Raw genomic sequence first — 115,343 nt, forward strand, 5'->3', positions numbered from 1 at the left:
ATGAAAGCAAATAGTAATATAAAAATTAGAACCCAAGAACTTCGGCAACAAATTGAAAACCTATTAAATGACAAAATGGTTTACAACAATTTTTTTCAAACAATATTTGTGGTAAACGAGACAGAAACCGAAATTATCGTTGATTTTACAGATCAAATTGCCAAACAAGAAGTTATTTCTCGATGAATTGACACTGTAGAAAAAGCGATTTCTAACCTTGAAATTTCTAAGGTTTTAACTTTTAATAATGAAAGCAATTATATAGCAAATCCTAAACAAGTGCATGATTTTACTATAAAAAACAAGTATTGCAGCTTTAAAATAAACAACTTTTTGAATAAATTTACCTTTAAAAACTTTATAAGGTCTAATTATAATTTTCAGATTTTTAGCATTTACGATTCGATTATAAGTGATTCAAAGCTTAATTTTTCGCCGATTTTTATTTCAGGACCCTCAGGAATAGGGAAAACTCATTTTATTAATGCCATCGGAAACTTGTTGGCTGAAAAAGGTAAAAAAGTTTTCTACATTAACGATTATAAGTTTATAAGTTGCATAACCGGTTGGATGCAAAACGGTGAAAGCGATAAAATAAGTGATTTTTTAGAGTGACTGACTCAAGTTGACGTTTTTTTATTTGATGACATTCAAGGTTTAGGACACAAACACCAAACTTCAATAGTTGCTCTTGAAATTTTGAACAAATTTATTGAAAATGATAAAACTGTAATTATAACATCGGATAAATCGCCTTCTTTATTAGGCGGTTTTGAAGAAAGATTTATTACAAGGTTTGGTTCGGGTTTGCATATAAAGTTAAATAAGCCAAAAAAAGAGGACTTTTTGCGGATTTTTACACATAAATTGCGCGAGCAAAATTTGGACAAACACATTTGAACAACTGAAGCGCTCGAATTTCTTTCAAAACACTTCCGAAACTCAATCAGAGAACTTGAGGGCGCTTTAAAGTCAATTGTTTTCTACATTCAGACAAATAGAATTAAATTTCAGAGCGAAATTTATTTTGACAAGCAAAAAATGCTCGAAATTTTTGTAGAAAAACATGAAACTGAACAAATAATTACGCCTGATTTAATAATCCAGAGTGTTTCTAAATATTACGGAGTTGCTGTTAGCGATATAAAAAGTGAAAAAAGAGATAAAAATATAGTTCATGCTCGTGATATTGCTATTTGATTAATTAAGAATATTCTCGACTTAACTCACAATGAGGTCGGGTCATTTTTTAACAACAGAAAACACTCGACAATAATTTTTACACTTAGAAAAATTGATAATTTAAAACAAAGCAATAATAACGAATTAGAGTTAGCCTTAAACCAAATATATAAACATTTAAATTGAAGTTTTAAACATAGAAAATAATAAAAATTAACACTGTTTTTTGGCAAAAAAACGCCATAAATTAAAGATTTTTAGTTTTTTTAGACTTTTAAACAAACTTATTATAATTATTATTAAACCAAACTTAACAAAACTAAACATAACTTAATGTAATTATTTATTTTATAAGGGAGTAAAAATGAAATTTAGAATTAAAAAGAACATAATTGAAAAACAAATCGAAAGAATGCATGTAGCAATTCTTAGTCATAATAATTCTCCACTGAGCTCTTTTTTTATGAAATTAACAAGAGGAGGTTTGTTTATAATATCGACAAATAGCGAACTTTCTTATAAAGTTTTTATTGAGAAAGAAAATTTAATTGAAATAATTGATGTCGGTTTTTGTTTAATTGATGGATTTTTTTTACGTGATGTTATAAAAAAATGTGATTCAGAAATTAATTTTGAATTAAAAGGTAACGAATTAATTGTTTCCTGAGAAGAAGCTTCATTTACAAAAAGTCTTATTAATGCTAGTTTTTTCCCAGAAATTGACTTTGACCAAAAAGGGATAAAATTAATTGTAAATGCAAAAAATTTCAAAAAAGCCGTAAAAAATACAGCTTTTGCAACGACAAACAACCCTTCGCAGCCAGTTTTATCGGCGATAAATCTTAGTTCTGATTCGGGTTATTTATTTTTTTCAGCTACAGACACAACTAGATTTGCCTCTGAAAAAATTGAAATTTTTAACCAAAGTAGAATAAATATTTCTGTTAATGCCAAAAACTTAAAAGATTTTATACCTCCAGAACTTGATTCAGATATTGAATTAAATATTGAACCGACAAAAATTAGCTACATTTACGATAATTTAACTATTCAATCGAGAATTTTGACAATTGACTACAAAGATATTTCAAATATTTTGCCAAAAAAAGACGAAATTTTATATTTCTTTTCTATAAAAAAGCGCGAAATTATCGATCTAATTGATAAAACTACGATAATTTCGCCCGGAAAAGATAATGTAATTAATCTTACAATGTCAAAAACCGAATTAAAAGGTTTTATTTCACGACAAGATTCAGGGCAATCTAATGTTTCTACAAAAAATGTTATTGACTTTAAAATGAATCCAAATTTTGCTAATTCTACCGAGTATGATCCCGAATTTGTCGAAATAAATGTCAATTATCGTTATCTAAAAGACGCAATTTCTGTTTTTGACAACATCATTGAAATTTATATAAATGAAAAAAAGACAAAAATGCTCATAAAATCACCTGAGCGCCCAGAAACTAGCCAACTTATTGGTCTAATTCTTGTATAAATGGCGATTTTCTATTTTAAAAAATCAATAAGAACAGCTAAAATATAGTATAATTTTTTAATTAATTGAATTTAGAAAGTCTAAAATGTCAAAAGAAAAAAATAAAAGTGGTTCAGAGTTTGATGCAATTGTAGTTGGTGGTGGCCACGCCGGAATTGAGTCAGTTTATGCGCTTTTAAAAAAAGGTTTTAAAGTAGCGCTCATAACAATTGATAAAAAAAAATTAGCATCAATGCCGTGTAATCCAGCAATCGGCGGACCCGCTAAAGGAATAATAACTCGAGAAATTGACGCTCTTGGTGGTGTGCAGGCTAAATTTTCTGATGCTGCTATGATTCAAATTAAATATTTAAATGAGTCAAAAGGTCCTGCTGTTTTAGCTATGCGGGCGCAAATTGACAAAGAAAAATATTCTAAAATTATCCTAAAAGATCTAAAACAACAGGATAATTTGACTATTTTTGAAGATTTAGTAACCGAACTTTTGGTTGAAAAAAACCGTATTTTTGGACTAAAAACAAAAAAACGGGCTGTTTTTTTTGCAAAAAGTGTAATTATAACCACCGGAACCTACATGGATTCAAAAGTTCTTCGCGGTTCTTCGTCTATCTCAAGTGGTCCTGATGGTCAAGAAACTTCAAATTTGCTCTCAAATAACTTAAAAAAACTCGGTTTTGAATTACAACGACTTAAAACAGGAACTCCTCCAAGAATCCTTACTTCCACCATTGATTTTTCCAAAGTTGAACGTGAAGTTTTACCGCTTTATAATATAAATTTTTCATTTCAGTCAAAACACAGACTAAAAAAGCAAATTTCCTGTTATTTGACTTACACTAACTCAAAAACACACCAAATAATAAATGAAAATTTAGACAAATCCTCAATGTATTCAGGCTTAATTTCGGGAGTTGGGCCTCGTTATTGCCCTTCGATTGAAGATAAAATTGTCCGTTTTTCAGACAAACCTAGACACCAAATATTTTTTGAACCTGAAACAAAAAAACAAGACATAATGTACATAAATGGCCTTTCAACCTCAATGCCCGAAGAAGTCCAAGACCAAATAATTAAAACAATCCCTGGTCTAGAAAATGCAAAAATCGCAAAATATGGTTATGCAATTGAATATGATGCAATTAATCCGCTTGAATTGAAGAAAAGTTTAGAAACTAAAAAAATAAAAGGGCTTTTTATGGCTGGTCAAATTAACGGGACTAGCGGATATGAAGAGGCTGCAGCCCAAGGTTTGGTTGCTGGAATTAATGCTGGACAATTTATTTTAAAGAAAAAACCAATTGAAATTTTGCGAAATGACGGATATATTGGCGTTTTAATTGATGATTTAGTAACAAAAGGGACAAAAGAACCCTATCGAATGCTAACCTCTAGAGCAGAATATAGACTTATTCTTCGAAATGATAATGCTGATATCAGAATGCTAAAATATGCTTTTGTTTCTGGTATGATTTCAAAAGACTATTACCTAAAAGTTAAAGAAAAATACAAAAAAATTGATAAAAAAATCGAAAAACTTTCGAAAGATTTTTTGTCGCCAAAAGATCCTTTGGCAAAAAAATACGGTATAAAAACTGGAATTTCAAAGTTAAAACTGATTTCTCGACCTGATGTTGATTTTAAAGATATTTTGCCCGATTTTGAATACGGTTATGAATTAATGGTCATTTCTCGTTTAAAAGGTTACATTCAAAAGCAAAATTCTGAGGCCGAAAAAATGATTAGACTTGAAAATTTACTCATTCCGACAGATATAAATTATCAAAAAGTCGCTAATTTATCAACTGAAGCGCTCGATAAATTTTCAAAAGTTAGACCAAAAACTATTGGCCAAGCAAGTAGAATTAGCGGCGTAAATCCGGCGGACATTCAAATGCTTTTATTTCATCTTAATCTTTTAAAAATGCAAAAAGAAGCAAAAACATAATGAGAATTTTAATAATTGCCTTTGGAAGTAATTCTAGAGATTTTTCAGTTTTATATCAAAAAGAAATCAATAAAATTAAGGAATTTAAATACCAAGTTGATTTAATTAACCTTAGTGAAAGTCAAAATGAAAACATAAGTTTAAAAAAAACCATTGAAACAAAGCTAATTTTAGAAAAAATACCTAAAAATTACAGTTGTTTTCTTTTTACAGAGCGTGGTCAAACCATTTCTAGCCCAGAATTTTCACAATTATTAAACTCAGCAAATATTTGCCTCATAATCGGCGGTTCAAGGGGTGTTGATGAGCAGTTGATTCTTGAAAAAGTGCCAAATATTAGATTTTTATCATTTGGTAAAATAACTTTTCCCCATAAAATTTTCAAGCTTGTACTTCTAGAACAAATTTATCGCGGACTTTCTATAAAATATAATCGAAAGTACCACCACGATGATTAAAAAAAGGAAAAAATGAACTCAAAACCATACTTAGAAATCATAAAAAACATCGAAAAACACGACAATATTTTTGTTTTTCACCACATTAGACCTGATGGAGACTGTCTTGGAGCCCAACAAGGTTTTGCAAAAGCAATTAAAAAAAATTTTCCCCAAAAAAATGTTTTTTTAATTGGAAATAATAACAAAGAATTTGATTTTTTAACTTTTCACTTTGATAATATGGATTCAATTGCAAGTGAATTTTTTCAAAATTCACTTGCAATTACAGTCGATACTGCCGATATTAATAGAATTCAAGAATTAGACTTTTTTTTGAATTCTAAATTCAAAACAAGAGTTAAAATTGATCACCACCCTGAAAAAGAGGAAGAAATTTACGATCAAACTTGAATTGACCCAACTTTTTGTGCCGCTTCTGAAATGATTGGTTTTATTTTAAAAGAAGAAAAATGACAAATTGACGAGGAAATTGCCCTTTTTGTTTATTTAGGAATTTTAACAGATTCAGGCCGTTTCGCTTTTCCTTCAACAACAGCAAGAACCTTTGAAATTGTAGCTTTCTTAATGAAAACCAATTTTAATTTCAGCGAATTAAATCGCCTTTTGTCTCAGAGAACTGAAAATGAAGTCGCTTTTCAAGCACATGTTTTAGGAAATTACAACAAAAAAGGCAAAGTTTTATGACATTATGTCTCAAAAACCGAACAGGAAAAATTTAACTTGTCCTCAAGTCAAGTTTCGGCAGTTAATCTTTTATCAAATATAGGTGATGCTTTGATTTGACTGTTTTTGATTGAATATGAAAACCAAATCAGAGTTAGAATTCGTTCAAATGGCCCAGTTATTAATAAAATAGCGGTCGAATATGGCGGGGGCGGTCACCCTTTTGCTGCTGGAATTAATTTAGATAATAACGATAAAATTAATCAAAATATTAGTGAAATACTAGAAAAACTAGAAAAATTAGCCGAAAGTTTTACACGTAATGGATAAAAAAATAGCAACAGAAATTAAAAATCTCATTGAAAATCACGACTCAATCGTCATTTTTCACCACATTAGACCTGACGGAGACTGTCTTGGTGCTCAAAACGGTTTGAAATCACTTATTTTAGAAAATTTTCCAGACAAGCAAGTTTTTGCTATTGGAGATTTTAAGAAATCATTCTCATTTTTAGATTTAAAAGAAGATTTAGTGCCGGAAAAAGAAATTTTGGAAAAATCTTTAGCCATAATTGTTGATGCAAACTTTAAAAATCGAATCGAATTTGCTTATTTGTTTGAGCAAATTCGATTCAAATCAATTTTGAGAATTGATCATCACCCAAATGACGATGATTTGGGCGAAAGTTATCGCTGAGTTGATCCAACTTACATTGCCGCTTGTGAACAAATTGCAGATTTAGCGCATGAATTAAACTGAAAAATATCAAAAAGATCAGCTGAACTCATTTATCTTGGAATTTACACGGATTCAGGGCGCTTTTTATATAAAAATACATCAGCACGAACTCACTTTTTAACAGGGGTTTTATTTGAAACTGGATTTAATTTTTCAAAAATTCATGAAAAATTAAATACCAAAAGATTATCTGACCTTGAATTTGATAGTTACATTTTTGCTAATAAAAAAACTTACAAAAATGTAATTTATTACACTTTATCCATTGAAGAACAGCAAAAACTAGAAAAAAATTCACAAAATTCAGTTAGACCAAATTTATTAGCTAACATCGACGATTACAAAATTTGACTCTGTTTAGTTCAAGAAACTCAAAATTCATGGCGCGTTGAATTTCGATCAGCAGGCCCAAATGTTCAAAAAATCGCCCTAAACTGAGGCGGGGGCGGTCACCTTAATGCGTCAGGAACCATTCTTGAAAACCTTGAAAAATTAGATTTATTAGTTCACGATTGTCAAGCAGAATATGAAGAATGAAAAGCTAATTCTTTGAGTTAAAAAGGAAAAACTAGCACCAAAATACTAAATTTTTCCATTTTTTGGCTAAAAATCATAAAAAAATTAATATTCACAAACACACCACGGAGGTTGTTATGAATGGGATTGATATTAAAAAATTTTTAAATTATCTATTTGCGCTTTATCACGTCGACACCGGAGAAACCGAGCTTTATCGAACTTGAGTTCAAAAAATACTATGATTTACGCATTGAAAATTTTACAGACTTTATAATGAACCGTTTTTTTGCGAAGATTTTGAGTCATACAAATATGGCCCTGTTTCATGAACAGTTTTAAAAACTCAGTTTTTTAGCCTTCAGACACCTAAAAATACCTCTTACAATCTCGAGGATATTTTAGATTATCACAGAAATGATATAGTTGACGAATTCAAGGGCATATTAAAAAACGATTTTTTGGTAGACTTTGGTCATGATTATGGCGAAACTTTCACTGAACAACAAAAAATAGAGGCTCAAGAAAAACGGTGAGATTGTTTTGTCTTTGTTTTTGAGCGGTTGAAAAAAATGCGTCCAAACGAATTAATGAATTTGTCATACAAACAAAAATCATACAAAACCGCTTTGTCAAATCCAACAAGCAAAATTATTCTTAACGAAACAATACTTGAAGACACTGAAATAGATGTATTAAAAAATGATTTTTAATTTTTTTACCTTTTAATAAAAAATTAAAAACCCTTATAATTTATAATATATTTATTAAAAATTATAGGAACCACAAAATGTCTTTTTTTAAAAAAATCAAAGAAAAAATTTTTGGTTCAAAAGAAAAAAAAACCGCTAATTTAGATAAATACGTGGCTGGTTTGTCTAAATCTAGACTTTCTTTTTTGAATCAAATTGTTCAGCTTCAAAAAAAACACATCAAGATTGATGATGATTTTTTTGATGAACTTGAAGAAATACTAATAATGTCAGATATTTCTCCAAATTTTGTAAATACAATAATAAATGCGCTAAAAGATGAAGTTCGTTTTCACAACATTGACAATCCTGAATTAATTACCGAAATTATTATGGATAAAATGTACACAATTTATTCAAACCGGTCAATTGTTAACATAAATTTGAATGTAAAAACCGATAGAATTAATGTTTTTTTAATTTCTGGCGTTAATGGTTCTGGAAAAACAACTTCAATTTCTAAAATAGCCCGTAAATATGTGCTTGAAGGTAAAAAAGTTTTAATTATTGCAGCAGATACTTTCCGTGCGGCCGCTGTCGAGCAACTTGAAATATGAGCTAAAAGAGTCGGCGCGTCAATTGTAAAACCGGCAACTAACGAAAAAGATCCAGGCTCTGTAGTTTTTCGCGGTCTGGATTTTGCAATAAAAGAAAAAATGGATTTGGTCTTGATTGATACGGCTGGAAGATTGCAAAATAACGTCAATTTAATGCAAGAATTAGCAAAAATTAACAAAATAATTTCTCAAAAAGTACCCGGCGGACCACATGAATCACTTTTGGTAATCGATGCAACAACTGGTCAAAACGGGGTCTCTCAGGCAGAAATATTTACAAAAGCAACTCCAATTTCTGGTATAATTTTAACAAAAATGGACGGCACAAGTAAAGGCGGAATCGTGTTTTCGATCAAAGATCAACTTAATATCAGTGTAAAATTAGTTGGTTTGGGCGAAGGAATGGATGACTTACAGCCGTTTGATCTAGATTTATTTATTTTTGCAATCACTAAAGGATTAAAAAATCAATATCAAATCTAAAGATTTGTTAAAATCTTTAGATTTGTGCCCTTGCAAAAACAATAATTAAAATGTTAAAAAATATAAATAAACCTTATGTGAAAAATTCACATAAATAAAATAAAAATTAAAAGGAAATTATGGCTAAAATTAGTTTTTTTGCACTAGGCGGCCAAGATGAAAACGGAAAAAATTGCTATATTTTAGAAATTGATGACGATATTTTCATTATAAATGCAGGCGCTAAAATCCCGCTTGATAGTTCAGTTGGTGTTGATACAATTATTCCAGATTACACTTACATTGAAGAAAACAAGCATAAAATAAAAGGTGTTTTTATAACTGACGCCAAAAATGAATCATTCTCAGGAATTCCGTGGCTAGTTATGAAACTCAAAAACGTAATGATTTATAGCTCTTTTTTTACTAAAGCGCTAATTCTTGACCGAATGAGCAAATATAATATCGAAGATGCTACTTTTGAGATAAAACCAATAATATCTGAGCTAAAAATTAGTGAAAAAATAACTATAATTCCTTTTTCGGTTGCAGGTTCAATGCCTGGTTCAATTGGTTTTTGCTTTCAAACCGAGGATGGATCAATTGTTTTTATGTCCAATTATGTTGTTGGAAATTTAGGCGTTTATGGTGAAACTAATTTTGACTTAATCAAAAAAATTAGCCAAAACCCAAAAGGTGTTTTAATGTTTATCTCTGATTCAGGTAAATCTAATGTGCCTGGAAAAGCAATAAACAAGCTTTTTGCTAGATCTTTTCTTGAAAAAAGTTTCCTGCAAGCCGATAAAAATTCGCGAATTGTTGTTTCAGCTTATGATGAAGAAATGGTCTCAATTCAGGAAATCATTGACCTTTCCTTGAAATTCAACAGACAAATTACGGCTTATGGAAAAAAATATGACAAATTATACGACATGATTTATAAGCTTGACAAACTAACAACAAATAAAATTAAAAGTTTGCCAACCTTTTTTGACTATAAATTTGCAAATAAGCAAAAAAATTCTGTTGTTTTAATAACTTCTAGCCCAGAAAGAATTTGTCACCGATTTAATCGCGTCCTTCAGAATGATGATGCCTATTTTAAGTTAAAAAAGTCAGATTATGTAATTATGTTAACCCCTCCAATTAATGGGATGGAGCAACTTTATGCTAAAGTTTTAGACCAAATTGCTAAATCTGTAACAAATATAGTTGATATTTCTGAATCAGATTTTGGACTAGCACGCCCATATAAAGATGATATTTCTGATATGATCGACCTTCTTAAGCCAAAATATTTTGTTCCAATTCAAGGGCTCTATCGATATTTAGTTGTTGCATCAAATATTGCGGCAAATAATAAAATAAACAGGCAAAACACAATTATTTTACAAAACAAAAGGATAGCTAATTTTATTGACGGAAATTTATTTTCACGTAAAAAACTAACAAAAGGTCAAGATGAAATTTATATTTCTGGTTATGGAATTGGCGATGTTTCTTTTGAAGTGCTAAAAGAGCGCGAATCATTATCTCAAGATGGATTAATAATTGTTTCCTTTTTGTTCAATCCTATTTTAAAAAAGATTGTTTCAAAAGTTGAAATAACTGATCATGGAATCTTAAGTCGTGAAAATCGTGATTCATATCACGAGATAATTCGAAAAATTATTTTTGATAATTTTTCGAATATTAAAAAAACAAATGATAAAATATTAAAAGAATTACAACAAAAAACTCAAAAAAATATCAAAAAAAAGATTTTCCGTATTTTTGATAAAGAACCCAATGTTTCTGTTATAATTCATAACATTTATCCAGAAGAAAAGGAGCTAAAAATGAAAAAAATGCTATGAAAAGACGCCCAGGAAGAAATTAAAACTGGTGTTGTTTACTTAGAATTTGCGGTTGATTGGTGTGGTGATTGCAAAATGCAAGAACCTGTTAATGAAGAAATTTCTGAGTATTTTAAAAACAGAACTGATGTAAAATTAATTCAGGTTAATGCAGAAGAAGCGCAATTATTTAGAAAAAAAGACACTGAATATGAAGTTCTTTTTGTGCCAACTCACTTCGTTTTCAAAGACGGTAAGCCAATTTTTAAAAAATTTGAATATGCTCCAGCAGAATTGCTAATTGAAAAAATTGAAGAAGCCTTAAAAAATTAAGAAACAAAATTTAAATTTTCATACTACTAAAATTAAATATTTTTTAGTTTTTTTGTTATAATTTAACAACAATGTCAAGGTTAGATGCTAAAAAAGAAAAATATTTAAAGCAGATAGTTGAAAATTTTATTAAAACCGGAGAATCAATCGGTTCGCAAGCTTTAAAACAAAATTACAGCATAAAAAAATCCTCTTCACACCTTAGAATGGTAATGAATCAACTTGAAAAAGAAGGTTATTTGGAAAAACCTCACATTTCAAGCGGCAGAATTCCAACATTAAGAGGGTTTCAGTACTATGCTGAATTTTTGTCTTTCGACGAAAACGAAATTTTAGCAAATAAACTAAAAGACTTGTTTGCGCGCCGTCGTGTCAGCATAGAAAATACAATTTCTGAAGCCTTTAAATTGATTTCTGAATCTGTTGGCACCACAATAATTACCACAACAAGCAACGAAAATGACCGTTTAATGTCAATAAACTTGACACAAATATCACAAAATGAAGGAATTGTTGTCGTTGTTAGCTCTAGCGGTAGTGTTGAAAATAAAAAAATCACATTTTCACCTTCCATTTCTTTGCAGGATGTCAAAATCGCAATTCGCCTATTTCAACAAAGACTAATAAATACTCCATTAGCAGAAGTTTCATCAAAATTAATAATTTTAAAACAAGAATTAGAAAAACAAATTAAACATAGTGACGAACTTTTACATCATTTTATACACAAAATTTTTAACTTCCAGATCCAAAATAAATCAGACGTTTATAATAAAAATATGTTAATCTTAGATAGCGAAATTTCTAGAACCAGACTTGTTGATTTGCTTAATTTGATTGAAAAAAAGTCGATTTGAGAAATGCTAGACGAAAAAACTACCACTGAAGATGAAACCTTAAAAATCAGTATAGAATCGCCTGAAACCTCATTTATCTCAAAAAAACTTGAAAAATCATTTGCAATCAAAGAAATTAGCATGATAGGATCAACGAAAAAAATTAATTATTCTGCAGCGCGAACGGGCATAAAACTTTTAGAAGATTTTCTATCAAATAAAAATAATCATAGAAAGGAATAATAATGATTTTTGAGAATTCTGAAGATAAAAAAACTAATCTAAACAACAATGAAAAACAAGAATCTGAAAACATTTCTAGTGAGTCAGTCGAAAATAACCTTGAAAATTCAGCCCAAAAAATAGAAAACGAAACAGAAAACAATGAAAAAAACGGCAAAAAATCACGTCGTTTTTTAAAAAAGGAATCTAAATTAAAAGACCTTGAAAATCAAATCCAATCATTAACTACAAAAAATATTAGTCTTGAAATTGAGTCTTTAAAATTAAAAGACAAAATAAAAAAAATTGAGGATGACTTTAAATCTCAAGTCAAAATTTTCGAGGAAAAAGCGGCTCAAAAAGTTAAAGATATTAAATCTGAACTTCAAACTAAATTTGAAAGCGACCAAAATCACATAAAAAAATATAGTTTACAACCTTTTTTTGAAGAGTTTATTTCACCATTTTTAAACCTTAAAAAAGCAATTTCATATGGTTTAAACGCAGAAAATCCCGAAACTTCTTCATATGTAAAAGGATTTGAGATGCTTGTTGGTCAAATTGAAAATGTTATGGAAAATTTTGGAATAACAAAAATAGAACCTGAAATAGGTGGTTTTTTTGATTCTTCAATCCATGAAGTTTATGAAGTTTCTGATGGAGAAAAAGATAAAATTTCTAACATAATCTCAATTGGATATAAACTTCATGATCGGGTTGTAAAAACAGCGCTTGTAGTTGTTGGAAACACAAATGAACAAAAAAATTAGTAATCAAATATCCGAATTTTTTATCAAAAATAATTTAATTTTTGATAAAACCAAAATAATAGTTGAAAAATCGAAAAATTTTGGTGACTTTAGCACAAATGTAGCTTTAATTTTTTCAAAACAAAACAAATTAAAACCTTTGGAACTTGCAGAAAAAATTAAAAGCTGATTAAGCCAGCAAGAATTAGGTCTTGAAAAAATTGAGATAGCCTCACCTGGGTTTTTGAATTTTTTTGTTTCCAAAACAGAATATTCAAAAATTGTTAAGAAAATAATCGATCAAAATGAAAATTTTGGTCGAAGTTTTTTGTCAAAAAAAATAAATGTGGAATTTGTTTCCGCTAACCCAACGGGATTTTTGCACCTTGGTCACCTCAGAAGTGCTGTTATTGGCGATATTTTGTCAAATATTCTTGAATTTTCAGGTAATTCTGTTCTTCGTGAGTATTATGTAAACGATTTTGGGTCTCAAATTGACAAACTAGTTGCTTCAGTTTTTGCCCGTTATCAACAAATTTTTAAAAACATTCCTCTTCCAGAAGAAGCTTATCTTGGTGAAGAAATTATTTTAATGGCCAAAAATTTTTTTGAAGAATATGGTAATAAATTTGAATCATCAAGTCTTGAAAACCCTGAAATTTACAGCATTTTTCGTCAAAAAGCTCTTAATTTTTTTCTTAGTGAAATAAAAAAAGATTTATCAAATTTATCTATTAAATTTGATAAATTCACATCTGAAAGTGATTTGTTTTTATCCGGAAATGTTCAAAAAACCCTTGAAAATATAGGTTTTACCTATAAAAAAGACAACGCGTTGTGGCTAAAAACATCAGATTTCGGCGATCAAAAAGATCGCGTTTTAATAAAAAACGGCGGAAATTATACTTATTTTTCAAGCGATATTGCCTATCATTTACACAAAATTAATTCAGAATTTAAGCCCGAAATTTTAATAAATATTTGAGGAGCAGACCATATTGGCTATGTTGACCGTGTGCATGCGGCCCTAAAAATTGCTAATCAGGAAAATAAATTGCAAATTTTGCTATATCAACTTGTAAAATTAGTAAAAAACGGCAAAGAATTTAAAATGTCCAAAAGAAAAGGGCGAACTTTTACAATCAAAGACCTTCTTCAAGTTGCAAATCCTAACGCAATTCGTTATTTTATCGCTGAACGGGGGTATAATTCGCTTGTAGAATTTGATGTAGACTTAGCAAGTAGCATAGATTCACAGAATCCGTTGTTTTTAATCCAATACGCCCATGCTCGTGCGGTTAATTTGCTGGCTAAATCTGATTTAAATGTCGAAAATTTGAGTACATTTAAATTAGAAAACGAAACTAATTTAATTTCAAAATTAAACCAATTTGAGGAAATTGTTTTAAAAATAGCAAAAAATTATAAAATTAATTTACTACCAAAATATTTACTAGAACTAGCTAACCTCTTTAATTCTTTTTATTCTAACACAAAAATATTGAATAATTCAGACACAAATAATCTTTTATGTTTAACAAAAGCTGTCTCAATTGTTTTAAAAAATGGATTAAAATTACTTGGAATAAAGGCAAAAGAAAGGATTTAAAAGATGAAAACTATAATTTCAATAGCAATAAATTTTCTAAAAAACCGAGAATCTGCCCATTTTAGCGACATTTTTCTTGAAGTTCAGATTGCCCTGATGTCAAAATGAGAAAATCAATTACCTAATTTATCTACAGATAAAATTTTAACTTTAAAAAGAGGCGAGCTCTATAAACTACTGACAATTGATGGTAGTTTTGTTGCTTTGGGTAATAATTACTGAGCACTTAGAAGTGATATTTTAATTTAATTTTTTTAAAGGTGTAAAATGAATCTACAAAATACAAAAGCAATGTTGGAAAAAGCTCGTAAAAACAAATACGCAATTCCGCATATTAACATAAATAATCTTGAGTGAACAAAAGCCGCACTTCTTGGTGCCCAGGCTAAAAAATCTCCTTTAATAATCGCTACCTCAGAAGGTGCGCTAAAATATATGGGAGGTTTAAAAACTGTTTATAATTTAGTGACAAATTTAATTGAATTTTTAGAAATAAGCGTTCCTGTTGCGCTTCATTTGGATCATGGAAGTTTTGAAACTTGCAAAAAAGCTCTTGAAACAGGATTTACTTCAGTTATGTATGATGGTTCAAGAGAAGAATTTTCAAAAAATTTAGAACTAACAAGAGAAATTGTTGAGCTTGCAAATTCAAAAAATGCAACAGTTGAAGCTGAAGTTGGCCAAATTGGTGGCGAAGAAGACGGAATTATCGGAAATGGCGAAATCGCTGATGTTGATCAAGCATATGAAATTTCTAAAACTGGAATTACCTGCCTAGCTGCCGGAATTGGTAACATTCATGGTGTTTATCCGTCTAGTTGAAAATCTTTGGATTTTGATGTTTTAGACAAAATTTCTAAAAAAACTCAACTTCCACTGGTTTTGCATGGTGGCAGCGGTCTTCCAAAAGATCAAATTCAAAAAGCAATCAAATTAGGAATTGCAAAAATTAATGTAAACACCGAACTTCAACAAGCAAATGCGGCTGCTGTCACAGATTTTGTTGTTTCTGGAAAAATTAAAGAAGGCAAAAATTTTGATCCTCGAAAATTATTAGCCCCAGGAACAAAAGCGATCCAAGAACTTGTTGAGGCTAAAATTGTCGAATTTGGTTCAGAAAATCAAGCATAATTTGGATGATAGAATTTAGCGTATCTGAAAATCAAGTAGGCCAAAAACTTATTCAATTAGTTAAAAAATTGCTTTTGAATTTCAATTACAACGAAATTCAAAAGCTTTTTCGTAATAAAAAAATTAAGGTCAATAATAAGGCTGAATCACAAAAATATTTGCTGGCTTTAGGTGACAAAGTTTTAATTTTTAACTCTAAAAAAGAAGTTCAAAATCAAAAAAAGATACCTAAAATAAAGACAAATTTAAAAATAATTTATCAAGACTCAAACATTTTAATTGTTGAAAAACCTAAAGATTTACAAGTTCATGGCGGTAATAACAACCTTGATTTGGCCGTTTGAAATTATTTAAAAATAGAAAAAACCGACGTTTTTATGCCCTCGCATGTGGGCCGTCTTGATAAAAAAACATCTGGAATTATTTTATACGGACTTAATTATAAAAGTGTTGTTGAACTTAATAAAAAGCAGAAATTTTTTGAGAAAATTTATACCTTTGAATCAAAAATAAAACTAAAAAAACCTATAAAAACCGATCTTTTTATAAGGAAAGACGATCTTAATCAAAGAATGGAAGTTTGTAAAAATGAAGTAGGATGTCACCTTATTTCTACAACATTCTTTTATAAAAACAACAGAAATTTTGCGATTTTACACACTGGCAAAAAACATCAAATCCGACTAACTTTATCACATTTAGGTTTCCCGATTTTTGGCGATGAAAAATACAACGGCGAGCAAAAAAGTCGCTTATTTTTGCACTCATTTTCTTTAAAATTCAATAATTTAGACGGATTTTTATCTTATTTAAACGGAAAAAAATTTGTCTCAAAACCAGAATGATGAAAACTATAGATTTTCGTTATTTTTTATCTAAAATTCAAATTAAACCCTAATTTCTAGTATAATTTTACATTTAATATAAATTAAAATAACAAAATTGGAGGCAAAATGGATAGAGAAAAAATAATCAAACTTGCAAAATCGTTGTATTTTGTTCCTAGTGAAAAAGTAATTGAAACCGTTTTACAAGAAAAAGATGAAATGCTAAATAGAATTAATTTTTTGCATACTTTTGATACAAAAGATGTTCCTAGCTTGGAAAAAATCAACTCTTTTCCAAAAGGAATTGAAATTTTATTCGATGACGAGCCAAATTTTTCTGATTTTAGATCTCAACTTTTTACAAATTCAGTCCACGTAAGTCAAAATGAAATTATAACCAAAAAGGTGATTGATGACTAAATTTGAACTAGATATAAATCAGGCAACTGAAAAATTAAAAAAAGATGAAAATAATGCTGTTTTTTCTTTTTTTGAACAAAAAAATCAAAAAAAGGGAATATTGTCAGGCATGTTTTTTAGCATAAAATCAAATTTTGCCACCGTCGAAGGAGTTTCGCATGGCTCATCAAATTCGCTTATTAATTTTAGACCTGGATATAATTCAACAGTTTTTCAAAAATTAATCGATCAAGGAGCCCAGCCATTAATTAAGGTTTATAATGACGAATTAGGACTAGGTGGTAAAGGTCTTTTTTCTTTTTTTGGTAAAATTTTAAATCCACTTGACAAAACTAAACTAGTTGGTGGATCATCATCAGGAAGTGCGGCAACAATTGATTCTGTCCATTTCGCAATCGGCTCAGACACCGGTGATTCAATAAGAAGACCGGCTAGTTTTGTTGGAAAAGTCGGTTTTAAACCCTCATATGGGGCTGTTTCTCGTCATGGTTTGTTTGCTTATGCAACTTCTCTTGACACGGTCGCTTGACTTACTCATAATGTTAGTGATTCGATTTTGGTTTCTCAAACAGTTTTTGGTCAAGATAAAAACGACTTAACTTCTGTTGAAGTACAAGTTCAAAAAGTTGAAAAAACTAAGCCAAAAAAAGTTTTATTCTGAAATTTTGATAACGAAATTGAACCTTATGTTAAAGAAAAACTCTATAAATTAGAACATATTTTACAATCTGAGGGTGTTTTGGTTGAAAACATCATTCCAGATTTAAATTTGCTAAAAACAATTTTACCAGTTTATGAAATTATCTCTTACTCAGAAGCTACTTCAAATTTGTCGGCAATAAACGGTTTAACTTTTGGAAATACGGACAAAAATCTAAAATGAGAAGATATTTTCTTAAAAACAAGGACAGACGGATTTGGCTTTATGCTCCAAAAAAGACTTATTTGAGGATCTTTTTTTCTTGAACAGAAAAATCAAGAACATTTTTTTATTAAAGCAAAAAAAATAAGAACCCTAATTAAAAATTATTATGAATCACTTTTGAATCAGTTTGATGTTGTGCTTTTCCCTGCTTTTTATGGCGTTGCGCCTGATGTTTTTGGAAAAAACAGTGAAAAAAGTGACAAAATTACGAATTTTATACTTGCAATTTCTAATTTGGTCGGCAACCCTTCAATAACAATCCCATTAGGAAAACACAAAAATTTACCTTTTAATCTAGCCATTGACTCAAAAATTAACTCTGATGCAAGTTTATTAGGTTTTTCACTTTATATTGAAGAAAAAATAGGTGACATTAATGTTGAATAATAAATATTTAGTAACTATTGGGGTTGAAATTCACTTAGAACTTAATACAAAGGCAAAAATGTTCTCAGATTCGCCAAATTCAAGTGGTCAACCTAATAAATTTTTTAATCTTTTTGATTTAGGTTATCTTGGAACATTGCCAAAAATAAATAAAAAAGCTGTCGAAAAAGCAATAATTTTAGCAAAATCCTTAAAAATGGAAATTCCATCAATATTAGCTTTTGACCGGAAAAATTATTTTTACCCTGATTTGCCAAAAGGTTTTCAAATTACCCAGCAATTTTATCCAATTGGAAAAAATGGTTCAATAAATGTTGGCGATTTTTCTGTTTTAATTGAAAGAATTCACCTTGAAGAAGATACGGCCAAGCAAATTCATAAAGAAAATCAAACATTTTTTGACTATAATCGCTGTGGCGTTCCTTTAATTGAAATAGTGACTCAGCCGATGCTAGATTCTGCCGAAAAAGCTGCTCAATATGTTGATGAAATCAGAAAATTAGCTTTATTTTTAGGTATTTCTGATGCAAAACTAGAAAATGGTTCGCTCCGGGCTGACATAAACATTTCAGTTCGTGAAAAAAATCAGCCATTTTTTAACCCAAAAGTTGAAATTAAAAACATAAATTCAATTTCTAACATCCAAAAAGCTGCCCAACTTGAAATTGAAGAGCAAATTAATACTTACGAAAAAGGTCAAAAAGTTTCGCAGGTCACTAAAAAATTTAACGATAAACTAATAAAAAATCAAACATTACGAACCAAAACGGATGCCATAGATTATAAATATTTCCCCGAACCAAATTTGCCTTATATTGAATTAACAAAAGAATTTATCGACTCTATCCAAGTCCCACTTAGCCCTTTAGAAATCCAAAAAAAGCTCGAAAAACACGGTGTTTCTACATTTTATATTAATCAAATTTTAAATAATTTTGAATTTTGAACTTTTTTAAAAAATTCAAATCCAGAAAACTGAACCCAAAGTGTAAAATTATTTTTTGCTGAAATAGTTCCAATTATTAACAAAAACGGTTTTGACCAGCTCTATATTGACTCTGATTTTTTTGGAAATTCAGTCAAAAAATTGTTAGATAGTAAAATAACTAACAGTGAATTCCGTCAAATAATTGAAATAAAAAATAACCAACCTAACTTAGATCTTGATAGCATTATAAAAACAATTTTTGAAAAAAAATTATCTGATGATGAAATTAAAAGTCTTTTGACTGAACTTGCTAGTGAGGAAATTAGCCAAATTGAGCAAAATAAAAATAATAAAGAAAAATTATTTAAAATTCTGATAGGTAAATTAATCAAAAAAACAAAAGGAAATGCCGATCCTAAAAAAGTAAATCTAATTTTGACTGAATGGATAAAAAATCTTTAAAAATAAAACCATTTTTAAATGGATTTTTTTGTCTAAAATTTCATATAAACATAAAAAAAATAGCGATTTATGATATAATTATGTATCTATACACAAAAATAAAAAAGGAGAAAGGATGCCCGAAAAAAACAAAAATTCACTAATATTAGCATTGACCGCCGTTGGTGGTGTTGCTATTTTTGCAACAACAGTTGGACTTGTAACTCGAATTCGCTATACAGGAGAAAATCCGCGAGCTGAGTTAGAAAATTTAGTTTCTCGAATCCAAAATGTTGCCTTTAAATCCGATGTCTTTGATGATTCTACCACATACAGTCAAATAAAAGCACAACTTTTTGACAACAGTGGAAAATTATTAGCTGGCACAGATTTAAATAAATTTATATCTTTTTACACACAAGTTAACTCCCAATTACGCAAATTTGAACCAACTTTTGCACCAAATAAACCATTTTTAGAATTTATTGATTTAATTCCGAACGATAATGATCAAAGTTTTGAGCTTCGTTTTCGTGCAAAGCACCAAATCGATAACAATCGCACAGCATTTTCAACAATTATTTCTAAAAAAGTTTCATTTGCACAACGTTCACAATTTGCTCTTGCCGAATTTAATTCCAATTTAGAAAAAATTACTAAAAGTTTCAAAGAAAACATCCAAAATTTAAGAAGAACAGATTTTAGTTCTAGTTTTTCAAGTCCAAATTTAACTGATCAAAAAATCGCATCCTTAACTCGTGTTGAGGATTTTGCCGCCGATATTAATAGAGCCGGAACTCAACTTGAGGCAGTTGAAAAAATAGCTCAATATTTCCCTGATTTTCAAAAAATAATTAACGAGTTAAATTTTGATCAAAATAATTCTTTCCCTTTCAAACAAGGAACAATTTATAATTTTAGTTTAGAAAAACATCCTGGAACAAATAATTTTATTTCAGTTGATTCAAATTCAGTTCCAAGTTTTTTAGTTAAAGCTGAATTAACTGATGATGCAAAATTTGAACTTAAAAATTTTAATATCGAAGACGCTCAACTACTTGAAAAAATTGATTTAGTTCCCCAACCTAGTTCAAGTTCTAACTCAAGTCAAGATGCAAATAATGAAGCAAGAACCACCGAATCTGGTGAAAAACAGGCAAAACAAGCAACTTATTTTGCTGATTTAGATGATATTTTATCTAAAATTTCAATCAGAAAATTAAATTTTCTTGATTTTAAAATTGCTCCAGGACAAATTGCACAAACCCCTGCAAACGTTACAGTTAATTCATCTTCCCCATCAACTTCTGAGTCATTACCTCAACTTCAGCAAGTAAATTCAGTCCAATTATTCCAAGAACAAGCGCAAGGACAACAAGACGGACAACAACAAAACGGAGAGCAAACCCAAGGGCAAAACGAAAGCCAAACACAAACTGAAGGACAAGGAACTGAAGGTACCCAACCCCAAACCGAATCCTCAGGACAACCTTCTTCTCCTGAACCAAAACCCCAAGGTTTTGAGCAATTTGTTAACAAACTTGCCGTTAATTCAACTACTTCGTTAGACTTTTTAGAAACACTAAACAGAGATCTTTATAAATCAAATCAAACTCGATCTGAATCTGTTGTAAAAGCAATCAATGATAATTTTTTAATAAAACCAATTTCTCTTGATTTTGGTGAACTTTCTCCATATTTTTCACAAAGAAAAGTATCAGGAGTTGATTTTTATCTTGATATTAATCATGCAAAGGCAACCTCAAATACTCTTGAAATTCCGGTAAATATTAACCTTTATTCAAGTTTTTTTGGCGACAACAATCCTAAACTATTAAAATCAAAAAGAGAAATTTTTGAAATAAAATATTTCAAAGAAAAAGCTGCAACAACTGGCGTAACTCATCAACTTGACAAAAATCGTCAAGAATTTTACTTTATTAATTCCTTACCAGATAATTCTCCTCAACTTCAACAAGTTCAGGTTTCTACTACTTCGCCAAGTCAGCCTAGAATTCATGAAGAAAAAATTGTAACCGCAACTTCATTTATTTCTAAAACTGAACTAGAAAAATTAATTGGAACTGATAGTCAAAAATCTGAAGAATTAAAGCAAATTTTATCAAATAAGTTCCAGTATGGATATGATTTTACTCCTCATGAAGCAATGCTAAAATCATGAACAGGAAATCAAAAATTCCCTAAATTACATGATTTTCTTGATTTTCAATCTGATGATCAAACAGGATCACCTTTTAAAATTAAATCTTTAAAATCTAACAAATTTTTCACAAACGAGCATGATGTTGCTGCTTTTTATGCTTATTTATTAAGTATGGAGCCAACTGAAATTTTAGAATATCTTTTTGAAATTGCAAAATCAGCAAACCTAATTGATCCTAATGAAAAAATAAATATAACAGACATTAAAGAAGGTAACATTTTTAAAACCGCAAGTGATATAAAATTTAAGTCTGAATCTGACATTATGGGTCTAGATTTTAATGGTCATGTTAAAACTTTTGGCAGAAGAGGTTGAATTTCTAACTTATTTTTACCAAAAACCATTGCTAGTCAATTTAAAAATGACCATGATGATGACAAAATTTTTGAGAAACTTAACAAAATAAGTCCGGCAACAATCCGACAAGGTTCTTCAGGAACCACCTCAACAGGAACAACTGATGATATCTACAAAGATATTCGCGAAAAGACTAAGAAAATTAATGAAAGTAGTAACACTTCAGGTTCAGGAACCGGAACCTTAATACAAGTTTCAACTAACGCCGGTCAAACTCAGGAATCCGTTAAACCTGTTGAAGAATTAGTGAAGAGTTTTTATTCAACAAAAACAGAAAAACTGACAAATTTAAAAGATTTATTACTTGCGTTTTATGTTAAAGCTAAAGAACTTAATAATTTTAGAGCTTGAGCAAAGGTTGATTCAGATTTAGATTATCAAATAGTTTTTGAAAAACAAACTGGTGTAGCAAATTATTCGACAACAGAAACCGATATTCCAAGCGGATCTGAAGGGTACAATCTTACTTATTATTACAAAATCTTCAATAAACAAACTAAGACTGAAGAATATCAAAGTCCCAAAACAGCTTTAAAAATTTTGGTTTTTACAAATGATCAAAGACAATCTGGAGAAATAAAAACCCTAAATAAAGCAGTTTTAAGTATCCCACCTTCTTATTCTTTGCTTCAATATCAAGCAGCTGAATTTGACAAAATAGCTGCTGCCCAAACTAGCGGTCAAGTTTCACAAAAAGCTTTTGAAAATACAAAAGAATTTAAAGAAATTCAAGAAATTATTAAAAAATATGATCCAACTTTAACTCTTAGTGTTAAATCTGAAACAAAAGATGTTTTTCATCCTGATACAACAAAAATAGTTCTCCTTGAAGTTACCAAAAATGCTCAAAGTGAACCTGGATCTACTGAAAACACATCCCAAACTAGTGAAAAATCTCAACTTAATTTCCAAATTAGAATTCAAAAACTTCCAGAACCACCTAAACCAAGTACTCCAGAAACAACCGAACCAGCCGCTTCAGAAACAACAAGTCCACCAACTTCAGAAACTACTTCAAGTGATTCAGAACCAAGTTCAACAACTACAACAAGTTCATCAACTGAAACCACTACTCAACAAACTAGTACTAGTTCATAATTTTTTAGAAAGTAGAAAAAGATGCTTAATAAAATAAACAAAATAAAAAATGCGAAAACAATAATTTCAACAGGTTTTTCAATTACAGCAATTCTTACAACAATTGTTGCAGTTCCGATTGGTCTAACAATTTTTGAGCGTTCATATAGTTCACAAATTTTTGGAAATGTTGATAAAAATCAGGTTGTGGATCTAAAAACTCAGACAACTTTTAGCGAAGAAGATTTCATTAATGCTCTTAATAATCTAAAATTGCATGATCAATATAAAAATTTATCAGCAAAAACAGCGCTTGCTTTAGCTAACAATCCTTCATATGCTTTCAATTTTTTAAAAGCATATGATTTTAGCCCAATTACTAAGCACAATTTCCGTGTAGTTTTAGATATTGAAAAAGCAACTGCTTCTGGTAGCGAAGTAAAAAATGTTGTAGTTTATGCTCATTCAGATCAATTCAAACTTACTTATTCAAAACAAACTGATCTTAAAGGTTTTGCTCAAAGCGATAAAGCTGATGGAGATTTAGTTGGGTTCCAAATTGATCTTGAAAAATCAAAATTAGAACTTTCTGCAACAAAAAGTTCTAATTTAACAGCTTCTGAAGTTGCTTTTAAACTGGATAATGATTTTCAAGCTTCATATAAAATATCACGCTCAAAAACTCAAGCATTTTCTAATGCTTTATTTCAAAATGGCTTAACTTATAATTTGGTCAACACTTTAGGTTTACCAACAATTTTGGAAAAAGGTTATGTTTTGTCCCCAAAAACAGTTGAAAACCAAAAAGCTAAACAAGAAAAAATTGTTATGATAGGTGAGTCAGACACCAAAAGAGTTGATAGCTTGATGAATGTTAAAAACTTGGTTTTCAAAAATCATGACGATAAAGCAGGAACTCTTTCAATTTCTTTTGAATTAATTGACCCAACCGGAAAAATTGTCAAAGAATTTGACTTTCCAATTTTAGGAATTAAAAAATTAAGTGCTGATGTCAAAAGTGTCGAGCAACAAATTCTTTCACAATTTAGTGATGTAATTCAATTAAAACCTTTTGTTCAACTTGCACTTGTTAAAGATAATCTAAGTTTGGCTCAAACTATTTACAAAACCGATAATAACCCCGTTAATCTCGCCAAAGTCTTGAGCAGAATTACGCAAAACTCTCAACAAAATGGACGACATAATCAAGTTTCAACCCAACTTTTCCAAGATTCGGGGCAAAATTCACAAGCTACAACCGAAAAAGTTCAAATTAACCCTCAGGATTTTAATTCTTTTTTTGATTGAAAATTAAATACAATCCAAATTCCTGGACTTGAAGGCTATATTGTTGAAATTAATTCAATTGGTTTAGCGCAAAATTTATCTCAAGAGCAAAAAGATAAACTTTTAAAGGAAAACAAAGTTTCTTTTGAAGTTGATTTTCAAATAAAAAAACAACTAAATATTGAAGCTCCTTACCTTGAAAGTGAATTTGTTAAGTCAAATTATCCACAAGTTCTTGAATCTTCACTTGCCACATTAGGAAAAGGAAGTAATTCTAAATTTGTTTTAGTTGATCTTGGTTCTTCAAAATCTAATTTTGAAGTTCAACTCGATTATGATGAAAATCAGCGAAAACTTTTAAATTCCGCTTTACAACGAAATTCACAAATTGACTTTTCAAATTTAGACAAGATTGATTTTCAAGATCCAAAAGTTCAAAACTTTAATCCTCTAGCTAGAACTTTTGAATTCAAAGAAAATCCTAATGGTCCAAAATTAACTTTAGAATACGTTAAATCTCTAGTTTCAGAAGTTGTTGAAGATGCTAAACAACAAAAAACATTTGATGAAGTTGCTAGAAAACTTTATTTTTTAGATCACGGAGTCCAACCAGAGGATGTTGCTAAATTAGATGCATACAAACAAAAATATTCAGCAATGTTTCCTCAACCTGAGAAAAAATCTGAAGAAAAAGTAGAAAAACCAGCAGAAAATCAACCTTCAAATTCAGATCAAGCTTCAACCACACCTCCAGCCTCTTCTCAACCTCCGGCTTCAACAGAAGGAAATTCCCAACCAGCAACTGATGGATCAACAGGCGCTGGCGGCTCTGCAGCAACAGGCTCCGCCGCTCCCGCAACTCCTGTGCAAGCTTCTGCTTTTCAGGATTCACCTCAAGAGACACCAACCCAAACCCAAACACCTGAAAAAACTGAAACTATAGATGGTTTAGGTATTAAACTTTGGTCATTTTTACAAAAATCTAACTATCCAGAATTAGAAAATTCTGATATTTCTTATGAAGTTGTTAAAAATTCTAGCAACCAAATTGATGTAGTTATGAGTTTTAATCCAAAAACAACTGGAGAAACTACAGCAAAACCAGCAAAATTAATTTTTTCAATTCAAAATCTTGAAGATAATCAGTCTTATGATTATTTAGTTAAATATAATCCACTAGTTCTTTTTGATTTTAGAAAAAATCAAAAAACTGAAAATGGAACCATTTCAAAAATCTCGTCATTAAATCGAACTGATATTGAAATTGAACTAAATAGTAAAATGAACGAAGAAACAGAAGAGGATGCGGAAGAACAAGTTTCAATGTCAACTTCAGTTTCAATGCCGGTTGCGGAAACAACTCAAACTAGCGAAGCTACCGCTACAACACCTTCAACCCCTGTTCAAAACACCGCCAATCCACAAGATGGAATCGTACTAAAAAAACCTGTAATTTTAGGAAATGGTAGCCAACCAGCTCTTAAAAATGGTGTGGTAATGTTAGCTTTTAGTCTAAAAAACATTACTAAAAACAAAAAAACTCATTTACTTTCATCTAAGGATGGTAAAGGTTTATTTATTTCAAAACTTAATTTTAATAATAAAGAGACTTTAGTAATTGGTTTAGACCAAAATGGTTCTCAAGCAGCCTCAGGTGAAATGGCCATCCCAATAGTTGGTCTAATTTCTGGTGTTCAAGGTAATGCAGCAGGACTTTTCGAAATTAAAGATAACCTGTCTAAACTTGAAAAAAGTAACATAGCACCATTAGATTTTGATGTTTTTTCTCAAAAAAATATCAACCTAACTAATCAAAACGCTAATTTTGATTTACTTAAAGAAGATGACTTATTATTTTTAACTATTTCTAAAAAAGATACTAATTACACATTTACTTTAAGTTCTTCTCGTAACCCACTTTCTCAAAAAATCGTATCTAATTTAAATTTAGAAGACACAAATCCTGGATTATTTAATGGCCACCTTGATTGAAGTTATTTAGGTCCAAACCCAGCAGACAAATCTGGTTCTACAGTAACTGTTCGTGGTTTAGCAATTTATGATTCTGTGGATCTTGCAGACCAAGAGTCAATCTCTCAAGTTCTTACAAATGCATTTATTAAGGAACTAACTAGTTAGTTTTCCTGCCTGTAAAAAAAAAAAAAAAAATATTTTGCACAAAAATTTTTTTTGTGATATAATTATAAACATAACAGTAACAATAGCAAAAGGGATCACCTGAACCCATTCCGAACTCAGTAGTTAAGCCTTTTTACGCCGACGATACTAGAAATAGGAAAATAGGGAGTTACTGTTTTTTTATTTTCTTGAATAAATAAAAAAACCGTTAAAATAACAAAAAACCATTAAAAATAGCCAAAAAAGAGTTAAATTATGACTTTCAGTCAACAAGCAAAACTTGAAATTTTAGCAAATCGACTAACTCGACCAAAATTTAATTCCTTAGTTAAAGGTTTAATTTTTTCATCATCACTAGATGATGATCCAAGCTATTTTATACTAAGAATTAACAAAAATGAAATTAATTCTCGATTAATTGAAATTTTTCGAAAATTTCAATTAAATTTTTCAGAAACTAAGAAAAACAAAAATTGGATCTGTATTGAGAGAAAATTAATTAAAATTGATAAAACACCTGAAAATATCCAATATTTTTTTGCCGGACTTTTCATAGGCGGAGGTTCGATTTCACCCTTAGGGTCAAAATCTTACCACCTTGAAATTTCATTTTTAGATAAATCAAAATGTGAAAAAGTTTTAAATATTTTGCGCCAAAATCAATTAGAATTCACTTTTAAGCAAATTTTTTACCAGAACCGCTTAAAAATTTACTTAAAAAAAGTTAATGAAATAATTTATTTTTTAATGGCTATCGGCGCACTTGAACAAGCTTCAAGATTAGAAATTTTGAGAATTGAACGTGATCATTATCTTAATGCAAACCGAATCACAAATTTTGACATAAAAAATGCCAAAAAAATAAGTGAATCATCGACAAACTTTATTAAAAAATGAAAATTAATTCAAGAAAACAATTTAACATCGAAATTTAGCGACCAAGAATTAATTTTTTTCGAGATCCGTCAAAAAAATCCTGAATTAAGTTTACAAGAAATTTGTAAAATTCTAAAAAAAGAGTATAATATTATTAGAACAAAAGCAGGCCTAAACTATTGGCTTGTTAAATCTAATAAAATTTTAGAAAAAGGAGTGAAAAATGCACAATAATATTTTTTTTGACCGCAAAGATTATCGTGCTTATAGCCGAGCGGATGAAGCTACAAAAAAATTAACAAATAAATTGTTGTCTTTTTCCATTATGTGATTAGGTATAGCAATTTTACTTGTTGGTTTAATTACGTTTGCAATTTTATCAATAGACTCATTATTTGCTATTTATTTAAGAATGGTTGCCGGTATTACATCAAGGTTTACTGGACTTTTAATATTTTTTCTTTTACTTATTGTAGTAAATTTTGGGTTGTCATATTATATAAATAGATGAGCATTAGCCGATAACCCGCCAACAATTGTTCTTGTTTTGCTCTATTTTGTTTTTGTATTGGCTAATTCTTTCCTTATTCCGCTGATCTTCGCTAGTCAAATAGCCTTAGGACAAGGTAACTATGTAATGATAGCAATTGGTGGCGCTGGTGGTATAATGGCCCTAATTGGAATTTTAGGTTATTTCCAAGTTATCAATTTTGGTAAACTTCTACCTTTAATTTTGATTGGTGTTTTTATTGAATTAATTCTTTTATTTGTTTCCTATTTTGTTTTTTCTTCATTTGTAGAAACCTTATACTCATTTGTCGCTATTACAGTTACATTAGGAATGATCGGATATGAGTTTTGAATTATCAGAAATCAATCATCTGTAATTTTGACCCATTACAATAGTGAAACAGAAATTAAACGTGTTTTTTTAAGATTGGGAATCGCAAATGCACTTGGTTTATATATTTCTTTCCTTCGTTTAGTCATTCAAATATTAAGACTTTTGAGCAGACGTTAAAATATATAATTTAGCTCTATTTTCAAATATTTTTTAAGGATTTTATGCAAAAAACAGTAATTTTAGTTGACATTGAGATTGAGAAAGGGTCAAATATCAAATATGAAATTGATCCCAAAACTAAAAAATTAGTTGTTGATAGAATTCTTCATGGCGATTTTGTTTATCCAGCTAACTATGGGAGCATTCCTGAGACACTAGATTGAGACGGGGATCCATTAGATGTTTTAGTTTATTCTAGCCAAAAATTTTTACCCGGATCACAACTAAATGCTAGAATTTTAGGTGCCCTTGAAATGATAGATGACGGCGAGATAGACACAAAATTAATTGCAGTTCATGATGATGACTATCGTTTAGATCATATTAATTCAATGGACGGTCTACCTCAAGAGTGATTAGATTCAATTCATTATTTTTTTAGCAATTATAAAAATTGAAAACGTCCCGGAATTACAAAAGTCTCAAAATTTATCTCTCTTGACGAGGCGATTAAAGAATTTGAAACATGCACTAAACTTTATGAAGATTTTCATCATTATTCAAAAGAAGATTTTCTTAAAACAATGCAAGAAAAATTCCCAGAAAAATATCAAAAATAATCAAAAAACGTTTTTTTGTCAACATGCAAAAAAATGTTTTTTTTTATGTTATAATAACAAAACAACAAAAAAACATTATTAAAATTTTAGAGGAGAATATGAAAACTAAGTGAAACAAGTTTTTAAAACTAGGTCTAGTTTTTCCAGTTTCTGTAATTGGAATTATTGCTAGTTGTGGTCATAATAACGGAGATAAAACTCCTGGTTCAGGACAAACACAAAACATTACTGATGTTTCCAAAATTTCTAATTTAGTTTCATCCCGTAAAGATGAAATAAGTGCAGCAAAATCAGATCCTTCCAAACATTTTGCAATGAATATCGCAATTGTAACAGCTGATGGAACTGTTACTGACAAATCTTTTAATCAGTCAAGTTGAGAAGCGATTCAACAAATGGCTGCAATAACAGGTGCGGAAATTACCGCGGTTGATAGTAGTACTGACACTTTATCACAAAAATATAATTCCTTAATTAACACAAATAAAAATATTTGAGTTCTTTCTGGATTTCAACACACTGATGCTCTAAAAACTTGACTTGCTGTTCCAGAAAATAAACAATCATTTACTAGTAAAAAAATCATTGTTATTGGAATTGACTTATCTGGTTTGGATGATGTAATTCCACAAGGTCAATACATCGGTTTAAATTATAAAACTGAAGAAGCAGGATATCTTGCAGGTTATGCAAATGCAGCATTTTTAGCCGCTAAATATCCAAATGATGCAAACAAACGTTCTGCAATAACCGTAGGTGGTGGAGCTTTTGCCGCTGTTACTGACTTTATTGCTGGATATTTGACCGGAATTAAAGCATATAATGCCGCAAATCCTACCAAAAAAACTAAAATTACCGCTGATACAATCAAATTAGATACAAATTTTGCTGTCAATGCAACAAGCAAACAAACACTTGAAGGTTTAGCGGCAAATGGTTCTCCTTCAACATTGCTAGCAGTGGCTGGCCCACTAACAGGAATTTTTGCAGATATTGCTGCAGGAGATCATGACCGTTTTTTAATAGGGGTTGATACTGATCAGTCACTTGTTTATACAAATGCGCGAAGAAGATTTTTCACATCAATTTTGAAAAATTTAGGATATTCACTTTTTTCAGTTCTTGCCGATCTATATACTAAAAAATCAAGTTCAAAATATTTAGGCGGATTTGTTCAATCTCAAAAAAATGCATTTGTAAAACTTGGATATAAGGATAAATTTGTGGACATTGCCGATTCAACCCTACCAGATTCAGATAAAACTTTAGCCGATAAAGCAATCGAAGATGCAAAAAAACATTTTGACCAAAAAACAGCAAACTCAACCGATATTCGTAAAACATTAGCCATTCCAGAGATGGACAAAGATCAACAAACTCGAATTAATAAGCTTGTTTCTGAAATTAATAAATAATTTCAGTGCTTTTTAAGCCCAAGAAAAAATCCAGGCTATTTTGTCTGGATTTTTTAATTTTTTTTGGTAACATTTAGTTAAATGCTAAGAGAAGAAAATGTAATTGAGTTTATCGGTGTTTCAAAAAAATTTGGCAACTTTTTTGCTAATAAAAACATTAGCTTTAAAGTTAAAAAAAACACAATCCATGCACTAATTGGCGAAAATGGTGCCGGAAAATCGACACTTATGTCCACTCTTTTTGGAATTTATACACCAGATGAGGGGCAGATAAAAGTAAACGGAAAACAATCATTTATCGACAACCCTAATCGCGCAAGTGACTTGGGAATAGGAATGGTTCACCAACATTTTAAACTAGTTGATGCTTATACTAATTTTGAAAACATTATTTTAGGTCAGGAATTTGCCCATCGTGGTGTTCTAAATCGACAATCTGCCCGTCATAAAATAAAAAAAATACAAGAAATTTACAATATTGAATTTGATTTAGACCAAAAAACTGGCGATGCTTCTGTGGTTGTAAAACAGAAAATTGAAATTATAAAAATTTTATATCGAGACTCAGATATCTTAATTTTTGACGAGCCGACAGCAATTCTATCGCCTCAAGAAATTGATTCCTTTTTAGATATTTTAAGATTTTTTGTTAAAAATGGTAAAACAATAATTTTTATATCACATAAATTATCTGAAGTTAAACAAGTTGCAAATTCTGCGACCGTTTTACGTCATGGCGAAGTAGTTGCTAACTTTGATAGTCTCGAAAACATCAGTATTTCCGAGATGACTTCGGCAATGGTTGGTAAAAAAGTTGTTAGCTCAAAAAATTTACTTAAAAAAGATTTCACACAAGTGGGATTAAAAGTTGAAAATCTTAGCGCTTCTTTTGATAAAAAAATCGAAAATTTAAACTTTGAAATTCACAAAGGCGAAATTTTTGCAATTGCAGGTATCGAAGGTAGCGGTCAACTCGAAGTCGAACTTGCAATTTCAGGACTAATTCATTCAACAGGTAAAATTTTGGTTTATAACCAAAATAACGAACCTATAAACTTAGAAAATTCAAGTGTTTCTTCTCGTTTTGGTCTAATCTCTTATGTTCCTAGCGATCGCCATAAATACGGAATAGTTTTAGATTTACCAAATTTAGATAATTCAATAATAAGAAACATGAGAAATCAAAAATATGTTTCAAAAAAATATATAAAAACTCAAAAAGTTCAAGAATTATATGCTAAAATTGTTGAACTTTTTGATGTAAGAGGTGATAAAACTGGCCAAAAAAATTCCCGACTTTTATCTGGAGGTAACCAGCAAAAATTTGTTCTAGGACGCGAAATTTTAACTGATCACGAAGTACTTTTAATAGTTCAGCCAACTCGCGGACTTGATATAGGGGCAATAAATTTAGTTCATCAAAAAATTCTTGAAGAAAAAAGCAAAAATAAAACAATTTTACTCATTTCATACGAACTTGATGAAGTTTTAGCGCTAGCTGATACAATTTGCGTTATCAATAAAGGACAAATTTCTAAAAAATATTTTGCAAATGAAATTGATCGTTATAAAATAGGTAAACTAATGGCAGGTTTAAATCATGATTAAGAAAAAAATTAATTTTTCTATTTTTTATAATTTTTTATGAAAAAAATTAGAAAAAAACAATTCTAAAAGTTTATCTGAAAAAATTTTATCTACTTTTTGGGCAATTTTCTTTGGAATTTTAGTTTCATTTATTTTTATCTGATCATTTGGATACAATCCGCTTCAAGTTTATTATACTATTGTTTTTAAGATTGCTTTTGCTTGAAATGAAATCAGAAATTTGCTATTAATTACATCAATTTTCATTTTTGCTAGTATTGCAATTGCAATTCCTTTTAAATCGGGATTATTTAATATCGGTCTTCCAGCGCAAATGATGATCTCAGGGATAGTTTCCTTGATGATTGTTTTAAATTTAACATCAATTAATATTTATGCTCGGTTATTAATAGCCGCACTTTTAGGTATTTTAGTAAGCGGAATTCTGGGCGCGCTAGTTGGTGTTCTTAAATCTTATTTGAAAATAAATGAAGTTATTTCAACAATTTTATTAAATTGATTAATTTTTTTTATTGGTAAATTTTTCCTTACATCAACAAGTCTTGATATCGGATTTAAAACCACAACACTAACTTCACAAAGTATAAACGAGCTGTCATTTTTAACATCAATATTTTTAACCCGTAATTTTTCAATAATAATGTTATTTTTATCATTATTATTTGCATTTTTAATTTGGTTTGTTTTGCAAAAAACTTCAATTGGCCTTTCAATAAAAATTACTGGTCAAAATAAAGATGCTGCAAATTATGCCGGAATTAATAACAAAAAAACAACTATAGCAGTAATGACTTTTTCAGGAATTGTCGGCGGGATTGCCGGTTTTGCCTGGTATGTTTTTTACAGAAGATCCTTTACACTTCAGGCTGGAATGCCACGAGAAGGTTTTGATGCTATTTTATTAGCGCTTTTAGCCTTTAATTCACCTTTTGGAATAATTCCAATATCATTTTTTTACTCAGTTCTTCTAATTGGAACAAACGCACTTGAGGCTCATTCAATCGCTTTAAATCAACAAACAACACAAATTATTATTGGAATTATAGTGTATTTATCAGCTATATCCGTTATTTTCGTTCATTTTAAACCTCTAAAATGAACGATGAATGTTTGATACTTATCTAGGACAGGCCGATTTTTCAGTGCTAAAAATGCAAAAAATGCAAATATAAAGCCACCAACTTCTGCCTACAGTAATTTAAGTTTATTGCTCATAAAAGCTGAAAAAAAGGAAAAAATTAGGAATTTGCAAACAGAAATTACTAAATTTGAAAATATTAAGGCAGAACTTTTAACTTTATTTTTAGACCAAAAAGTAAATATTTTTTGAATTTACATAAAAATTCAAAAAACAAACATTAAACTTTTTCTACTAAAAAGAGCATACTTAAAAATTAAGAATTATGACAACGTCGCAATTTGAAAGCAAAAAAAGAGCGAATTAAAAAACAAATCTGGACTAGATTCTGCGCTTAAGTCGAAAAATGTTGAGGAAAAATTAGCCTTTTTTGAGCAAATTAACCAAAAAAGGCGTAAATTAAATATCGAACTAAATGAATTAGGTTATTTTGATGCTAAAAATAATTTTAACGCCTTTTGACAGCAACTTATTGAACATCACCTTCAGTTTCGTAGTCTAAAATCTGAAATCATTGAAAATTTTAAAGCAGACCAAAAAGCTAAAAAACCTTTAAAAACGGAGGAAAAATAATGACTTTAGAAACAATTATTCCAATTTTAGCGCTTTTCTTTGTTTTTTTCTCAATAATAACAACCGGATCTATAGCCGGACTTTATAGTGAAAAAGCTGGGGTTGTAAACATCGCAATTAACGGAGTTATGATTATTGGGGCTACAGTTTATGGTCTTTTTTCAATTCTCTTTGATGTTTCAAACATGGCGATGCAATTAATTTTAATCCCACTTGCAGCGCTTTTTTCAGGATTATTTTCGTTATTACATGGGTTTTTAACGATAAAACTGAAAGGAAATCATATTATCTCAGGTGTGGCGCTTAACATTTTGGCGCCAGCAATTGCATTTGCATTGCTTAAAATTTATGGAAACAGTAGTCGCTTTGAGTCTCCGGTAAATGAACTTGCTTTTGGTCCACATAGAACATTTTTAAACATTTTTTCACTAAAATTACTAATTGTAACAGCACTAATTTTTGTAACTTGGTTTGTTTTTTCCAAAACAAAATTTGGTCTTAGATTTTCGGCTGTTGGTGAAAATCCACACGCCGTTGCTGCAGCCGGAATTAATGTCAATAGAATGAAATGACTAGGAGTTTTTCTTTCAGGTTTAATTGCAGGAACCGCTGGTGCTTTTTATTTCCAGTATCTAGGATCTTCTTTTACAGGCGATGTTCAGGGGCTAGGATTTTTATCTTTAACAATTTTAATAATGGGCCGTTGAAAAATAATTTTAATTGTAATTTACAGCTTAATTTTTTCATTTTTATACACAATTTCAATTAGCTTAGCCGGAAATTTTGGTGACTTTTTAGCAATTATTGAAGCTGCACCATATTTAGTTACAATTTTAATTCTAGGTCTTACTTCAAGAAAAGATTTAGCGCCAAAAGCACTCGGAATACCTTATGACAAATCTTTAAAATAAATAATAATTTATAGTATAATTCTAACTCCTTATTAAAAAATAAAAATAGCTACTCACGAAAAAAATATTTCAAGGTTTTATTATGTACAAAAAATTTTTCGAAGGTATTATTGAAGTTATTACCGGCCCAATGTTTTCAGGAAAATCTGATGAACTAATCAAAAGAATAAAAATTCTAACTTATGCAAATATTAAGATTTTAGTAATAAAACCTTTAATTGACAACCGTTTTTCTGATTGTGAAATTGTTTCGCGTTCAGGTCTAAGAATTCCAACTTTTAGCGCTAAAACAACTCAAGAAATAAAAGATCTATTTGCAAAAGATAAATATGGAGCAATTGCAATTGACGAGATTCAATTTTTTTCCGAAGATATTATCCCCTTTTTGGATAAAATTGCAAACAAAGGAATTCGTGTGATTGTCAGCGGCCTTGACCAGGATTTTCGTCGTAAACCCTTTGGTGTTTTACCAAATTTAATGGCAATTGCCGAAAATGTCACTAAATTACAAGCAGTTTGTACAATTTGTAAGCGTGCCGCAACAACATCGGCCCGTCTTGTTAAATCAGAAAAACAAAACTTAATTGGTGATAGCGCCGAATACGAGGCGCGTTGTCGCGCCTGCCATAACCTATAAAAAAAAAAAAAAAATATTTTTTCTACTAATTCAAAATTTTGTGGTAAAATTATTTTTTGCTAGTGCAAGTGTAGTTTAATGGTAGAACTTCAGCCTTCCAAGCTGACTGTGAGGGTTCGATTCCCTTCACTTGCTCCATATCAGGTTGTCCAAATTCTCAAAAAAAGCGCGAAAGCGCTTTTTTTATTAACATTTTATACATTATTTTAAAAAAATAATGTATAATTTATAAAAGATTTAATTTCTTAAAAAAGGAACAAAATGGAAATAATTTCAGGAACAGTAATAGATAAACTTGGTTTTCATGCCCGCCCTGCTTCAAAAGTTGCAAAATTAGCGACAACATTCAAATCACAAATTAAAATCATATCTGGTGAAAAATCAGGTAATGCCAAATCAATTATGAACATAATGGCTCTTGGAATTAAAATGGGATCAAATTTTACCATTGAAGTTTCAGGTGAAGACGAAATTATAGCTGCAAAAGCGATCAAAGAATTAATTATTGCCGAAAAATTAATTCTTGAATAATTCAGAAAAACCCCACATAAAAAAACCGACGTTTTGTCGGTTTTTTTAATTTTTTTGACAGGTTTTGCTAAATTTTGTAAAAAACTATAAAAAAATATATTTTTCAATTATTTTCTAGCAAAACCTATAAAATAATGTAAAATTATGGTAATTAATTTGATTTTTTGCGTTATCAATTTATCAAATTAATTATTTTATATATACAAAAAAAAGAAAGGAGAAAAATGTCCATTTCACTTAAATCAGTTTTCAGTGAAAAAACAAGAAAGAGCACTAACAACTCTGGTGTTGGGAAAATGCGTAAAATTTTGTCCAAAATATCTGGCGCTTTTATGCTACCAATCTCAGTTATGTCCATTGCTGGTCTGTTCTTAGGAGTTGGTGCTGCGATTGCAAGTAATGCCTCATCCGCGTCACTTAAACAATTTGGGGACTTTATCCAAGCCCTAGGTGACCCTATTTTTGGCGGTTTACCGCTTTTATTTGCAATTGCCTTTGTTATTGCCTTTACTGATGACGCCGGTGTGGCTGTTTTTGCAACAGTAATCGGATATCTTGTTTTCTCAAGCATTCAATCAGTCTTTATTACTGATGTTGAAAATGGGGTTACTATTTTATTCTCTGGTGCAGGACGTGATCCAGCCGGATTAAAAAGCCTTGTTGGCGCTGCTCTCGGAATTAGGGCGCTTCAAACATCAGTTTTTGGAGGAATAGCTGTTGGACTTACTGTTCAATATCTATATAATCGCTTTCATACAATTGAATTACCACAAATGATTTCATTTTTTGGTGGTAAAAGATTTGTTGCATTAGTTACAATTCCAGTAATGGCACTTTTAGCTTTTGTTTTCCTAATTTTCTGACCATGAATAGGAATTGTACTTAACCTCTTTGGTGCCTCACTTGCAAAAGTTCCTTATGGATTTGAGTCATTTATCTTTGGTTACATCGAAAGATCATTAATTCCTTTTGGTCTACACCATGTTTTCTACGCGCCACTTTGATTTTCATCAGCCGGTGGAGACGCAGGTGCAACTATCACTGAATGAGCTCTTGGTCAAGGAATTGAAGTTGTTTCAAAGGCGGGTGACGGCGGTGGTTTCGAGGTAGTTGCTAAAGCACAAACAATTCCTGGTGATTCACTTAAAAATATTTTAATTGCCATCCGTGAAAATGGTGATAAATATGTTGGTGACTCAACAGCTTCACTTACTTTATTAGGAGCTCCTAACACAATAGATTATACCGTTGATGGCAAAGAATTTTCAATTCCATTATTTACCTTTTTAGAAAACCATGGTTTCAAAGTAGGTAGATTTGCTGACGGTAAATTCTCAGGAATGATGTTCGGTCTTCCAGCAGCAGCAGCGGCCATGATTATGGCAGCCCCAAAAGAAAATCGTAAAGTTGCCGCAGGAACTGTTATTCCAGCAGCAGCAACCTCATTTGTAACTGGTGTTACAGAACCGATTGAATTTACATTCCTATTCTTATCTCCACTACTTTTCTGAGGATTCCACGCATTTATGATGGCACTTTCCTTCATGTTTGCGAATTTAGCTGGAGTTCACATTCCAATGGCCTTCTCAGGCGGAGTTCTTGACCTTTTAATTTACGGAGCCGTTCCTGTCCAAAAAGGTACTAATTTCTGGTGAGTTTTAGTAGTAGGGCTTGCTTATGTACCAATTTACTACTTTGTTTTCCTTTTTGTTATCAAATGGAAAAACCTTGAAACTCCTGGAAGAGGAACAAATACCAAATTATTTACAAAATCTGATTATTTAGCACGTAAAGATAAATCAAAATCTGCCTCATCAGTTGACCCACAAGTTCTTGCGATCGTTGATGGATATGGTGGAATTGATAATATTACCAATTTTAATAATTGTGCATCACGTCTTCGTTATGACATTAAAGACTTATCACTTGTTGACGAACAAAAATTAAAAGCTGCCGGCGTTGTTGCTATAAAAGTTGAAGGACAACACCATGTTCAGGCAATTTTAGGTCCAATCGCTGAGCAAATGAATGCAAAAATTAATTCCCAACGTGATTTAATTAAAGCTCTGTCTCAAGACGAAATTGATGCAATTTTGAAAAACAAACCGGCTTAACCTATGCCAGAAAAAGTTGAAATGACTAAGTGCCAAAACAAAACTTGCCACTTGCCAGAAGAAATTTATTCTCCAGCAACAGGTGAATTAATTGAATTAGCACAAGTAAAAGACGGCGTATTTTCTGAAGAAAAATTAGGAAAAGGTTTTGCAATTCGTGTTGGAAACACCGGTAAAAAAGACATTTTTTCACCAATTAATGGTCAAATTAAAATGGTTTTTGCTACCAAACACGCAATTGGATTTGCTTCTAAAGATAATAAAACCCAAGTTTTAATTCACATCGGAATTGATACTGTCGAACTTCAAGGTAAAGGAATTGAGGTTTTTGTTGAAGCTGGCCAAGATATTAGTGTTGGAGATAAAGTTGCTAGTGTTGATCTTGATTATTTAACTCAATCAGAAATAAAAAACACCGATATTATCGTTGTTATTCTTCACGAGTCAGATAAAAAAGAATTCGAATTTAAAGTTCCTTTACAAAACATTGATCAACTCCCAATGCTAGTTGGTCAATCACTACCAGTCAAAAAACAATAAAATTGGTCTCTAAATTTTAGAATATTTTTGTAAAAAAACCGCGAAGTTAATCGCGGTTTCCCAAATTAAAAATATAAATGCAACACATACGTATTTTTAAAATCGCCGTTTGGCGATTTTTTTTTAAATGTTAAATCACCATGTTATCATTAAAAACCTCTAAAGCGGATTTTCAATTAAAAATTTCTCTAGGCATTGAGTTAATTTGACTGATTGTTTTTTGTAAATCATCATCACTGATTAGGTTGAAATCAAAACCTTTTGGATAAAACCTTCTAATTAATCCGTTGGCATGCTCATTAGAACCTCTTTGAAATGAAGCATATGGTTCTGCTTTATAAATTATTACTTTTAATCAATATGCCAATATTGCAATTTCCTCAAATTCAATTCCATTGTCGCAAGTGATAGTTTTGATATGTAAATTATTTTCATTTGCAAGATCTTTGATTGCTTTATTGATGGTTTTGGGATTTTTGTTTCGCACTTTTTTAGCAAATAATTTTCTAGTTTTTCTTTCTACTAGGGTTAGGATATTATCGTGTCCGCTAGCTTTTTTGCCAACTACTAAATCTAGCTCTCAATGTCCAAAATCTTGCCTTGAATCTATGGATTTATCACGTGCTCAAATGGGCTTTACATAACCTTCTGGAACTAATCTTTGCACGACATTTCTTGTTCTTTTTCCGCCTTTTTTGTAATATTTTCTGAGTCTGTCACTCCTAACTATTACCCATTTATTAGTTTTGATTCAGTTAAAAACGGTCTTTAAAGATGGTCTTTCAATGTTCGGAAAATTTTCAGCTATATAAAAATATGTTGCTTTAACTCCATGGACTTTTTTGTCATATTTTAGTGCAAAAATTTTGCTAAACTCCTCATATTTTCCTAACTCAACAAATTTAAAATAATACCTATGATAATATCTTTTTCGTCTTTTTGTTATTGCTAAATTAGCTTCATAAATTCCATATTCATTTAGATTTCTTTTAATTTCTCTTGAAACAGTTGAAGGCGAAACATTAAGTTGTTTAGCGATATATCTAATACTTTTATTGTTCTGCAATAAAAACTCAATTTTTACTAAATCTTCGAAACTAAAATGTTTAAATTTTCTTTTTTCCATGATGCTCCTAAATAAAAAAAAATGCAACAATAATATTATTATACTATATGTTGCATTTTTATCTTCTATTTAGGAAAACCGCGAAGTTAATCGCGGTTTTTACTTTAAATTAAATTTAGACTAAAATATACAATAATTTTCAATACTAAATTTATTAAGCGCCTTTTGTTAAAGTTTATTTCTATTTTCTTAAAGTCTAAGCAAATATCTGAGTTTGTCATTCGTTGGCAAAAATTCACTTTTTAGTGAGTATAAATATGCAAAAATGCTGTCAATAAGTGTTTTTAGCCGCTAAAATCTTAATTTTTATTAGTTTGTAATTAACCTTTTGCAAAAAAAAAAAAAAAAAATGTTTGGTCTAAATAAATTAGTAGAAAAATCTCAGACAATTAGTTTTTTACCTATGATTTTGATTGCACCACTTTTGTTAATTTTTTCTAGCATGTTCATTTTAAAAATTTTGGACAAATAATTTACCTTATATAAGAGCTTGGACTTTTATATGATAAGCAACTTTGAGGCCTTTCATTGTTATACCAATCAATAAATGAACTTATTTTTTGATAAGCGGTAGCCACATTTTCAAAATTTTGGCCCTCAATATTAAGCAATTCGCGTTGAAAAACTGCGTAAAAATATTCAATAGGGCGGTTTGCAAGGGCATTTCCTTTTGGTGACATTGATTGTTGGATACCATTTTGCTTTAAAAAATTAGCAAATTTGTAGTTCGCATATTCCACACCATGATCTGAATGGAAAAATTTTGGTTTAATATTATACTTTTTGATCGTTTCTTTTACTAAGTTTATAGTTTCTTCTGAAAATCTAGTTTTAGAAATTGAAAAATTTAGCAGGTAATTGGATTTTGTTTCAATAATTGAGTGTAGGTAAAATCATTCGTTGTTAATTTTGATAAATTTAATATCAGCAAACCATTTTTCACCAAAATTTTCTGAGCTAAATTCACCTTTGATATGATCTTCAGTCCAAATTCGCGTAAACTTTTTCTCTTTTGGCGCTGTTTTTCCTTGCCTTTTATAAGCTAGTGATTTTAATCCTAAAAATTCGTAGTGTTTTTGAAACACGTACGTGGATACATAATTTCCCTGATTTTTGTAAATATTATATAGGACGTCGCGCCCTTTAACTTTTCAATTTAAAATGAAATTTTCACGAATTCACTCAAGTAATTTTTCATCATAAATCATTTTCTTTGGTGGTTTTTTTACCCTTATTTTCTCATAAATCGAACTGCGATTAATATTGAAAACACTACAAATTCTAGTGGAATTTTCGATTTTGTTTTTATCTTTTTCTTGTTCTTGCTTTCGCTTTTTGAGCTCCTCAAGAACAATTGCGGGGTCAACCCCGTATCTTCTAAGAACATTCTCCATTATTTCTTGATAAATTTCACGATCGTTTTCAGAAAGATCGTTAATTGTATATTTCCTTTTTGGTTTACGCGGTGATTTGATTTTCCCACGAACACTTATCAAACTTTTCATATCATTATTATAAAACTTTTTTTGTCAATTTCTTATCAAATTATTAGCATATATATGCAACATTCATTCTTTATGTGCTTTTTTACTTTTTGATTTGCTTTTATAAATTTCTCTAAATTCTTCTGCAAATTGCAAAATTGCGTTTTTCAATCCTTTAGATTCGGCAATTTTGATGTATTTAAATTTGTCTTCAATTGTGAATTTGTATTGTTTCATTTTGACACATCTTTTTTTGAATGTGCCTGAAATTAATATACTAACTTAATGTTTGGTCTAAAATAAAATTGTGTTATATTAAACATCACTAAGAATGAATTAATAAATCGTTGATATTGAATTAAGGGGGAATTAGTTATGTTTTTGCCATAAAAAAATCAGAAAATGCGAATTTTTCATTATATTTTTAAATATGATGGAATGCCTTAAATTTGACCGTTTAGAAATCTACAAATTTATGGCTTTTAATTATTGTTCTTTCAAAACTTCATATGTTTTTTTAGGCTCAATTTAAATAAAAACGAGTTTTCTATTTACATTGAGTTTAAATAGTAGTTGTATTTTTTTATGTTTTTTGTTATTTTACCCATTAATTGATTTTTGCCGCTGTTTCAAACTAAAAAAGCAGTTTAAAAATTTCATAATTTTGCTTTTTAAGCTAAAATTATAGCTTTTTTAGTTTGTTTTATTTGATTAATGAGTAGATTTTTCATTCGTGAGTGTTAGATTTAAAATTCAGTGTTTTTGCCTTGATAGTTATTTTTCTTGAGTTTGCCAGTTTGGTGGTGTTCCTATTGACCCGAATATTTGAAATAGGTATGATTCTTACTTTTACTTCTTATTAAATCACTAATAAAAAAGGTAATTAACTTTTGCCAAAAAAGTTAAAAACGCCCAAAACTAAACCAGGACAAAAAAATTAATAGTTTAATATTATTTTAACATTATAGCATATTGCTGTGGTGTTTTTCAATTTAAAATTAATTAAATTCTATTGTTATTGTATCAAAATATATAATCTGCAATTATTTTTTTCAGATCTCCTAAAGTTATTTTACTGTAGTCTAACTCGTTTAAGCATTCACTTTTTATAATTGAAAATCAGTATTTAGCCTGCCTATTATCTAATGAATTTCCTACACGAGACAATAAAACAGTTCCTGCCATTTTATTTATTTTGTCAATATAGATTTTTGAAGTGTATTGACATTAGTATTCTCCTTTTTGTCGCATTTGAAAATTTAAAAAAGCTAACACTTTGGGTGTTAGCTTTCTCCTTAAACTCGGACAAAAATGCCATCACCCTAGTGTTAATTTTTTTGTCCTGGTTTACAATGGTTTTTTTGCTGCTTTATAATAAATTTTTATCAAAACATATTAACTTTAAAGCACAAAATATTTAATATCAACAAAAAAACCGCGAAGTTATTCGCGGTTTCTACTTTAAATTAACTTTATTTGACTAAAATATACAAATAATTTTTAATAATAAATTTATTAAGCCCACTTTTGTAAAGTCTAAACAAATATATTAAACATTAAAAACTACGGTTTGATATATACTTTCGGCATAAAATACCATGCAATTGAAGTTTTGTATTTGTTATAAACCGCTTCAATTGTATTTTTAATAAGTAGAACTGATATTTTATGTAAAAAAACTTGACTTATAATAATGGTGATGAGACTTAACGCATATGCTGTAAAGTGAATACTGAAATAAGTGGTTTTAATAGGCCAAATTCCAACAAATACTGTTAATATTGGTAAGGAGATAAATGAAATAAACATAAAAATCATTTGCAAAATAAAGAATCTATAATGAACTTGAAATAAAAAGTATTTTTTTTCTTTGTTAAATTCAATTTCATTAGGATAATCTTTCATATCACGAATAATCATATTAAAGATAGTAAATCTGCGTGGCTTTAACGATAATTTTTCATACTTTTCTTCAAATTGATTATTGGTTAAATTTATAGCTTCTTTTTTATATTTATTTATAAATACAACATACCTTATTCAAAAATGTGAAAATAAAATAGATAATGGCGTAATAAAACCCAAAATAACAATTTGGCTTGACGACGTTGAATAATTAATAAAGAGATCGCTGTTAGAGGTGGTGAATATAAGAAAACCTATTTCTAAAGGTAAAGTAATAAAGATAATAAATTTAACCACCGAGTTAAAAAAAAGATAATTAAAAAGAAGAGTTATTGCTTTCATTCAAAAATTAATATCCTCAAGAAAGTATTCTCCTCATATCAAAATCGTCAAAATTTATTATATTATTTCCTGATAATTCATTTATATTAGTTATTATTTTTCTAATTTTTTCTTTAAGCTCATTTTCTAAGGACGTATTGTTTGAAGTCTTAATTGTTCGAAAAACAGTTTTTAAATCATCAAGTTCCTTTGTTATTTTTTGTGCAACACCTAAATAATAAGGAGAATTTGATGAAGTTGCGACAATTGAAAGAACTAATTGCGTTACGGCGGCTCCGCCTCCAACTAATCCACCTATGATTCAACCAACAGGGCCTAATGCTGCTAGCGCAGGAAGAGCAGCGGCTGTCGCCACCCCAGTTGCTCCTGCCCCGACCCCAAAGGCGGTGGAATCACTGCTTGCTTTTTTAGATCATTCTAAATTTTGATCAATCACCCGTTGAATTCGTTCAATTCAATCTTCAATGGTAAGTCTTTGGAATTCGCTAAATAAAGCTCTTCTTACTCTTCTACGAGAGTTTTTACTTTTTAATTCTTGAAATTTTTTATAAATTTCGCTTGTAGATCGAAGTTTTTGAAAAGTTTTATTTTTTTGGTCTTGATTATTAAAAACTTTGCCTCTAAAAATATAGTTAAATTGTTTATAAGTAAACGAGTCAAGTGAATCTATTGAATTTCCAAACTCTCTTATTAACAAGTTTTTTGCGTCTTCATCTTGAATTTTGTCTAAAATATTAGCTTCAAGTTTAGAGATTAAATTTTTGAGTTTGATATCAGCATTTTCATAAGGCTGTGCAACAACAACATTGCCCAAACTCAAAAGATTGATTAGTTCTAGATTTTTCATTTTTATTTCCTCCGTGTTGTTATAATTACATTTAAAATTATACAATAATAATTTTAAGTTTTTTTTTTTTTTTTTAGGACAAATTCAATCAAAAATACTAAACATTTACTTGAGTTTTTGGGAGGCAAAAATGATAATTAATTTAGATAATGTTGATATAGCGAAAAATAAAGACGAGAATTTAATAAAGGTTGTGCAAGGAAGTTTTGCCCTGAATTCTTATGGGATATTAGAAAGAAAGCCTAATGATTTAGATTTAATAATTTTTTCTAAAAAGATTAAAAGTTTAAGGTTTCTAAATCAAAAACTAATGATTGAACTCAGTAAAAACAAAAATTTAGATGTAAAATTAAGCACACCTTTTTTTAAAAAACTTGGATTTAAAAATTTAGATTTAACTATCGAGATAATTTTGGCAAAGTTTTTAAAACCTAATATTTACAAAAAAATTAAAAAAAATCTTTATTTTGTAAAACCTGAATATGCTATTTTGGTTAAAATATTTCAAATTTCATCAGTTTTATCCAATCATTTTTTAGGGTCAGACAATCTAAATTTCCAAAAAATCATTATAACTTTACAAGATCTAAAAATTATTTTGAAAAATAAGTTGCTATTTCATAAAACAAGAGCATTTATTAGGAAAAATTTACTAAGCATTATTATTAATAATTTTATTTTTGATTTTTTTCTAAGAGACAATATAGAATTAATTTGATTTTCTAAAAATGCATATAAATTTGAATTGATAAATTCCATTGAAGGTAATAAGTTTTTGTCAAAAAAAATTAAATCACTTTTCTATTTAAATAAGAATTCAAGAAACTTATTTAATAATTTGATGGTTATAAATGACTATTTTTTGAAGAACAAATATAATATCATAAGTAAAATTAACTCGCTAAACAAGTCTAAAAACGTATTATCTTCAAATGAAATCTACTTGGAAAACGTAAATTTTTTCTTTGATAATTTCAAAATGATAAATAAACAAAATATAATTTTTTATTCAAAAATTTCACCAAATTGAGACACTGAAATTATAGAAATTAATAAGTCATTCCCCTTTATAAAAGTTTTCAAAGATCTATCGTTAAAATATAAAATTAACGAAAATTTAAACAAAAACCAAATTTTAATCTATTCTAGTAACAATCAAGAGTTTTTGCTTAATACTTTATATAAACTAGTTGTGCTTTTAGTCTTTATCTAATTAAAAACTTTTAATCTAATAAGTGTTGAAGCATTTATTTTGCAAAGCATCTCATTAATAGTTGATTCTATTAATGAGATTATAACATTCTTTTATTGATTATATAATAATTTAGGAATTAAGGTTATTTGTTATATAAAGGGTCAAGTTCCCACGCAATCTAAATTAATTTTTCAAATCTTTTAAATGGACATTTTAGAAAAAATAAACAAATATTTGTCACAAAGCATAAAAAATGACAGCCCATTAGCAATTTGAATAATTATTTTTTATTTATTTTTAAATAAATTGCAAACAAAGACTTATTAAAAGTTTTTGTGATTAATTCAATAGGATTGTCAAAGGAATTTGAAATCAATCTATAAATTTTCGATAAATTTCTATTGTTGTAAAAAATAAAAAAGTAAAAAGAAAAAAACAACAAAATAGTAATAGAAAAAATAATAACTAAAATGATTGTCAATAAATCAATATAATTTTTATCAACTTTTATAAGCGCACCTGTATCTCGGATAAAATCTATAGCAAAATTGTTATTACCAAAAACAAGAGTTAAGAAAATTTCGAGTAAAATAAATGTTAAAATTGAAAAACTAAAGCAAAAAGTTGCAAATCATAACTCAAATTTACTTATTTTATAAATAATTTTAGATAAAAATTGTTTCAATTCGGGGTTTATTTCCTTCCCCTGCAAGTAAGAAGCATTGTTAATTTTTATTAGTTTTCTTAAAATATCAACGAGAATTTGCAAATAATCACAAACCAGCTTCAACTATATAGTCTTGATACTCCCTGCTAAGCTGTTGTTTTTTATATAAAGAAAACAAGGTAAAAAAATTTCTGAAGATAATAATTGTTAGCGAAATAAAAATCAAATAGGAAGCTAGTCTTACGAGAAATAATCCACCGTTGGTATTTATAAATTCAATTTTACTAAATGAAATTATATATATAATTACTATTGTTAAATAAAAAATAAAAGGTAAGACAATAATATGGAGAAATTTTCTATTAAACAGTTCCAAATAGCGCATGTAGAATTTTTGGTTCATGTTAATTTAATTAATATCCATTATTTTTATAATTTAACATTATTGTATCTTATAATATTAAGTACAAGTTAAAAAACAATAAAAAATTTTACCATCATATAAATTAGAAGAAAAAATTTATAAAACCGATAGAATCAAAGCCATATATAAAAAAGTAATTGTCTGAATTTTTCTATTAATTTAGCTAAAAAATTTAGTAAGTTAGGATATTATTTTTCCTGTAAATATAAACATTTTTTATTTAGTATTTAATTTTTATTTATAACTTTTTAGGGTATAATTTAATTAGTTTTGTGAAAAAGGGGGTTTAGTATAATGGCAGTACCATGGACTCCAAACCCATCAGTGAAGGTTCGAATCCTTTAACCCCCGCCAAAAAATTATTTTTAAAATACGAAAGGTGACAAGATGCAAACAAAATTCAAGAACAAAGCATATAATTTAGTTTCATCATTAATACAGCCAGGAGAAAAACTAGAATTTACCGTTAGTGATATAAATTTTGATGTTGTTGACTTTAAAAATTTTGGAAAAACAACGCTAATTTCGATTTTTCCGTCAATTAATACCAAAATTTGCGATGAACAAACAACATCCATCCGTGATTTATCAAGGAAATATTCACAATTTAGATTTATTTCAGTTTCACTTGATCTTCCTTCTGCGATTGCTCAGTGAAAAAATGCAAATTTATCTGAAAATATGGAGATATATTCTGACTATCGTTTGCGTAGTTTTGGATTAGCTACTGGATTTTTAATTGATGATGTATTTTTATTAAATCGTGGTTATATTATTGTTGACTCTGAAGGAAAAGTTTTAGTTGTTGAACCTAATTCTGATGTTCACGATCAAATTAATTTTGAACAATTAGAAAAACATCTTCAAAACCTTTCATAATTTTCTTAAAAACTTAAAAATTAATTTTTATTTACATATTCAAGAAATGCACATTTAATTGTGTATTTTTTATTTATTTTTTAAAAATAAAAAAAGTGGTATAATTTATAAGACAAAATAAAATAGGAATAACAATGAATAACCTTACAAAAATTCCCGCTGACCTAATAAATGAACGCCCTTTTAAAGAAGGTGAGGCTTTTTGGTTAATTCAGGATTGAATTCCAATTTATGCCCTCACAGTCGTTCTGGGTATGGTTGCGTCAATTATCACAATTTATTTTTTCTGAAAACGCGAAGGTTACAAATTTGATCATTTAGCCGCGCTGATTTTTATCACAATTCCTATTTCTATTGTTGGAGCTCGTTTTGGATATATTCTTGAGCGTTTAGTGGTTGGTGATTTAACATCATTACAACAGTGATGAAATATTCGCCAAGGTGGACTCTCAATTCAATGAGGGGTTATTTTTCCAACTGTTGCAAATTTAATTTATGCTTATCGAAAACGGGCTAGTTTTGATTGACGAAAAGCCTTTTCTTTTATCTTGCCAGCCGTTTTAATTGGTCAATTTTTAGGAAGATGAGGGAATTTTACAAATCACGAAGTCTACGGATTCCTTGATCCTGAAGGTAAAACCGTAAATTGATTAGGTGATTTTATTCGAAAAAATATGTTTATTGCCGATAAGCATGCACCAAATGGTCAACTCCGTGTTCCATTATTTTTCTATGAATCGCTAACTTCGCTATTTGGTTACTTGGTAATTGTATGAGTTTTAAACCTTTTTTCATGGCTAAAACCAGGTTCAACAGGGGCGCTATACATTTTATATTACGGAATTGTCCGGGCTTCTATGGAATTTTTACGGCAAGAATCATATGTTTATTATTTTGTAATTGCAATTTTGATGATAATTCTAGGAATTTTGTTGTTTATCCGCTTTCAATTTTTCGCAAATTACTATGTAAAAATAGAAAACAAAAAAGTAAAAATAGCATTTTTTGAAAGATACACAAAAGAAAACAGACGCTATATTGGTTTGCCTTGAACAAGATGAAATCGTAATCTTTCTGAGCCTGCAAAATCAGAACCAAAAACTTTAGAGGCTTAGCCAAAATTGAAATTTTACAACGGAAAACATTAGTTTTTAATGTTTTTTATAATTTAATATTATATAATTATTTATAATCATTAACATTTTATTCTTAAGGGGTTTAATCATGGAAAATTATGATGTTATAATAATCGGAGCAGGACCAGCTGGACTAACAACCGCTCTTTATGCTTCACGTGGTAATTTAAAAGTTCTAATTTTGGAAAAAGGAGCTCCAGGTGGGAAACTTGTTTCACAATCTAAAATTGAAAATTGACCTGGAGATGAGTTTATTGATGGTGCATCTTTAGCGCTAAGAATGTATAAACACTCACTAAAATTCGGGACAAAACACCGTTATTGTGAAGTTGATTATATTGAGTCTAACTCTCCTTTTGACCATAAAGTTATTTGTAAGGATGGCAAAACTTTCACAGCCAAATCCGTTGTTGTAGCTTCAGGAATGGTCGAAAGAAAACCGTTAGATATTAAAAATTACCTTGATTTTGAAGGTAAAGGTGTTTCTTATTGCGTTGTTTGCGATGGTCCTTTTTATGCTAACCAACCTTCAATTGTTATTGGGGGTGGAAATTCCGCTGTTGAGGAGTCAAGTTTTTTAGCTTCAATAGCTTCAAAAGTTTATGTTTTAGTTCGTGATGATAAATTTATTGCCGAGCCACTTTTAATAGAAGAACTCAAAAAAAACAAGAATGTTGAAATTTTATTTAATGCTAGAGTTTTAGAACTTCAAGGAGAAGGCGCGCTTGAATCAGCAATTATTGATCACAATGGTGAGCAAAAAACACTAGAAATTAAGTCACTTTTCCCATACATTGGTTTTTTGCCAGCTACTAGTTTTTTACAAAAAAACCATAAAGAAATTCTTGACAAATTTAATTTTATTACAGTCGACAAATACGGACAGTCAAAAATTCCTGGGGTTTATGCTGTTGGTGATGTTGTTACAAAAGAAATTAGACAAATTGTTACTGCTGCAAATGACGGTGCAATTGTTGGTAAAATTTTAACCAATCGAATTAAGTAAAAAAAGGTCTCTATATAGTGAAAATAGTTAAGAAATTTTCCAAAACAAAATTTTTAACAAAAAAATCAAAAATTTTACTAGGGCTTACTTTAAGCGCATCATTTCTTGGTGTTTTAGGAATTTCAGTCGGTATTTCTTATGGTTTTGGCTTAATTAAAAAAAATTCTTATCAGACAACTGTCGAGGATTTAAATAGAATAATAACTAAAATTAATGCTCTTAGTTTTAATGCCCAAAAAGTTTCACCTTTTTCTACTTATGCCTCACTAAAAGATGAGTGAAAAAAAATTCAAGACTCAACAGATCAAGGTGATTTTTTTGATCTTTTTAGCCTTGAACATAAAAGATTGCAACCATATAAGTTGCCAAACGGAATTTGGCTTGAGTTTGTAGATGTCCAACCAGATGATGCCAATCAACAATTTAATGTTGAATTTTTGCTCAAAACTTATAATCACTCAAGAATTATAAAATCTGATATAAGAACTGACAAAATTTCTATAAGTCCTAATTCAACTTTTTTTCTGGAAAATTTTTACCAAGCACTCCAAATAAATCTTCAAAATATTAGACCATTTTCTAGAGGTGAACAAAATAAAACCTCTCCTAACATTTGACTTGCAAGTGATTTTTTAGCACAAGCAAATTCTGAGCAAAGCGCAGAAAGTTTTATCAAAAAAGTTCATGATTTTTTTGACTTTGACTTTGAGTCAATTTTAACCAACAAAAACTTTGCTATTAAACACGAAAATAAGTTAATTTTTCCTTACACAATTGAAATTATAAAAAATAATAATAACACTTGAGTCCAACCTTCGCAATTGCATTCAGATTTTTTGGAAATACAAGGTAAAATTAGTTTTACACAGGAAGCCAAAGATATATTTCCAAAAAATTTTAATACAAATATTACTAAAAATTTTACTTTTTTACTATTTGATTCAGCTAAAAATAAATCTGCTTTTGCTGATCCTAAAGTTTTTATACAAATTCCAAAACTATCAGATCTAAAAATTGATCAATTTTCACACGAAAATCAAGAAAACAAAGTTGATATTTCGCAAAAATCAATATTTTCAGTTTATAACTCTCTTAAATATAAGGAAAATACAAGTACATTAAAAACACCTGAAGAAGCAAAAACAGTCCTTAATTCATTTATTAATGCAGATTTACAACTTGATTTTAGCGATTATGCTGACTTAGATCCACAAATTAAGCAAAAATTTGACTTTAATATTATAGTTGACAAAATTTATCTAGATTCAGACGAGCAGTCATCGCTAATTCGTATACCTTTTGAAATTTTTTATCCGCTTAATGATGATGGTTCGGAAAAATTAACTAAAACTTCAGAACTTGTTTTAAGAAATTTCAAAAATTCTGAATCCCAAGATGTTTCTACATTTAACCCTAAAAATTTTAGTCAAATTCCAGTTGTTAATTTAGATTATTTTACTGATAAAAATCCAACCCAAACCTTTTCATCTTTTGATTATGTTTCAAAAGATGAAATTCAAAAGTTAATTGATTTAAATTCACATGAAGAAATTTATAATATTTTAACAAACTCTTCAAAATTTAATCTTAATTTTCCTGAAACTGAAATTTTAAATTCCTGAACTTTTAAGTATGATTTTCCAACTATTTCTGAGTTTTCCAAAAGAACTTTAACTCCAACAACACTAGAAAATAACACAAATACTCGTGCTTTTTTTGAAAATAATCAAGAATTTATGTTTTTTGTAAAAAATACTTTGGCCTTACCTAAAGAAGAAGCCCAAAAATACCTTAGAATTCTTTTTAATTCTCTTGCGGGTATAAAATCTGATACTTTTGATGACAAACAGGAAAGTTCTGGAACTCAAAGTCTTGATTCAACCCCAAAAAATGAGACTATTAATGAGACTGGCGCCCCAGAAGCATCTGAATTTCAGGAAGCAGAAACCGTAAATACTGAAACCAACACAAATTCTCAAGGTTCTCAAAATTCTCAACAACCTGAAAATCAAGAAAACCAACAACCAAACACAGAAAATCAAACTCCTGATACTAATTTAGCCCCACAAACCAAGACTATTAATGATAAAATTGTTTCAAATCTTCAAAATCAATATTTAATTACGGGATTTAACGACTTAATTTCTAAAATTGAGGCTTTAAACGAAAATGGACAGTCAAAAGCAGAATTAAATGCTCAAACATTTTCTGATTTATTTATAGAAACTTATAAAGATAATAATTCAGTTAAGCAGTTTGAAACACTTGGCGAAAATCTTTCTTATAAAATAGTTTTTCTAGCTAATCAAAACTCAGAACAAATCGATTCTGAACAGCAAAGTTCAACCCCAACACCAGTTCAAGTTGCCGATCAGGAGACTTCTGAAAACGATAATAATTCCCAAAAAGAGATTTTTACATTAGGTTATTATTATATTTTTACTTCTGCTACAAACAATAAAATTGTTTTTAGAACACCAATTAATTCATTAAAATTAGATGTTTTTAAAAGTCAAAATCCTCAAAGTGAAATCGAAACTTTGTCCAATGTTGTTTTAAATTTTCCACAAAAACTTTTACAATTAGAGCTTGATGAGTCTAATTTTTCAACAGCAGTTACATTTTCTAAAACTGCTCAGGAAGTTCTAACTTCTGAGTTTAATAATCAAGATAAAGATTTTAAACAAACATTAGAGAGTATTAAAAAACTTTTTGGTTTTTCTACTTTTGTTCAAATTTATCCTTTATTAAATGGCAATGGTCTTGTATATAAAAAAGATAATGTTTTCATTGATAAATTTGGAAATTTGAAAATTAGATTCAGTGTAAAAAATCTAGATTCTAGCGAAAAATCTCAAATTTTTATTCCAAACATTGTAGATAATGATCAAAATAATCCTGATAATTCAGTGCAAAATCCTTCTAGTCCTCAAGTTTCACCTTCGCCCCCAACCCCAACCACGCCAGCACAGACTCAACAATCTACAACTCAGAGTTCGCAACAGCAGCTTAAAAATAATCTAGACCCCTTTGCACCACAAGAAAATGAAGCAAAATATCCGCTTATTTTTACAGTAATTAAGCCAAAAAGGCAGTTAAATCGAAATTAGGAAAAAATGAAAAAAACTAAAATATTAAAAAAAGTTTCACACACCAGATCTTTAATGATTATGGCGACTTGGCCTATCGCAATTGGTGCAATTTTAGGTTTCTCCTATTTGACTTATTCGCTTGTTGAGTCAAAATATTTTGGTGTTGTCGATCAGCGAGATTTAGAGAAAACTGAAGTTAATCAAAAAGGGATTCAACTTTCAAATGAAGAATTTGAAAAAATTGTTGATCAAATGCAAATTGACGAGGATTTTTCTAAATATTCAGCCGAACAAATTCTCAATTTATCTCGTGATTCAGGGTCTAATTTTCATCTTACTACAATTTTTAATCTTTCCAATTTTAGTTCAAAATATCCTTTTTTAAAGCTTAATGTCAATCCTATTAATAAATCTGATGTTGAAAATGATGATCTAGTTACAAAAGTTGTTAATAATAATTTAATTAACGTTGTTTTTTCGGCTCATGATCAATTTACAAATAAAACTTATTCAAAAGTTCATTCAATTCGTGGCTTTAATGGCAAAGGTGACATTCCATTTATAAACTTTAATATTAACCAACAAAAGTCCGCTTTTATTTTACAAACAGCACAAATAAACCAAAAATGAAACGCATTTTCGCTTATTCAAGCACTAAATCATGAGTATAAAAATACAAAAGATGCTAAAAAAACTCTTGAAAAATTTGGTTCTTTTTTATTTTTAGACTCAAATGATAATTTAGTAAATCTTCCTGATGGCACCTATTTTGATTTTGAAACAGACTCATCTGGAAATATAATTTTTAAAAATATTGACGACTCAACGGGTAATTTGTGAATTTCTTTTGGGATTTTTGACTCAAATAAAAATAAAATTCGCACATTTGATTTAAAAGTTTCAAATTTATTAGATTATGCACAAGTTACAAATTATCTTAATAATTTAATTAAAACTAATGATGAACTTATCATCTTAAAAGACGAAAAAATTCAAGAAATTGTTGCAAAAAATGTATCTTTATCTACTTTTTTGGTGTCCCAAACTGACCATAACAGTCTCTTTGACATATCAAAATTACAAAATTTATTCACAAATTCCTCACCAAATTTCAATGTAAGATTGTTTGGGACAAATGTTCAAATGGACCGAGTCGGTGAAGTTGAACTTATGGTTCAAATCGATTTTAAAGCTAAAGAAATTGAAAAACTAACCCAAAATCAGTTAACTCCTGAAAATTTAAGTGTATCAAATTTACAACAAAGTTCACCTGTCCAAGAGAAAAAAATGCTTGAAAATCAGGTATCTTTATTTCAAGATGTTGGCCCAAATAATTCTGAAAATTCAAGTCAACAAAATTTAAATGATTCACAAACTCAAGAAAATTATCGTAAATTTAATTTTATTTACACTTTAAAACCTTTTACAAACTTAGCCCAAAGATATTTGGATTCTGTGATTAAGGATAATGATCTTTATATTGTTAGACAAAAGTTCAATTATTTAGATGGTGTTGAAATTATTAATAATTTAAGGTCAATTAACGCTACTTTTTATTCTTTTCAAGAGAATAAAAACACAAGTAAAGGCTTAGAAATTGTTAATTTAGAAAGCAGTCCGACTTATGATAGTCTAACTAGTCAAAGAGCAATTGTGACGTGATTTAAAGACTTTTTTAAAGATTCATTAACATTTCCGGCCTGAAAAAAAACTGATGAAAACGACAAACCTGAGGAAGTTTTAGCAAAAATTTTTGCTAAAATGAACGATATAATTAACTCTAAGCAAATTTTTTCATACGGTGTTAAGTATAATTTATTTTTTGAAAATTCTACAGGACAATTAACAATAACAATTAGTATTTATGACAGGTTTAATAAAATTTTAGGTGAAAAAGATATAAAAATAGCCGGCTTGTCTCCAACAAATCCTCAATTATTATTAGCTAAAGAAAATCAAGCAAGTTTTTTTATTGATGGATCTGGCGCATATAATTTTGACGAATCTAGTGAAAATAACTTATTTCACTCAGAAATCAGAGGTCTAAAATCAATTACAAACCCTCAAGTTTCACTTAGCCTTGACTCTTCAAAAATTTCCAATAAGAAAGTTAAACTTGTCAGAAATTCAGGAATTTTATATCCAAGTCTAAACGACATTTATTTAAAATTATTTTATAAAAGCGATGAAAATACTCAAAAAACTGTAGCTTTTGATGAAAATAATCCATTTTTTTATTCATTTTCAGTCCAAAATAACTTAGAACCTAATCAACATAAAATTGTCCTTAAATTTATTACTGAAGAAAATGGAGCTTCTGATCAACAAACAAATCAAGACGCTAATTTAATTTGAGTTAAAAAACTATCTAAAAAAAGCGATTTAACAAACTTAAATATAACAAATTCAGATTCAATTCCTGATGATACTCCAGTTTGGCTAATAGGTGTTTCAAAAAAGGCGGAAATTGAATCAACTAGCACAAATACAAACCAAAATGAAAAAATCATAGGTATTTTGCCTGTTGATGAAGGTCAATTTACTAATTTTGTTCTTTCCTACAATGGTCTTAATGAGAATTCATCTTCAAATTCAGGAACTCAAGCTCAAAATTCTCAAAAGATAATTGTAAAAATTGCAACTCCAAAATCAAAAAATCAACCCCAAATTGAACTAGAAAAAAACTTTTGATCTACTCAGAGCGCTTCTTCAGCAGGTTCAACTCCTCCAGCTGCTCCAGCAGCCCCAACGCCTTCAGCAACCCCAGCAAAAAATTTAACCCTTTATTTTGGAGACCTAGAAAACAACAAAACTTCCGAAAAATCAGAGGTTTTGTTTAGATTTTTTATAAAATTCAATAACCAATTTTCCAAAAAAGAAGATTTTGAAAAAAACTTTGCAACAGCATTAAAATAAAACTATTTTCCTTTTTCCAAATATAGATTATTTTGTTTATAAAACAATCTATATTTGGATTTTTTATTCCTGAGTTTCCCAGTTTGATAGCAAAAATTCACTTTTTATTGAATACAAATATGCAAAAATACCCGTAAATCCGGGTTTTTGACATAAAATCTTAATTTCCCGAGTTTCCCAGTTTTAAGGCAAAAATTCACTTTTTAGTGAATATAAATATGAAAAAACACCCGTAAATCAGTGTTTTTTGAACGTAAAACCTTAATTTATATTAATGTCATTTAATTGCATTTTAAGTAATTTTATGGTATAATTATAAATTATGAAAAAACAAAATAAAGATGGTTTTATTGAAGTAAACAAATTGTTTGGCAAAAAACCTAAATATTTTAAGGAAATTTCAAACATGAAATTTGAAACAAGTTATTTGGAAACAATCAATACTTTGATATCTTAATAAATTACTAATAAAATTGTAATTAACTTTTACCAAAAAAACTTAAAAAATTGCCTAAAACCGGATGCTTTTTTGAAATTACCTTATCAAACTGGGAAACTCAGGAAAATCTTAATTTTTATTATTTTAAAATTAACCTTTTGAAAAAAAAAAAAAAAAATGCTTGGTCTAAGAAAAAATTATGTTATAATAACATTCACTTAAGAATAAATTAATAAATTTGATATTGAATTAGGGAGGAATAAGTTATGTTTTTGGCACAATAAACTCAGATAATGCCATTTTTTCCATTATGGCTTTAAATATTAATGGAATGCCTTAAATTTAACCGTTTAGAAATCTATAAATTTAAGCCTTTTTTATTGTTCTTTCAAAACTTCATATATTTTTTTAGGCTCAATGTAAATAAAAATGAGTTTTCTTTTTACATTGAGTTTAAATAGTAGTTGTATTTTTTTGTTAGATTTTAAATTTAGTGTTTTTGGTTTGATAGTTATTTTTCTTGAGTTTGCCAAAAAAGTTAAAAAAGCGCCTAAAACTAAACTCAAACAAAAAAGCCAACACCTTAGTGTTAATTTTTTTTGTCCTGGTTTAAACCAGACACTTTTTTAAGATTATCTCATCAAACTGAGAAAACCCGGGACTATTTTTCTTTTTCCAAATATAGATTATTTTGTTTATAAAACAATCTATATTTGGAATTTTCTGTTATTTCTTTTGTAACTATTTTTTGAGCAATAAAACTTTCTATATTTTTTTTGATAAATCTTTTGATAGGACGAGCGCCAAAATTTTTATCATAACCAGAGTGAATAATTCAGTCAATAACAGAATCATTAAAATCTATCTCAAAATTATTTTCTAACAATCTTTGTTTGAAAATATCAAGTTCTAAGTTGATAATTTCAGAAATTACCTCGTGATTTAAAGGGTTAAAGACAATAATTTCATCAATTCTATTAATAAATTCAGGTTTTAAATATAGTAATAATTCATTTTTGATATTAGATTCGTCAATTTTTTTACCCTCAAGAATTTTATTAGCGCCAATATTTGAAGTTAAAATAATAATTGTGTTGCGAAAATTTACTTTTACAGATTTGCTATCAACAAGCTCGCCGTTATCAAGAATTTGTAAAAAAATATTAATAACTTCAGGATGAGCCTTTTCAATTTCATCAACTAGAACAATTGAATATGGATTTTGTCTAATTTTGTTAGTTAAAATTCCGCCTTGTTCAAAACCAATATAACCCGGAGGCGCCCCGATTAGCTTAGAAACGCTATGTTTTTCCATATATTCTGACATATCAAGGCGAATAATTTGATTTTTATTGTCAAATAAATTTTGGGCAAGCGCACGGGCAACTTCAGTTTTTCCAACTCCAGTAGGACCTACAAACAAAAAGGACGCAATTGGTCTTTGTTCATCATTAATTTTTGCCTTAAATCTTAAAATGGCCTCTGAAACTGATTTTAAAGCTTGATTTTGTCCTTTAATGACTTTTTTAAGATTTTCTTCTAAATTAATATATTTTTGACTTTCGGATTCTAAAAGTTTGCCAATTGGAATTTTAGTTCAATTTGAGACAACTTTTGCAATATGATTTTCATCAAGAACGTTCGAAAATTCAGTCTGTTTTTCCTTTAAATTTTGTAATTCTTCCATAATTTTAGGAATTCTTACATACTTTATTTGCGAAGCGCCCTGATAATCGCCTTGGTCCATTAGTGTGTTTTGCTTGTGTTTCAATTCTTCAATTTTTGTTGACAAATTTGCAATTTTTGAAGCTAAATTACGCGAGTCGTTTCATTCCTTTTGCATTTGGTCAACCTGATTTTCAACCTCAATTATTTGTTTTTTGAGATCTTCATTGTCCGAATTTGTCGAATTAATTTCCATCATTTTCAAATTAATTAATTCGCGCTTTGCTTTTTCTAGTTTTTCTGGTTGGTAATTAATTTCAACTTTTAAAGAAGCGGCCGCTTCATCGACCAAGTCAATGGCTTTATCGGGCAAAAAACGATCAAAAATATATCTGTTTGCCATTTTTGCAGCAAAAATCAAAGCTGAGTCAAGAATTTTCACCTGGTGAAAATTTTCAAATCGCTCCTTAATTCCGCGCAAAATATTGATTGTATCAACAACTGAAGGCTCTGAAACCTCAACTTTTTGCATTCTTCGTTCGAGAGCTCCATCTTTTTCGATATAAAGTCGATACTCAGAATTTGTTGTTGCGCCAATTAATTTAATTCCACCTCGAGCCATTATTGGTTTTAAAATATTAGCAAAATCCATTGAATCAGATCCAGATGAACCTGTTCCAATTAATAAGTGAATTTCGTCAATAAAAATAATAAGTTCATCAGATTTTTGTTCAATTTCAGTTAAAATTGCCTTAATTCTTCGCTCAAATTCACCTTTATATGAGGCGCCAGCAAGAATACTTGTAAGGTCAAGTTCAAAAATTTGCTTATTTTTTAAATTATCAGGAACTTGTCCTGCAATTATTTTTAGCGCCATTCCTTCAACAATTGCTGTTTTTCCAACACCGGGATCGCCGACTAGAACGGGATTATTTTTTGTCTTTCTTGACAAAATTTTTATAATTCTTCTAATTTCAGAATCTCGCCCAATTACAGGCTCGATTTTATTTTCTTTTGCTAATTTAGTTAAATTTCTTGCATATTTTTCAAGATTTTCGAGTTTAATTTCCATTTTTTCTTCCTTATTTTTATTTTTTTTACATTAATGCAAAAACAATTATAACATATTTTTGTCACTCGTGGCAATAAAGTGCCAAATTTTTTTTATTTAAAGTAGAAACTTAAAAAATAACACTATTATTTTGGCTAATTTATGTTATAATTTTTACTTATATCATGAAAAAAATTGTTATCGGGAATTGAAAAATGAATCAAATCAGAAAGGAATTTTATGATTTCCTTTTTGAATTTGACACGCTTTTTAACAAAAATCCAGAAAAAGTCGCTAAAACAATGGAGTTTGCGATTGCCCCACCTTTTACTTTATTAAGTGAAATTTCTAAATCTCAGGTTAAAACATTAAAAATAGCCGCTCAAAACGTTAGCCAGTTTGAATCTGGAGCTTACACAGGCGAAATTAGCGCTAAAATGTTAAAAGATTTAGGCGTTAGTCACATAATAATTGGTCATTCTGAGCGAAGAATGTTTTTTAATGAAACTGATGAAGTTTTAGCTCAAAAAATTTGACAAGCACAAAAATACAGCATAACTCCCGTATTTTGTGTCGGGGAAACATTAGAACAATATGAAAATAAATTAACTAAAAAAGTTATAATTTCACAAATAAATGTCGTAAAACACGTGCTAAATTTCGAAAAAGCGATAATAGCTTATGAACCAATTTGAGCAATTGGAACCGGCAAAACAGCATCTGCTACAATCGCCAATGAAATTTCATCCTTAATTAAAGAAGAATTTGGCAAAAATGTTAGAGTTATTTACGGAGGTTCTGTTAACTCACAAAATTATGCAGATTTTTTAAATTCAAAACTTATTGATGGTATACTTGTTGGTGGCGCATCATTAGATCCTAAACAATTTTATAAAATGGTAAAATTTTCTGATGCATGCGCAACAGATCCACTAAATTCTGGCATATTAGAGGACGACAATCATTGTGGATGCGGTGATATCGATCTAGATGAATAATTTGCCTGATTTATTAGTTAAATTTATGCTTGGTTTTAATAGTTTCGCGAATTATTGCTAGGTTTAAATTGTATTTATTTATTTTTTTAAAGGAATTAAAATGATTTCAAAAGCGAAAAAACAAGAATTAATTTTAAAATTTGGAAAAAACGCCAAAAACACTGGTGATACAGCCGTTCAAATTGCAATATTAACTGAGGATATTGAAAAATTAAAAGTTCATTTTGAAAAAAATAAGAAGGACAAACACTCAATGCGAGGTTTTATTGCAAAGGTTAATAAACGTAAAAAATTACTTTCTTATTTAAAACAAAAAAGTTTTGAAACTTACAAAGAGACAATCGAAGCTTTAAATATACGTAAATAATTTTAAATTTTTATACCAAGTATTTTTAAAGTATGGTATAATTTAATTTTGCACAAGTCAACCGCTGGTATTTTTAAATTTTTAATTTAAAAAAACTTGAGGAAAGTCCGCGCTAGCACTACCTGTGATGGTAGTAGTGTTCATGTTGGATCTAAAAAATCCAAGCCTAGACGACAAGTGCCACAGAGACGAGTTTATTTGTTACTCTAAATTTTTCATAATCATTGTTCACTCCTAATAATAAAAAATCCTAACAAATAAAGTGAAACGCGGTAAACTCCATGAGCTAGAAACCTAAATTTTGGTAGGGGAATCCAATTTGGGAAACGAACTTAAATTGGAAGGTTTTAATAAAACCTAGATAAATGGTTGACTGATACAGAACGCGGCTTATTAGTGCAAAAAACAGCGAAAAATCGCTGTTTTTTTATTTAAATGCACACTTTTTTTAATTTTTTGGTCATTATTGTTTAGACTTCTAAAATCTTATTTATCATAAAATAAATCTGCAAATCAGCCAAAATCATGATTTTAAAAATATATAAATCTTACTGATTTTTGGGTTTTTAATGATTTTATGGTAAAATTAAATGGTAAAAATTTATGGAGGTTAAAAACAATGAGATCGAGGAACATCTTAAATAGATCGAGGAACATCTTAAATTGAGTTAAAATTAAACTTTTAAATTGATGGTCTTCAGTGGTCAAAGTTGACGAAGTTGTTGTTTTATTTATAAAAATTTTACATCTTGTCGTAGTTGATCACTAATTTAGAGAAAAAAGCCACATGTTGTGGTTTTTTAGTCCAAAAAAGTTTTTTAATAAATAATTTTGTGGTATAATTTTAAATAAATTTTGTGGAAGGTTTAAAACCGTTAACCACTAAGAGAACTAAAAAAATAAAAGGATGCTCGAAATGGTAAAAAAAAATGTAGTTAGAGTTGCAAAATTGCAATTCAATGCCGGTCAAGCAAAACCTGGACCAGCTCTTGCAGGTCTTGGTATTGTAATGCCTGAGTTTACAAGAAAATTTAACGATGAAACAAAAAATCGTGGAAGCGAACCAGTTCCTGTAAAAATTACTGTTTTTAAAGATAAAAGTTTTGAATTTCAGTTATTTACAAGCCCAACTTCTTATAAAATTAAACAAGCTGCAAAAATCGAATCTGGATCTAAAAAATCTAAAGCTGAAAAAGTAGCTAAAATTACTCTTGAGCAACTTAAAGAAATTGCAGAATATAAATTACCAGATTTAAATACTGATAATATCGAAAAAGCAATTCTTACAGTTTATGGAACCGCCAAACAAATGGGCGTTGAAGTTGAAGGTATCGAAGAATTTCTACAAGGAGTTAAATAATGAAAAAAATTTCACGTAAATTAGCTCAGTCTCGTGAATTAGTTGATAAAAATCATTATTATTCACTTGAAGAAGCAATGGAATTGGTTAAAAAAACATCTTATACTAAATTTTCTGGCTCTGTTGATTTAGCTATTCGACTTAATTTGGATACTCGAAAAGCTGACCAACAATTAAGAGGTTCTGTTGTTTTACCTTATGGAACCGGAAAATCTGTGCGTGTGCTTGTTGCAACTGATTCTTCAGAGGTAGCAACTAAAGCCAAAGAAGCAGGCGCTGATTTAATTTATTCAACAGCTGAACTTGAACAAAATTTAAAAATTGATAATTTTGATTTTGATGTTATTGTTGTTGAACCTAAATTAATGCCAGTTTTAGGTAGATACGGGAAAAAATTAGGTCCAAAAGGGCTTATGCCTAACCCAAAAACAGGTACAGTTACTCCAACACCGGAAAAAGCTGTTGCTGAAATTAAAAAAGGTAAAGCAAATTATCGCGCTGATAAATACGGAATTATTCACTCATTAATTGGAAAAACCAACATGGAAGCCGATCATTTAGTCCAAAATGCTAAAACCCTTTTACAATTAATTCGTAAATTGAAACCAAATTCAGTTAAAGGAAACTATTTTAAAAATTTAACAGTTTCTGCTTCTATGGGTCCTTCTATTAAAATTCGCTTCGACAATTTATAATAAAAAATAACCTGTAAAATAAAAAAACCCTTTAAATTTAAGGGTTTTTTTATTTTTAACTTCGAAAAAATTTCAAAATTTATTATTAAAATAAGAAAGAGATTAAACTGTTGTTTTTTGATGTTTATTAACAAACAAATGAAGTCTAGAAATTTTTCGTGATGCTTTTCCTTTGTGAAAAACACCTTTTGATTTTGCTTTTGCAATTTCTTTGTGAGCTTTTGCAACTAATTCATTTTGATTTTCTGCGTGACTTGTAACAGCTATTTTAGCTTTTTTGATTGCTGTTTTTACACGAGATTTAATTGCATTATTTCTTGCTCTTGCTTTTTGCATTTTGGTGATTGATTTAATTTTGGATTTTATATTTGCCATTTTTTTCCTATATTTATATATAATAGTTTATTTCAGACCTTTAAAAAACGGTACTAAAAATTATACCATAAAAATATGTTATTTATATCTAAAAAATGAATTTTTAATCTCTAGACTTAATAAAAAAATTTAAAATCAATAACACTAATATTCAACTTTAAAAATTAATTTTCTAACTACACCAATTTGTCCAGTATATTTTGGCAAATGAGCATCGCCAGGTAGAAAAATTAAAAATTCCCCTTTTAACGGTCTAATTAAATTTCGGGTCGAATCTTTTTTATAAAGAGCTACATCATTTTCTTCAGAATAATCTGTTACTTTATTGACTAATTTCTCTGAAAAATCAAAGAAATATTGTTCTTTTTCGTCAATTACTATATGAACATCTGCGTATCGTTTGTGATATTCATATAGAGCGTTTGTATCGTCGAAACTTTCAACATCAACATGTAATACAAAAATTCTGTCTCCATCAATTAGAGTTTTGCCTAGTGGCAATTTTTCTAGGTCATTTTCTTTTAGAAAAATTGCTAATTTTGCAAAATTTTCATTTAAACAACTATATTTGCTAAAATTTTCTAATTTGTCATAAATCATTTTCCACCCCTCTTTTATTTATATTTTTCTTAAATTATAGCAAAAAAATTGATCTAAAAAAGAATAAATTTCAAATTAAACGTTTTAAGTTAAAAAATTACCCTATTAAAATATCTTCGGTTATGTAAGTTTTATTCTGTTTGCCGATATTATCGCCTTGTCAAACGTAAATAAAAGAGGTAATTCCAAGCTGACCAATTAGCATAATAATCATAAATCCGATTTGTGAAATAACAGATAAATTTCGAATCAAACCTGTCGAGAGGCCCGAGGTTCCAAAAGCCGACATGACCTCAAAAACTAAATGGTAAATTTTATAATCACTAGTTTTTTGCTGGCTCGATAAATCGTCTAATGAAAAACTTGAGAGAAAAACTATCGCTACTACTAAAATAAAAGATATAAAAAACACAGTCGCAGCTGAAACAATTTTATCAGTTGTGATTTTTCTCTTAAATATATTAACATCACTAGTTCCCCTAATTTTAGACAAAACCACAGCTATAAAAATTCAAAAAGTTGTAACGCGAATTCCACCACCTGTAGAAGACGGCGCAGAGCCAATAAACATCAATAAACTTGTTAAAAATGTGCTTGGTTGAGTTAGCTGTTTTAAGTCAAATGTAAAAAAACCGGTTGAGCGAGTCATAAAATTATGAAATAATAATGCAAATGTTTTATCAAATCAGTTGCCATTTTGCTCTTGGTTTCAAAAAGTAAAAGGAGAATTTGAACTAGCTTCGAAAGTAATTAGAAGAATAAAACCAATTAGTGCAATAACAAAATAGCTCAAAATTGAAACTTTTGTAAACAAAGAAAATCTAAATCTTTTTATTTTCTGTTTAGAAAGTTTAAGTTTAAAAAAGCTAAAAAAATCATAAATTACCGGGTAGCCAATTCCACCTATTATTGTCAGAATTATTATCATAATTTGCAAAAAATAAGAGTGATAATAAGGTTCAAAACTATTTGGTCCGATTATATCAAAACCAGCATTATTAATTGCAGAAATGCTATGAAAAACAGCAAATCTTAGCGATAAAGATATATTTTTATAGGGTGATTTTTGAAATGAAAATTTTTGTGGTTCAGCATCATAAAAATAAAAATAAAGACTCAGAGCAAGACTACTAATTAAAACAAGAATCAAAAAAAAATTAATAGAAACCTTGATTACGCCTTTTAGTTCGCTTAGTTTACTTGAACCTCTTTCGATTTTTAAAATTTCACGCGACAAAATACTTAGTTTTTTTCCAAATAAATGGTTAAAAATGTAAAACTTTATTGCAAAAATTCCAATTCCACCCAGAGAAATTAAAATGGCAATAACAGCCTGTCCAAAAATATTAAAACTTGTACCAGTATCAACTAAACTAAGACCTGTATCACTAAAGGCAGAAACTGAAGTAAAAAGAGCCGAAAAAAAATTAATTTTTTCTGAATTATTAGTGTGTGAAAACGAACCTGTTAGAATTCCTGCCCCAAGAAGAATAACTAACGTGTAAAAAGTGAAAATAATATGTATTTTTTTAAGAGAAAAAATGGACCGCAGAAAATTTTTGATATTAATTTTCAAGTTCATTATTCCTCGTTTTAATGTTTGACTAAATTAAAAAAATAGTCCTTATTTATTTATATAAAACATACAAAAAAAGCTAATTATTAAATTATACAATTTTTTTTAAAAAAACAAAGTCAAAACAAAAAAATTTAAAAATGGACAAAAAACTATCGTATAAAACATTTGCATTTGTGCACTTTCAAAAATTTTCTGATTTTTGAATTAATTTATTGTTTTTTAGATAAAATTTAAGTAAATGAAACGAGCAAATATTTGTATAATTGGCGCTGGACGACTAGGTAGAGCAGCAATAACCCAACTAGCAGAATCAGGTCACAATATTATTGTTATTGACAAAAGAGCTGAAAATTTAAAATTTATTCGTGAATTTGCGACTGTAGAACCAATTATAATGGACGCTAGCGACATAAATGCAATTCGTAATGAAGTTGGACTTGAAGATATAGACACAATAATTGTTGCTACTTCAGACAATATCGAAATTATTGCAACTTTATTAGAATTACAAACAGAAATTAATTTTTTTAACAACTTAAAAATAGCTGCGCGTGCTGTTAATAAAAGACATGCTCGTGTTTTAAAACAAATCGGTGTTGACTGAATTATTAGTCCTGAAGAAGAAGCTGGAATTAAAATGGCGCTTTTGAGTGTTGATAAAAATTTCCTGAATTATGCAGATAATCTTAAAGAAATAGCAAATGGAATATTTGCTGGAAGCGTTAATGTTAAATCGCCAAAATACATTAACAAAAGTATAAAAAACGCTAATTTACGTCAGTATAACGTTAATGTTGTTTTAATTAAAAGAAATAAGGAAACAATTTTGCCGGCTGCTGAAACAATAATTCATCAAAATGATGAAATAACAATAATCGGAAAAATTGGTGATGTTACAACAGTTTTGCAAAAAATGGAGTCTATAAAGAGCTAAAATTGGAAAATTTTAGGAAAAAGTGCTTTAAAAGTTCTTGGAGTAACAGCATAAAATTTTATTTTTGCTAAATTCAGAAAAATTGGTGATGTTACAACAGTTTTGCAAAAAATGGAGTCAATAAAAAGCCAAAATTGGAAAATTTTAGGGGAAAGCTCTTTAAAAGTTCTTGAAATAACAGCATAAAATTTTATTTTGCTAAATTCTTTTGGAAAATTAAAAATATAGTATAATTTTCCAATAATCATGGATTTTGGAAAATACTATTTATATTTATTAAAATATTATATGTTTGCGGCATCACTCTTTGATGATGCTGCTTTTTTCCATGAATCTGCATCAGAAGATATTTTCGATAAATTCCCCACCACTCTTCATTAGAGAAGAGTTTTTTTCTTCAAAGATGAAGTTTTCATATTTTTTTTAGAATAAAATTACATTTTTTTATTTAAATTAGATATTGTTTTTAATTTTATCTACTCAAGAGGGAATTATAAAATGCAAAAAATTCACAAAAGTGAAACAATAATCTCGCTTGTTGATGTTGATAAAGAATTTGGTGAGAAGAAAGTTTTAAATCAAATAAATTTGGACATCAAAAAAGGTGATTTTGTCACTCTTTTAGGTCCATCTGGATCTGGAAAAACTACGATTTTACGCCTAATTGGTGGTTTTGAATGAACAACCCGTGGCGAAATTAAATTTAATGGGGTTGATATTAAAGATGTTCCAGCCCATAAACGAGATACAGCGACTATTTTTCAAGATTATGCACTTTTTCCACATTTGTCAGTTAGAGGAAATATTGAATTTGGCCTAAAATTAAAAAGAATTAAGAAAAGTGATTCTGAAATTCCACAATCAACTTGGAAAAAGTTCGAAGAATTAAAGCAAAAATGGCAAGCAAAGCAAGACCAAAAAATTGCAGAACTTAATAATTTGCAAGCAAACCTAGAAAAACAACTTGAAAATCCCAATTTAGACAATAAAACCCGTAAAAAATTACAGGATAAACTTGATGATTCAGATTTTAAATATTCTAATTGGGAAAATTATGTTTTTTATAAATCTGTAACTTTTGAAAAAAAATACCTTACTCGAAAAATAACAAAAACTGAAATTGATAACGAAATTAAGGATATTATCGAACTTGTTGGTCTAAGCGGAAACGAAGACCGCGCAATTTCAGAGTTATCTGGTGGAATGAAACAGCGAGTTGCACTAGCTAGATCGCTCGTTATTGAGCCTGAAATAGTTTTATTGGATGAGCCATTATCAGCTTTAGATGCAAAAATTAGACAAAAAATGCAAGTTTTTCTCAAAAGAATTCAGCAAAAATTAGGTCTAACTTTCATTTTTGTAACTCATGATCAAGACGAAGCCCTTCAATTATCAGATAAAATCGCCGTAATTCGTAACGGAAAAATTGCTCAATATGATGAGCCAACCAAAATTTATGACTATCCTGTTAATAAATGAGTTGCTAATTTCATCGGTGATTCAAATTTTTTTGAAGCAAAATTTATTGAAAAAAATAAGGTTGAAATTCTTGGCATTGAGCTCTATACAATTCACACAGAATTTAGTTATGGACAAAAACTGGATGCACTTATTCGTCCTGAAGACATCGATATTGACTTAAATTCTGGATATTTTAAAGGTAAAGTTGTTCAAAATATTTACAAAGGTTCATATTACTGACTAGATATTCAAGTTGGTTCTAAAGTCATTTACGTTGAAACTAATGATTTTTACGATCTTAATACCGAAGTTTATTTAAAGTGAGACGATGATGCGATTCATTTAATGGAGATGGAAAGTGGAAACTCTTAGCTTTTTTGATAAATTTTGACAAAATTTCAAAAAAAGTTTAAACCCACGCATCAGTCTTGTTCTCCCTTATTTTGTATTTGCTCTAATTTTAATAGTTATTCCACTTATTTTACTTTTTGTTAAATCTGTAAGTCCACTTTCGACAAACGGTGAGCCATTTGACAACCATCTTTTAGTAAAAGAGCAAACAACTTGGCAAATTATTGCCCGTTCAATTTTTGTTGGTTTAGTTAGCGCCTTTATTTGCTTAATTTTAGCTTTTCCATATGCTTTTATTGTCGCAAATTCAAAATCACGTATTTTTAAAATTTATTCTTTATCATTAATAATTACCCCTTTAATTATTTTTACAATCGCAAAAGTTTTCTCATTACGAGCTTTATTTTTGTCAATGTTTGACGAAGGATCGCTAAATAATAACTCTTTTATGATTCTTGGTCTAATTTTTCTGAATTTTCCTTTTATGGTAATTCCACTTTATACAATTTTTAGAGATATGCCTAAAAATTTAATTGAAGCTGGTACAGATTTAGGATACTCAAAATTTCGAGTTTTGATTAAAGTGGTTGTTCCTTATAGTTTTCGTGCAATTAGCTCTGGATTTGCGATTGTTTTTTTAATGGCGGCAACATCTATAGTTGTCTCAGATAAATTGCTACCAAATGGATCACAAAATCAACTAATTGGAAATTTAATTAATAATTCTGCAAACACAACAAACCCTTTTGATTTAGCTAGAGTTTCATCACTTGTTTTAGTCACACTTTTAGTTTTTATTGGGATTTATACACTAATTCATTTTACACCTATTGTTATCATGAAAATTAAAGGATTTAAATATGACTAAAATTATTGATTTTTTTCAAAAACACGAGATTTTGAAAAAAACTTACGTTTGATTTTTGATAATAATTTTTTATATTCCAATAATTTTTGGCTCTATTTTTTCATTTAACAGTCCTTCAAAAAAAGGTTTTGTCTCTTCAACATGAAACAAATTTAGTTTGCAAGCATTTGACGAATTTGCAAAAGACACTTTTGCATCAGCGCTAATTAACTCATTAATTATTGCAATTTTTGCTGCAATAACCGTTGTTTTCCTTTCACTTTTAACAGTTTTTGCTCTCTGAAGACAAAAAAATAAATCCGTAAAAATTTATGTAAATGCCACCTCAAATATTCCTTTAATTAATCCTGATGTGATTACCGCAGTTTCACTTGCAATTATTTTAGGGTTCATATTTGGTTCACTTTCAGCGGCTCATGAAGGTTTGTATCGAGCAATTATTTCCCATATTGTCATGACTTTACCTTACGGAATTTTGATAATGTATCCAAGAAGTGAAAAATTTTCGCTAAGTTTATATGAAGCAGCCCAAGATTTAGGCTATTCAAAAATGAAGGCATGATTTTTGATTTATTTAAAACACATGTCGCCAGCGATAATTTCGGTTTTTCCGGTTGTTGCTTTTCTTTCATTTGACGATTTTATAATCACAAAAATTACATCAAACACCCAAACAGTTGGAACGCTTTTGTATCAAGGAACTTTTAAGACTTGAGCGCTAATGTTGGGAACAATTATGCTTTTCATTTCCGTGATTTCTAATTTAATTTGACTTTATTATAAAAATAAAAAGGAAAAAACATGAAAAAGAATTTAGTTAATTTTTTTGCCAAAATAACACTCGCCCTTTCGGTAATTAGTGTTGTTTTTATTGCATCTTTTTCAAAATCAAGCTTCCCTTTCAAACCAGTTGTCTATAATTATGAAGCTTACATTTCCGATTTTGGTCGCGATGTAATTAACAAAGATTTTAATTATCGCGAGTTTGGTGATGTTAGCGAATTTACAAGAGCAATCGAAGACAATCGTACAATTGCTGGTGTAGGTTCAGATTTTCAAATTGCACGTTTGGCGCAAAAAGGTCTTTTGCAAAAAATAGACTATTCAAAACTTTTTCCAAATTGACAACTAACTAAGGTTTTTCAAAAACCAGAAAATTATGAGAGTTTTTCTTTGGCCCAAAAGCAAGAATTTATCAATAAAAAAAGGGCCGCTTTTGAAGAAATTTTTCGTCCTGAAATTGTTGAGCATATTGATAAATATGATCAATTTATGAAAGATGCCTATGATCCGCAAAAAAATCTTGACATTGATAATGACGGAATTCAGGACCGTTTTTGGGAGTTTTTCATCCCTTATTATACCCAAGACAAGGTAATTGCCTACACAATTGGCGATTATGATGTTGATGGTAAAAGAAAAAATCTCCGTAAATTTCAGAATAATTGAACCGCTGAGCAAAAAGAAGAAATTCAAGAAAAAGGTCTTAAATTTGAAGATCAAAGTCTCGCCGGAATTGGCAAAACTTTGAGACAAAATGGCTATAGTTTTTTTGAATGAACAGAAGCTATGAGGGATAATTTGTTAATTGGGGCTGAAAAAACTAATCAATACGGTGAAATTATAACTGAAAATAACTATAAATCATTTGTTGATGGTTTTATTGACTATATTGGTGAAATTTCTGGTTTTGACTATTTTAATTTGCGACATAATGTTTTTAAAACATCAGGTCTTGACTTAGCCAATTCAGTAATTGATCCTTCTTTGAATCAAGATGTTGGTTTTTTATATAATGGCGATTCGCTTGATGCTCATTATTCTAAAGATAATTATGAAGAACTCGAAGAAGAAAATACAATTGCAATTATCCGTCCAAAAAATAATTTAACTTTACTTGATGGCTGAATTATTTTAAAAGACACCTCGCCTGAGTTGACCGATAAGGTTTATAACTCACTTTATGAAGGAATTTTTAAAGGCGAAGATTTTGACTTAGAAGAAATTGTCCAAACAGCAAAAATTGAGGTTGATTTTGCTTTTGTCCAAAATAGTGAAACCGAAAAATTTGAACCTAAAAATGGAAAAGGTTTCTATTTTGACTATGAATCCTTACCTTTTTTAGCAAATTTTGATTTTATAAATTACACTCCAGCATTTAAAAAATCCTTTGAATTCTTTAAAAAATTCTACTTTAACGATGCAGTCGAAACTGTTCGCGAAACTCTAGAAGGTGAAGACCGTTCGGTTTTTATTGACCTTAATGATGAAATTATTGCTGATGAGAAAAATTTGAATTATGATAATATAAAATCCGAAACTTCATCAAATAGATCGCTTCGAGCTTTAAATATGTATCTTTCTCAACAACCTGAGCAAACTCTTTATGGAAATATGCCAACTGACACAAACACTGATGAGGGCAGATATCAACTAAATTATACTTTTTTAAAGCCTTTGGATGAAAGACTTGCTTCTCAAATTCGCACTTACTATAATTTAAAGACAAAAAATTAAGACTTTTATCAATAAAAGTTTCTAATTTAATATTTTTATTAATTATTATTGTAAAATTTATTTTATGTTCAAGTTTAAAAAAATATTAAAAACATTAGCGCTGTTATCACCAATAGTTGCACTTTCTGCATGCGGTCAAAATGTATCTCAAGCTGAACAACTTCTTGCTTCGATAGATAAAACTGATTCCAAATATGTAAAAATTGATGAGTCAACAAATTCTTTTGTGCTTGACCTAACAGATTCTAAACTAACAAAAATTGATAAATCTGCATTTTTTAGTCTAAAATCACGGATTTTTCAAAAAACCACTCTTCAAAATCAGAATCAAACTAATCAACCTGGTACCGAAAACACTCAAAAACCACAAGAAACTAAGGTAAATTTTTATTTTTTGTCAAAAATAATTTTCCCAGAAACACTAACTGAAATAGAAGATTATGCATTTTATGCAGATAGTGCAAATTTGACTGATCAAGAAAAAATTAAGGAACTTGACTTCTCAAAGGCGACAAATTTGAAGAAAATCGGTAATTTTGCCTTTCAAGGAAATAATATAACAAAACTAGTTTTACCTTCATCTTTAGTTTCAATAGGTAGGCAAGCTTTTGCTAAAAATAATTTAGAACAGGTCGATTTTTCAAACTCTAAGAATTTAGAGATTATTCAAACTGGTGCTTTTTTTGATAATAAAATTCAACATGTTGACCTTAGCCAAAATACTAAATTAATCGAGATTTTTACTAGCGCTTTTGAATCTAACAAAATTGAAACCGTAAAATTCAATAAAAGTGCAAAACCAGTTACAATTGGAACATCAGCTTTTAAAGATAACATTATAAAAACTAACGAAAATTTTGAGAACATTCCTGAATCAAGTTCTCTCAACTCACCATTTAATTAATTTTTTTAAACTAATTATTATATAAAGGGAAAACATTAACTATGTTTTCCTCTTTTTTAAATAATTTTTGGGCTTCAGAAAAATTATTAAAAATTAATTGGTAATCAACTTGATCATCTGGCCTATTTTTGGTCTTAATATCCGAAATTTCAGAGATTAATTGGCCGTCATGAGCGAAAGCGCTAAACTGTGAATTTTTACTATAACTAATAAAATATTGCATTTTTTCCTTTTTTTTAAAGGATAAAAGATTAAAAGTTGAGCAAGTTCAGAGGTTTATATTACCTAATTGTGCTAGAGTTCTGAAAAATGTCAGTCCAACTCTGCATCCTGTAAATGTGCCTGGACCTAAATTAATGTAAAAATCGCTAAAATCTGAAATTTTTAGATTATTTTTTGACAAAATATTACGAACTAATTCGGGAAGCAAATCAACTTTATTTTTAATTTCAAGTATATTAGAATCAACAAGGTCGAAATTTTTGCCAAAAATTGCTAAAACTAGATCTTGACTTACAGTATCAATAAAAAATTTCATAATTAAAAGTATATTTTAATACAAAATTTTGTTTTTAACTATAAACATTAGCACGAAATTCTGCAGGATACCTTCTTCATGCCAGAACGTATTTTTTTAGTTTATCAGGTTGAAAATTTACATTAGAAACTCTAATTCGGTATTGACCATCTTCAAAAGATTTAAAGCTAATTTTGTCAAACGGACTTATATCCGAGTTAGCCTCGATAATTTTTTGTCAACTTCCACGGTAAATTTCGATTGAAATATCAAAATCATTTGTTTTATAATTTGGTTGGCCATAAAGCAAATCACTCACTCCATCACGGATTGTTTTACCAAAATTATAAAAAAAACCTTTAAATCCCGATAAGTATTCTCCCACAACTTCTTTTTCAGAAAATTTATCATGAAAAACAACTGCTGAAAATTTTTGATTCTTTAAAAGTTCAAAAGGCGCACTTACATACTCATTTCCATCATAATTATTGTATAAATAATTACCTTGTTCCAGAGTAAAATAGGCATCTTTGTAATTTATAAATCCAAAACCTTCACTTGAATGAGCACCATTAAATCCTAAATTGCTATTTTCTGACGGTTGAGCTGTTAATGATAAAGCTGAAATTATTTTTAGATTCCTTTCTTTTAAACTTTCATAAGAGTCAAAACTTGATGAAAGCCCGCTAAAAATAGCGGCAAGTAGAAAAGCTGAGTAAAATTGTATGTTTGAATCACGAACATTTAACTGATAGCCGAATTTTAATTCTGGAAGTATAAAGTGGTTTGATTTTACTACTCCAGCGCTATTGCCAAAATTTTTTACATAATTAAAAAGCCGCGAATTTTTCTTAAATCTGTCGTCTTGTTTTGCAAAAAAGCTGAAATTACTATTAATTTCATCGCCTAGAGCTCTACTTCCGTCAAAAAAATTTATTATTCCAGTTTTACCGCTTCAAAAATCAAGAAAATCTCCTAATTTTATTAAGTCTCTCCCATTTGAAAAATAATCATTTAAAAAAGTCCTTTTTTCCTTATACAAGTGTAAAACCATCTCAACACCCACGGTTTCAAAGTGTGAAAGTCCTTTAGCTCATTGCTCCTTTGTTTTAAAACGGTAAATAATTAAATTTGAATTAGGGGCAAAAAACTGAAAAATTGCTTGCAGATTGTTAAAATCATTGTTATTTTCGTCTCCGTTTTCTTCAATAAAAACTCCAACTTTAACATTTCTATTTACTTTATTTAAATTTGCATCAAAATTTAAGTTTGAAGCAAGCTCTTTAAAATCAAAACTTGAGTTTTGATGCAGGTGAAAATCACCAGATTTTTGGCTAAAAAGTAAAAAAGGGCTTAATATTGTTAAACCTGGCAAAATAAGTCGCTTAAAAATTTTCTTAATTTTGATCATGATCACCTTCTTCTTTTTCTTCATACATAATTAAATAATCAGGCTACTTTTTGGTTAAAAAAAGTAAAATCGACACTTTTTTCCTAAATTTTTCCTTTTTTGTAAATATTCGATTAAAATAAAGTATAATTAAATAAAATTTTTTGAGATAACATGAAGTCAACTATTCTAATTAAACTTTCGGGTGAAAGTCTAGCTAACAAACAAAAATCACTCGCAATTGATTATGAACTTGTCGGTCGAATTGGCCATCAACTTAAAGAAATTCAAAAATTAGGTTATAAAATTTTAATTGTGATTGGCGGTGGAAATTTTTGGCGTGGAACTTCCGCTGCAAAAAACGGAATAAATCGAAATACTGCAGATTATATCGGCATGCTTGGGACGGTAATGAATGGACTGGCTCTTGATTCAGTTTTTCGCGATTTGAAAATTAAAACTCGCGTTTTGTCTTCAATGAGTTTGGATCCTCGAATTTGTGAGTATTTTGTTCGAGAAAAAGCTATTAAATATCTCTCAGATGGTCATGTTTTAATTCTTGTCGGTGGAACAGGTCGTCCATTTTTTACAACAGACAGCGCCGCTACCCTTTTTGCTTCTGAAATGGATGCAAATTTAATTCTAGTTGGTAAAAATAATGTAAACGGGGTTTTTGATTCTGATCCCAAAATTAATCCAAATGCAATAAGATATGATAAAATTACTTATGATCAAGTTATTGAAAAAAATCTGAAAGTAATGGATTCAACAGCCTTTTCGATGGCGCGCGATAACAAGATTAGATTATTAATTTTCGATATTAAAGAAGAAAACAGCATAGTTAAATTAATAAAAGGTCAAATCAAACATACGGAGGTTTATTAAAATGAAATCTGAAATTGAATTCAATTTTTATAAAGAAATTCTAGATCAAAAAGCGCAAGATGTTTATTCCTATTTGGAAAAAAGTTTCCAAAAAGTAAGTGTTGGCGCACCAAATCCCCAATTAATTTCCCATATTAAAGTTAGTTTTTACGGGACATTAACCCCAATTAATGAAATTGCATCAATTTCAACCCCTGTACCCTTACAACTTTTAGTAAGACCGTATGAAATGTCGCTTGTAAAGGAAATTGCAACCGCAATAGTTGCATCAAAAATTGATGCTCAAGTTCAAAAAGAAGCTAACCAAGTCCGTATAATTTTTCCTGAACCAACACAGCAAAAACGCCAGGAAAGCGTTCATTTATTAAAAAAAATTCACGAAGAAGCTAAAGTTAAAATACGCTTAATTCGCCAAGATGTTAATAAATTAATAAAAAAAGAGGAACTTTCCGAGGATCAAGAAAAAGATTATCTTAATCAGGTTCAAAAAACAATCAATTTACAAATGGAAAAAATTGATGAAATTTACGAAAAAAAAGTAAAAGAAATTCAAACTATTTAAAAAATGCGGGCATTTTTCCCAAATTTTACACCTAAAGAATTTTTATATCGCTTTTTATCCTCAGTTTTTATTGTTGCAATAATTGCTCCAGTTTTATTTGTAGGTTATTATTGACATTTTTGGGGACGAATAATTTCTTTTGGTGTTTTAGCGTTTATTCTATTTTATAGTTTGTACGAAATTTTTGTTCATTTTCAATCCAGAAAAATTTTTGCCGTAATATCTGCATTATTGGGTTTTTTGCTATTTTTATTACCTTCAAATTTTAATTTAAATGAGATCTATTTTTCTAAGGATGCCGAGTTTAGTTGAAGTTTAATAAAATTTTTGCTAAAAGAACAAGCTTCAGATTATCATATTTTTTTTACCTTACCTTTTTTAATAGTTATCAGATTTATGGATTCTAAACAAAAAACTAGATTTCATTTTTTTTCTGATATTTTACTTAAATTTATAATTATTTTTATAGTTACATTATTTTTCAAATTTTTATGAATATTAAACACATTTAATGTGTTTTTAGTTATTTCCTTGGGTTCAATCGCCGTAATTTCAGATATTTTTGGTTATATTTTTGGTTCAATTTTTGGAAGAAAAATATTTCCTTGAAAATTTGATTTTTCTCCCAAAAAATCAATGGAAGGTTTCATTTTTTCCTTCATTTTTTCCTTAATTTTTACTTTATTAATTTTTTTAAATCTAAATTTCGGAATTCAATTGAATAATTGACTATTATTTAAAATTTTGGCAGTAATTTTTCTGCCAATTGTAGCTATTTTTGGTGACATATTTTTTTCTGTGATAAAAAGATATTTGAATATAAAGGATTTTTCACAAATTATTAAGGGCCACGGCGGAATTTTTGACCGCTTTGATTCTATTAGTTTTGTTTTTTTATCTTTTTCAATAATTATTCTAACAATTTAATTTTTTCTTTTTTTAAAAAAAGAATGAGGGTGCTATGAATGTAAGATTCAAAAAATTTTGTGAGTGAGTTAATTGGCAAATACCGCCAGATTGAGATGATGTTCAAGTAATTCCAAACGAAAATTCAAATAAAAATCATGGCCAAAATGAATTTTCTGCAATATTAAAAAAAACTACCTTACCAAAATTTTTTGATTTATATTCATTTATTAAATTAATTGAGTCAATTAATAAAAAATCCTCAATTTTAAGCTGCAAAATTAATTTTAATTATGAAATTGAACAGAATTATTTTCATGATCATGAACTATTAGAATATCTAAACGGTTTAATGGAAATTATTTCAAAATCTAAGAATTTTTTTAAAGATAAAGAAATCGTAAGAGCTGGTCCTGCTAAATTTAAAATTTTTTTTTCAGACTCAGAAAGCCATGATTTTTTTAAAGAGTACGAAAATAAATTGTTGAAAATAATAAAAAAAATTGGCTTAATTCATTTAGATCTAGAATTTATACTTGAAGATAGGCAATTACCACCTCAAAAAGAATTAAATCTAGAAATAGAAGATGTTTTGGATCCTTCAATATCTCAAAGTTCTGTTAGCAAGAAAAAAACCTCGAAAAAATGCAGTAATTTTGAGCTTATTAATTTAAAATTTATTCGTTCACATAAAAATTCTAATGTCGAATTCCACGGCGAAATTTATAAAATTTCAACAATAAAGCCAAAAAAAGGAGCTCACATTTTAAAAATTTATGTAAATGACTATGAATACACAGAAGCAGTTGTTGTTGATAAATTTTTGCGAGCAAATCAAAATGTTGACTTAAAAGTTGGCGATTTAGTAAAAATTCGCGCTGAAATTAAAGACACAACCTCGCGATATAAGTCAAATATTGATCTAAATTTGTGTGATATTACTAAAATAGAAACATCTGACTTTTTTCCTGAGCAAAATATTGATAGAGCTAGTGAAAAAAGAGTTGAAATTGCTGCTAGAACTTGAAAATCAACTATGGACGGAATCTCAAGTGCAAGTGCATACGTTCGTCATGCATTAAAAAATGGATATTCGGCAATTGGAATAGCTGATTTAGATTCGGTCCAAGCTTTTCCTGAGTTTTATTCTGCTATTAAATCTACAAATATTAAGCCCATTTACGGCTCAACTTTTTCAACATATCCATCAAAAATTGAAAAAGTTTTAAATTTTAGCGGTAAAAATCAGCAACTAAATTCAGCAAGATTTGTCATTTTTGACTTAGAAACAACCGGGCTTTCATCATATTATAATGAAATTATTGAATTTGGTGCGCTTGTTTTTAAAGATGGAATTGAAATTGAAAAACATCAGTTTTTTATTAAACCATCACAAAAAATACCACATTTAATTACAAAAATTACTGGAATTACCCAGGAAATGATTGACGAATTTGCCATTTCGCCCGGTGATGCTGTTGAAAAAATAGATAAAATTATTCAAAATTCGGTTCTAGTGGCCCATAATGCAAATTTTGATTTTAATTTTTTAAATCAATTTTTTAAAAAACATGCCCAAAAATCAATAGAAACTCCTATTATTGATACGCTCGAAGTAAGTCGTTTTTTGAATCCTTCGGAAAAAAGTCATAGTCTTAAAAATGTTGCAAAAAGATTTGAAATTTATTATGATGATGAGGTAGCTCACCGGGCAGATTACGATGCGCAAATTTTATCCAATGTTTGGAGAAATTTTCTTAATTCATTACAAAACCAAAATATTCAGGATTTAGAGCAACTTTCATCAGTAAAAAACTCAATTTTTGATATTCGACCAGAAAAAGTTTTCCCAAAACAATTGACAATATTAGCCAAAAATCAAATCGGCCTAAAAAAACTTTATAAATTAGTATCGTTAGCAAACACAGAAAATTTAATTTCCCGTCCGCTAATTTTTTATGACAAAATGGAAAAAGATCCTGATTTATTGGTAGGTTCAGGAGGAATCGATTCGCTTTTGATTCAGAATTTACTTTATTTTGGACCCGACAATGTTGAAAAATTTGAAAAAATATTCGATTTTATTGAAGTTCCGCCTCCAACTGCGTTTGTTCATTTAGTAAAGCGAGAAATTTTTACACAAAATCAGATCGAAGATTTGATAAAAAACTTGTTGAGTTTGGCAAAAAAATTAAAAATTCCAGCTGTTGCAATTGGTGATGTTCGTTATTGCCAGTCTCGTGAAAAAATTTTTCATGAACTTTATATTTATGCAAAAGGTGTTGGCGGAGTCAATCATCATTTGTTCGATCATCAAGAAAAAGAACGAAAAGACCCTAAAAACAGTCATATTTTTCCTGATAAACATTTTTTTACAACTGATGAGTTAAAAAAACAGTTCGAATTTTTACAAAACCCTGAATTAGTCGATGAATTTGTGGTAAAAAATTCTAATTTAATTGCTAATTCAATTTCAGATAGTATTGAAATTATCAAACCCGGCCTTCACCCGCCAGAATTTGATAATTCTGAAACTAATTTAAAAGAAAATGTTTACAAAAATGCATATAAAAAATACGGAAATCCATTGCCAGAAATAATCAAAACCAGAATAGAAAAAGAACTTATTCCAATAATTCAGCATGGTTTTCACGTTGTTTATTGAATTTCAAAGCGAATAGTCGATGAAGCCAAATCTCAAGGTGCAATTGTCGATTCTCGTGGGTCGGTAGGCTCTTCTATTGTTGCATATTTGACCGGAATTACAGATGTAAACCCACTTTTACCACATTATTTGTGCCAAAAATGCTCTAAAGTGGAATTTTTTGACTCACAAGAATTTTTATCAGGATATGATTTGCCAGACAAAGAATGTCAAAATTGTGGTCAACTTATGGATAAAGATGGTCATAACATCCCTTTTGAGACTTTTTTAGGATTTAATGCCGAAAAAGTTCCTGATATTGATCTAAATTTTTCAGGTGAGACACAACTTAAAATGCACGATTTTGTTCGTGATCTTTTTGGAAAAGATAAAACATTTCGTGCTGGAACTATTTTGACAAATGCTGAAAAAACTGTTTTTGGTCTAGGAAGAAAACTTGGCGAATTTAGGGCAATGTATGATTCAAAATTTGATCTTAACCGTGAAGTTTCATATTTTACAAATACATTTCTCGATTTTTTGGCCACAAAAGCCCAAGGTGTAAAACGAACATCAGGAAAACACGCTGGTGGAATTATAGTTATCCCTCAAAACCGTGAAATAGAGGATTTTACTCCTATTAATTTTCCGGCAAATAATGAAAAATCTGACTGAAAAACAACGCATTTTGATTATAATGCGCTTCATGACAACCTTTTGAAACTAGATATTTTAGGCCATGATGATCCAACAATTTTGCTTCATTTAGAGGAAATTACTGGGGTAAAATCCGATCAAATTCCAAAAAGTGACGATAAAATCTTATCACTTTTTACCTCAGCAAAAGAATTAGGTATACAACCAGGTCAAATGCTTGGCGAACAGACAGGAACAATTGGAATTCCAGAATTTGGAACTCCTTTTGTTAGAAGAATGCTTCAAGTTGCACAAGTAAAATCTTTTGCTGATATTGTTGCAGTTTGTGGTCTAGCTCACGGAGGTGGAGTTTGGCAAAATAATGCTGAAGTGCTAATTTCCAAAAAAAACCACGCAATTAACGAGGTAATTTCGTGTCGTGATGATATTATGATTTATCTTTTAAGAATGAAACTAGATCATCTTGATGCTTTTAATATTATGGAAAAAGTTCGAAAAGGAAAAGGACTTACACAAAGCGAAATTGATATTTTAACCGAAAAAAAGGTGCCAACTTGGTATATTGACTCGCTGCAAAAAATTGGCTATATGTTTCCTAAAGCTCACGCGGTTGCCTATGCAATGAAAGCTTGAAAAATTGCATATTTTAAACTATATCACCCACTTGCATTTTATTCATCATATTTTTCAATCAGACCTGATGTTAAAGATATTGATACATTAATTCAACCGGCAGACAAAATTGAGGCTAAAATTCTGACACTGCAACAAAGGCAAGCAAATCAAAACGGATCAGGCCAAGGCTTGACCCCAAAAGAAAAGGATTTAATTCCCTTTTTAGAAATCAGTCTTGAACTAAAACTGCGAGGATTTGAAATTGAAAATGTTAACCTTTTAATGTCAGATGCACAAAATTGAATTGTTAATAAAGAAAATAATTCATTAATTCCACCATTTATTTCAGTTGATGGAATTGGTGATATTAACGCCCGAAAAATTATTCAAGCCCGTAATTTACGACCTTTTTCGTCAATTGAAGATTTTCAAACCAGAACAGATACAAATAATACAGCGCTAAAAAAATTAATACAACTGGGAGTTTTTGATAAAATTTCTAAGACAACACAAGTAAACTTATTTGACTAATCAAAAACAACAAAAAGTGAGTAAAATATGAATATCGGTGACAAAGTTTTATGCAAAGTCAAATCTTTACATAATCCCAAATTTTTATTAAAAAAAATTTCTAATATAAAATAAAAATTATGCTTTACAGGTCTGAGGAAAAAACAACTTTAATTAATAATTCAATACAAAAAATCAAAGTAGATGATGAAAAGTTTGCAAGTAACATCGAGTTGATCATGACTTTTTAATATAATATAGTATAATATAATTAGTTACATTTTATATCTAATGATAAATTTAAGGAGGTTTTAAATGCTTAAATTATCCAAATTTAAAATCATTTTTGGAATAACAACTTTTGCGACAGCTGTTACTTTACCTTTTTTAATATTAAGTATTAATGAAAAAACTGCTAAAAATCATAGAAATATATCTAAGACAACTTTCTCTAAAACATTAAAATCCGAATCTCTGGAAGTAATTTCAGCTTTAAAACAAAAAAATGCTGAGTCCTTTTCTTCTACTAACGAAAATACTAAAGAACAGATTAAGGATTTTTCAAAATTTGAAAAAGATTTTCAAGATTTTATCGATGAAGTTTCACAAAACCCGAACTTAAACTTTGAAAAAATTGCCAAAGAAAAATTACTAAAAAATGGTGTTACCACCGATAATATAGAAAAAATATTTGCTTCAAAAAATTTAAAAAATAACAAAATTCAAAATCAAGATTTACTTGTTAAGCCTCAATCCTTTTCTTCTAAGAGCGCTCCTAATTTAAAAATGAAAGAATTTGCAAATAAACTTTGGGATCAACACGTTTCCACTGCTGCATTTGCTGCTATAAATTACGCTCTTGCAGTGGCTTATGGAATAGCTTGAATGTGGACATCTGCAATAGTTAGCACTTTTGCAGGTGGGATCTTAACATGACTTTCAGTTGATTACAAAAACGCTTATAATTCTCTTGTGTATGACAAAAATTGAGATGCTATTAAAGAAACATGAACTCAATATATATTAAATCCTATTTCAAAAGGATCGTCTTATGTTGGTCTTGTATTATCGGCTAAAGAAATAGGGGAACAAATAGATAAACTAAGAAAAGCTCAAGTAGCAGCAACAGCTGCCCTAAAACCGACAAGATGGGTAAACCCCAAAATTGTAATTGTATTATCTGCAATAGATGTTCTTCAATCAGTTATTTCCTTACATAATTCATAAAATGAACTTTTGGTCAAGAGCTGAAAAATTTCTAAATCTTAAAATACCAAAAAAATTTTCAATAATTCCGTTTTTATCTAATCTTGTGTATTTTTGACTTTTTTATTATTTAGTTTTTCGGTTTAACCCCAACAAGCAAAAAAGGCATTATTTTTTTCTTGTTTTACTTTACTTAATAAGCTACCCGTTTCCTTTTTTTGTGCTTGTTTTAGCACTAAGTTTAACTGATAACGGTTATTTTTTAAGATCTTTTTATTTGAAAATTTTCAACAAGTATTTTTTAGCGCATTTGTTTGAAATAATTACTTACTTATTTTTTTATTTCCCATATTCGTATGTTTGTAGTTTTTTACAAAAAATATTCCGTTTTTATTTAACAAAAAAAGTGAAACAAAAATTAGGCCAACTAAATCCAGAAAATAAATTCGATTTTTTAACTAACTTTGATTATGATAAATTTTATAAATTTGCGTGTAAAAGAGAGCTTTATGATCGCTATTTTGAACAGCAAAATTGATATAAACCTGATCAAAATGTTGAAAATATTATTAAGTCAATAAAGAATCATAGCTGATGAAGCCAAGGCTATGTAGCTAGATATTATTGTCATATAATCTTGCAAATTTTTTTGTTTAATTCTGAAAATTCAGAATTAAAAATTAATCAAAAAAACTGAAAATATTTTTTAATAATCTATTTTATTTTTACAACACTACATTTCATATTTTCATGAGTCACTATATGAATGTTTTTTGGATATGCTCTTTGAAGCAAGTCAAATACTGAGGATCTTTATAAAGGACTTTTTGAAAGTGATGTTGTTTTTGTTATAGTATTAGCGTTTCCTGCGATAGGTTATAGTTTTATTCCTAGACTTTTTTATTATCCAAAGACGTGAGTAACATATTGACTATTTGAAAGTTAGAATTACTTGAATTGAATTTTAAGCGGTTTAAAAAAGGCAAATTATAAATAAATCAATATATTGTTTAGAATTTTTATATAAAATAACGGTACATTATTCAAGGAAATTTAAAATGAACTTTTGATCAAGAGTTGAAAAATTTCTAAACCTTAAAATACCAAAAAAATTTTCAATAATCCCGTTTTTGTCTAATGTTTTGTATTTTAGACTTTTTTTCTTTTTAGTTTTTCTGTTTAATCCTTATAAGCAAAAAAAGCACTATTTTTTGCTTATTTTGTTTTTTTTAATAAGCTATCCATTTCCTTATTTTGCAATTGTTTCAATGCTAAGTTTGAGTCATAATGGAGATTTTTTAAGACATTTTTATTCAAAAATTTTTAACAATTTTTTTATTTTGCATTTGTTTGAAATAATTACTTACTTAATTTTTTATTTCCCTTATTCATATGTTTGTAGTTTTTTACAAAAAATATTCCGTTTTTATTTAATAAAAAAAGTGAAACAAAAATTAGGTCGACTAAATCCAGAAAATAAATTCGGTTTTTTAACTAACTTTGATTATGATAGATATTATAAATTTGCGTGTCAAAGAAAACTTTATTCACGTTTTTTTGACATGAATGATTGACATAAATATGACCAAATTGTTGAAAATATTATTAAGTCAATAAATAATTCTGGATGATATACAGATACTTATCTACCAAGATATTATGCTCATATAATTTTGGAAGTGTTTTTATTTAATTCTGATAATTCTAATAATTCAGAATCAAAAATCAATCCAAAAAAATGAAAATATTTTTTAATATTTTATTTCATTTTTACAGCATTGCATTTTATATTTACATGATATCCACTTTGATTAGTTGCTGGATATCATTATTGAGACCAATTAAATGTGAATCTATATAAAGAACTTTTTCGAGAAGATGTTGTTGTTTGATTACTACCACTCTTATTTCTTTTTCTAGGTTATGTCATTATTCCTGTGGTTCTTTATTTCCCAAAAACATCGCTGACATTTTGACTTTTTGAAGGGTAAAAATTATTAAAATTAGCAGAAAAAATTCAGATAACTAGTTTTTATCTATGATTTTGATTGTGCCACTTTTGCTAATTTTTCTACTAATTTATTTTGTTTTGAGTCTTCCCGAGTTTACGAGTTTGATGAGATAATTTTAAAAAAGTATTGGCCTTTCCGTGCTTTTTTATTTTTTTTGTCAAAAGTTAATTACAAATTTTATTAGTGATTTATTAAGATATCAAAGTAGAAATCATGCCTATTTCAAATATTTTGATCACTAGAAACCACCGCGATTTTTAAATATGATCGCTGATTTCATGTGTTAAATTCAACCCTTTGTCTTAATTTTTTGACATCAAACTGGCAAACCCAGAAAAAAAAATAATTCTTAATTCCACAATTTATTTCAGTTGATGGAATTGGTGATATTAACGCCTGAAAAATCCTTCAAGCCGTAATTTACGGCCCTTTTTGTCAATTGAAGATTTTCAGACCAGGACAAAAACAAACAATATAACACTAAAAAAATTAATATAACTGTGAGTTTTTGATAAAATTTCTAAAATAACACAAGTAAAATTATTTGATTAAACAAAAACAACAAAAAGCGAGTAAAATATGGATATCGGTGACAAAGTACTATGTAAAATCAAATCTCTACATAAAAAATATTTTTGGGTTTCAATGCCTAATGACTATGTTGGCGTTGTTTTTTTAGATGCAAAACAACTGACAAATGGCCGAAAAATTGATAATTATTACCAAATAGGGCAACAACTTATTCTAAAAATTGAGACAATTTCTCATTTTAACAAAAAAGCATCGCTTTCAGATAGCCGTAGAGTAATTTACTACAATGAAGCCGAACATCTTTTAGAAACTCAATCAGGATTTAAAAATCTACAAAAATTATGCGAGGAGCAAATAAATTATGAGTCTAAATTTAGAAATAAAGTCAAAAATAAACCTGAATTATAGTGAATTTCAGCAAAAAGTTGCTGAAATTCACGAAAAAATTAATTCAAAATCTAGTCCTGATATTAATTTTTTAGGTTGGAATGATTTTCCTAATTCTGCTGTTAATTTTGAAGAAATCAAAAAAATGCAGCAAAAAATCCAAAAATTACATGAAGACTCTATTAATATTTTAGTTGTAATTGGAATTGGTGGTTCATATTTGGGCGCAAAAGCTGCTATTGATTTTACAGGCGGTCTTGGTCCTTTTGATAATAAACCTGAGGTTATTTTTTTAGGAAATTCGCTATCATCAACAGATTTAGCCCAAAAACTTGAATATTTAAAGACAAAAAAATTCGCAATTAATGTTATTTCCAAATCTGGTTCAACAATTGAACCAGCAGTTACATTTCAAATTTTATACCAATTTTTAGTTGATCAAGTTGGTGAAAAAGAGGCAAAAAATAGGACTTTTGTTACAACAGGTTTTAAATCTGGCGAACTTTTAGAAATAGCAAAAGCAAATAATTTTGAAACATTCGAAGTTATTGACTCAATTGGTGGCCGTTTTAGCGTTCTTTCATCAGTTGGATTTTTCCCAATGATATTTGCTGGAATTGATGTTTTTGAGGTAATTGAAGGAGCAAAACAAGCGCATAAAAGTTATTCAAAAGCGCTTGCTGAAGAAAATTTAGCCTATAAATACGCACTTTCTCGTTTTTTACTTTACAAAAATCACGACTATAAAACTGAAATTTTAGTTTCATATGAGCCATTTTTAATGTATTTTAATGAATGGTGAAAACAACTTTTTGGCGAATCTGAAGGAAAAGATTTAAAAGGAATTTTTCCAGCTTCTGCAATTTTTACTACAGATTTGCATTCACTTGGTCAATTTATTCAATCAGGAACTAAAAATTTTTTTCAAACCGTTATTTATATAAAGAAACCAAAATTTGACATTGAAATTAAAAAGTTACCAACTTTTGAAACAAAAATTAACACACTTTCAGGAAAAACCTTAAATGAAATTAATTATCAGGCATTTTTAGCAACAACATTAGCGCATTCAGAGCAAGGAAATAACCCTAATTTTGTAATTCAAGTTGAAGACAGCTCGCCAAAAACATTCGGTCATTTAGTAATGTTTTTTGAAAAAGCATGCGCAATGTCGGCTTATTTACTCGGAGTTAATCCATTTAATCAACCTGGCGTTGAAGATTACAAAAAAGAACTAGTGAAAAATTTAGGTTGATCTAAGTAATTTTTTTGCCTTTTCCCGATCTTCCCAGTTTGATGAGATAATCTTAAAAAAGTAAACCAAGACAAAAAAAGCCAACACCTTAGTGTTAACTTTTTTTGTCTTGGTTTATTCGTTGTAGGGAATATTTAGTTTTTGCTTCACTAAATTTTCCTGATTCTGATTTATTCTGATTTATCTTTAGTTATTTCGTAATATCTCTTAGCTATTTCTATTAATTCTTCTATTGTAAATTCGTTTCAATCGGGTTCAATTTGTTTTTTAGGTCCGCGACTCCTTGGCTTTCTGTTTGAACCCTTTTTATTTAACAATTGATCTTGCATACCATTATTATAGCATCGAATATTTTTTTTGATTCTTAGATCTAGATGTTTTCTGGTTATAAAATTTGTATCTGGCGAAATATCATTTATATAATTTATTGTTTGTTTCAATCCAAATTCATTGTAAATTTTATAAATCATATCAAACTCGTATTTTATAAACTGTCTTGACATTAGTATTCTCCTTTTTGTTGCATTTGAAAATTTAAAAAAGCTAACACCCAAAGTGTTAGCTTTTTTCCTGGTTTAATCACTAACAATAACTGTTGCATATTTGCGCTTTCTAGTTTTATGAAATTTTACAATTCCATCTGCAAGTGCAAATAAAGTATCATCGCCACCAATTCCAACATTTAATCCAGGGTAAATTTTAGTTCCCCTTTGACGGTAAATTATTGAACCAGTTAGCGCAAATTGTCCATCAGCGATTTTTTGACCGAGTCTACGACCTATCGAATCACGGCCATTCTTGGTAGAACCACCAGCTTTGGTCTTTGCCATTTCTAAATTATCCCTTCAATTCTGTTATTTTTACGCGGGTAAAGGGTTGTCTGTGCCCTAATTTACGTTTGTGAGTTGATTTTGGATTGTGACGGTAAACGACAATTTTTTTACCACGGCCTTGTTTTTCGACAACGCCAACTACACTTGCATTTTCAACAAAAGGAGATCCAATTTTTCCATTAATAAAAAGAACATCTGTGAAAATTACGTTTTCACCTTCGTTTTTATCAATTTTTTCAATAAAAATTGTTTGATCCTTTTCAACTAAAAGCTGTTTACCACCGGTTTTAATAATTGCAAACATAAGATGCTCCTATGAATAATCATCCTAAAGGCACTAAATACTGAAATTATTTAGATTTTAACCTTTTTGGTATGGGATGGTTTAACAAAATAAACAAAAAAATTATACCACTTTTATTAAAAAATCAAAAAAATTATTTTTTTAGTTTGCTATAATTTCACCTATGAAATCTAACCTAACTTTTGCCACCTTTTTAGAACAAGAAACAAAAAAAACTTATTTCCAACAGCTTGAAAAAATACTAGAAGTTGAATACAAAAATTACCAAATATACCCGCAAAAACAAGATTTATTTCGCGCCATCGAGCTAACAAGTCTTGAAAATTTAAAAATAGTAATTGTCGGCCAAGACCCTTATCATCAAAAAGGACAAGCAGATGGACTTGCTTTTTCCAGTCGTGCCAAAATTTTACCACCATCGCTTAAAAATCTTTTTTCTGAAATAAAAAAATCATATCCAAACTTTTCAAAAACAGATGGAAATCTCCAAAATTGAGCAAAACAAGGCGTTCTTTTGCTAAATACAGTTCTTTCTGTCAGAGAATCAAGTCCTAATTCACATGAAAAAATAGGATGACAAACTTTTAGTCTTAATTTAATAAATTTTATAGTGGCCAACAAAAAAGACGTTGTCTTTTTAATTTTAGGTCAAAAAGCTAAAACTTGCCTTAAAAATGTGAACTTTTCTGCTCAAAAAGTGTTTTTTTATTCACATCCTTCGCCCTTAGGTTTTTGAAGGTCGCTTGAGAATTCAAGAGTTTTTGGAAAAATGAATGATTTTTTAAAACTAAAAAATAAAGAGCAAATTAATTGGAATTTATAGAAAAAAGTGTATAATTTTATATCAAAAACGTTTAAAGGAATTTGTTATGCAGATATTAGAAAAATTAAAAAAATATTGCGATATTGATGGGATGTCCCGTTATGAGGACGAAATTGTTGCTGAATTAAAAAGATCAACTGCTGATCTTGATTTAAGTTATTCTCGTGATGGTTTTGGCTCATTAATTATGCAACAAAAAAAGCAAAATTCTGGACCTAAAATAGTTGTTGCAGCACATATGGATGAGGTTGGTTTCATTGTTTTAGATATTACCGAAAAAGGTTATATAAAAGTAAAATCTGTTGGTGGTATTTGAGGAAATGCTGTAATTGGTGCTAAATTTAAGTTAATAAATTCTTTAGGTCAAGAATTTTACGGTGTTGCTGGTCATACTTCTATTCACATTATGGAACGCAGCAAAATTGAAAAAGCCTTGATGGTAAAAGATCTTTACTTTGATTTTGGCTTTAGATCAAAAAAAGAAGCCCAAGATCTTTCAGTTGAAATAGGAAACAGAATTTACTTTAGCAATCCTAGTTTTTTGATGCATAATCAAGATTATTTTGCATCAAAAGCGATAGATAACCGTGCTGGAGTTGTTGTAATTGACGAACTTGCTCATCGTTTGCATAATAAAAATTTAAAATCTAACCCAATTTTAGTAGGAACTGTCCAAGAAGAAGTTGGTTCACGTGGTGCAAAAATGGTTGCAAAAATGATTAATGCTGATGTTGCTTTTGCAATTGATACAGGTGCTGCGCACGATACCGAGGATGCAATCCCTGGTGTGCAAAAATTAGGCGCCGGAGTTGCTATTGACATTGCAGATGGTGGCGCATTAATGGATCCAAGACTTGTAGACATTATTTTTCGAATTGCCAAAGAAAGAAACATACCGATTTACCGATATGTTTCTCAAGGTGGAGGGACTGATGCAGAAGAGCTTCAATATTCTGGATACGGAACTCCTACAGTTAGCATCTCAATTCCGCAGCGCTATTTACATTCAACATATGGCCTAATTAGTATTTCTGACATTAAAGCTGCAACTGATTTAATTGAGGCTTTTATTTTAGAATTTGGCCAAGAAGAAAATGAACAATTAATTTATAAGTAATAGTTTAAAATTCTTTTTGTTATATTTAAAATTTAATAGTAATTAAGCTAATAAATAAAATAAATTGGTTGTTTTAGTGCTTTTTCTGCTTCTGCTTTAGCAAGTTTTGAATCATCTCATTTTACAGTATGACCGTCACTTTTAATTTCGCCGGATCCTGTTGTAAAAGTTCGATAAACAGCCGCAGCTCCTAATAAAGCAGGTGCTATTTTTCCAACCGCAGTTGCTATGTTTGAAATAACAGCAAAAGCACCAGCTCCGCCAGTTTCATGTTTATCTTTTTCGCTTAATTTAACGAAATTTTGGTTTGGTTGTTTTTTCATTTTTTGTATCTCCTTTCGTTCAAAATTAGTCAAAAGGCCAAAATATATCTAAAAAAGGAAAAATTTAGGAAAAAAGTGCAAGTTTTCACATTATCCCGCGATGAAGCATCAAAAATTATTATAAATCCAAAATTTTTGCAAGGAAAAATTTTGGATTTATCATCCTTTAATTTTCAAGAAATTGATGATTTTGCTTTTTCAGGAATGAATTTAGAAATAAAAAAACTAATTTTGCCAAATTCACTTTTAAAAATTGGCGAGTCTGCTTTCATGTTAAATAAAATTGAGGAAGTAGTTTTTGGCCCAAATGTTGAAATTATTTTAGACTCAGCTTTTGAATCTAATATAATAAGGAATATTAAAATTCCTGAAAAAGTAACTACATTAAATAGCTCAGTTTTTGCAGGTAATCAAATTGAAAACCTTGTAATTCCTGAATGAGTTAGCCAAATTAAATCTGATTCATTTGCTGATAATGCAATCCAAACCATTAAATTTAATTCGAATAAAATTAATGTTGATATTTACTCTTTTGTTGGAAACTCACCAAAAAAAATTGATATTTTTGGTGAGTTTTCTTTTAAAAATGAAAGTAAGTTGTTGAATTTCTATAAAGTTAAACTGGATTTTTTCAAAAATTTTGACAAATTTGAAAATAACTTCAAAATTATTGTTGACAATTTTGAAGTTAGCCAAATTTTCTTATCGTTCAATTGAGAAAATTTAGAGACTATAAACTTAATTTCGCCTCATTTTCAAACTGAAAAAGAGCTTGAAATTTTTATTAATAAGTCAAGAATAGATAAAAATCTTCATTTTGAAGGTTCAGGGCCTGATTTTTTGAAAAAAATATTAAAAATTTGCTAATATTTTTTAGTTTAATATTATAATTATAAATAATTTTTTATATATTTTCAACAATTTGAAAACTAAAAACAAGGACACAAACAAAAATCATGAATGCAATGAAAAATTATATTTCAAAAAGAACGAAAATAATTGCAACAATCGGCCCATCGACCCAAGATTATGAGGTTTTAAAAAAATTAGTTTTGGCTGGAGTTAGTGTAATTCGCGCTAATTTTTCTCACGGAACATACGAAGAACAGCGTCAAAAATTCGAAAATGCTCGCAAAGCTTCTGAAGAACTTCAAATTCCGATTTCAATTATGCTTGACACAAAAGGGCCTGAAATCCGTGTAGGTAAAATTCTTAATGGTTCGCAAAAAATTCTGGCAAATCAACACTTAACTGTCCTAACTGATAAAGATTCTTACGAAAATTTTGAAGGAACTGACCAAATAATAACTGTTTCACACGAAATTGATAAAGACTTAAAAGTTGGCGATAGAGTTCTTTTTGATGATGGTAAATTACAATCAGAAGTTGTTGAAATTGAAGATGGAAAAGTTGTTGTAAAGACAAAAAATTCTCACATTTTAAAACCAAATAAGCGCCTAAATATGCCTGGTGTTCCTTTTTCATTACCTTTTTTATCTCAAAAAGATATTAACGACGTGCTTTTTGGCATTTCAGAAAATATTAATTATGTTGCTGCATCCTTTGTAAATTCAGCAGAAAATGTCAAAGAATTACGTAAACTTTTAGATGAAAACGGTGGTTCTCATATTCAAATAATTTCAAAAATCGAATCAACATTAGGTCTTGAAAATATCGATGAAATCATCGAGTTATCTGATGGAATTATGGTAGCCCGTGGTGATTTAGGTCTTGAAGTTCCTTATGAAGAAGTCCCATATCAACAAAAAAGAATAATTAGAAAATGTCGCTTTGCAGGCAAAACTGTTGTTGTGGCAACACAAATGCTTGATTCAATGGAAAAATCTTCTCAACCAACTCGTGCTGAGGTTTCTGATGTTTATTGAGCAACTGAATTAGGTGCTGATGCGACAATGTTATCAGGCGAATCAGCTCAAGGACAATTTCCAATTGAGTCAGTTCAGGTTATGTCCGTAATTAATAAAAGAGCAGAAAAAGAGTTCTATAATAAGCTTTTTTATACAAAACAGTTGGCAGTAATTACCAAAAACTCAAAAGGTCCTCGAGCAAAAATTGCTCACAAATTAGCTCACCTTGCTTATGAAAATGAAATAAAATATACTGTTGTTCTATCAAGAACCGGTGAACTTTTAAAAGCAATAGCTAAGTTTCGTCCAAATACCGCCGTTATTGGTGTTGTAAACAATGAAAAATTAATTTCAGGATTTGGAATAACATCTTCAGTTTTTGTTTCAATTAATTCTATTTCCGAATTTAACGCAATAAAAAGCGATTTTAATTTAGCACGTAATGTTTTAAAACCTTTTGGAGCTGAAAAGGGAGACACCTTTTTAGTTGTTGAAAACGAAAAAATGGTGCAATTTGTTTATTAATTTTTAAATTTTTAAAAATTTGCTTTTAAAAATTTAAAAATTAAGTATAATTATAATGCAAATTTTTATTTGCAGAAAGTAGATTTGCTCTCACCTGAAGATCGCAAGATCTTGGGTTTACCTAGCAAACAAAGATTATTATTTTTTTGTTTAAATTATAATTTAATACTTTTTAAGATTTTTTGTATAAACATAGTAAAAACCATTGAAAATGGAGATAAATTTAAATTTTGAATCCTAAAAATCTTTTTCAAAGAAAGCCACAACAAGATCACCAAATTAACGAAAATATTATGTTTCCTAACGTTTTTTTAGTAGGATCTGACAACGAAAAAATTGGAAAAACTCCGACTAAAGAAGCGCTTGAACTTGCAAAATCCAAAGGACTTGACTTAGTTTTAATTTCAATTAAAGAAGTAAAAACTAAAGATGAAAAAGTTCAAAAAGTTCCAATAGCAAAAATTCTTGATTATGGTAAGTTTCGATACGACATAAAAAAGAAAAAAAAGGAAGAAAAGGAAAAGCAATCCTTTACTAATAACCGTGAAATACGAGTTAGTTTTAATATTAACAAGCAAGATATTCTTGTAAAATCAAAAAAAGCTAGAGAGTTCATTCTTGATGGCGACCGTGTGAAAATTGCTCTTCGTTTTCGTGGTCGTGAAATTACCCGAATCGATCAAGGTAAAATAACACTTGAGATATTTTTTGATCAGTTGAAATACATTGCAAAAAAAAGCAAGGAAATTTCGCAAAACGGTAATTTTTTAGTTATGCATCTTGAACGTGATCGCAAAAAACTACCTAAATTCACTTCTTCAAAACAGCTAAAAGAACTTTTAGAATACGAAGAAATTCAAAATAAGGAAAAAAATGCCTAAAATCAAATTAAAAACAAAGTCAGCATTGAAAAAAAGAATTAAGGTTACTGCAACCGGAAAAATTAAACACGGACATGCATATCGCTCACATTTAGCGCAAAATAAAACTACAAAACAAAAGCGCCAATCAAGAAAAGCTACTTTAATCGATCCTTCAGATTACAAAAGAATAAAAAAACTAATTTAATTAATTCAAAGAATTCACTAAATTTTTTGAAACTACATTATATAAAAGGAGAAATTTTATTATGAGAGTCAAAGGTGGAAGTGTAACGCGCCAGCGTCGCCGTCGTTGATTAAAATTAGCAAAAGGTTATTGAGGACATAAATCAATCGGATTTAAAGTTGCAAAACAAGCAGTAATTAAATCTTGAACCTATGCTTTTCGTGATCGAAAACAGCGTAAACGTGAATTTCGAAAATTATGAATTAGTAGAATAAATGCTGCAGCACGTGACCAAGGAATTTCATATTCACAATTAATGCATAAAATCAAACTTGCAAACATTGAAATTAATCGTAAAATGCTTGCTGAAATGGCAATTAATCGCAAAACTGAATTTGATAATATCATCAAAATTGCTTTAGAAAAAGGTCGAAAATAATCCCTTTCTTATTACAGGAGGAAAAAAATGGCAAGAAAAGACCCAATTTCACAACGTGGACCGATGAGCGGAAATAACCGTTCTCACGCCCTAAATGCAACAAAACGTAAATTTAATTTAAATTTACAACAAATAGTACTAAAAACTGCCTCAGGGCAAAAAGTTCGTATTAAAGTTTCAGCTAAAACTAAAAAAACCTTACAAAAATGAGGTAAAATTTAAAATCTGAAATTTTAATAAATTAAAAAATCACCTTAAAAAATAAAGAAAAATACATTAATTTAGACGCATCAAAAAGGTGTGTCTATTTTTTTTATTAATTTATTTTAAATTGTGGTTTATACTTTTTAAAATTAGTAAATTATGTTAAAATTAATTTAATAATTTTATATATTTCAAACAAATTTAAAGCACATTTAGTATAATTGATATAATTCAAATTGCAACTTGAAATTTGTATAAAAATAGAGGCTACCAATTTAATTAGACAATGTTTAAGAAAGAAAGTTTAGAAAAATTTTTTAATTTAAAATTCAACAATTGAATTTTATTTATCCCATTTTTTGGCACTAACACCTATTATAAATTATTCGATTTACTTGTAGAATACAACAGTTTTGAGTGGATTTTATACTATAAAACCAGACTAATTTCACGACTTTTCTATTTAATTCTTCATTTATTTTCAATCATTTTGACCATTTTATTATTTTTGTTAATTTTTGTTTACAGAGTTCATTTTTTTTCTTTTGGTGAAAATTTTATTTTTAGCCTTGAAAATAAACATAATTATTTTTATGACTATAATATTTGATTTCCGAATATTGTGAATGTTACGATATATTCTTTCATTGCATTTTTTGGATTCTTTTTAAATGCTTTTTGAGCAAAATTTGTTATTTACTTTTTTAAGAAATTTTTATACTGAAAATACGATTTGAAAAATAAAACCACAACCTTTGAATTTTTAGAAAATTTTAATTTAGAATCTTTTGTAAATTCTGTTCTTGTTGACACTGAAAATTGTAAAAAAAAGAGGAAGAAATCAAGAAAAATTTGTTGAAAATATAAACATAACTACCCAATAATAATTAGTCTTTTCATAGAAGCAATTGACTCCCCTAAGTATACTAGACGTTCTTTTAAATATCGTAATATTAAATTAAGGAACCGCAAGGAAATTAGTGAATTTGACTGGGTTGTAGCTGAGATGCAGAACTATTATTGATTTTATACATTTATTTTTGCTTCAATTTTTAATAAAAATGAAAAAAATTTTAACAGAAAAAAGTTTTTCTATTACTTATTGAAAATTTTATTTTTTTATATTTTATCAATTTGAATTCTTCTTTTTTCAACAATTTTTCTATGCTTTAATCATTTTCTTCTTGATGAACCAACATTTTGGTTAAAAATTTCAACATTAGTAACTGTTATTGTTCCCATTTTTCTACTACCTATTATCCTAGAACCTATATTTATTGAGTGGTCATATCGCCGCATCAAAAAGCGATTTTTTGAAGCTAATCTAATTAAGTCTAAAAAACAAGATTCAATATAACTGTTTCTTAAGGCCATTATCTAAATACCCTAAATTAGTGTAAAAAATTAAGATTATTGCTTTTTATCTATGATTTTAATTGTATTGTTTTAGTTAATTTTCCAGCATTTTATTCCTGAGTTTGGCAGTTTGGTGGCAAAAATTCACTTTTTATTGGATACAAATATGCAAAAATACCCGTAAATCCGGGTTTTTTACGCTTAAATCTTGATTTTAATATTTTAAAATCAACCCTTTGCTAAAAAAAAAAAAAAAAAATGTTTGGTCTAAAAAAAATTTCTGTTATAATAAACCTCACTAAGAATAATTAATAAATTTTAATATTGAATTAAGGGGGAATTAGTTATGTTTTTTGCATAGAAAAATCAGAAAATGCGAATTTTCCATTATATTTTTAAATATGATGGAATTCCATAAATTTAACCGTTTAGAAATCTATAAATTTATGGCTTTTAATTGTTGTTCTTTCAAAACTTCATATATTTTTTTAGGCTCAATTTAAATAAAAACGAGTTTTCTATTTACATTGAGTTTAAATAGTAGTTGTATTTTTTTATGATTTTTGTCAGTGTTTTAAACTAAAAAAGTAGTTTAAAAATTTCATAATTTTGCTTTTTAAGTTAAAATTTTAGCTTTTTTAGTTTGATTAATAAGTAGATTTTTCTTTCGTGATGATTAGATTAAAATTCAGTGTTTTTGCTTTGGCAGTTATTTTTCCTGAGTTTGCCAGTTTGATAACAAAAATTAAGACAAGGAGAGAATTTAAGACTTTAAATCAGCGTCTAAATTACACTATAAAATGGAAATTAGGACTTTAAAGTCTTTTGATTGTGCAATTTTAATCCACTTAAATTTTTTTCAACTGTGAATTTCTTAGTGATTTGTCTAAAATTGATAGACTAATTTGTCTCTTTTTTAATTAAAGTAACAAAACTTATTTCGTCTTCACCTTTGAGTTTAATTAATTTTACCCCTTTTGTCCTACGACTAATTATTGGAACGCTATCAAGATCAATTCTAATTGCAAAACCTCTTTTAGTGATAATTATTGCTTCCTGATCTGGCCCAATTGTGCCGACAAAAATAAGATCGCCAGCCTTTTCGTCGTCTAGACCTTTTAGTCCTTTAGTTGCTCTTCCGGTTAGTCGATATTCTTCAACAGGAGTTTTTTTCCCATAACCATGTTTGCTTAAATTAAAGACAAAATCATTGCCAAAAGTGTAACAAGCGCCAACTATTTTGTGTCCTTCTTCAAGAGCGATTCCTTTAACACCGATTGAAGCCCGACCGGTATTTCGTAATAATTTAATTGGTCAACGATTTACAAGTCCTTGCGATGAGGCTAAAATAATATTGATTTCAGAACTTGCTGGCACAATAAAGGCTGATTTTAAATAATCTCCCTCAACAAGTTTTAAAGCGATTTTTCCATTTTTTGGAATATAACTAAACTCTGAAAGTTCCGTTTTTTTAATATAACCAAAAGCAGAAACTGTGATAAGCCAATGATCATTGTATTGCTGGTTTCAAGGAATTAAAGCACTAATATTTTCATCTTTTTGTACTTGTACAAGATTTAAAAAAGGGAGACCTTTTCCTTGTTTTGAACTATCAGGAATTTGGTAAGCCCGAAGTTTGAAAATTTTAGCCCGTGAAGAAATAATTAAAAGATCGCTGTGGGTGTTTGTAATGCAAACAGATTTTAGCTCGTCATCTTTGTATAAATTTGAAACTGAAGCACCAAAGCCACCACGATTTTGTAGACGATATTCTTCTAAATTTAACCTTTTTACATAGTTATTTTGTGTCAGAGAAATAATTACTTTTTCATTAGGGATAAAATCTTCTTCATTAAGTCGTATAATTTCGGTAATAATTTCAGATCTTCGTGGATCACTGAATTGTTCAGCGGTTGCTTTGTGTTGGGTAATAATTAATTCAATTAGTTTTTCAGGTGATTCAATTATTGACTTAATCTCATCAATTTCGATTTTTAGACTTTCAATGTCACTAATTAATTTTTCGATTGCCAAACTAGTTAGCCGACCAAGACGCATGTCAATTATTGCTTTTGTCTGGACAGGATTTAAATTATAAGTTTGGGCTAATCTTTCTTGAGCAATTTGGTCTGAACTTGAAGATTTTATGATCGCAATTACATTGTCAATATTTTCAATAGCAATTTTTAAACCGCTTAAAATATTAAGTCTTTCGCTAGCTTTTTCCAGGTCAAAGTTCAGCGCGCGAAGATTAATTTCTTTTTGGTGTTCAAGATAATGAGTTAAAATTTCCTTTAAATTCATTAATTTTGGCACACCTTTTACAAGCGCAAGCATGTTTATTGAATAACTAATTTGTAAATCGGTGCTGTGATAAAGTTTATTTAAAATAACTTCAGGATTAAATCCTTTTTTAATATCAAAAACAACACGAATTCCGTGACGAGTACTTTCATCACGAATATCTTTAATTCCAAGAATTTTCTTATTTTTTACTAAAAAAGCAACCTTTTCGATAATAGAAGGTTTTTTAACTTCATAAGGAATTTCGTAAAAAATAATTCGTGATCTACCTGAGTTTAAATATTCAATTTTTGCTTTTGATCTAATTCAAAAAGTACCTTTTCCGGTTAAATATGCTTGATTTATCCCTTTTTTTCCCGAAATTATGGCACCTGTTGGAAAATCTGGACCAGGAAGAGTCTCAATTAATTCATTAATGTCAATATTTGGATTTCTTGCAAAAGTAATGAAAGTTTCAATAATTTCGCCTAAGTTGTGCGGTGGAATTTTGGTGGTCATCCCAACAGCAATTCCAGAAACCCCTGAAACTAATAAATTTGGAAATCGTGCTGGCAAAATTTCAGGTTCCATTTCACTTGCATCATAATTAGGTCTGAAATTTACAGTATTTTTTTTAATACCTTCAATCATTTTATTAGAAATTTTTGACAATCGCGCCTCAGTGTAACGCATTGCGGCAGCTTCATCGCCATCAATTGAACCAAAATTACCGTGTCCATCGATAAGCGGGTAGCGTAGTGAAAAAGGTTGAGCCATTCGAACCATTGAATCATAAACAGAAGCATCACCATGTGGGTGATATTTTCCAAGAACATCACCGACAATTCTAGCTGATTTTTTATAACTAGTTCCTGAAGTTATTCCAAGTTCGCTCATTGTATATAAAATTCGTCTATGAACCGGCTTTAGTCCATCACGAACATCAGGTAGAGCTCTTGAAACAATAACTGACATTGAATAATCAAGAAATGAAACTTTCATTTCATCTTCGATTTTAATTGGAACAATATTGTCAGTTACTGTTTCTAAAATTGTTGGTTTAACTTCGTAAATTTGGTCTGAGTCGTCCGATTTGTCATCTTCACTATTTAAGCTAGAATCAATTTCCTTGATTTCTTCGTTATCTTTATGGTTTTTATTGTCCTCAATCATATATTTCCTTTAAAAACAATACTAATTTTAAAATTATACCATAATTTGCGGCTTTTTTTGAATTTTTGGCTGAAAAACTTCGAAATTTTTTTAATTATGTATGCCAACATAATTAAAAAAATATTTTTGTTTAAATAATAATTAATTTAGTTTTGATGTTGAAAATAATTTGTGGGAAAATTTGAAATTAAAACCTTAGATAAAAACAGGGATCAACTAAAAAAGTGTTGTAAAATACGGGATTTTATAAAAAAACCAAAACTTTAATAGTTAAATTTTTTGCCTTAATAATTAAAAAAAAATACTTAAAAAATAAAAAAACGAGCTTTGTAAGGCTCGAAATTTTCTAAAAATTTGCAAAAAGACTTGTTAAATTAAGTTATGCCTTTTAAAAATTAGTGTTGGTGAAGTGTTAAAAGAATTAGGGCAAAAACAATTCCGGCCGCAAAAAGAATAAGGGAAATATGCCATTGTTTTGAGGAATTATTCCTGAGGTGAATAAATTCAGGAACTAATTCGATTATTACCACAAAACTCAAAATTGCTCCACCTGAAACATTGAAAAATGGAATTAGTCAACCAGTTTGAATGAAAAATCTATTCAAAAAAGCGCCTATTACAATAATTGGAATTAAAATTAGCGTTGTAATTAAGTTGTAAATTACGGACTTTTTAATACTTTGACCATATTGAACTTGCCGATAATGAATAATTAAAATTTCAATTAACATATGAGCGACAAAAGTTCCAATTAAATATCAATTAACTTCTTCTCCTGCAGTTACCCTGGCAATGACAGATCCTAGTATAAATCCATCAATTGTTCGGTGTGAAAGTAGAAGTAAAATTGCAAGTCAAGCAGATTTTGGACTATCAATGTCAGAAAAATTTACAATATGATCGCTATGATCGTGCTGTTTGTGATCCAGATGCAAATCTCTTTTAAAAATGCGAATAAAAAATCAACGCGCAATAAAAACACTTGTTAGACCTAAAATCGAACCACCGCCAATTATTAGAATTTTAAATAAATTTTCTAGATCACCATAGCTATGAGCGAAATTTTCAGCACCATTAAACCCTTCTTGCATAAGTCCAACTGTTGCAACCATCAACAAGAGACCGGTGCTAAGTGAATAGAGATAAATATTTGACGTTCGCTTAATTCGCGGTTTAACAATTGCAATCAAAAATACTATTAAAACCGGAACTGCTAGAATAATTAAAAGGAAAATTAGTAAATTTACGGTAAGGGAAAGATAAAAATCCGGATTTTGGTAAAAAATTGTTAATACCTTCTCTCTACATAAAAATAAATACTAAATTTTACAAGATAAATATTTTTTTTAACTAAAAAATATTAAAAAAAAATTAAAAATTAAAAAATGCCGTAGATCACGGCACTTTTTATATTATTTTTCTATATTTTATTGGAGGTTGCAATTAGGTATGGTGGCTCCGACAGGAATCGAACCAGTGACACACGGTGCTTCAAACCGTTGCTCTACCTACTGAGCTACGGAGCCATGGCGGTCTAGACGGGGATCGAACCCGCGATCTCCTCCGTGACAGAGAGGCGTATTAACCACTTTACTACTAGACCTTGGTTGCGGAGGTAGGAATCGAACCTACGGCCTTTGGGTTATGAGCCCAACGAGCTACCTCTGCTCTACTCCGCTGTGTTAAGAAATTTTTAAAATAAATGGCGGGCAATGAGGGATTCGAACCCCCGCGGGCTTTCACACCCCTGCCAGTTTTCAAGACTAGTCCCTTCAGCCACTTGGGTAATTGCCCATTTTGGTGGATCTAACTGGATTCGAACCAATGACCAACCGGTTATGAGCCGGATGCTCTAACCGCTGAGCTATAGATCCAGGCGATTTTGTTATATATTATATGAAAATTGGTGGCTCCAAGGAGATTCGAACTCATGACCTTCCGGGTATGAACCGGACGCTCTAACCAACTGAGCTATAGAGCCAATGGTGGAGAGGAAGGGAGTCGAACCCTCTACCTCCTGCGTGCAAAACAGGCGCTCTAGCCAGATGAGCTACCCCCCCAAATGGTGAAGAAGACAGGATTTGAACCTGCGACCACTACGTCCCAAACGTAGCGCTCTGCCAAGCTGAGCTACTTCTCCAATTAATAATTATACACTATTTTTTGAAAAAGCAAAATTTTTTTTATTATTTTTTTTATTTTTAAGAATAAAAAAATGGCGATCACGAGAGGATTCGAACCTCTGACCACAAGCTTAGAAGGCTCGTGCTCTATCCTACTGAGCTACGTGACCACAATTTAGTATTATACCACTTTTTTAATAAAAAGATTTATAATTTATTGTATGAAAATAAATTGATTTCCAGGCCATATGGCAAAAAGCATAAATGACATAGAAAATAAAGCGCGAATAGCAGATCTTTTTATTTTAGTTGTGGATGGTAGATGTCCTATTTCTAGTCTAAATGAGAATTTTTTGCAAATTGCAAAACAAAAAATGACACTAGTAATAGTAACAAAAATTGATCTAGCTGATAAAAACAAATTCACTAAAATAAAAAAATTTTTTACGGATAAAAAATTTTTTGTTCTCTTTGTAAATTTACGAGATTACTCAGCTAGATTAGAAATTATATCACATTTAAATAAAATATTTAAAATAAAACAAGAAAAAAATTCAACTAAATTTTTCTCCCCAAGTCTAAAGTGTTTTGTTGTCGGAGTGCCTAACACTGGAAAATCAACGCTAATAAATTTAATCACAAAATCACAACTAAAAGTAGGAAACCAACCGGGAATAACGAGAAATAATCAATGAATTAGCTATGATAAATTTCTTTTTCTTGACACCCCAGGAATCCTATTGCCAAAAATGGACGATCAAATTTTAGCCGTTAAATTAGCTATTATTGGTTTGATAAGGTGGGAAATTCTAAATATTAGTGATCTTTTTATTGAAGCATACAAAATAATTTCTGAACAATATCCAAATTTCATCACAGATTTAGAACTAAAACCCTCACTAATTGATTCAGAAATTGAAGAAAACTTATTAATTTTGTGCAAAAATAAAAAATTTATAAATAAAAGTGGTCTAGATTTGCCTCGCTGTCGAAAGTGATTTTTAATGCATATTGGAAAACAAAAAATTACATTAGATTAATTTTTTAAAGAAAATTAAATTTCACTAAAAAAATTTTGATTAATTAATTTTTAAAAAGATCTAAATTATTGTGTTAATTTAGGTGCAAAAACGGGACGTTTTTCTCGCTTTTTTGTCCTGCAAAAGCAATCCCGAGTTTCCCAGTTTTAAGGCAAAAATTCACCTTTTAGTGAATATAAATATGAAAAAACACCCGTAAATCAGTGTTTTTTGAACGTAAAACCTTAATTTATATTAATGTCATTTAATTGCATTTTCAGTAATTTTATGGTATAATTATAAATTATGAAAAAACAAAATAAAGATGGTTTTATTGAAGTAAACAAATTGTTTGGCAAAAAAACTAAATATTTTAAGGAAATTTCAAACATGAAATTTGAAACAAGTTATTTGGAAACAATCAATACTTTGATATCTTAATAAATTACTAATAAAATTGTAATTAACTTTTACCAAAAAACTTAAAAAATTCCCTAAAACCGGATGCTTTTTTGAAATTACCTTATCAAACTGGGAAACTCAGGAAAAACGGGACGTTTTTCTCGCTTTTTTGTCCTGCAAAAGCAATTTTGTTATTTTAGATTTTAACTCTATGTTTTTTTAGTTTTTCGCTTTCAAAACTAAAAAAGTCTATAAAATGGTTGCTTAAAATGCAAAAGAGTTTTTGCACAAACTACAAATAAAAAACTAATTGTCTGATTTTTTCTACTAATTTAAACTTATACGTGGTTTTTGTCTGGTCATTTTTTCTTTTTTTCTTCTTCATATTTATCTAAATAATTGTTTTTTAAATCCTCAATTAGTTCAACACGGCTAATGTTTTTATCAAAAACGATATCTTTATTTTTAGGAAAAGCCAAGATTTGGAAAGCCACTTTTTCAAAACTAGAATCAGGACTTATAGTAAAATTTAGTGTTAAATCTGTTTCAAAAATTGTTGTCAAAAAAATATTATTGTTTTCTGTTTTTCTAAGAACCAATTTTTCTCATTCCATGTTTTTTGGAAAATTAGTAGGAGCCGATATAGGGTTGGCAGGTCATTTTGAAGGTGGCCAGTAACCCATTCGCTCCCAAGTCTCGTAAATAAAAATATTATTATTTTTTAGGAATTCATCAAGTTTTTCTCGGTTTAGAAATTTTTGCTCGAAATCAGAAATTAGATCATTTTGGTCAATTTTTAATTTAGGATCTAATTTTGAAATTCGCTCAATAATTGTTGTTTTAAATTCGTCAATATTTTTAATAATTGCATGTTTTTTTGGTAAAAAACTGTTAGATCAAGGATTAATTTTATTTGTAATTAAATCAAGAATTTTTGGCTTTAAAGTTTTAATATTATTAATTCTTTGGCTAAAATGGATAATATCAAACATAAAAGAGGGCGATGAACCGCTAATCTCGTTTTTTGACAAATTGTACTTTTTTGCGAGTTTATTATAAATTTTTTTAGCTTCTGCTTCAATTAATATTTTCTTCTTTTCATAATCTATAATTTTATCATTATCACCAGCATAAATTTTTTCATCAATATCCCTAAAGGTGATTGTTTTATTTTTAGGGTAGACTATAACATTAAAAAAAGGCGAATCATCAAAAACTACAGTGCGTTGAACTAATTCTCCTTCTTTAACATAATCTGGTACAAATCTTGTGGCTATAATGTTTGAAGAACCATTTTCTTCAAAATAATAGTAGGTAACACGAGTTGGCCTTGAATATCTGACACGTTCGCGTATTATAATATTATTTTTTTCTAAGACTTTTTCAAGAAGTTCTCCTTTTAGAAATTTGTCTTCAAATTCTGTCTTGAGTTCAGAAGTATTCATTTTGGCAAAATTAGGATTATTTTTTATAATTTCTTCAGTTCTATCAACAATATTTTTTTGAAATTGTTCGAGGTTTTCAATTGTTATTTTACTTTGTTCGCCAAGGAATAAAAATTTGTCTCGCTGCTTTTCGGGTTGATTATAAAACAGATTTAAGGCTGAAAAAGTTCCGTTTTTTGCATTAAATTCTTCATAATGCTTTGCTAGTAAATTTAAAAAATAGTGAGAATTGTAATTTTGGGTATTGTTAATTCCGTCATCTTTGTTAAAAATTTGTTTATTAATAAAAGTAATTAAATTTCCGCAGGAAGTTAAAAAAACCGCCGGAATTAAAAGGGTTGTTCCCAAAAATTTACTAAGAATTAGTTTATTTTTCATTATTAACCAAATAAGAAAGTGCTAATTTATCTTCAACAGAATTATCAAAAGTTACAGATTTAAATTTTTTGGCATAAAGCCCCCGATTAAAATTATTTATAAAAATTATAACATGTTTTATGTTTTTAATTTAATTATATTCATTTTATTATCACTTTAATTTTTTTATTGAAAACCCGACTTCTACTTTTAAATAAATATTTTATCATTATACTTTTATTAACAAATTATGACTAATAATCATGAGCATTATTTATTAATAATTTTCAATATTCTAAAAAATTTTAAAATTCTCACAATAAATTATCGACCTTTTGCCATAAAAAAGAAAATAAAATTAAACCAAGCCCTTAAAAGTTACTTATCATATAAAAGCATAAGTTTTTATGTGAGGTAAATTATTCATCCAAATCTTTTAAAATGAACATGATAGAAAAAATTAACAAAAGTGGAGCAGTCAAAATCATAGAAAAAAATTATTTGTCTGATTTTTTCTACTAATTTAAACTTATACGTAGTTTTTTGCTATTTGTTTGTCTTTTTCTTCATACTTATCTAAATAATTGTTTTTTAAATCCTCGATTAGTTCAAGTTGACTAACGTTTTTATCAAAAATGATATTTTTATTCTTAGGAAAAGCAAAGATTTGAAAGGCAACTTTCTCAAAACTAGATTCAGGGCTTCTAACAAAATTTAGTGTTAAATCCGTTTGAAAAATTGCTGTCAAAAAAATATTATTATTTTCTGTTTTTCTAAGAACCAATTTTTCTCTTTCAGTCCTTTTTGAAAAATTAGTAGGGGGCGATATAGGGTGCAGAACACTTCCTCAAAATGGTTCATAACCAATTTGTTCTCAAGTTTCGTAAATAAAAATATTATTATTTTTTAGAAATTCATTAAGTTTTTCGCCTTTTAGAAATTTTTGCTCAAAATCAGAAATTAGATCATTTTGGTCAATTTTTAATTTAGGATCCAATTTTAAAATTCGGTCAATAATTGTTGTCTTAAATTCGTCAATATTTTTAATAATTTCATGTTTTTCTGGTAGAAAACTATTAGATCAAGGATTGATTTTATTTGTAATTAAATCAAGAATTTTTGGCTTTAAAGTTTTAATATTATTAATTTTTCGGCTAAAATTGATAATAATAGACATAAAAAAGGGTGAAGAAGTACTAATCTTGTTTTTTGACAAATTGTACTTTTTTGCGAGCTTATTATAAATTTTTCTAGCTTCTGTTTCAATTAATATTTTCCTTTTTTTCTGTTCTTTATAATCTATAATGTTATCATTATCGTCGGTGTAAATTCCTTCGTCAATGTCCCTAAAGGTGATTGTTTTATTTTTAGGGTAGACTATAACATTAAAAAAAGGCGAATCTTTAAAAACTACATCGGGTTGTTCTAATTCTCCTTCTATAACATAATCTGGTATAAATCTTGTGGCTATAATGTTTGAAGAACCATTTTCTTCAAAATAATAGTAGCTAACACGACTTGGCTTTCAATATCTACCATGTTCGTTTATTATAATATTGTTTTTTTCTAAGACTTTTTCAAGAAGTTCTCCTTTTAGAAATTTGTCTTCAAATTCTGACTTGAGTTCAGAAGTATTAACATTTGCAAAATTAGGATTATTTTTTATAATTTCTTCAGTTCTATCAACAATATTTTTTTGAAATTGTTCTAAGTTTTCAATTATTAGATCATCAGGTTCGCGAAAGAATCAAATGTTGTCCCGTTGTTTTTCGGGTTGATTATAAAACAGATTTAGGGCTGAAAAGGTACCGTTTTTTGTATTAAATTCTTCATAATGTTTTGCTAGTAAATTTAAAAAATAGTAAGAATTGTAATTTTCTGGATTGTTAATTCCGTCATCTATGTTAAAAATCTGTTTAGTAATAAAAGTAATTAAATTTCCACAGGAAGTTAAAAAAAATGCCGGAATTAAAAGGGTTGTTCCCAAAAATTTAGTAAGAATTAATTTATTTTTCATCATTAACCAAATAAGGAAGTGTTAATTTATCATCAACAGAATTACCAACAGTTACAGATTTAAATTTTTTGATATAAATTCGATAGTAGCTGATCTTTCTAATTTTTTTTTTTAGTTTCCAATAAAGTAAGTATTTTCACTAGCTTTTAACATATTTTTAAAATTAGGAGTGCCTGACCGATGCTTTTCAAAATAACCAATTTTGTTTTTGGTTAAATCACTATGATCTGCAAAAATTGCCAAAATAGATAAAATTGCTTGTTACCTTCATTAAATTCTCCTTATAATTTGTTCTTATATTTTTAACAAATTATATCATGATCTTCAAAAACAAGAAAGTAAAAAATAAAAAAATATAATTTCACCATATTTTGTAAAAAAATTATATTTTTTTTATTTTAACAGATGCCTATATTTATAAATTAATAAATTTATATAGAGAAAGAATTAACCCCTATAAAATTCCAATGACATCACGTAGATCAAAAAATCCAAAATCCCTGCTATCACTACTGTTTTCCAAATTATCGCCAACAGCAAAAAATTTATTTTCTGGCACTACTCCATCGAACAAAAAAGTCGCGCTTTTGATAAAAGTTGCAACTTTTTTATCATTTATGTAAATTTCATTTTCTTTAACAGTTATTTTATCGCCTGGCAGCCCCAAAATCCTTTTAATTAAAACTATTTCTTTGTAATTAAAAGCGACAATATCGTTTCTTTTTGGTGATTTTACTCTATTAATAAAAATTTTTTGCCCGTGTTGAAGAGTTGGAAACATCGAGTTACCTTCAACATCAACTAACCTAAAAATAAAAGTAAAGAGAATAAAAACTGTTAGGGCAATTGAAAAGACTAAAGCTGACAAACCAAATAAAAGGTTTTTTTTATTAAAAAATTTTTTCTTTGGTTTAATAGTTACAAAATTATTTTTTTCCATAGTTGAATCATTTTTCATTTAAGTATTACACGAATAATTATATATATAGTTGCTTAGCTAAAATTTAATTTGTTAAAAAATATTCTTTAGCGACAAAATTTCGGCTTGAGACAGTTTGCGTTTTTCACCTGGTTTTAAATTTCCAAGTTCAATAGTTGCAAAACTTAGTCTTCGGAGCATAAGAACTTTTTTGGAAACAGAGATAAAAATTTTTTTAACATGATGGTTTGAGCCTTGCCAAACTTTGACAATATATGTCCGGGAAGCAACTTTTTGAATTTTTTGAACAGATTTTACATTATCTAAATAAATTTCATTGTTATTCAAAAAATTGATTTCCTCATCATTTAAATTAAAATCAGTTTTGACTAAATATGTTCTCTGAATTTTTGAGCTAGGATGAAGTAATTTATTGCTAGTTTCGCCATCATTTGTTACCAAAATTAGTCCGGTTGTTTCAAAATCCAGCCTGCCTACTGGAAACAAATAGGAATTTTTATCAAAAAATTCCATTATTGTCGGCCTATTTTGTGGATCAATTCGACTTGTAATATAATTTTTTGGTTTATTTAGTGCATATCAGACGATTTTTGGTTTTTTATTTATTTTTTGACCGTCAAACTCAACAACATCCAGGTCAGAAATTTTTTGCCCTATTTGTGCAAATTTGCCATTAATTTTTATTCGTTTTTCATTGATTAATATTTCGGCTTTTCGTCTGGAGGCAATTCCCATTTGCGATAAAAATTTATGAATTCTAACTGTTTTCATGATTTTCAATTTGTTTTTGCAACAAAAACAAAGGTAGTTTAATACAAATTACTCGGTTTGGATGACTTTTAACCATAAAAAGTGCATTTAAATCTTCTAAAATTGGGATAATTTTTTGAGATTTAATCATTTCTTCATAATTTTCAAGCAAAATTTGCGCTTCACTTATGGTTTTATTAATTAAAATTTTTTCAAATAAATAACAACTTGCGAGCAAAAGAGCGCAACCTGAAGCGCAAAATTGTATTTTTTTAATTTTTTTGCCGATAATTTCTAAGTCTAACTGAGCCCAATCATCACAGTTATTATTCATTTCAGAGCTTGTTGACTTACAAATTCGTTGCTTTTCCTTGAATTTTTCATTAGCTTCGACAATAATATTTCGTCGAATAATAAAATCATTATACAAAATCTAAAAACCTCTTTTCTTCTAAGTTGGTAATCAAGTTGTCAATATCAGCAAAATCATTGTAAAAACCAAGCGAAACTCTGATGAAACTATCATTTTTTAGCACTTTTTTTAGTAACGGAACACAAAAATTTCCGCTTCGCACATAAATATCGTTATTTCCTAGGTATGAAGCAACATCTTGAGCGCTAAAACCTTTAATATTGAAAATTATAATATGGTCGCCTTTTTTAGAAAAAATTTCAATATCATCAATTTTTTCTAATTTTTCATATAAATAATTGGCCAAAATTTTAATTTTTTTATAAATTGTTTCAATCCCAATTTTATTTATAAAATCAATAGCGGCATTTAAGCCCCAAATTGCAGCAAAATTTAGTGTCCCTGCTTCAAATTTGCGATAATCATTATAAAAAAACAAATTTTTGTTGTCAAATTTTCTAATTATTCCCCCTCCAAATTTTACAGGTTCTAGTTCTTCCAACAAATAATTTTTTATTGCAAGTACACCTAATCCAGTTGGCCCGTAAAATTTATTAGAACTAAAAGCCAATGCGTGACAAAATTTCATACTAACTTTTTGAAAGTTTATTGATTGTGTTGCATCATTTATTACAAAAGCGCCGTTTTTTAAAGCTTTTTCTCAAATTTTAGCTAAATCTAGATCAACTAAAATTGAATTATTTGCCTGACTTAAAGCAATAACACCTGTTTTTGGTGAAATTTTGTCAATTATTTTTGTGCTATAAACAATTTTTGCGCCCACCTTTTGAGCAATTTTGACTCAAACAAGTAAATTTGAAGAATGATTTAAAGGTGACAACAAAATTTCATCTCCCTTTCTTATGAATTTTTTAATCATGTTGGCAAAAAGATTTATCGATTCTGTTGTTCCAGAAGTGAAAATAATTTCATCGGGAAGACCATCAATTAATTTTGCAATTTTTTCACGAGTTTGATTTAAAATCTGTAAATTTTCAAAGGCGATTTTTGAATTTGATGAATGGGTATTAACAGCACAATTTGTGTAAAAATGGTTAATTTTTTCAATTACAGATATTGGTTTTTGCGTCATTGCTGCAGAATCTAAATAAGTTACCTTATTTAAAAAAGGGAAAAACTGTTTATAATTAGTCATTTTTCTTGATAAAATGCAAAAAATACTCTATATTTTTTGATTTTAGTCCTTTAATTGGTGATTTAGTCGAATTAACAAAATCAAAGTCGTTTTTAGCAAATTCAACCAGTCTGTTAATTAAAAACTCATGAAATTCAGGCGAAACATAACCGCCTTTTTGGACATATTTTGAGCTAGCCTCAAATTGAGGTTTAAATAAAGCAATAAAACTTTGCCCTTTTTTTAGCAAATTTTTTACAACACTAACAACAATTTTAAGACTAATAAAGGAAACATCGCAAACAATTATGTCGATTTTTTCATCAAAAAAATCGCTTGTAACATATTTAATGTTGGTTTTTTCTTTTACTGAAACTCTAGGATCAATTCTTAAAGAATAATCTAATTGATTCAAACCTGAATCAAGAGCATAAACCTTTTTTGCGCCTTTTTCAAGGCAAATTTGTGTAAAACCACCTTTAGAAGACCCAATGTCTAGAACAATTTTGTCATTAAAATCAAGTCCAAATTTTTCATAAGCTCAAAGCAGTTTTAAGGCGCCGCGGGAGACATATTTTTCTTTTATTTCAACTGTCACTTGGTCTAAATCTTTAATTTTATATGCTGGCAGAAGGCATATTTTATTATTGACTTTTACATGACCAGTTTTAATTAATGATTCGGCTTTTTCAAAACCCATGCTTAGAATTTTACTAAGTAGGTTCATTTATTTTCATCTCCTTAAAATTTCAATGATTTTGATATTAAAATTTGGATCACTTTTTATTCATTCAAGCGATAAATTGTTAAAAGCGTCTCTTCGACGGTCTTCAAAGTCGAATAATTTTTGTCTGAATTTAAATCTTTGTAGGTAAATTTGTCAACTATAAAACAAAAAAATTGCTAAATTTTTATGAATTCTTAGGTTGCTGAGTAAATTTAAGTTTAAAAACTGCTTCATGCATGAAATTCAATTTTCAACTTTGTAAATATTATTAATTAATCTTAAATCAAGTTGAGCACATTGTTGATTTGAAACACTAATTTCTAAAATTTTTGAAAGGTTATAAAATAAAAATTTAAATTTTTTTCCTAGTATTTTTTTATATTTTCAAAATTTAACCTCAATTTTGATATGATTTTTTATTTCATGCTTATTTTTGAGGTCTAAGAAGATTCTTGTTTTCATAATAATTGTATACTTTTTGCAAAACAGCATTTACAAAGCTAAATTCATCGCCACCTTCAATGCTAAAAATTTTAGTGATTTCAATAGCCTCATTAAAAATAATTCGGCGAGGTTGGAAAAATAATTCAGCAGCTCCCAAAAGCAAAATTGATCGAATTAATGGCAATATTCTATCTCAACTTCAATTAGATTTTAACTGTAAAGTAATAACTTTTTTCAAAAAAACATAATTTTTCTTGACAAAAGTAAGAATTTTTAACTGATCAAAAGTCACTTCAAAATATTTATTTTTTATTTCATCAATGTCGATATTTTTATCAAAAAGTTGTGAGCCATAAATAATTGAAATATTAGCCATTCTTTTGATTCGTTGTTTGGATAGACTTTGAAACTCAAGACACTGATTTTCATCGAGGACTTCAGAGTTCTTAAGATGCTTATTTTGGTAATTTATTGATTGACTATTTGAGCAAAAAGCTCGATTTTCATAGGTTATTTTCGTTAAATTACTGTTATGTTGACAACTTTGGGATCTCAAGTTGCCTGAGTTTTTTAGGCCGTCTTGAGTTTCATTTTGGCTTGAATTACCAAGTAAATTTTTAGTAATATTACAGTCGAGCGAACTTACAAAAAGAGAGCGTTGCTTTTGTAAAACTTGTGCAAATTCCTTTGCTTCTTGATCAAAATAAGGATGAGTATTTTTTTTCTTATTCCTATATTTTTGATTTTTTGGTGAATATTTTTTGTTTAAATGATTCATTTTATTTCACTTTTTTTGCTTTTGCTGGCTAGATAATTGAGCTTAAATCTGACTAATTATAAAAAAATAATAAATTATACTTTAAATTTAATAAAATTTTATCATTTTTCAATATATTAAAAAGAACTTATAACAAATTATTTAGCCCTTTTATTGGAAAAATTCTGAAGTTAAAATATTTTAAAATAGTAAGTTCAGGGAATAATTATTCTAAAGAGTCAAAAATATCTTCACCTATTTCTGCTAGCTCAACTTGAAAATTTCTGGCAATTATGTTTCCGATAGTTGCAAGTGAATCAACAGGATTTTTTAATTTTTTTGACTTTGATGTGAATTTTTTTGAAAAAATTGTTAGTGGTAGTGCCTCGCGTGTGTGATTTGTGCCAGGAAAACAAGGGTCATTTCCGTGATCAGAAGAAACAATTAATAAGTCATCATCTTTTAAAGTATTTACTAATTTTGCTAGTTTAATGTCAAAATTATTTAAATTTTGACAATATCCCATAATATCACGACGGTGACCATAACTTGAGTCAAATTCAACCAAATTCACAAAAATAAATTGATTTTTTGTGGATTTGGAGGCAATATCAATTGCGATATCCATATTGTTTTCATCACTGTCAGGCCCAAAAATTGTATCAAGCCCCTGTTTTGAAAAAATATCACCAATTTTACCGATTCCTATTGTTTCAATTCCTTTTTGTTGTAATCTATCAAGAATTGATTTTGGCGGTGTATTTGCATAGTCGTGTCTATTAAAAGTTCGTGTAAATTTTCCGTTTTGGCCAATATAAGGGCGAGCAATAACGCGAGCAACGTTTCATTCTGGCTTTGAAGAACAAATTTTTCTTGCAGCTTTTGCATAGCGATATAGATTTTCAAGTCCTAATTTTTCTTCATGACCACAAATTTGTAGAGTGGAATCAGGTGAGGTATACACAATTATTTTACCCTCATCGATAGATTGTTGTCCTAATTCTGACAAAATCACAGTTCCACTAATTGATTTATTGCCAATAATTTGTCGATTATCAAAGGCTTTTTCGAGTTCTTTTATTAGTTCATTAGGAAAACCCTGATCAAAATTTGGGTTAGGCTTAAGAGTTTCAATTCCCATCATTTCTCAATGACCCGCTAGTGTGTCTTTAGCTTTTGATTTTACGATAATTTTTGAAACATAAGCAAGTGGTTCTTTATTTATTTTGCCACTATTTTCAATTTTAGCCACATTAGAAATTCCCATTTTTTTTCAAAAAGGAATTTTTAATTCACCAGTTTTTGAAACACAATATAAAGTATTTGCGCCCGAATCGCCAAATGAGTCTTGAAAACCATCATCACCAATTCCAAGCGAGTCGGTTACTATTAAGAAAATGCGATTAAATTTGTATTGTTCCATAATTTTTTGTTAGTTTTTCCTAAATTTTTTTATTTTTTAATATTTTAATAAATTTTACAACAATTAGAGCAGAAGATGAAAGTATTTTTGCAAAAGGATTTAAAAGATTGTGGATTGGCGGTTCTTCAATCAATTTATCATTTTTTCTATGATAAAAAAATATCAATAAACTCTTTAAAAACAAAAGCTTTTTATTCAAATGACGGGATAAACATCGCTAATTTAGAGCGATTAGCAAAGGAATTTGGAATTATTCTTGAATCTTACGGGGGTCCTTATGAGAATTTAAAAACCTTAGAGATCGTAAAACCAACAATTATTCTAATTAAAACTGGCGATTTAAATCATTATGTTTTATTAACAAAAGTAAAAAAATCAAAATTTGAAATTATCGATCCCTTAAAAGGAAAAATAAAAATTAAAGCTGAAACAATGGCAAAAATTTTCCAAAATGTTGTAATTTTTGCCCAAAAAGATCCTGAGTATAAAAGATCAAAAGTAAAAGATAAATCATGGAATAATTGGTGGTTTTTCCTTGAGTCAAAAAGTAATTGGTATCTTATTTTTTTATTTTTTATAACTGCAGTTAGTAATTTTTTATCTTCATTATTCATGAAAACAATTATTGACAAGGTTTTGCCACAACAAGACATTGGCCTTGTTATAAAAGTGAGTATTTTCTTTGCTTGGATTGTAATTTGGCGAATTTTACAGGATATTATTAAAAAAATATATATCCATAAAATTGAGCTAAAAATCGAAAAAGATATTTTTGACCGTTTTTTTAATGCGCTAAAAACAGGTAAAAATTTTCAACTTTTAAAATTAGACAATCATGATTATATTAGGAGAATTAATTTAATTCCAAGTTTTGCGGCTTTTTCGGCCAGTTTTTATTACCATATTTTTAATGAAGTTATTACTTTTTTAATTTCATTTTTTATATTGTTGTGGATAGATATTAAAATTTTGGGCTTAATTATTGGAATAGGCATAATTTACCTTTTTATTAGCATAATTGTGCGAAAAAGTATTTCAAAAAATCACCAATTTTTAATGGAAGATCAACTAAATAGTTTGACAAGCACAAATGACATGATTTTTTCGCTTGAAAATTTAAAGCGCGATGATGTTTATAAAAATTTAAAACATCAATTCGATGAAAAATATTACCGTTATAAAAAGACAGAATTCAATATTTGGAAAAAAGAAAGTTATTTATCAAGTTTTAATAATTTTCTTTTTTCAATAGCGCCGATTTTAATTGTAGTTATTTCCTCTTTTTGAATTTTTGATAAAAAATTATCAATTGGTGAATTACTGCTTTTTTTAAGTTTTTTTAGTTTTTTTATTAATCCGCTTTCTTCATTTGTTAATATAGTCACCAACTTGCCAATTTTTTTAAAGGAATTTGAGCTTTTAAATTTTGTACTCAATATTGAAAAAGAGACAACCGGCAAATATCACCAAAAAATTTCAGATATAAAATTAAAAGATTTAAGCGTGAGTTATTATAAAAATAAGACGCTTTTTTATATTGAAAAAATGCAAATAAAAGAAAATTTGCACATAATTGGAAAAAATGGAAGCGGAAAGTCTACATTTTTACGACTTTTAAACCAGGAAATTGTTTATAACGGTGATTTTTTAATTAATAATCTTGATTTAAAATATTATGACCAAAACGAGTTGCGCAAGAGAATTTGTTACATAAAATCGCAAAATTATTTCCCTAACATTAGTGTTCTTTCCTTTATAACAAATGAAAATCCTGAAAAAATTCAGAATTTGATTAATAATTTTCAACGATTTGACATTCAAGAAATGCTTTATGAATGGCAAATTTCCCTTGATTCAAAATTTGTTAACAATGGCTCAAATTTTTCAAGTGGGCAAAAGCAAATAATCGCAATTTTGCAACTTTTAACTAAAGATTTCGACTTAATTTTATTAGATGAGGCTTTTGAAAATATCGATGAAAAAAATTTCGAATTTTTAAAGAAAGTAATTTCCAATTACCAAAAAAATGCAATGTTTATCGAGATCTCTCATTCAAAAAGATATGTAATTGAACAAGGAGAAACTTTTGACATCAAAGATATATCAAAACAATAAGATAACAATAATAATTAGTGTCTTTTTGCTAATTTTGATGGGCGCAAGTTTTTACTATTTTTTTCAAATAAAAACTTATAGGACCGTTAATTTTATTTTAGAAATCGATGAAAAACACAAAACATTTGCAACAATAAATTCAGACATATATTATTTAATGGATAAAGATTCATTTGCCCAGTTTCAATTCCAGGACCGAGTAGTTAGACTTGAAATTACAAAAATTGTTAATGTAAAACAGAATGAATTTGTTGTTGAGTTCACGAAATCACTGTTATTAAAACCAAAAACTCAATTGCCGGCCGTTCTTTTTTTAAAAAATACAGGTAATTTTTTGGATCTTTTTACAAAATAGAATAAAATTAAATATAAATGGTGAAAATTCTAATTAATTTCGAAAATCAAAGTAAGGTTAAGTTTAAATTTTTAAAGTTGTTTAAAAAAATTTTTGAAATTTTTGCAAAAAATGAAAATTTACAAGGTGAAATTAATCTAGATTTGATGCTAATAAGTGAAAAAAAAGCCCAAAAACTAGCCCTTAAATTCAAAAACAAAGATTATGTTCCTGATGTTTTATCATTTCCAAGTGGTTTGAAAATCGAAGAAAATAATTTGCAAATTCATTTTTTAGGCGAAATTTTTATGACACCATCAAAAATTCAACAACAAGCAAAAGACTATAATCACACCCAAAAACGCGAATTTTCATACCTTTTTGCTCATAGCCTTTATCATTTACTAGGTTTGGATCATGACAATGATGAAAATAATAAATTTATGCACGAAAAAGTGGAAAACATTTTAAAAAATTTGGAGATTTTTCGCTAATGGAACAAATATTTGAATCCCTAAAAAAACTAAGCAAAAATTCCTACTGTCCTTATTCTAATTTTCCAGTAGCCTCAATTTTACTAACAAAACAAGAGCACACTTTTGAAGGTATTAATGTTGAAAATGCCGTTTATCCTGCAGGAATTTGCGCCGAAAGAGTAGCGATATTTCAGGCAATTGCCCAAGGAGTTAACCCTGAAAATTTTAAAGAAATTCACATTTATAGCCCAAAATCTAGTAAATTTATTGTCCCTTGTGGTCAGTGTTTACAAGTTTTTGTTGAATTTTTTTCTGAAAATGTTAGTATTTTTCTTTATAATTCAAAAGCAGAATTTGTTGAGAAAAAATTAAATCAACTTCTCCCCTTGCAATTTAAAAAGGATTTTTTATAAATATGGAAACAAAAACATGTTTTGTTGC

Annotated in this window: 100 protein-coding genes, 11 tRNA genes, 1 rRNA gene, 1 other RNA gene and 1 pseudogene (1 of these 114 running past the window's edge); 76 read left to right on the forward strand and 38 right to left on the reverse strand. The window is 28.8% G+C overall.

Annotation, left to right across the window (positions count from 1 at the left end):
• The 33 genes from dnaA to U3G01_RS00165 all read left to right on the forward strand — a co-directional run bounded on the left by dnaA (position 1) and on the right by U3G01_RS00165 (position 38,471).
• A complete protein-coding gene (gene dnaA, locus U3G01_RS00005) occupies positions 1–1,389 on the forward strand; it encodes a chromosomal replication initiator protein DnaA (RefSeq protein ID WP_255031066.1) in 1,389 nt (462 codons plus the stop codon).
• Positions 1,390–1,546: 157 nt separating this feature from the next.
• The gene (locus U3G01_RS00010; protein WP_255031065.1) at positions 1,547–2,683 is read left to right on the forward strand and encodes a DNA polymerase III subunit beta; all 1,137 of its coding nucleotides are present in this window, start codon (positions 1,547–1,549) and stop codon (positions 2,681–2,683) included.
• Positions 2,684–2,768: 85 nt separating this feature from the next.
• Positions 2,769–4,628 carry a tRNA uridine-5-carboxymethylaminomethyl(34) synthesis enzyme MnmG gene (gene mnmG, locus U3G01_RS00015; RefSeq protein WP_255031064.1) on the forward strand — a complete coding sequence of 620 codons (1,860 nt, stop codon included), beginning with the start codon at positions 2,769–2,771 and terminating at the stop codon, positions 4,626–4,628.
• The gene (locus U3G01_RS00020) at positions 4,628–5,086 is read left to right on the forward strand and encodes a 23S rRNA (pseudouridine(1915)-N(3))-methyltransferase RlmH (protein ID WP_255031063.1); all 459 of its coding nucleotides are present in this window, start codon (positions 4,628–4,630) and stop codon (positions 5,084–5,086) included. The genes mnmG and U3G01_RS00020 overlap by 1 nt, the downstream gene beginning before the upstream one ends.
• Positions 5,087–5,098: 12 nt before the next feature.
• On the forward strand, positions 5,099–6,082 hold the full coding sequence (locus U3G01_RS00025; protein WP_255031062.1) for a DHH family phosphoesterase: 984 nt from the start codon (positions 5,099–5,101) through the stop codon (positions 6,080–6,082).
• On the forward strand, positions 6,075–7,049 hold the full coding sequence (locus U3G01_RS00030; protein WP_255031061.1) for a DHH family phosphoesterase: 975 nt from the start codon (positions 6,075–6,077) through the stop codon (positions 7,047–7,049). The genes U3G01_RS00025 and U3G01_RS00030 overlap by 8 nt, the downstream gene beginning before the upstream one ends.
• 95 nt (positions 7,050–7,144) lie before the next feature.
• On the forward strand, positions 7,145–7,720 hold the full coding sequence (locus U3G01_RS00035) for a Panacea domain-containing protein (protein WP_326564841.1): 576 nt from the start codon (positions 7,145–7,147) through the stop codon (positions 7,718–7,720).
• A 77-nt stretch (positions 7,721–7,797) separates the two neighbouring features.
• Positions 7,798–8,799 (forward strand): signal recognition particle-docking protein FtsY, encoded by a 1,002-nt coding sequence (gene ftsY, locus U3G01_RS00040; RefSeq protein ID WP_069099828.1) that lies wholly within the window; start codon positions 7,798–7,800, stop codon positions 8,797–8,799.
• A gap of 119 nt (positions 8,800–8,918) precedes the next feature.
• Positions 8,919–10,946 (forward strand): thioredoxin domain-containing protein, encoded by a 2,028-nt coding sequence (locus U3G01_RS00045; RefSeq protein WP_255031059.1) that lies wholly within the window; start codon positions 8,919–8,921, stop codon positions 10,944–10,946.
• A 71-nt stretch (positions 10,947–11,017) separates the two neighbouring features.
• Complete coding sequence (locus U3G01_RS00050; protein ID WP_255031058.1) at positions 11,018–12,025, forward strand: heat-inducible transcriptional repressor HrcA; 1,008 nt, start codon at positions 11,018–11,020, stop codon at positions 12,023–12,025.
• Between the two features lie 2 nt (positions 12,026–12,027).
• Positions 12,028–12,774, forward strand: a complete 747-nt coding sequence (grpE, locus tag U3G01_RS00055; RefSeq protein ID WP_255031056.1) for a nucleotide exchange factor GrpE — start codon at positions 12,028–12,030, stop codon at positions 12,772–12,774.
• Positions 12,758–14,362 (forward strand): arginine--tRNA ligase, encoded by a 1,605-nt coding sequence (argS, locus tag U3G01_RS00060; protein ID WP_255031054.1) that lies wholly within the window; start codon positions 12,758–12,760, stop codon positions 14,360–14,362. The genes grpE and argS overlap by 17 nt, the downstream gene beginning before the upstream one ends.
• A 3-nt stretch (positions 14,363–14,365) precedes the next feature.
• Positions 14,366–14,611, forward strand: a complete 246-nt coding sequence (rpoE, locus tag U3G01_RS00065) for a DNA-directed RNA polymerase subunit delta (protein WP_010321015.1) — start codon at positions 14,366–14,368, stop codon at positions 14,609–14,611.
• 18 nt (positions 14,612–14,629) lie between these two features.
• Positions 14,630–15,493, forward strand: coding sequence for a class II fructose-1,6-bisphosphate aldolase (fba, locus tag U3G01_RS00070; RefSeq protein WP_255031052.1), 864 nt, complete (start codon positions 14,630–14,632; stop codon positions 15,491–15,493).
• A 5-nt stretch (positions 15,494–15,498) separates the two neighbouring features.
• Positions 15,499–16,350 carry a pseudouridine synthase family protein gene (locus U3G01_RS00075; RefSeq protein WP_255031051.1) on the forward strand — a complete coding sequence of 284 codons (852 nt, stop codon included), beginning with the start codon at positions 15,499–15,501 and terminating at the stop codon, positions 16,348–16,350.
• A 96-nt stretch (positions 16,351–16,446) separates the two neighbouring features.
• A complete protein-coding gene (locus U3G01_RS00080; protein ID WP_255031049.1) occupies positions 16,447–16,740 on the forward strand; it encodes a glutamyl-tRNA amidotransferase in 294 nt (97 codons plus the stop codon).
• On the forward strand, positions 16,733–18,052 hold the full coding sequence (locus U3G01_RS00085) for an amidase family protein (RefSeq protein ID WP_255031048.1): 1,320 nt from the start codon (positions 16,733–16,735) through the stop codon (positions 18,050–18,052). The genes U3G01_RS00080 and U3G01_RS00085 overlap by 8 nt, the downstream gene beginning before the upstream one ends.
• On the forward strand, positions 18,042–19,442 hold the full coding sequence (gene gatB / locus U3G01_RS00090; protein WP_255031042.1) for an Asp-tRNA(Asn)/Glu-tRNA(Gln) amidotransferase subunit GatB: 1,401 nt from the start codon (positions 18,042–18,044) through the stop codon (positions 19,440–19,442). Before U3G01_RS00085 ends, gatB begins: the two co-directional genes overlap by 11 nt.
• 115 nt (positions 19,443–19,557) lie before the next feature.
• Positions 19,558–23,100, forward strand: coding sequence for a P97 family adhesin (locus U3G01_RS00095; RefSeq protein ID WP_255031041.1), 3,543 nt, complete (start codon positions 19,558–19,560; stop codon positions 23,098–23,100).
• A gap of 21 nt (positions 23,101–23,121) precedes the next feature.
• Positions 23,122–26,505 (forward strand): P110/LppT family adhesin N-terminal domain, encoded by a 3,384-nt coding sequence (locus tag U3G01_RS00100; protein ID WP_255031040.1) that lies wholly within the window; start codon positions 23,122–23,124, stop codon positions 26,503–26,505.
• Between the two features lie 72 nt (positions 26,506–26,577).
• Positions 26,578–26,683 (forward strand): 5S ribosomal RNA (gene rrf / locus U3G01_RS00105).
• A 77-nt stretch (positions 26,684–26,760) separates the two neighbouring features.
• Positions 26,761–27,615, forward strand: coding sequence for a DNA-binding protein WhiA (whiA, locus tag U3G01_RS00110; RefSeq protein ID WP_255031039.1), 855 nt, complete (start codon positions 26,761–26,763; stop codon positions 27,613–27,615).
• Positions 27,605–28,402, forward strand: coding sequence for an MAG0110 family membrane protein (locus U3G01_RS00115; protein ID WP_255031038.1), 798 nt, complete (start codon positions 27,605–27,607; stop codon positions 28,400–28,402). The genes whiA and U3G01_RS00115 overlap by 11 nt, the downstream gene beginning before the upstream one ends.
• Before the next feature lie 44 nt (positions 28,403–28,446).
• On the forward strand, positions 28,447–29,004 hold the full coding sequence (locus U3G01_RS00120; protein ID WP_255031037.1) for an inorganic diphosphatase: 558 nt from the start codon (positions 28,447–28,449) through the stop codon (positions 29,002–29,004).
• A 98-nt stretch (positions 29,005–29,102) separates the two neighbouring features.
• The gene (locus U3G01_RS00125; RefSeq protein ID WP_255031035.1) at positions 29,103–30,419 is read left to right on the forward strand and encodes a BMP family ABC transporter substrate-binding protein; all 1,317 of its coding nucleotides are present in this window, start codon (positions 29,103–29,105) and stop codon (positions 30,417–30,419) included.
• 81 nt (positions 30,420–30,500) lie between these two features.
• On the forward strand, positions 30,501–32,027 hold the full coding sequence (locus tag U3G01_RS00130) for an ABC transporter ATP-binding protein (RefSeq protein ID WP_326564842.1): 1,527 nt from the start codon (positions 30,501–30,503) through the stop codon (positions 32,025–32,027).
• A complete protein-coding gene (locus U3G01_RS00135) occupies positions 32,020–33,738 on the forward strand; it encodes an ABC transporter permease (RefSeq protein WP_255031030.1) in 1,719 nt (572 codons plus the stop codon). Before U3G01_RS00130 ends, U3G01_RS00135 begins: the two co-directional genes overlap by 8 nt.
• On the forward strand, positions 33,738–34,649 hold the full coding sequence (locus tag U3G01_RS00140; RefSeq protein ID WP_010321029.1) for an ABC transporter permease: 912 nt from the start codon (positions 33,738–33,740) through the stop codon (positions 34,647–34,649). The genes U3G01_RS00135 and U3G01_RS00140 overlap by 1 nt, the downstream gene beginning before the upstream one ends.
• Before the next feature lie 82 nt (positions 34,650–34,731).
• Positions 34,732–35,286, forward strand: coding sequence for a thymidine kinase (locus U3G01_RS00145; protein WP_010321030.1), 555 nt, complete (start codon positions 34,732–34,734; stop codon positions 35,284–35,286).
• Between the two features lie 64 nt (positions 35,287–35,350).
• Positions 35,351–35,424 (forward strand) — tRNA-Gly (locus tag U3G01_RS00150).
• A 123-nt stretch (positions 35,425–35,547) separates the two neighbouring features.
• Entirely contained in the window at positions 35,548–35,817 is a 270-nt protein-coding gene (locus U3G01_RS00155) for an HPr family phosphocarrier protein (RefSeq protein ID WP_069096525.1), read from the forward strand.
• Positions 35,818–36,041: 224 nt separating this feature from the next.
• Complete coding sequence (locus U3G01_RS00160) at positions 36,042–37,931, forward strand: PTS transporter subunit EIIC (RefSeq protein ID WP_326564843.1); 1,890 nt, start codon at positions 36,042–36,044, stop codon at positions 37,929–37,931.
• Between the two features lie 3 nt (positions 37,932–37,934).
• On the forward strand, positions 37,935–38,471 hold the full coding sequence (locus U3G01_RS00165; protein ID WP_326564844.1) for a PTS glucose transporter subunit IIA: 537 nt from the start codon (positions 37,935–37,937) through the stop codon (positions 38,469–38,471).
• Positions 38,472–38,601: 130 nt separating this feature from the next.
• Here the strand turns inward: U3G01_RS00165 and U3G01_RS00170 are convergent, their stop codons facing one another.
• From U3G01_RS00170 to U3G01_RS00190, 5 genes are all read right to left on the reverse strand, one after another.
• Entirely contained in the window at positions 38,602–39,597 is a 996-nt protein-coding gene (locus U3G01_RS00170; protein ID WP_255031028.1) for an IS30 family transposase, read from the reverse strand.
• Positions 39,598–40,070: 473 nt separating this feature from the next.
• Positions 40,071–41,318 (reverse strand): IS3 family transposase, encoded by a 1,248-nt coding sequence (locus U3G01_RS00175; RefSeq protein ID WP_255031337.1) that lies wholly within the window; start codon positions 41,316–41,318, stop codon positions 40,071–40,073.
• Positions 41,319–42,083: 765 nt separating this feature from the next.
• Entirely contained in the window at positions 42,084–42,266 is a 183-nt protein-coding gene (locus U3G01_RS00180) for an IS3 family transposase (protein WP_255030826.1), read from the reverse strand.
• A 378-nt stretch (positions 42,267–42,644) separates the two neighbouring features.
• On the reverse strand, positions 42,645–43,328 hold the full coding sequence (locus U3G01_RS00185; RefSeq protein ID WP_255030828.1) for a hypothetical protein: 684 nt from the start codon (positions 43,326–43,328) through the stop codon (positions 42,645–42,647).
• 7 nt (positions 43,329–43,335) lie between these two features.
• Positions 43,336–44,175 (reverse strand): hypothetical protein, encoded by an 840-nt coding sequence (locus U3G01_RS00190; protein WP_255030830.1) that lies wholly within the window; start codon positions 44,173–44,175, stop codon positions 43,336–43,338.
• A 130-nt stretch (positions 44,176–44,305) separates the two neighbouring features.
• Between U3G01_RS00190 and U3G01_RS00195 the strand changes: the two genes are divergently transcribed.
• A complete protein-coding gene (locus tag U3G01_RS00195; RefSeq protein WP_255030831.1) occupies positions 44,306–45,388 on the forward strand; it encodes a hypothetical protein in 1,083 nt (360 codons plus the stop codon).
• A 262-nt stretch (positions 45,389–45,650) separates the two neighbouring features.
• On the opposite strand, the gene U3G01_RS00200 is transcribed toward U3G01_RS00195, so the two are convergent.
• On the reverse strand, positions 45,651–46,160 hold the full coding sequence (locus tag U3G01_RS00200; RefSeq protein ID WP_255030833.1) for a hypothetical protein: 510 nt from the start codon (positions 46,158–46,160) through the stop codon (positions 45,651–45,653).
• 581 nt (positions 46,161–46,741) lie between these two features.
• Between U3G01_RS00200 and U3G01_RS00205 the strand changes: the two genes are divergently transcribed.
• From U3G01_RS00205 to U3G01_RS00235, 7 genes are all read left to right on the forward strand, one after another.
• Positions 46,742–46,815, forward strand: a tRNA-Trp gene (locus U3G01_RS00205).
• Between the two features lie 33 nt (positions 46,816–46,848).
• Positions 46,849–47,340 carry a peroxiredoxin gene (locus U3G01_RS00210; RefSeq protein ID WP_010321223.1) on the forward strand — a complete coding sequence of 164 codons (492 nt, stop codon included), beginning with the start codon at positions 46,849–46,851 and terminating at the stop codon, positions 47,338–47,340.
• Between the two features lie 134 nt (positions 47,341–47,474).
• Positions 47,475–48,455: a prolipoprotein diacylglyceryl transferase gene (locus U3G01_RS00215; RefSeq protein WP_255030835.1), complete on the forward strand. Its 981-nt coding sequence runs from the start codon at positions 47,475–47,477 to the stop codon at positions 48,453–48,455.
• Between the two features lie 109 nt (positions 48,456–48,564).
• Positions 48,565–49,482: an NAD(P)/FAD-dependent oxidoreductase gene (locus U3G01_RS00220; protein WP_255030836.1), complete on the forward strand. Its 918-nt coding sequence runs from the start codon at positions 48,565–48,567 to the stop codon at positions 49,480–49,482.
• A 17-nt stretch (positions 49,483–49,499) separates the two neighbouring features.
• The gene (locus U3G01_RS00225; RefSeq protein WP_255030837.1) at positions 49,500–52,592 is read left to right on the forward strand and encodes a P97 family adhesin; all 3,093 of its coding nucleotides are present in this window, start codon (positions 49,500–49,502) and stop codon (positions 52,590–52,592) included.
• Positions 52,593–52,598: 6 nt separating this feature from the next.
• Positions 52,599–55,490: a P110/LppT family adhesin N-terminal domain gene (locus tag U3G01_RS00230; protein ID WP_255030838.1), complete on the forward strand. Its 2,892-nt coding sequence runs from the start codon at positions 52,599–52,601 to the stop codon at positions 55,488–55,490.
• Positions 55,491–55,812: 322 nt separating this feature from the next.
• Positions 55,813–55,947, forward strand: coding sequence for a hypothetical protein (locus U3G01_RS00235; RefSeq protein WP_282861175.1), 135 nt, complete (start codon positions 55,813–55,815; stop codon positions 55,945–55,947).
• Between the two features lie 643 nt (positions 55,948–56,590).
• Here U3G01_RS00235 and U3G01_RS00240 read toward each other — a convergent pair.
• The gene (locus U3G01_RS00240) at positions 56,591–58,666 is read right to left on the reverse strand and encodes an ATP-dependent Clp protease ATP-binding subunit (RefSeq protein ID WP_255030839.1); all 2,076 of its coding nucleotides are present in this window, start codon (positions 58,664–58,666) and stop codon (positions 56,591–56,593) included.
• A gap of 164 nt (positions 58,667–58,830) precedes the next feature.
• On the opposite strand from U3G01_RS00240, the pseudogene tpiA reads away from it, so the two are divergent.
• From tpiA to rplA, 5 genes and pseudogenes are all read left to right on the forward strand, one after another.
• Positions 58,831–59,547 (forward strand): annotated as a pseudogene (gene tpiA / locus U3G01_RS00245) (triose-phosphate isomerase); the annotation flags it as partial.
• A 196-nt stretch (positions 59,548–59,743) separates the two neighbouring features.
• Positions 59,744–60,010: a 30S ribosomal protein S15 gene (gene rpsO, locus U3G01_RS00250; protein WP_010321230.1), complete on the forward strand. Its 267-nt coding sequence runs from the start codon at positions 59,744–59,746 to the stop codon at positions 60,008–60,010.
• A gap of 49 nt (positions 60,011–60,059) precedes the next feature.
• Positions 60,060–60,408, forward strand: an RNA gene (gene rnpB / locus U3G01_RS00255) — RNase P RNA component class B.
• A 518-nt stretch (positions 60,409–60,926) separates the two neighbouring features.
• A complete protein-coding gene (gene rplK / locus U3G01_RS00260; protein WP_010321231.1) occupies positions 60,927–61,370 on the forward strand; it encodes a 50S ribosomal protein L11 in 444 nt (147 codons plus the stop codon).
• Positions 61,370–62,065: a 50S ribosomal protein L1 gene (rplA, locus tag U3G01_RS00265; RefSeq protein ID WP_010321232.1), complete on the forward strand. Its 696-nt coding sequence runs from the start codon at positions 61,370–61,372 to the stop codon at positions 62,063–62,065. Before rplK ends, rplA begins: the two co-directional genes overlap by 1 nt.
• A 102-nt stretch (positions 62,066–62,167) precedes the next feature.
• On the opposite strand, the gene rpsT is transcribed toward rplA, so the two are convergent.
• The 3 genes from rpsT to U3G01_RS00280 all read right to left on the reverse strand — a co-directional run bounded on the left by rpsT (position 62,168) and on the right by U3G01_RS00280 (position 64,622).
• The gene (gene rpsT / locus U3G01_RS00270) at positions 62,168–62,440 is read right to left on the reverse strand and encodes a 30S ribosomal protein S20 (protein WP_010321233.1); all 273 of its coding nucleotides are present in this window, start codon (positions 62,438–62,440) and stop codon (positions 62,168–62,170) included.
• A 144-nt stretch (positions 62,441–62,584) separates the two neighbouring features.
• Positions 62,585–63,040: a YhcH/YjgK/YiaL family protein gene (locus U3G01_RS00275; protein WP_255030841.1), complete on the reverse strand. Its 456-nt coding sequence runs from the start codon at positions 63,038–63,040 to the stop codon at positions 62,585–62,587.
• 97 nt (positions 63,041–63,137) lie between these two features.
• On the reverse strand, positions 63,138–64,622 hold the full coding sequence (locus tag U3G01_RS00280) for a TrkH family potassium uptake protein (protein WP_255030843.1): 1,485 nt from the start codon (positions 64,620–64,622) through the stop codon (positions 63,138–63,140).
• A gap of 235 nt (positions 64,623–64,857) precedes the next feature.
• Here U3G01_RS00280 and U3G01_RS00285 point away from each other — a divergent pair, with 235 nt between their 5' ends.
• The 6 genes from U3G01_RS00285 to U3G01_RS00310 all read left to right on the forward strand — a co-directional run bounded on the left by U3G01_RS00285 (position 64,858) and on the right by U3G01_RS00310 (position 71,654).
• Positions 64,858–65,553 (forward strand): potassium channel family protein, encoded by a 696-nt coding sequence (locus tag U3G01_RS00285; protein ID WP_010321236.1) that lies wholly within the window; start codon positions 64,858–64,860, stop codon positions 65,551–65,553.
• Positions 65,554–66,051: 498 nt separating this feature from the next.
• A complete protein-coding gene (locus tag U3G01_RS00290) occupies positions 66,052–67,386 on the forward strand; it encodes an ATP-binding cassette domain-containing protein (RefSeq protein WP_255030845.1) in 1,335 nt (444 codons plus the stop codon).
• Positions 67,373–68,233, forward strand: coding sequence for an ABC transporter permease (locus tag U3G01_RS00295; RefSeq protein WP_143825138.1), 861 nt, complete (start codon positions 67,373–67,375; stop codon positions 68,231–68,233). Before U3G01_RS00290 ends, U3G01_RS00295 begins: the two co-directional genes overlap by 14 nt.
• A complete protein-coding gene (locus tag U3G01_RS00300; protein ID WP_010321240.1) occupies positions 68,226–69,050 on the forward strand; it encodes an ABC transporter permease in 825 nt (274 codons plus the stop codon). Before U3G01_RS00295 ends, U3G01_RS00300 begins: the two co-directional genes overlap by 8 nt.
• Positions 69,035–70,750 (forward strand): hypothetical protein, encoded by a 1,716-nt coding sequence (locus tag U3G01_RS00305; protein WP_255030846.1) that lies wholly within the window; start codon positions 69,035–69,037, stop codon positions 70,748–70,750. The genes U3G01_RS00300 and U3G01_RS00305 overlap by 16 nt, the downstream gene beginning before the upstream one ends.
• A 64-nt stretch (positions 70,751–70,814) precedes the next feature.
• Entirely contained in the window at positions 70,815–71,654 is an 840-nt protein-coding gene (locus U3G01_RS00310) for a leucine-rich repeat domain-containing protein (RefSeq protein WP_255030848.1), read from the forward strand.
• Between the two features lie 10 nt (positions 71,655–71,664).
• Here U3G01_RS00310 and U3G01_RS00315 read toward each other — a convergent pair whose 3' ends face one another.
• Together U3G01_RS00315 and U3G01_RS00320 are read right to left on the reverse strand one after the other, a co-directional pair.
• Positions 71,665–72,192 carry a hypothetical protein gene (locus tag U3G01_RS00315; protein WP_255030849.1) on the reverse strand — a complete coding sequence of 176 codons (528 nt, stop codon included), beginning with the start codon at positions 72,190–72,192 and terminating at the stop codon, positions 71,665–71,667.
• A gap of 34 nt (positions 72,193–72,226) precedes the next feature.
• Complete coding sequence (locus tag U3G01_RS00320) at positions 72,227–73,582, reverse strand: hypothetical protein (protein WP_255030852.1); 1,356 nt, start codon at positions 73,580–73,582, stop codon at positions 72,227–72,229.
• A gap of 153 nt (positions 73,583–73,735) precedes the next feature.
• Between U3G01_RS00320 and pyrH the strand changes: the two genes are divergently transcribed.
• The 9 genes from pyrH (at position 73,736) to U3G01_RS00365 (ending at position 85,740) form a co-directional block, all read left to right on the forward strand.
• The gene (gene pyrH / locus U3G01_RS00325; protein ID WP_069099702.1) at positions 73,736–74,446 is read left to right on the forward strand and encodes a UMP kinase; all 711 of its coding nucleotides are present in this window, start codon (positions 73,736–73,738) and stop codon (positions 74,444–74,446) included.
• Between the two features lies 1 nt (position 74,447).
• Positions 74,448–75,008, forward strand: coding sequence for a ribosome-recycling factor (locus tag U3G01_RS00330; protein WP_069097869.1), 561 nt, complete (start codon positions 74,448–74,450; stop codon positions 75,006–75,008).
• 3 nt (positions 75,009–75,011) lie between these two features.
• A complete protein-coding gene (locus U3G01_RS00335) occupies positions 75,012–75,935 on the forward strand; it encodes a phosphatidate cytidylyltransferase (protein ID WP_255030854.1) in 924 nt (307 codons plus the stop codon).
• Between the two features lie 34 nt (positions 75,936–75,969).
• Positions 75,970–80,361 (forward strand): PolC-type DNA polymerase III, encoded by a 4,392-nt coding sequence (locus U3G01_RS00340; RefSeq protein ID WP_255030856.1) that lies wholly within the window; start codon positions 75,970–75,972, stop codon positions 80,359–80,361.
• A gap of 294 nt (positions 80,362–80,655) precedes the next feature.
• Positions 80,656–81,567, forward strand: coding sequence for a hypothetical protein (locus tag U3G01_RS00345; RefSeq protein ID WP_255030857.1), 912 nt, complete (start codon positions 80,656–80,658; stop codon positions 81,565–81,567).
• Positions 81,568–81,952: 385 nt separating this feature from the next.
• A complete protein-coding gene (locus U3G01_RS00350) occupies positions 81,953–82,492 on the forward strand; it encodes a hypothetical protein (protein WP_255030858.1) in 540 nt (179 codons plus the stop codon).
• Between the two features lie 496 nt (positions 82,493–82,988).
• A complete protein-coding gene (locus U3G01_RS00355) occupies positions 82,989–83,537 on the forward strand; it encodes a hypothetical protein (RefSeq protein ID WP_255030859.1) in 549 nt (182 codons plus the stop codon).
• Positions 83,538–84,203: 666 nt separating this feature from the next.
• On the forward strand, positions 84,204–84,497 hold the full coding sequence (locus tag U3G01_RS00360) for a hypothetical protein (protein ID WP_141557552.1): 294 nt from the start codon (positions 84,204–84,206) through the stop codon (positions 84,495–84,497).
• Entirely contained in the window at positions 84,451–85,740 is a 1,290-nt protein-coding gene (locus U3G01_RS00365) for a glucose-6-phosphate isomerase (RefSeq protein ID WP_255030860.1), read from the forward strand. The genes U3G01_RS00360 and U3G01_RS00365 overlap by 47 nt, the downstream gene beginning before the upstream one ends.
• A gap of 161 nt (positions 85,741–85,901) precedes the next feature.
• Here the strand turns inward: U3G01_RS00365 and U3G01_RS00370 are convergent, their stop codons facing one another.
• From U3G01_RS00370 to rplU, 3 genes are all read right to left on the reverse strand, one after another.
• Complete coding sequence (locus tag U3G01_RS00370) at positions 85,902–86,234, reverse strand: transposase (RefSeq protein ID WP_255030861.1); 333 nt, start codon at positions 86,232–86,234, stop codon at positions 85,902–85,904.
• 72 nt (positions 86,235–86,306) lie between these two features.
• Positions 86,307–86,561, reverse strand: a complete 255-nt coding sequence (rpmA, locus tag U3G01_RS00375; protein ID WP_010321253.1) for a 50S ribosomal protein L27 — start codon at positions 86,559–86,561, stop codon at positions 86,307–86,309.
• Positions 86,562–86,568: 7 nt separating this feature from the next.
• Positions 86,569–86,868: a 50S ribosomal protein L21 gene (gene rplU / locus U3G01_RS00380; RefSeq protein ID WP_255030862.1), complete on the reverse strand. Its 300-nt coding sequence runs from the start codon at positions 86,866–86,868 to the stop codon at positions 86,569–86,571.
• Positions 86,869–87,031: 163 nt separating this feature from the next.
• On the opposite strand from rplU, the gene U3G01_RS00385 reads away from it, so the two are divergent.
• Entirely contained in the window at positions 87,032–87,691 is a 660-nt protein-coding gene (locus U3G01_RS00385) for a uracil-DNA glycosylase (protein ID WP_255030863.1), read from the forward strand.
• Positions 87,692–87,737: 46 nt separating this feature from the next.
• On the forward strand, positions 87,738–88,808 hold the full coding sequence (locus U3G01_RS00390; protein ID WP_255030864.1) for a M42 family metallopeptidase: 1,071 nt from the start codon (positions 87,738–87,740) through the stop codon (positions 88,806–88,808).
• A gap of 47 nt (positions 88,809–88,855) precedes the next feature.
• On the opposite strand, the gene U3G01_RS00395 is transcribed toward U3G01_RS00390, so the two are convergent.
• Positions 88,856–89,131: a hypothetical protein gene (locus U3G01_RS00395; protein ID WP_010321257.1), complete on the reverse strand. Its 276-nt coding sequence runs from the start codon at positions 89,129–89,131 to the stop codon at positions 88,856–88,858.
• Positions 89,132–89,206: 75 nt separating this feature from the next.
• Between U3G01_RS00395 and U3G01_RS00400 the strand changes: the two genes are divergently transcribed.
• The 6 genes from U3G01_RS00400 to rpmB all read left to right on the forward strand — a co-directional run bounded on the left by U3G01_RS00400 (position 89,207) and on the right by rpmB (position 93,232).
• Complete coding sequence (locus tag U3G01_RS00400; protein WP_255030865.1) at positions 89,207–89,998, forward strand: leucine-rich repeat domain-containing protein; 792 nt, start codon at positions 89,207–89,209, stop codon at positions 89,996–89,998.
• Positions 89,999–90,087: 89 nt separating this feature from the next.
• A complete protein-coding gene (gene pyk / locus U3G01_RS00405) occupies positions 90,088–91,524 on the forward strand; it encodes a pyruvate kinase (protein WP_255030867.1) in 1,437 nt (478 codons plus the stop codon).
• Positions 91,525–91,754: 230 nt separating this feature from the next.
• A complete protein-coding gene (gene infC, locus U3G01_RS00410; RefSeq protein ID WP_010321260.1) occupies positions 91,755–92,405 on the forward strand; it encodes a translation initiation factor IF-3 in 651 nt (216 codons plus the stop codon).
• On the forward strand, positions 92,398–92,592 hold the full coding sequence (gene rpmI / locus U3G01_RS00415) for a 50S ribosomal protein L35 (protein ID WP_010321261.1): 195 nt from the start codon (positions 92,398–92,400) through the stop codon (positions 92,590–92,592). Before infC ends, rpmI begins: the two co-directional genes overlap by 8 nt.
• Before the next feature lie 61 nt (positions 92,593–92,653).
• On the forward strand, positions 92,654–93,010 hold the full coding sequence (gene rplT / locus U3G01_RS00420; RefSeq protein ID WP_069096580.1) for a 50S ribosomal protein L20: 357 nt from the start codon (positions 92,654–92,656) through the stop codon (positions 93,008–93,010).
• A gap of 27 nt (positions 93,011–93,037) precedes the next feature.
• On the forward strand, positions 93,038–93,232 hold the full coding sequence (rpmB, locus tag U3G01_RS00425) for a 50S ribosomal protein L28 (protein ID WP_010321263.1): 195 nt from the start codon (positions 93,038–93,040) through the stop codon (positions 93,230–93,232).
• 1,101 nt (positions 93,233–94,333) lie between these two features.
• On the opposite strand, the gene U3G01_RS00430 is transcribed toward rpmB, so the two are convergent.
• The 12 genes from U3G01_RS00430 to U3G01_RS00485 form a co-directional block, all read right to left on the reverse strand.
• A complete protein-coding gene (locus tag U3G01_RS00430; RefSeq protein WP_282861333.1) occupies positions 94,334–94,456 on the reverse strand; it encodes a hypothetical protein in 123 nt (40 codons plus the stop codon).
• Between the two features lie 1,014 nt (positions 94,457–95,470).
• On the reverse strand, positions 95,471–98,026 hold the full coding sequence (gyrA, locus tag U3G01_RS00435) for a DNA gyrase subunit A (protein ID WP_069097374.1): 2,556 nt from the start codon (positions 98,024–98,026) through the stop codon (positions 95,471–95,473).
• A gap of 395 nt (positions 98,027–98,421) precedes the next feature.
• The gene (locus U3G01_RS00440; protein ID WP_010321266.1) at positions 98,422–99,138 is read right to left on the reverse strand and encodes a hypothetical protein; all 717 of its coding nucleotides are present in this window, start codon (positions 99,136–99,138) and stop codon (positions 98,422–98,424) included.
• 338 nt (positions 99,139–99,476) lie between these two features.
• Positions 99,477–99,552: transfer RNA gene (locus tag U3G01_RS00445), tRNA-Phe, on the reverse strand.
• Between the two features lies 1 nt (position 99,553).
• A tRNA-Asp gene (locus U3G01_RS00450) sits at positions 99,554–99,629 on the reverse strand.
• Position 99,630: 1 nt separating this feature from the next.
• Positions 99,631–99,705, reverse strand: a tRNA-Met gene (locus U3G01_RS00455).
• Positions 99,706–99,729: 24 nt separating this feature from the next.
• Positions 99,730–99,820 (reverse strand) — tRNA-Ser (locus tag U3G01_RS00460).
• A gap of 4 nt (positions 99,821–99,824) precedes the next feature.
• Positions 99,825–99,900: transfer RNA gene (locus tag U3G01_RS00465), tRNA-Ile, on the reverse strand.
• A gap of 30 nt (positions 99,901–99,930) precedes the next feature.
• A tRNA-Met gene (locus U3G01_RS00470) sits at positions 99,931–100,007 on the reverse strand.
• A 2-nt stretch (positions 100,008–100,009) separates the two neighbouring features.
• Positions 100,010–100,086: transfer RNA gene (locus U3G01_RS00475), tRNA-Ala, on the reverse strand.
• Between the two features lie 3 nt (positions 100,087–100,089).
• A tRNA-Pro gene (locus U3G01_RS00480) sits at positions 100,090–100,166 on the reverse strand.
• Positions 100,167–100,242: 76 nt separating this feature from the next.
• Positions 100,243–100,319 (reverse strand) — tRNA-Arg (locus U3G01_RS00485).
• A gap of 78 nt (positions 100,320–100,397) precedes the next feature.
• Between U3G01_RS00485 and ylqF the strand changes: the two genes are divergently transcribed.
• Positions 100,398–101,189, forward strand: a complete 792-nt coding sequence (gene ylqF / locus U3G01_RS00490; RefSeq protein WP_230580389.1) for a ribosome biogenesis GTPase YlqF — start codon at positions 100,398–100,400, stop codon at positions 101,187–101,189.
• A 285-nt stretch (positions 101,190–101,474) separates the two neighbouring features.
• Positions 101,475–101,609 carry a hypothetical protein gene (locus U3G01_RS00495; protein ID WP_326564845.1) on the forward strand — a complete coding sequence of 45 codons (135 nt, stop codon included), beginning with the start codon at positions 101,475–101,477 and terminating at the stop codon, positions 101,607–101,609.
• 299 nt (positions 101,610–101,908) lie between these two features.
• Here U3G01_RS00495 and U3G01_RS00500 read toward each other — a convergent pair whose 3' ends face one another.
• From U3G01_RS00500 to U3G01_RS00545, 10 genes are all read right to left on the reverse strand, one after another.
• Positions 101,909–103,393 (reverse strand): hypothetical protein, encoded by a 1,485-nt coding sequence (locus U3G01_RS00500; RefSeq protein WP_255030870.1) that lies wholly within the window; start codon positions 103,391–103,393, stop codon positions 101,909–101,911.
• Between the two features lie 508 nt (positions 103,394–103,901).
• Positions 103,902–105,389 (reverse strand): hypothetical protein, encoded by a 1,488-nt coding sequence (locus U3G01_RS00505; protein WP_255030872.1) that lies wholly within the window; start codon positions 105,387–105,389, stop codon positions 103,902–103,904.
• Between the two features lie 454 nt (positions 105,390–105,843).
• Entirely contained in the window at positions 105,844–106,329 is a 486-nt protein-coding gene (gene lepB, locus U3G01_RS00510) for a signal peptidase I (protein ID WP_326564846.1), read from the reverse strand.
• 72 nt (positions 106,330–106,401) lie between these two features.
• Positions 106,402–107,100 carry a pseudouridine synthase gene (locus U3G01_RS00515; RefSeq protein WP_255030877.1) on the reverse strand — a complete coding sequence of 233 codons (699 nt, stop codon included), beginning with the start codon at positions 107,098–107,100 and terminating at the stop codon, positions 106,402–106,404.
• Positions 107,087–107,509, reverse strand: coding sequence for an iron-sulfur cluster assembly scaffold protein (locus tag U3G01_RS00520; RefSeq protein WP_255030878.1), 423 nt, complete (start codon positions 107,507–107,509; stop codon positions 107,087–107,089). The genes U3G01_RS00515 and U3G01_RS00520 overlap by 14 nt, the downstream gene beginning before the upstream one ends.
• On the reverse strand, positions 107,502–108,647 hold the full coding sequence (locus U3G01_RS00525) for a cysteine desulfurase (protein WP_255030880.1): 1,146 nt from the start codon (positions 108,645–108,647) through the stop codon (positions 107,502–107,504). Before U3G01_RS00525 ends, U3G01_RS00520 begins: the two co-directional genes overlap by 8 nt.
• Positions 108,640–109,353, reverse strand: coding sequence for a TlyA family RNA methyltransferase (locus tag U3G01_RS00530; RefSeq protein WP_255030882.1), 714 nt, complete (start codon positions 109,351–109,353; stop codon positions 108,640–108,642). The genes U3G01_RS00525 and U3G01_RS00530 overlap by 8 nt, the downstream gene beginning before the upstream one ends.
• The gene (locus tag U3G01_RS00535) at positions 109,354–109,815 is read right to left on the reverse strand and encodes a hypothetical protein (protein ID WP_010321276.1); all 462 of its coding nucleotides are present in this window, start codon (positions 109,813–109,815) and stop codon (positions 109,354–109,356) included.
• A complete protein-coding gene (locus U3G01_RS00540) occupies positions 109,781–110,575 on the reverse strand; it encodes a transcription antitermination protein NusB (protein ID WP_255030884.1) in 795 nt (264 codons plus the stop codon). Before U3G01_RS00540 ends, U3G01_RS00535 begins: the two co-directional genes overlap by 35 nt.
• A gap of 205 nt (positions 110,576–110,780) precedes the next feature.
• Positions 110,781–111,977, reverse strand: a complete 1,197-nt coding sequence (locus tag U3G01_RS00545) for a phosphopentomutase (RefSeq protein ID WP_255030887.1) — start codon at positions 111,975–111,977, stop codon at positions 110,781–110,783.
• Between the two features lie 75 nt (positions 111,978–112,052).
• On the opposite strand from U3G01_RS00545, the gene U3G01_RS00550 reads away from it, so the two are divergent.
• The 5 genes in view from U3G01_RS00550 to era are tightly spaced (at most 20 nt apart) and all read left to right on the forward strand, a layout consistent with a single transcriptional unit that may run on beyond the window.
• A complete protein-coding gene (locus U3G01_RS00550; protein WP_255030895.1) occupies positions 112,053–114,092 on the forward strand; it encodes an Mbov_0121 family peptidase domain-containing ABC transporter in 2,040 nt (679 codons plus the stop codon).
• Positions 114,064–114,447, forward strand: coding sequence for an MAG1140 family protein (locus tag U3G01_RS00555; RefSeq protein WP_179850794.1), 384 nt, complete (start codon positions 114,064–114,066; stop codon positions 114,445–114,447). The genes U3G01_RS00550 and U3G01_RS00555 overlap by 29 nt, the downstream gene beginning before the upstream one ends.
• A 20-nt stretch (positions 114,448–114,467) precedes the next feature.
• Positions 114,468–114,920: an rRNA maturation RNase YbeY gene (gene ybeY, locus U3G01_RS00560; protein WP_255030908.1), complete on the forward strand. Its 453-nt coding sequence runs from the start codon at positions 114,468–114,470 to the stop codon at positions 114,918–114,920.
• The gene (gene cdd / locus U3G01_RS00565) at positions 114,920–115,315 is read left to right on the forward strand and encodes a cytidine deaminase (RefSeq protein WP_069096567.1); all 396 of its coding nucleotides are present in this window, start codon (positions 114,920–114,922) and stop codon (positions 115,313–115,315) included. The genes ybeY and cdd overlap by 1 nt, the downstream gene beginning before the upstream one ends.
• A gap of 2 nt (positions 115,316–115,317) precedes the next feature.
• Positions 115,318–115,343, forward strand: partial view of a GTPase Era gene (gene era, locus U3G01_RS00570; protein ID WP_010321283.1) — the start only. Its footprint extends 859 nt past the window's final position; the window shows 26 of its 885 coding nt (coding positions 1–26); the start codon lies at positions 115,318–115,320; the stop codon falls past the right edge of the window.

Origin of the sequence: Mesomycoplasma ovipneumoniae (assembly GCF_035918255.1) — a bacterium.
In the GTDB taxonomy this organism is placed as follows: Bacteria; Bacillota_I; Bacilli_A; order Mycoplasmatales; family Metamycoplasmataceae; genus Mesomycoplasma; species Mesomycoplasma ovipneumoniae_A.